Source organism: Pseudoruegeria sp. SK021 (assembly GCF_002119405.1).
Lineage (GTDB): Bacteria > Pseudomonadota > Alphaproteobacteria > Rhodobacterales > Rhodobacteraceae > Meridianimarinicoccus.
The window spans coordinates 1-89,803 of sequence record NZ_MTBG01000014.1; the positions used below are offsets into that span (position 1 = coordinate 1).

The window sequence follows — 89,803 nt, forward strand, 5'->3', positions numbered from 1 at the left end:
GAAATGGCGCAAACTCGACGGTCAAAACCGCCTCCCCGAGATCATCCAAGGGGTTGAGTTCCGGGATGGGATCCGCCAACTTCAAACCGCCGCCTGATCAAGCGTCACCAACTTTTGCCCATATCTCCATGGTCCCCGCGATGATCCTCTATGAACCGGATCATCGTTTGAATGGGCGGTCGAGCTCCGCCTGGGCAAAATAAGCTGACGCCTTGCGAAGGATCTCATTGGCCTGCTTCAGCTCGCGGTTCTCGCGTTCCAAAGCCTTCATCTTCTCGGCTTGCTCGGTCGTGATCCCGCCACGTTGGCCAGTATCAACCTCGACCTTCTTCACCCAGTCATTCAGCGTCTGTGGCGCGCAGCCGATCTTTGATGAAATCGACACAATCGCCGCCCAACGGCTTTCATGATGTCCTGCGCCATCCAAAACCATCCGCACGGCACGTTCGCGCACTTCAGGTGAATATTTGTTCGTTGTTTTGTTCATGATGCTCCATCCTACTCATGAGTTGGAGCCTCCGGCAAACCTGGCGCGGTTCAAACCGCTCTTTCGCATAGGTCTGCACCGTCAGAGCTGGTGCAGACCTTACATCATGCTGACCGATTTCGCGGGGGGCAGATCAGGGAGCAATCACAACGCCCCTTATCCGCATCAGAGAATAGCAAGTTCACGGTTCGATAAATTTCCCTGATTGCCCTCCCGCATCTCGATTTTCTTTTCGAGGGACATCAACACCGTCTCGGCAAAGTTGGCGTTATACATGTCACAGATGCTCCAGAGACCCCCCGGAGTGAAGACGTTGATTTCGAGAATCTTGTCTCCGACGATATCGAGCCCGACCATGAACAGCCCGTCATGGATGAGCTTTGGGCGCACCAGATCTGCCACAGCAAGGATTTCATCTGTCATCTCGACCTTAACCGCAGTGCCCTTGGCGTGCATGTTGGATCGGACATCCCCTTTTGCCGGCACACGGCGCAGCGCCGCGTATTTTCCATCTCTCTCCAATGGGCTGCCATTCATCACAAAGACGCGGATGTCCCCGTCCTTGGCCTTGGGCATATAGCCTTGAGCAATCATGTAGCCTTCTTCACTGACCGCCTCGAAAATCTGGTTGATGTTGGCATCGTTCGGACCATCGATTTTGAAGACGTGTTTGCCACCCGATCCCTGTAACGGCTTAATGATGACGCCCTTCGGATGTCGGCCGATAAAATCCCGGATCTCTTCAAGGTTCTTGGAAATCAACGAAGGGGGACGAACGGCTTCCGGAAACCCCTGTAAATAAAGTTTGTTTTGCGCCAGCGCCAACCCGTCGGGGTCGTTTACCACCAACACGCCGCGATCTGCGGCCAGACGTCCGAACATCGGCCCGGCCTGTGCGGCCCAAGGATGCGTCTCGGCGTCCTGGGACGGATCGTTGCGCAACATCAGCACATCAATTTCGGTTATGTCGATCACTTCTCGTGTCGTTTCGTCCGAATGCAGGGCTTTGTGCAGCGTCTCGGCCTTCTTAAACGTTCTACGGGGCAAGGTCAGAACGCAGGCATGCAGCGTGTCATCCTCGCGCAACACGAAATCCCCCGGCGTGATATAGCAAACCTCATGCCCCCGCGCGAGCGCGGCAAGTGCAAACACGGTGGTGGTGAAGTGAGGATGCTCATCTTTGATGGAGTTCACGAAAAAGGCGATACGCATGTGGAATTCCTATCTTGAAACAAGGTCGGCAGGCGACATGCCCGCACGCACAGCAGCAAGGCGCCCTTCGGGGCCCTTACCGGTCAGAAATGTCGGGGTGATCGGCGGCACCTTGAGCAACCCGCGTGCGGCGAGTTCCTCAATCTGCGGAAACTGGGTTTTGGCAAACTTGCCCAGCCAAAATGGGTCAAGCGAATGTCCGGCACCAAGATGGGCCAGAACATCCCGCAAACCGCGCAGATAAATGGCATCTTTTGCAAGGCCACCGGACCGGTACAGACGCACGGCAAGATTGAAGGCGGCACTGTCCGAAAAGCCATGTTCACGGGTTAGTATTCGGTAGGTTTGGATGAAATCGGCACCCTCCAACATTGCGGCGCAGCCGACGACGCGCGCCGCAAGCAGGCGCAAACGCCCAAAGGTCAGCCCACCGACAAGATATTCTGCGAACACCGCCAGACCTTCTTGAATGCCCTCATATCCGGCCAATCCGGTGCGAAAAATCCGCAACCCCTGCGCATCTCCGGCAAAATAGGTCATCAGATGAACACCGATTTCGTGTGCCAGCAGCGCCTGAACCCGGCTGCGCGCCATGCGCGTATGGCGCGAAATCATCAGGCACGGGCCGGACACCATCATCCCCGCTGGCAAGTCGTCCCGGATCACGACGTCCGCATCAAAACCGGAATATTCTGTTTGATAGCCTGCCACCATTTCGCAGGCGGACGCCTGCAACTCATAGCAATCCACGTGCCCCTCGAGGCCCCCCTCGCCTCTCGACGTTGGTCCATCAGGATGCGGCAATGCGAGAATGTCTTGCGCCATGCGCAACAACTCTGGCTCGACCGGCCCATAGAGCAACCGGGTCGCCTCGCGAAACCGGGGGGTGCCACGCAGGTCAATCGCGGTTAATTGCAGGTCAAGTTCCCGTTGTCTGTCGCGATAAATCCCGGACAGAAGCGGGTCTTCGAGATTTTCAAATTTAATGGAATTCAGCGCCTTTTTCTGCGCATCCACGTCCACCGTAAGCGGGCGGTACAGAAGTCGAGGGGGTCGGTCCTGCCGGCCAGCTTTGAACGTCTCCCACGCATCAGTGGTGTTGATCGGCGTTACCGCCATCAGAAAATCGAACGAGCAGGACACTTGATCCATCTGCTTGTCCAGCTTGCGCACCGTATCCACAAAAGACGCACGGCCCAACGCCCGGTGTGAGGATATTGTCAAAGCGCCGCTTGCGTTTGCAAAGGCAGCGGCACCTTGCAAACAGGCGTCAAAGACGTTGGCGACCACCCGTTCGCGCAGATCTGGGTAGACGGCATCGGAGTCTGGCTGACGATAGATCGGCGCGAACCGGATGGATAGGAACCCTAGTTCAGGATCCAGTCCAGCCAGCGGGCCGCGATCCTTGTGGCCCACCACGCGGGTGCGCAAAACCGGCGAACGATAGCGCACAGAGACACTCTGGATGGCCTTGCCGACGGCCTCAAGCGCGGCGCAGCTTGGCCCCGCAGCGTCGCATTCCAACGCAATCTCAAAATCCGGCAGGTATGGGCTGTCTTCGGTCAACAGTTGATCCTGATCGAACTCGGACACCTCGATCACGAGGAACGCGCCAAAGCGCGCGATCATTGCCTGCCCAATCCGGTTCAGGGTCGCGGCGTCTTCGACAAGGTCGGGCGACACCAAATAGGATGCGTTCGCTGTGGTTATGTCATAGGCGGCTTGGCGCGGGCCGTCACTTTTCTGATGCACACAAATGAACGGAAGTGGCCGGTCAATATGGACCCCCCCTGCCGATGGCAACGTGTCGCGCACCGCTTTGGCCGCGTTCAGGGCCGCAACGATCTCATCGATTGAGATGTTGGATGAGGTCATTCCGGTCATGACATGCCTTTGACGATGTCCTCAAGCATAGGCAGCGTCGACCGGATCATCGCGCGCATGGCGACCAGTGCCTCGCGGTCGGGATTGCCGCTCCATTCATCCATGAAGAACTTTTTGAACTCGATCGCGATGCCGCACCCCGTGTCTGGGAAATGCTCATGGATAAAGCGGGTCTGCTCGCCTTTGCCTTGGAATGACACGTTCTCGCGCACGTCCATTCGATGGCCGCGAAATTCAAACTCTTGCAATTTGGCGATAAACGGATCGATTACATGCGCCCATTTTGCGCGATCCATCGACGATGTGCCGATGTTGATTTCCGGCATGGATTCGGGATCGGCGGCAGGCGCGCCGGGTCCCTCGCGGCGATGGTTATAGCTGTGGATGTCCAGCACAATAAAATGGCCGTACTGTTCTTCCAACTCGCGCAGCATGGTCTTCAGCATGATGTAATAATGATCATGCATCTGAAGGGATTGCTTGACCATCTCTTCGCTGGGCTCGTCCTTCCAGACCTCCAGACCCCAAGATTGTTCCGGCGAAAGATATACCGCCTCGTCACGGGCCCGGTTCAGATCAACCGCAAAGCGTGAGCGGTGAAAGGCGATCCGGTTGGCGAGGTCGCGGATGGTGAATTCGGTGAACGGGTCTTCTTCGCGCAGACGGTCATCCTCGGGAAGCGCCATTTGGGCTTCCATGTCATGCCTGACTTCATGACCATTATGGATCGCTGTGCCGAGGATGGGAGAGGCCCCACGGTGGATCGTAAACCAGTCCCGATCGGTGGTTTTAAGGGCAATTCCTTGTTCGGTCGGCATGTGGGCTCCTTAATCGTCTGACGCGGGGCTGATGAGCGATGGGCCTGAAACAACCACTCCTGCGGCCGGGGGCGGGCCGCAGGAGTGGTGTGATCAACCGTTAGAGCCAGTAAAACGGCACCCCGTAATGCTCATAGGTCCGCTGTTCCCAGTCGCGGTCGGTGCGCCAGTTGTCATTGCGCGCCGGTGCGCCTGTCACTTCTTGCTCAGTGACATCGGTGACAAACCCGTTCTTGGTGGGATCGTAATGAAGCTTGCCCCACGGCAGGGGATGATGTCCTTCGCCCATGCCAAGGAAGCCACCAAAGCCGATGACGGCATAGGCGACCTTGCCGGAGGACTTGTCGATCATCAGATGGTCAATGGACCCGATGTGGGTGCCATCCCGGCCATAGACTTCTGTGCCATTCACATCAGACGACGATACAAGGCTGCTGCGTGCTGAATTGTCCATTTTCTCTCTCCTTAGCGGTGTCACGGGAACAACCAAGGAAAGCTCAAATCGGTTCCATTTGACGAAAAGGCTGGCAAAAAACCGCGCAGATGAGTTCGCCATCGACGATGGGCCTGATCAACAGACTGCGTCCCATAGATCGTTCGCAGCGGTGACTCCGGCCCTCCGAAGGGCACCAAAGCAATCAAGCCGCGGCTATGTGGGCCAAGGTCACGGGCTATGTTGATCATTTTCAAATATTATTTGATAGGTTGTGACGCCCCTCTTGTCAAAAGACCGGTGTGAGGATGCACCCTGAACAGCAATGTGGATTTTGGCCATGAAGATTGATCTGAACGCGCTTTTTGCGCATGCGCCATCGCCCTATGTGCTTGTCGACCCCGATCTGCGCGTGGTTTGGGCGAACGATGCCTATCTCAAGGTGATAGGGCGCACCCAAGACTCCTTGATCGGGCAAATTTTGACCGAAGAATTTCCTGCGCCCGCCGAGTCCGTGTCAGATCAGATGCTGCGTAAATCGTTCCGCCGTGTGCTGGCCACTGGACAGGCGGATCACCTTCCGCTGATTCCGTATCCCATCAAGGCCGAGGATGGCAGTCTGGTCGAACGGTATTGGAGTGCCACGCATACCCCCATTCTGGATGCCGACGGCCGGGTTGAGTTCATTTTGCAAAATACCATGGATGTAACCGATCTTCATCGCGCCGACCTAGCCGAAGATGCCGAACATGGCGCCCGCAACGCGGCCCTGTTGCAGCGCGCCGAAGCCGTCGCAACCGAGAATCTGGCGCTTGGAAAGATGACCGAGTTCTTTCAATCCGCGTTCGATCATGCCCCCAGTTTCATGGCGATCCTGAATGGCCCAAACCATGAATTTCAGATCGTCAATCAGGCTTACACCGACCTGATCGGCGGGCGCGATGTCATCGGGTTGCCGGTGCGCGAGGCCTTGCCGGAAATCGAAGGGCAAGGCTTCTATGAGTTGCTCGAGCAGGTTTACCAATCGGGTCAGCCCGTCTCATTTAAAGGGATGCCGGCGCAAATTCAGGTCGTTCCCGGCGGGCCTCCAGAACAGCATTTCGTCGACTTCATTTTTCACCCGCTGAATGACCACACCGGCAAGCCAACCGGCATCTTTGTTCAAGGGCATGACGTCACGGGCCAGAAAGTGGCCGAAACGAACCTGACGGCGACCCGGGAAAAATTCCGGACCATGGCACAGACCATGCCGGTTCATGTGTGGACCGCTGATAAAACCGGTGGTCTGAACTGGCTGAATACACGCGTTTACGAATTCACTGGGATGGCGGAAGGCGCACTTTATAGCGTCGACTGGGTCCGTGTCGTCCATCCTGACGATCTTGGGTCGGCAGTTGAAGTCTGGAAGGCCGCGATTGAGCAGGGTCAGAGCTACGAGACCGAATTTCGCATCCGCAAGGCCGATGGCAGTTATCGCTGGCACATCGTCCGTGCGTCACCGTTGTTGGCCGATGATGGGACGTTAACGGGCTGGGTCGGCACCAACACCGATATCGATGAACGTAAAGCCATTGAGGCTGAGATTGCCCAGCTGAATTCGACGCTGGAAGCCCGGGTCGCCGCGCGGAACCGCGAGTTGGAAGAATTGTACGCCGCCCTGCGCCAAAGCCAGAAGCTGGAGGCGATCGGCGGCCTCGCAGGTGGGATTGCCCATGATTTCAACAACCTCCTACAGGTGGTTCTGGGCAATCTGCAACTTGCCATTCGGGGCATGCCATCGGACTCTTCCGGCAAGAAACACCTCGATCAGGCCATGCGAAGCGTCAAGCGCGGCGCGACCCTTGCTTCTCAGCTGCTGTCGTTTGCCCGCAAGCAACCGCTTGCGCCCGTGGTCATCAACTTAACCCGGCTGGTCAGTGACACCACCGACATGCTGCACAGCGCCATCGGTGAGGGGGTGGCATTGGAAACGCGGTTTGACGCCGATCTGTGGAATACCAGTGTTGACCCCAGCAGCATGGAAAATGCGCTGTTGAACCTCGCGATCAACGCGCGCGACGCGATGGAAGGGCAAGGAACGCTGACCATTCAGGTGGCCAATGCCGAGTTGGACACAGCTTATGCGCACACCCACCCAGACGCGAAACCTGGGCAGTATATCTGGCTGGCAGTGACGGATACCGGCTGCGGTATGGCACCGGAAACCGTTGAGCGGATATTTGAGCCCTTCTTTACCACCAAGATGGACGGACACGGGACCGGTCTGGGATTGTCGATGGTGTATGGGTTCGCAAAGCAGTCGGGCGGTCACGTGACACTTGAAAGCAAGCTTGGGGTCGGAACCACCTTTAACCTGTATCTGCCGCGGTCGTTCGAGGCTGAACAGATACCGCCGCCGGTGGGCGATGACGGCCTATCCGGTGGGTCCGAAACGATCCTTGTGGTCGAAGATGACGCCGACGTTCGCGACACCGCATGCAATCTGCTGACAGACCTTGGGTACAGCGTGTTGCAAGCGTCTGGCGCCGACCAAGCTGTGACCATCCTGAAAGCCGGCCAACATATCGATCTTCTGTTCACCGATGTGGTGATGCCGGGAACGATGACCGGCCACGAATTGGCCGAGGCCTTGAGCGAACTGCGCCCAGATGTGCCGGTGCTGTTCACCTCTGGGTTTGTCCGGGATTCCATCGTCCATAACGGTCGGCTGGATGCCGGGGTTCACCTGATCGGAAAGCCCTACACGCGGGTGGAACTGGCGCAAAAGATCCGGGATGTTCTTGGCTCACATGGTTCAGCGATCAGCCCATATCCGGTGCTTCCGCTGACGCCCTCTGACCCGCGCGGGGCACCACAGCTTCCTGATCGCAAAGGCCTGCGTATTTTGGTCTGCGAGGATGATCCCTTGATCCGCCTCGACATGGCAGAAACGCTGCGGGACGCTGGCTTCGACGTGCTGGAGGCGCCTAGCGCCGCAAAGGCACTTGATGTGCTGCAATCGCAGCCCGTGGATCTGTTGATCACCGATGTGGGTTTGCCCGATCAATCCGGTGAGGTGCTTGCGCAGCACGCGCGGGGGGCCAATCCGGATCTGCCGGTAATTTTCGCGACCGGCGGTGTGGATATCGCCTCGGCCGCGACGTTGGGAAATTGCAAAGTGTTGAGTAAACCCTTCGATGACACCGTTCTTCTGGGGGCCATCGATGCCATTTTGACCGCAGGGTAAATGGATAAAGCCGCGGCATCGTGGGCATTTCGCCGTGATTTTATCGCAAGGTTTCGTGCTCTCCGGATGAAGTTGCTCCCCGGGGAGGGTTCGGCTGAAAGCGCCGCAAACTGCTGTGCTTCGGTGAGGCCGTTGGCGGTGCCGTCCCGCAGTCACACCACCGAAATGCGTGTCCCTCCGTGCCTTATGCGGCGGTCTTCCATTTGACCGGGGTCACGTAAACGATGCTATCACCGACGCTGACCATCACATCACCGTCCTGAATATTGACCTGAAGTTTCATCGCCCGACTTGCCAGTTTTGCCAGTTCGCTTGTGTCGGCCTCGGACAGATTTATCACCTGAAGATTGTCAAAACGAGTGGTGCTGTTTTTGATCTTGTCCCACCACACTTCGGCGGTCCTGCCGCCGTATGGATAGACAATCACCTTGTCGGCTTTGCCACAGGATTGACGCAGCACCTTCTCGGTGGGAAGGCCCAAGGCGATGCACAACTCAAGTTCGCCGCTGAGGTTTTTCTGCCAAATGTCTGGCTCGTCATCCGTTGACAGGCCCTTCGTCATTTCCAAATGTTCATGAGCATTCAGCGCAAATGCCAGAATGCGAACCATCAGCCGTTCATCCGTCTCTGAGGGATGTTTCGCAACGGTCAGTTTATGGGTTTCATAGTAATGGCGGTCCATGTCGGAGACAGACAGTTCAACTTTATAAATGGTGGCTTTTTGCGCCATGACGTGTCCCAACATTTTGAAGATTGGGATGCCTACTGCGTCTGGTCACGGGACGAAAGCAGATAACGCCGGTGTCCCCCAACCTGAGATGATTGGTTTGGGCCGCGGCTCAGATGTTTAGAGAGCCACGTCAAGAACCGGTGTTTGCCATGGACCTTGCCCGACCGCGGCCCCGGACAAAGCTGCGGCTTATGAGGCGGGCATCCTCCAGCCTTCCGGTGCCTCACGGCGATAGCCGTCGAATAGGCCTCCCCCATCCGGCCTTAAAACATCTTGCGATAATCGGATGACTGCCGCCGTCTCATTCGTCGAAAATGCGGTTTCAAAGGCGGTCGTAAACTGTCGGTGAAACGTTGGATCAAGCTTCAGAAGCCGTCGGGGAATAGCTTTGCCTTTCGCCGCCCATTGGGTCTGCGACCGGCAATAATGAGTGGCAAGGACGGTGTAGAGTTCGGCAAGGACGGCGCGCAGTTCGTCAGGATTGCGTGGCGCGCGAATATCCTCCACCAGATTACTGATGGCATAGCGCGAAGCCTCGCGCTCCGCTTGCTCCCACGGCGCAGGCCCGGCCTCAAGCACCTGTTTTGCCATGGCTTTAACGAAAAGCCCGACATCCGAGTTTTCAGGGATTTCTACACCATCATTCACCATGTTGGACATCGACGGCACACCGGTAGGACGATCCACGTTTTTCATGAAATATTCGAGGGTTTGAACATCATGCATGAACGCCTCGACGGGCCAATCCATGAACGTGAAAGACTGTCGTTTTGCGGTCTCGACGCGGTCAAAGACGACAACAAGATCAAGGTCAGAGGACGCTGTTTCTTCTCCCCGCACCACTGAGCCCGCAAGCAGAAATGCCCGTGAGGTGGGAAACATTTGGTCCCGAATGTTACGGGCGACACAGAATGCGGATGACATATCGCGGGGCAATTTAGACCTCCCAATCGGCTTAAAAACGACGGCCTTGTCACATTGTTGCAAATCAATCGGTCAGTGTTCGTCGAAAAAGTGCGGTGCGTTTCGCCCGGATAAGCACGCCCGGCCAGCGCCGTTCGGTGTGCCGTGCCGCCCGGGTTGCCCGCTGTCAACCCGGGGCGGCGGAGGGACGGAACCCGCAGGACGGCCCAGATGCCACACCGCCAACCGGGCGCCCCCTTGCCCGGCTCAATCGAAGCGGTTCACCGGCAGTTTCAGGTAGTGGTTGCCGTCAGTCTCTGCTGGGGGCAGACGCCCGCCGCGCAGGTTGATCTGCAAGGCGGCAAGGATACGGTTTGGCAGCGCGAGCGTCGCGTCGCGCGTCTGGCGGCGATCGATGTAATCGTCACGCTTGGTGCCATCCTTGACGTGGATGTTGTTGGCTTTGTGCGCGTCCACCGTCGCTTCCCACCTCGGTTCTTTCCGATCCTTGGTGCCGTAGTCATGGCCGATATACAGCCGCGTGTTGCCGGGCAGCGCGAGGATCTCTTGGATCGACTCCCAAAGTTCGGCGGTGCTGCCGCCGGGAAAGTCCGACCGAGAGGTCCCAGCATCGGGTTGCATCAGCGTGTCATGCACAAAGGCCGCATCCCCGCAGACATAGGTAATCGACCCCAGCGTGTGGCCGGGCGATAGCATCACCGTCACCTCCAGATCGCCGATTTTAAAGGTTTCACCATCCTCAAACAGATGGTCGAAATCGCGGCCCGGATCAAAGGTGTCGGGCAAATTGTAAAGATCCGCCCAAATCTTGGCGATCTCGGGCACCCGCGCGCCGATGGCATTGGGTGCGCCCGTGCGTTTTTTCAGATGCGCCGACGCCATGACGTGATCGGCATGAGGATGGGTATCCAGCACCCACTCCACCGTCAGGCCCGCGTCGGTCACAATCTTCAGCACCTGATCCATGCTCTCGGTTGAAAAGCGGTAATTCGCGGGGTCAAAGTTCCAGACCACATCGATCAGCGCCGCTTTCTTGGTGGTTGGATCGGCACAGATATACTGAATCGATCCGGTGTCCGGCTCGTAGATGCCCCAGACATCGGGGCTTCCGGGGCCGGTGGACGGGGACTGGCGCACCACCGGAGATTTAAGAGGATCAGGCATCAGGCGGCTCCTTTTTTTGGGGTTGGGGTCAGATCGGGTGTGTGGCGGGCGACCCACATCCCCGTCAGCATGAAGGGCACGAAGATCAGTGTGCCAGTGGCCGCCATGGGCAGCGCGGTCAGGGCCGGACCGGGGCAAAAGCCGCCGAGCCCCCAACCGATACCAAAGATCGCGGCCCCGGTCAGCAGTTTGGGGTCAAGATCGTTGCGGGTGGGAACGCGAAAGCTGTGGTCGAAATAGGGCCGCTGCCGGGTGCGGAACAACAGCGCAAATCCCGGCGCAGTCACCGCGATGGCACCGCCCATGACAAAGGCAAGACTGGGGTCCCACGTGCCAAAGACATCCAAAAAGTTCAGCACCTTGGCCGGGTCCGCCATGCCCGATATGATCAGTCCCAAGCCAAAGATAAGGCCGGAAAGAAGCGCGAATATCTGTTTCATGTCAGGCTCCGATCAGGTGGCGCATGATGAACACGGTGACAAATGCCGCCGCCATGAACGTGACGGTGGCGACGATTGACCGGGCCGATCCGCGGCTGATGCCGCAGACGCCATGACCCGAGGTGCAGCCATTGCCATAGGTGGCACCAAAGCCGACCAAAAGCCCGGCCACAGCCATAAGAACCGGGCTCGACGGCACCCATTGCTGCGGCCAGCCGCCCGAGACCAGCATCCAAAGCGGCGCGGCGAGCAACAAGCCTAGCACAAACAGGGCCGAAACGCCCCGCGCCTCGCCTTCTGTGCTGCGCGAAAACAGCCGCGAGGTCAGCCCGCTGATCCCAGCGATGCGGCCATTGGTGGCCATCAGCAGCACCGCCGCGCCCCCGATCAACATGCCGCCGCCGAGCGACAGCCAAGGTGTGAATTCGGTTTCCATGTTCAAACTCCGTGATGCGCCGCCCCAAACTGCCGCCGGGCAGCCTTGCCGCAGGATGTCGTCCCCTATATATATTCAACTTCCGTAATATTAAACGAGTCTCATATGAAAAACACGGGCGATTTTCTGGAGGGCGATATCGCCGGGGCGGCGGCCCTGATGACGATGCTGGCCTCTGAGGCACGGCTGCAAATCCTCTGCCGGTTGCTGGACGGGGAAAAAGCGGTCGGGGACCTTGCCCGTGCCTGCGGGGTATCGCAATCCACCATGTCCCAGCAGCTGAAGCGGCTGAAAGACGCCGGGCTGGTCGAGGGGCGTCGCGCAGGCCAGACGATCTATTACCGGGTCACGGGGCGCGAAGCGGCAGCGGTACTGGAGACGCTGCACGGTCTTTACTGTGCCCGCCCGAATGGGGAGAACGCGGGCCATTAAAGGTGGCGCCCATGCGCTTGATCCGATCGCGCCGGTGGTGCCGCGCGACCCGGCGGGAGATTGGGGGATATCCGAGATGGTTGACCCACACGGATACCGCGTTCTGGGCACGACGGCGGACGTGCTTGAAGGCTATGTTGAGAAACCGCTGGCAGTGCCTAGGCTGATCGCGTCAAATGGCGGTCGACAGCAACCCAGGATCGCCGCGGCCCCAATACCCCGCCGCGGACCCGACAAGCAGATCGGAGTGCGGAATGCGCAGCACCAAGGTTATTCATGTGGTGTCCTGCCACGCCGAAGGCGAAGTTGGCGACGTGATCGTCGGCGGTGTCGCGCCTCCGCCCGGTGCGACCCTGTGGGAGCAGCGCAACTGGATCGCCAAGGATCAAACCTTGCGCAATTTCGTGCTGAACGAGCCGCGCGGCGGGGTGTTTCGCCATGTGAACCTGCTGGTGCCGCCCAAACATCCCGAGGCGCAGGCCGCGTGGATCATCATGGAGCCCGAGGACACCCCACCCATGTCGGGATCGAACTCCATCTGCGTGGCGACCGTTTTGCTCGACAGTGGCATTATCCCGATGCAAGAGCCGGTGACCGAAATGGTGCTGGAAGCGCCGGGTGGGCTGGTGCGGGTGCGGGCCGATTGCGCCGATGGCAAAGCACAGCGCATCTATGTTGAAAACCTGCCATCCTTCGCGCACCGTTTGGCCGTGCCGCTGGACGTGCCGGGGCTGGGCAGCATCACCGTGGATACCGCATTTGGCGGCGACAGTTTCGTGGTGGTCGATCCCGAGGCGCTTGGCGTCGATCTGGTGGTCGAGAACGCCCGCGAACTTGCCGAGCTTGGGATCCGCATCACCAATGCGGCCAATGCGCAGTATCGCTTTGAGCATCCGGAAAAGCCCGATTGGACGCACCATTCCTTCTGCCTGTTTGCCGGAAAAATAACCCGCGACGGCCATGACTTGCGCGCGCAATCCGTGGTTGCCATTCAGCCCGGCAAACTGGACCGCTCACCAACTGGTACGGCTGTGTCCGCACGGATGGCGTTGTTGCATGCCCGCAATGAGATGGGGCCGAAGGATCGCCTGACCGGCGTGTCGATCATCGGGTCAGAATTTGATGGCCGGATCCTCGGCGCGGTCCGCGTGGGCGATCTGGATGCGATCCGGCCGGAAATCAGCGGTCGGGCGTGGATCACCGGCACGCATCAGCACATGCTGGACCCCAGCGATCCTTGGCCCGACGGCTATCGGATCTCGGATACGTGGCCGCGACTGTTCTAACGACGGGCGCTAGAAGCGTCCCGGTGCGAACGGCGCTAGGGAAATGGCCGGGGCGCGCCGCGATGCCAGCGCGGCCACCAATTCGGCGGTCCCCGCCGATTGGGTGAGGCCAAGATGACCATGGCCGAAGGCATAGATCACCCGGTCCGCACCGGGCGCACGCCCGATCACTGGCAGGCTGTCCGGCAGCGACGGGCGAAAGCCCATCCACGGTGTGCCGCCTTCGGGGACGAACCCGTCCAGAAACTCAGTCGCCTTGCGTACGAGGGTTTCGGCCCGCTTGAAATTCGGCGGCAACCTTAATCCGCCAAGTTCCACGGCACCGCCGACCCTGACGCCATCGCCCAGCCGACTGACCACAAAGCCGTGGTCGCAAAAGGTCAGATGAACGCGCAGGTCGAACTGGGCGTTGGGAAAGGTCGTGTTATAGCCCCGTTCGGTCTCAAGCGGGATCCGGTCGCCCACCATGCGGGCAAGCTGGTGCGACCACGCCCCAGAAGCGATCACCACCTGTTCGGCGTGGCGGTGTCCCAAATCAGTGACCACATCCACGCCGGTCTCTTGTGGGGTCAGGCCCCGGACCTCGGCGATCTCGATCTCGCCGCCGCGATCGACAAACTGGCGGGCAATATGCTGGGTCCAAATGGCGGGATCGACGGTGCTGAGCCAGTCCGGCGTATAGCCTGCATGGGTGAACCGCCGATCCAGACCGGGCTGAATGTCCGCAATGGCCCCGGGGGTGTCGAGCAGATCAAAGGCGATGCCGTGATCCTTGCGCCGCTCCCAACTGGGCAGGCTTGCGGCAAACTGGGCGGCGCCTTCATAGACCTGAAGCTGACCGTCGCGCCGCAGCAGCGGTTCGCCCGCGACCTGAGGGATCAACCGCTCCAGCGCCGCGCGGGACTGTTGCATCAGCGCGGACTGGGCCGAAACCGCGGCCTCGTGCCGGTCCCGCCAACTGGCGCGCCAGAACCGCAGCATCCACGGCGCGATTTTCAGGGCATATTCCGGACGCAACGACAGCGGCCCAAGCGGATCAAGCAGCCATTTCGGTGCCTTGCGCATGATCCCGGGGGTTGCAAGCGGCTCAATCTCGGCAAAGGCAAACGCCCCGGCATTGCCGCGCGAGGTTTCCGAGGCCACGCCTTTGCGGTCCAATATGCGGACCTTGTGCCCGTCCGCCTGAAGCGCCAGCGCAGTGGTCACGCCAATGATCCCGGCCCCAATAACAATGATTTCAGACGGGGCGGATTGAGTCATGTGGGCACTCTGTTCAGGGCTAGAATTGGGTCAAGGGCCGGGCACGGCAAGGATCAGATCCCGCCCCGGAACGGATCTTCAGGCAAGAAGATTAGGGTGCTTTCCGCCATCACATAGGCTTTGCCGGTGATCGACGGAATAACCCCGCCCTCCGGTCCGTGCCGATAGGACAGGCGATAGGTGCTGCCGATCACACTTTCCTGCACGATCTCGTCGCCTTCGCCAAGGCGGCCGTCTGCGGCAAGACAGGCCAGCCGCGCGGAACAGCCGGTGCCACAGGGCGAGCGATCATAGGCATTGTCCGGGCACAGCACAAAATTGCGGCTGTGCACCTCTGGGCTGTCGGAGGGGCCATAGAAGATGATGTGATCCACCGCCAGACCGGCGGCCTCGCCCGCGCCCTGCGCTTGCAACGCCTCGCGGATCGCGATGCCCACATCCGTCAGTTGCCGCAGGTTCGAAGCCGTCACCGGAACCGGGCTTGGGTCGATCAGGAAAAAGCCATTGCCGCCATAGGCAAGGTCGCCCGTCACGGTGCCAATGCCATCCACCGCCACCGAAATCCCAGACGCAACACGGCGGCTTTCGATATTGGTCACCGTCACCGTGTTGGCATCAATGACCTCGACCGTGACCACCCCGACAGGGGTTTCGATCTTGTGGTGGCCGAGCCCGATCCGGCCCAGATGCACCAACGTGGCGGCCAGCCCGATGGTGCCATGGCCACACATCCCCAGCACGGCTTCAGCGTCGAAATAGATCACACCGGTGACGCAGGTTGGATCAACCGGCGGCACCAGCAGAGCGCACACCATGGCCACCTGCCCGCGCGGTTCCAGAATGACCGAGCGGTAAAAATCGCGATGATCGGTGGCTAGGCTGCGGGCCCGGTCAGCCAGCGGCCCGGACCCAAGGTCCGGACCACCGTCAAGGATCACCCGTGTCGGCTCTCCTCCGGTGTGGCTGTCGATTACATGCATTCAGCGATGACTCCGCCCTGCTGAGACCATGCCGCGAACCACTTGTTGAACTGGTGGAACTGCGCTTCGCAGAACCCGGCCTGTGACGCCGACAGCGCGTCGGATTCATAGATGTTCAAGCGATACTCTTCCTCGCCCTTCAGCACCATCATATGCTTGAAATACAGCACTAGATCGACGCCTTCGTCGAACTTTGCCAGCACCGAGAACGCCTCGGCCAGTTCACGCGCCCGCATATCAGCTTCAGGATCGCCCAAGGCAGCACGCCGCGACAGGGCCACTTGCAACAGCGCCTCTTTCGGGAAGATCGTGCCGATGCCGGTGATCGCGCCGACCGCGCCACATTTGACGAAGCCGTGATAGACCTCGGTATCGACGCCGACCATCAGAATGACGTCATCCTCTTGCGAGGTGATGTATTCAGCCGCATAGCTGAGATCGTCGCGGCCACCAAATTCCTTAAAGCCGATCAGGTTCTTGTGCTCGGCGCGCAGGGCGAAGAAGACGTCTGCGCGGGTCATGTAGCCGTAGTATTTGCTGTTATAGATGACCGCAGGCACATCCGGCGCTGCATCAAGGATCGCCTTGAAGTGATTGCGCTGCGCTGCACCAGATTGGCCGCGCGACAGCACGCGGGGAATGACCATCAGGCCGGCGGCGCCGACCTTTTGCGCATGGGCGGCATGGGCGATTGCGGATTTGGTGTTGATCGCGCCGGTTCCGACGATCACAGGCACGCCCGCTTTGGTCAGGCGCTCGACGCCTTCCATGCGCTGCTCATCGGTCAGCAATGGCCAGTCGCCGCAAGACCCGCAATAGACGACGCCGGACATGCCCGCCGCGATCATTTCTTTGCCCTTGCGCACCAGCGCGTCGAAATCGGGCTGACGATCCGGGGTGCAGGGGGTCAGCAAGGCAGGAATGGTGCCGTAAAATACATCTTTGTTCATGGAAGTCGCTCCGTTTATTCGGGCTTCAGGGGAACCGCCACACTGGGCGGCACGATCAGATAGTTAAGTCGGCAGGCACGGCCATCGGGATCCAGCTGGGCGGGCAGGATGGGGCTTGGCCGGTCTGGGCGGCGTCGGCGCATCCAGCAAGGGATCCGAAGCGGACGGCGCATTCACTCAGCCCGGGGGCGTAGTGCGCATATTTGCCGGAATTGGTCATCAGGGTCTTGGTCTGAGGCGGAAACACCGGCTTCGAGATCGAACACCAGCACAGATCCGAGATGATCTTCACCCCAGCCGCCAGCAGCCGCGCCTTGACGCCGTTTTCCGTGATGATCGCAAGCGTGCCCCGGCCCAGCGTGACGATGGTGCTGACGTCCGGATGCACCTGTTTGCCGTCCATCAGGTCCGCGAAGGCGGCGCATTCCGTGGCCGAAAAATGTGGGCTTCCTAGCGCGACAAGATCGACCTTGGCCGCGCCTTCATTGAATTGCTGCCAGAGCTTGGCAAAATCGTCCGGGCCGATCACCACATGGTCAGCACTCGCCACCGGCGCAAGATCGGCTTCAGGCGTGATCCCGGCGATATGCAACATCGGCGAGGCCGAGGTGGTGCCATAGGCGGCGCACAATGCCTTGAGATCATCGTCGGTCGGGGCGCTGTCTTCCAGCCCACGGATCACCGGCACCCGGTCCGGCGCCGCCTGCCCCACCAGCCAGCCCAGCATCGGCCAGAACGCGTCATCGGCCAGATCGGGACGCGTCACATCAATGATCCGGCGCGGCGCGCGCTCGGCGGGCTCATACACCCCGATGCGGGCGGCCCGACCCGTCAGAGCGATGCACAGATCCATGAAGTCCGCATGCTTTACGGTGCGGGCACCCAAAACGCTGTTGGCATAAATGGCAGCGTTGCTTTCGGCCCACGCGATGTCCTCGCCCACGACGGGACGGTCGGGCAACAGATAGGGCGCGCAGGTAAAGCTGGGGACCGCGCCCATTTCCACATAGGCGTCGGCCAGTTGCGACGCCGGGGTGCCGAACGCTTCAGCGACGCCCTGCTTGCGCCAGTTGGCGTGGTCCACGGAAATGGCGTTCATGGTTGTCGGCACCCGGACGCGCCCGCCCTTATCGGCCATGGCACGGGCGAATGTTAGAAACGCCGGGCTGGCATAGATGCAGCCATCAATATGGACGCGGGTCACATCCAGAAGCGATCTTGCCCCTTGGGCCGTGGCCATGGTGGTGATGATTTCCATCGCCAGTTGCGCCGCCGCACCCGCCTGCCCGTCCAGCATGTCCTGATCGGCCGCGCTGAGCGCCAATGCCACCGCCCCGACCGGCGCAAGCGGCCATGACAGCGCCCCGGCGATCAACTGCGTCTCGGTGATCTCTGCCGAGGGCTCATGCGCGAGGGCGTCATATTCCGCCTCAGACAGGCGCAGAACTGCGATGTCATGTCCGAACATCCGCCCGGCGATCAAGGCGCCGAGGGTCAGGATGTCTTCGGATTCCTTGAACACCAGCGCCCGGGGCGCGGTGCCCGCAAACGCCAACCCCAACAGAACGCCACTGCCGGTGCAGGAGCCGCGACTGGTCGGCATGAGAACGATGTGACCGGCAAGGGTTTGCCCGCGCTGAGGATGATGCGCGTCGATGATCTGTCCGGTGGCCGGGTTCACCCCGCCCCAAACGCTCAACCCTTCGCTGCACACCAGCAGCGGTCCCTTCACGGATGCGGATACGATAGTGGTCGCCATGTGTCACCTCTCTGTCGCCCACACGCAACCGAACATCGTGCAGGCCCCACGGAGCGAACCAACCCGATCGGAAGACGTGGCAAATCCGATCGCGGTTCGTTCCTTGCGCATATTGCGCTTGGGATAAAAATATGCTTAAACGATCAGAACTGGTAAGAAAAGAAAAATATAATGCAAAGGGAAAAATCCTCAGTGGATCGCAACCACGCAGCATTGCCTCAGGATGACTGGGAAACCGAGCGCATGCAATTGCGCACGGATTTGGGCGGCCGCATGAAGGCGGTGCGCCTTGGCTGTGGATTGACCCTTGAAGCGGCGGCCCAACGCACAGGCCTTGCCCTGTCGACCATCCACAAGATCGAAAATGGCCGGGTGTCACCCAGTTATGAGAATCTGGTGCGGATTGCCCGGGCTTATGACATCGGGATGGAGCGCCTGTTCTCGTCCGATCACGAGGCGCATCAGACCACCCGCATGTCGGTGACCAAGGCCGGTCAGGGGCGCAAAGTCCGCTCGAAGAATTTTGAATATGAAGTTCTGTGCAATGCGCTGGCCGAGAAAAAGATCATCCCGCTGGTGACCCTCGTTGAAAAGCGCGCACCGCTGCGCCCGGAAGACCTTGAATCCCATGATGGGGAAGAGACGCTCTATGTCCTCAGCGGACGCGTCGAACTGGTAGTCGAGCATTACCAGCCTGTCATCTTGGAACCCGGCGACTGCGCCTATTTCGACAGCACGATCAAACATGGCCTGCGCGCCCTCGATGACACCGAAACCAAGGTGTTCTGGGCATGTACCTATATCGACGTGGATACGTGATGCAGGCCCAACCGGCGGCTTGACCCGTCCTCGCCCCCGCACAGGAGACTGACCCAGAATGGCCCCTTCCCAGACGATTTCCGTCGACACATTGATGGCGCGTGTCCAGCGCATTTTCGAAAAGGCCGGTGTCCGGCCGCAGAGCGCGGCAGCGGTGGCGCATGTGATCGTCGCTGGCGAACGCGACAACTGCAAATCGCACGGAATCTACCGGATTGAAGGCTGCCTGCGGGTTCTTGCGGCGGGAAAGGTCGAACCGGATGCCGTGCCGGAACTTCACGATACCGGCAAGGCCGTGATTGAGGTCGACGCCGGGGGCGGATTTTCCAACCCGGCCTTTTATGCCGCCATGGACCTTCTGGTTGCCCGCACCCGCGAGACGGGGTTGGCGGCACTGGTGATCCGCGACTGCCTGCATTTTTCGGCACTATGGCATGATGTCGAAGCCTTGGCCGAGCGCGGCCTTGCCGCCCTGTCCATGTGCCCGAGCTATTCCTTCGTGGCCCCAGCGGGCGGCAAGACCCCGCTGCTGGGCACCAATCCGTTTGCTTTCGGCTGGCCACGATCCGGCGACAAGCCCTATGTGTTCGACTTTGCCACCAGCGTTGCGGCGCGCGGCGAGATTGAGTTGCACCGGCGGGCCGGAACTCCCATTCCCGAAGGCTGGGCGATTGACCGCGATGGCAACCCAACCACCGATCCCGAGGCCGCGTTGGATGGGGCGATGTTGACCTTCGGCGGCCACAAGGGATCGGCGATCTCGACCATGGTCGAGTTGCTGTCAGGGGCGATGCTGGGCGAATACATGAGCAAAGAAGCACTGGACTTCATGGGGCGGACCGACCTGTTGCCGCGCCACGGCGCGTTGGTGCTTGCGATGGACCCGCAGACTTTCGCGGCCCGCAGCGGTCGTGATCCGATTGCTGAAGGCGAGAAACTGTTCACGGCCATCGTCGGTCAAGGCGCGCGCCTGCCCTCGCAACGGCGGTTTGCAGCCCGAGCCACGGCATTGAGTGACGGAATCGTTCTCAGCGCGGCGGAAATGGATCAACTGGACCGGTTTGAGGCCTTGGGCCTTGCCGCGCTCGACACCTGACCGACAGACGATCTGACTTGAAATGACCAACGGCGCGAGGGTTGCCCCCTCGCGCCGCTGGTTTGTGCGGTGGCCGTTCGGCTTAGCGAACGCTGGCCAGGAAGCTGCGGGTTTCGGGATGCTGCGGATCACCGAACAACTGCGCAGGTGCCCCGATCTCAGCCATGATGCCCTTGTGAAAATAGGCAACGCGATTGGACACGTCGCGGGCAAATCCCATCTCATGGGTGACGCAGATCATCGTCATGCCTTCTTCCGCGAGCATCTTCAGGGTTTCCAGAACCTCACCCACAAGCTGCGGATCCAGTGCCGATGTCACCTCGTCGAAGAGCATATAATCCGGTGACATCGCCAAGGCCCGGGCAATCGCCATCCGCTGTTGCTGGCCGCCCGACAGGCGCGACGGATAGGTCGTCAGCTTGTCGCCCAGACCCACATGGCGAAGTTGCTTTTCAGCGATGGCTTCGGCTTCGGCCTTGCCCATGCCCAGCACCTTGCGCGGGGCGAGGATCACGTTTTCGATCACGGTCAGATGCGGGAAGGCGTTCCACTGCTGGAACACGATGCCAATCTTCTGGCGCAGCGCGTTCACATTGGTGGACTTGGCATGGACCTCGACCCCATCCACCAGAATTTTGCCAGAGTTGATCGGCTCAAGCCCGTTGATACAGGTCAGCAGCGTGGATTTACCGGACCCGGAGCCACCGATCACGGTGACCACCTCGCCCTTGCTGACGGTCAGGTCGATGCCCTTGAGAACCTCCAGCTGACCAAAGGATTTGTGGACATTCTGGATCTCAATCATTGGACCACCTTTTTTCGAGATATCCGCCGAACCGGGCAAGCGGGAAGCTGATGATGAAGTAGAAGGCGCCGCAGATAAGCAGCAGGAACAGCGGCTCTTGCAGGCGCGTGATAAGGATCTGCGTGGATTTCAACAGCTCGGTGACCTGAACGACATAGACCAGCGCGGAGTCTTTCATGACCCCAAGGGCCAATCCGATCCACGACGGTAACGCGACCCGGGTGGCCAATGGCATCACGATATGGCGCATGTCCTGTACCCATGTCATGCCCAGCGACCGCGCCGCCCGGCGGGTGGTCGCGGGCACCGCATCGATACCGCCGCGCACGATTTCGGCGCAATAGGCCGAGGTGTACAACGACAGGACCATGCAGGCCACGAAGAAACCGGACAGCTGCAATTTCAGCACCATGCCCAGAAACGCGTTGGCCAACACCAGCTGGATCAGCAATGGCACCGACCGAAAGATGTCGAGGAAGAATGTCAAAGGGGCCGATAGGATCGCGCCCAACTGCACTCGGATGACGCCGAACAGAATTCCAAGGATGGTGCCAATCACGACCGAAATCGCGGTGACGATGATGGTCATGCCCGCGCCCTTGGCGAGGAACAGAAAATCAGCGGCGGTGAGGGATGTTTCAAACATGGCGACTTTCCCTCAATACCGAAACAGGCGTGACGCGATCAGACGCGCGCCAAGCGTGATGATCTTGGTGATGATGTAGAAGATCACCGCAGCGATGGCGAACAGCTCGAAGGTGCGGAACGTCAGGGCGTTCAAGTCCTGCGTGACCCCATAAAGGTCGGTGTTCATGCCAACGGTGACGCCAAGCGAGGTCATCAGCACCGCCCAAACCATCTGATTGGTCATCGGCAGGAATGAGATCCGCAGCATCTGCGGCACGATAATATAGCGAAAGGATTGCAGCGATGACATCCCCAGTGATCGTCCGGCCCGGGCTTGCGTATCGGGAATGGCCTTAAGCGCTCCGCGAAAGTTCTCGGCCAGATAACCGGCATTGTTGAAAGTGATCCCGATCAGCAGAGACGTGAACGGGCTGAAATGGATACCGAAGCTCGCAACCCCAAAATGCGCCATATAGATTTGCAGCAGTGCGGGCGTGTTTCGGGCGATTTCGATCCAAGTGGCGGCGATGGCCTTAAGCGGACGCGAGTCTGACAAGCGCATCAACGTCAGGATCATGGCAAACACGATGCCGATCAGCATCGAGAGCACCGCAACCTCAAGCGTCACCACCGCGCCGTCCAGCATTCGTGGTAGCCGCGCCAGCGCTTGGTTCCATTGGAAAGTGTAGTCGAACATGACTGTTTGCACCTAATGGACAGCGGAAGAAAGGACGGCGCGGATTACCGCGCCGTCATGAAGGTCGATCAACGATAAACGTCGGGGACCACAAGCGATGGCAGATCGCCGCCAACCCATTTTTCGTACAACTCGGCATAGCGGCCGGTGCGCACTTGCTGGTTTACGAACAGGTCCAGATAATTCAGCAGACCATATTCGTTGCGGTTGGTGAACAGCGCGACGTAGTCGGTATCAAACGGCGCTTTGCCAACCACCGAGATCCCGTCGAAATTGCCGGAATTCACTGTTGCTTGTGCCACGGTCGAGGTCGACACCGTTGCATCCAGCTGGCCTTGGCTCAGGGCCAAGAAGACATCTGCTTGGGTCTGGTAAGGACGGAATGTGCCGTCGCCCCATTCGTTGACCTGCGCCTCTAGCGCGATGGCCTCGTAGGTGCCGGCAACGGCGCCAACGGTGTGGCCCTTCATGTCTTCATAGGATGCGATGCCCGTCTCATTGTTGGCAGTCACGGCCATTTCAAATGCGAAATAAGGCACCGTGAAACCGACCGTCTTGGCCCGCTCCAACGTGTCTGAGGTCGAGGCAACGCCCACATCGACGCGACCCGACATCAGTGCCGGGATCCGCTCTGGGAAAGGGGTTTCAACGATTTCAGCCGTCACGCCAAGAGCGGCGGCAAGATCGTTGCAATAGTCAACATCAAAGCCGATTGGCTCGTTCTTGTCGTCGCGCATCCCCATGGGTGGGAAGTCAAGAACGACAGCACAGCGCAGCTTACCCGAGCCGATGATGTCGTCCAGCTTGTCGGCATGGGCCGCACCGGCGATGCACGCGGCGGCGATCACGCCGGCGGTCAGGGCAGATTTTTTCATTATTATGGACCTCTCTGTTGATTCTTGGTCAGACCATGAAATGATTTTCCCTTTATTGCAAGAAATTTTCCTAAAAGAAAAATTTTGGCGTTAAGGGAAAATTTTCATTCCAGGAGCTGCGGCAAGTAAACGCAGGAACTGACGTACATTCAATGGCCCTCAGACAAAAGTTTTCTGGCGCGGGCGAGAATGGCCAGCGGAAGCGTCTGAACGACGGGGGTAAACTTGGGGGCTTGGGGGCGCAGGGCTTTGGCGAATCCGCGCAGCCCTATCTCAATCTAAAACCCGCCCGGCGGGGCCCGCAGAGACCTCTCCCTGCCGACCCCGCCGGGCGGGTTTCGGTTTATTGCGGGGTATCGCTTTCGCGCCGTTTGATCCGCACCGACGACCAGAGCGCCAGAAGGATCAGCGCGGTGCCTCCGGTTCCGGCCAGAACTTCGGGAACGTGAACAAAAGATTGGGCGAACATTACCAGCGACAGGGCGATGATCGCATAGAACGCCCCATGTTCAAGATAGCGGTACTCAGCCAAGGTGCCTTGTTCGACCAGCATGATGGTCATGGACCGGACATACATCGCCCCGATGCCCAGCCCGATCGCGATGACGAACAGGTTGTGGCTGATGGCGAAGGCGCCGATCACCCCATCGAACGAGAACGACGCGTCAAGCACCTCAAGATACAGGAACGCGCCCAAACCGCCGCTGACGGCCGTTTTCTTCGCGTTCTCGGCGTGATCAAGGGCCGCGCCCAGCACATCGACCAGCAAGAAGGTCAGCAAGCCCCAGATCGCGGCTTTGAAGAACACCGGCGCCAGTGCCGGATCGACCAAGCGCGATACGACCATGATGACCACAAGGACAATCGCGACCTCAATGCTTTTGATCGACGCCATGCGGGTCATTGGGGTTTCAATATGACGAACCCAATGCACGTCCTTGTCGTTGTCGAAAAAGAAGCCCAGACCCACCAGCATCAGGAAGGTTCCGCCAAACGCAGCAATCGGCAAATGCGCGTCCTGCATGATCCGCGAATATTCGGTCGGCTGGCTTGCGGCCATCTTGATGGCCTCCCAAGGGCCGACACCCGCCGCGACCACCACAATCGCCAGTGGAAAGACGATCCGCATCCCGAACACTGCGATCAGGATGCCCCATGTTAGAAAGCGTTCGCGCCATATCGGTCGCATGGTCTTCAGTTTGTTGGCATTGACGATGGCGTTGTCAAAGCTCAGTGAGATTTCCAGAATGGCCAGCACGCCGCAGATGAACAGCGTCTTGAGGGCCCCGGCAACAGTGCCGGTGCTGAGCCATCCCAGCAGACCGCCCAAGGCAATGCCGAAGAAGGTGACTGCAAACGCCCAGTAGAAATAGTGAAGGACAGAGCCTTTTGAGCCGCTGCTGTCCTTGTGGACCGGATTGGTTGACATTGAAGAGTTTCCCGGCGGCAGAAGGGAATGGTCGACGCCGACATCGCGAAAGTGCCGCTACTTTCGCCAGAGGGGCCCGGTCATCGTATCGCATCAGTGTCTGAAAGGCAGTGTCTGATGGCCGGAGGCAGAATCTGCTCGGCTCACGGGTACATAGCGAAGTTGTGATGCTGAGTCTACTCTGTCGCGCGGGCACCAACGCATCGCGGCTCGGCGCGCTGGCGCCCCGGGGGACCCGGAACAAGCCGGGGTCTGAGCAGGTCTATGGGGCACACGTTATCGCGTGCCCCGCAATGACAGGTCAGGACTGCAAATAGCGGCGCAGCGCCGCTTCTGTCCCCTCGGCCCAGATCATACGGAGCCACATTGAGAAGCTGGCGGCAAAGACGGCATTCTCGGCAAGATCGCCATAGAGGTCGCGTTGCTGCAGCCAGATTTTCGGATCGTCCTTCGCTGCCTTGGCGGCAGCGGTCAGTTTATCCCAGATCGGATCGTTCGGCGCGATGACCGATCCATCCTCGCGGCTGCCTTCGCACATCCGCGCCCACAACGCTTCGGACAGGGCCAGTCCCGCAATCGAGGTCCCATCCGCCAAGGCGTCACGAAGCGTCGGCAGCAAGAACCCGGTATGCCGTGACGCGCCATCAAAGGCCACCCGGCGCACCGTGTCGACGATCTCGGGGTTCGAAAACCGGCGATTGATCAGGTCGACATAGGCCTCCGGGGTCATGCCCGGCACCGCATCCACCTGCGGCGAGATCTCATCGGCGGCCAGTTTGAGAAAGAACGGCCCGATCAGCGGATGCGCCATGCAGCCCGAGATGAAATCGACCCCCAGAATCTCGCCCGGGTTGGAAATCACCTGATGCCCACCGTTTAGGATGCGGATCTTCATCGACTCATAGCTGTGCACGTCGTCGGTAAAGGTCGCCCCGGCCTTGTCCCAATCCGGGCGCCCGGCGCAAAAGTGGTCTTCGATGACCCATTGCCGGAAATTTTCGTGGGTGACGGGGGCGGCGTCGTCAATGCCGAAGGTCTTGACCAGCTTCAACTCGTTCGGTCCGGTCGCCGGGACGATGCAGTCCACCATCGCGTTCGGGAAGGTACAGGTCGCGTCGATCCACTCCGCCAGTGCCGGATCAGTGAGGCGGGCCAATGACACCACCGTCTGCCGTAGGATCGCGCCGTTGCCTTGCAGGTTGTCACAGCTTTGGCCGGTAAACGGGCCGATTCCGGCATCACGGCGCCGTTTCAATGCCGACACCATCGCGCCAAAGGCAGTGCAGGGCGTGTCCGGGTTGGCTGCATCATGTTGAATGTCGGGATGCGTGGCATCGAACTGCTTCGAGACCGGATCGATATAATAGCCGCCCTCGGTCACGGTCAGCGCCACGATCCGGATCGCCGGATCGGCCATTTGGGCAATCAGCGCGCCGTTGCCGTCTTCGACCGGCACGAAGCCGATCATCGCACCACAGACCTCGGCCGATCGGCCCGCGGGGTCTAGTTCGATCAGGGTGGTTAGATAGTCCTGCGCGGCAAGACGTTTGCGCTGTGCCTCGTCACCGGGCCGCACACCGGCCCCGATGATCGCCCAGTCATGGGCGAGGCCGTTTTGCATCAGCCGATGCAGATACCACGCTTGATGACCGCGATGGAAATTGCCCAGCCCGATATGGACGATGCCCGGCGTCAGGGTCGACCGGTCATAGGTCGGGCGCAAAACGGCCTCAGGGAGGGCTGTCAGAGTTGCATCGGAAAGCTTCATGTCAGCTCATCCAGTTGCCGCCATCGACGTTCAACGTCTGGGCGGTGATATAGCGGGCCTCATCTGAGGCAAGGAATACGACCGGGTCGGCAACGTCCTTCGGATCGCCCATGCGCCCCAGCGGAACAGCCTCGCCCACTTCTTTCTTCTTCTGGCCCCTGGGCTTGTTTTCGTATTCCGCGAATTGGGCGTCGACCACCTCCCACATGGGCGTGTCGATCACACCCGGCGCGATGGCGTTGACGCGGATATTGGCGCCCGCCAGTTCCAGCGCTAAGGACTGCGTCACCGAAATCACCGCCGCCTTGGTCGAGCAATACAGCGCGATGTTCGGCTCGCCACGGCGGCCTGCCTGACTGGAGAAGTTGATAATCGCGCCGCCGCCGCGTTTCTTCATGCCCGGCACCACCGCCTGACAGGCAAAGATCGTGCCGCCGACATTGATGTCGTATTGGCGGCGGTAATCGGCAACGGTGATCTTATCGAGCGAGGCCATGTTGAAGATTCCCGCGTTATTGACAAGGATGTCGATCCCGCCCCACGCATCTTCTACTTCGCGGACCCCGCGCGCGATTGCGTCGAATTCCATCACATTGATCTCAACCGCCATACCGCCAATCGCTTCGGCGGTTGCAGCGGCGTCCTCCAGATTCAAATCCGAGACGGCAACCTTGGCCCCCGCTTTGGCCAAGGCTTCGCAGATCGCGCGGCCAATTCCACGGGCGCCACCGGTTACCAGCGCCACCTTCCCGTCAAGACGTTTCATTGATCCGCAGTCCTTGTTCGTTAAACTTGTGAATATGCTCGGCCTGCGGCGTGACATAGACCGTGTCGCCGTGCTTGACGTCGACATCGCCCCCAGCGCGCACCGTCAACGGATCACAGCCGGGAATGCCGTGGATATGCATGAAGGTGTCAGAACCAAGGTGTTCGGCAACGCCGATCTTGCCCTGCCATGCCCCTTCGGTCTTGGAGATGGTGGTATGCTCGGGCCGAATGCCGATCGTATGAACGTTCATCTGTGCCGCCAATGCGCCGCTGATCAGGTTCATTTTCGGCGACCCGATGAAGCCTGCGACGAAGGTGTTGCGCGGCCTGCGATACAGTTCCAGCGGGCTGCCAACCTGTTCAATGACGCCAGCGTGAAGCACCACGATCTTGTCTGCCATGGTCATGGCTTCGACCTGATCATGGGTCACATAGACCATCGTGGTCTCAAGCTTTTTGTGCAGCTCAGAAATTTCCATCCGCATCCCGACCCGCAAGGCGGCATCAAGGTTGGACAGCGGTTCGTCGAACAAGAAAGCCGACGGCTCCCGCACAATCGCCCGGCCAATGGCGACGCGCTGACGCTGACCGCCCGAAAGCTGGCCCGGACGCCGGTCCAGATAATCGGTCAGGTTCAGCGCCTTGGCGGCGCTTTCGATCCGCCGGTCCTGTTCGGCTTGTTCCATACCCGCCATTTTCATCGGGAAGGCGATGTTCTTTCTGACCGACATATGCGGATAAAGCGCGTAGGACTGGAACACCATCGCCAGACCGCGTTTGGCGGGCGGCAAGCCGGTGGCGTCTTCGCCGTCGATCTCAATATTGCCCGAGGTCGTATCTTCCAGACCGGCGATCAGGCGCAAAAGGGTGGACTTGCCACAACCCGAGGGGCCAACGAAGACCACAAATTCGCCGTCGTTGATTTCCAGATCCAGCGGCGGGATGACCACCACATCGCCGAAGGATTTCTTGACCTGTTTTAGCTGTATGCGTCCCATTTCAGTTCCTCACTTTACAGCGCCGAAGGTCAGACCCCGGACGAGTTGTTTCTGGCTGAACCAGCCCATGATTAGAATTGGCGCGATGGCCATGATCGATGCCGCGCTAAGCTTGGCGTAGAACAGTCCCTCGGGGGCCGAGAAGCTGGAGATGAACTTGGTCAATGGCGCGGCGTTCACAGTGGTCAGCAGGATGGTCCAGAACGCTTCATTCCAGGCAAGAATGATGTTGAGCAGGATCGTCGAGGCAATGCCCGGCACCGCCATGGGGGTTAGCACATACAGAATTTCGGATTTCAAAGACGCGCCATCCATCCGGGCCGCTTCAAGAATTTCACCCGGAATTTCGCGGAAATAGGTGTACAGCATCCAGACTATGATCGGCAGGTTGATCAGCATCAGGATCACGATCAGCAGGATCCGACTGTCCATCAACCCCAGCCATTTGGCGACCAGAACCAGAGGATAGAGCACCCCCACCGCTGGCAGCATCTTGGTCGACAGCATCCACAGCAGCACATCCTTGGTCTTGGGGCCGGGCACGAAGGCCATCGCCCACGCGGCCGGAACCGCAAAGATGATGCCAAGTATGGTCGACCCAACCGCAATGATGATCGAATTGGTCAGGGCCAGCGGATAGTTCGACCGCTCCAGCACGGCGGTGTAGTTTTCCGTGGTCCAGTCAAAGAAGAACCAGACCGGCGGGTCAGAAATTGCTGTGACCTCTGATTTGAAACTGGTCAGGAAGGTCCAGAGGATGGGAAAGAAGATGAGCAAACCCAATCCCCACGCCAGGGCCGTCCACATGATCTTCTTTTGTTTTGTGATAGCGCGAGCCATGGTCAGATACCTCCCTTATTTATCAAGGTTCTTGCCGACGATGCGCATCAGGAAGATGGCAACGATGTTGGCAAGGATGACTGCGATGATGCCGCCTGCGGACCCCAGTCCGATGTTCTGACTTTCCAACACACGTTGATAGACGAGGTAGGTCAGAGTGCGGGTCCCGAACGCGCCATTGGTGGTCACGAAAATTTCCGCGAAGATCGACAGTAGAAAGATCGTCTGGATTAGGATGACAACCGTCACGGCCCGGCTGAGATGCGGCAGGATGATATACCAGAACCGCTTGATCCCCGGCGCGCCATCCATTTCCGCAGCCTCAAGCTGTTCGCTGGACAAAGACTGTACCGCGGTCAGCAGGATCAGGGTCGCAAAGGGCAACCATTGCCACGCCACGATCACAATGATCGAAAACAACGGTGCTTGACTGAGGAAATCATAGGGTTGCATACCGAAAAACTTATACAGATAGGAAAACAGCCCGTTATCAACGTTGAAGAACATGTTCTTCCAAACCAACGCCGATACGGTGGGCATGACGAAGAACGGGGCGATCACAAGGATGCGGACAATGCCCTGCCCAAACATCGGCTGATCAAGCAACAGCGCGAATAGAATGCCGCCGATGATGGTAATCGACAGAATGCCTGCGACCATCCACAAAGTCGTGCCGACGGCTTTCAAGAAGGACGACGACGTGAGGAAGGATTCATAATTCTTGAATCCAATCCATGCCTCAAAAACACCGCGCAGCGGGCGGTAATCAGCAAACGAAAAATACAACGTCATACAAAGCGGGATCAGCATCCACACAAGGAGGACGAACACCGCGGGCGCGATCATCAGCCGGGCGGCAGCTCTGGATTGCTGGGTTGCCATTACGAACCTCCTGTCAGGGGGTGGACAGCGAAATTGGGGTTTAGAAAACGCGAGACCGGGTCTGCAGGAAACCAGAAGGCACAGTTATATGTGCCCAGGGCGAACCAATCGGCCCGCCCTGCACCGCGTGGCCTTAGTAGCCCGCCGCTTCCATTTCCTCAGTCGTCAGTTCTTGCGCATTCTCAAGCGCCTCTTCAGCCGATTGTTGTCCGGCCAGCGCGGCAGAGAATTCCTGCCCCACCTGATTGGCGATCCCGGCAAATTCGGGGATCGCGACGAATTGAACCCCGGTATAGGGCACCGGATCAACCGTCGGGTTGGTCGGATCTGCAGAGAGGATGCTCTTCAGCGTCATCTCGGCGAAGGGCGCAGCCGCCAAATAATCCGCGTTCTCATACAGCGAGGTGCGGGTTCCCGGAGGTACGTTCGCCCAACCTTCTTCTGCGGCTACGATCTCGGTGTAGCCTTGGCTGGTGGCCCAAGAGATAAAGGTCTTGGCCGCATCAATGTTGTCGGACGATGACGGAACGGCCAGCGACCAAGCCCAAAGCCAATTGCCGCGCTTGCCCAATCCGTTGTCGGGGGCCAAGGCAAAGCCGACCTGATCCGCCACAGTCGAGTCGTCACCGGTCACGAAGGACGCCGCAACGGTGGCGTCGATCCACATGCCGCATTTGCCTTGCTGGAACAGGGTCAGATTTTCGTTGAACCCGTTATTCGCTGCCCCTTGGGGGCCGGATTCCGCCATCATGTCGAGATAGAAGTTCAGCGTGTTCGCCCATGCGTCACTGTCGAATTGCGCTTGCCAATCTTCGTCGAACCAGCGGGCGCCGAAGGAATTGGACATGGCGGTCAGAAACGCCATATTTTCGCCCCACCCGGCCTTGCCGCGGGCGCAGATGCCGTTGATTTCGTTGTCCCGGTCGGTCATGGCCGCTGCGGCTTCGCGGATGAAGTCCCATGTCGGCGCCTCTGGCATTTCCAGACCGGCCTTTTCCATCAGGTCCTTGCGGTACATGACCATGGAACTTTCGCCATAGAACGGTGCGGCGTAAAGGTTGTCGTCAACAGTCAGGCCACCGGCAATCGCGGGCAGAAGGTCGGCGGCATTCCAGTCGTCTGCCATGCCGTCATTCAGCGACACCAGCCAGTCGTTCTTGCCCCAAATCGGCACTTCGTAAGTGCCGATGGTGATCACGTCATAAGCGCCGCCGCCGGTGGTGATGTCAGTGGTCACGTTCTGGCGCAGGACGTTTTCTTCCAGCGTCACCCATTCGACATTGATGTCTGGGTGCGCCTCATTGAATTTGCCGGTCAGGGCCTGCATGCGCACCATGTCGCCGTTGTTCACAGTTGCAATAGTAATTGTACTGGAGTGCGACGCTGCAAGAGCGGCTGTCGCGCTGACTGACACGAGCGCCGTCGCGCCAACGAGTGCATTTTTCAGGTTCATCCAAATTTCCTCCCGAGAATTTATGGACCGTGAAAGAGGCATAGATCGCATTATAGCGTCAGTCAAATTAAATCTTTACTCCCGTAAAATTTTCTCCTGATTAACCTGCGATCACGCCGACTGCCTCAAGACCAGCTTGCCATCAAAAACAACCTCTGGCCGGTCCTGATTGTCGCACCCATCCTTGATCAGATGGAACAGCGTTTCAACGCTTTTTGTCGCAATGGCATTAAAGTCCTGCGCAACAGTGGTTAAAGGCGGGCAGGTAAATTGCGACCACGGGTGATCGTCATGACCTGCAATGCGCAGCGCGCAGCCCGGCCCATGCCCCACCCGCAAGCCTTTTTGATACGCCGCCGCAATCAATCCGATGGCCATGCGATCATTGGAACACAAGATCGTTTCCGATGGCAGGGATCGGGCTGAGATCAGCCGCTTGCCTTCCTCCAGCCCAATCTGCTCAAAGCTCCAACCCGTCCCCTCGGCACGGATCACTTTGGGATCATGCCCCAGACCCTCCATTGCCTGAATATAGGCGTCGCGCCGCTTGTTGGCGTTCGGATTGATCGGCGGCATTTCAAGGAAACATGGCGGCTCGCCCGTGCGGCACAAATAGTCTACGATCAAAGGGATACTTTGGAAGTTATTCGACCCAACGAAGGCTTTTCCGACCTTTACGTTGCTGTCAAAGACAACCGTTGGGACGCTTTCGGTGAACTTTTTCACCGCCTCAAAATCAGAGCTGCGACCCAATGGGGCAATCAAGGCCCCCGCGGGCCGGAGCGACTGCAAGGTTGCCAGAGCATTGTTTTCCAGCCCCTGCTGGCCGTGCGCGCTGAAGACGATGGGCCAGTATCCGGCATCGATACATTGGCATTCAATCCGCCGCACGATTTCGGAAAAGAACGGGTCTGCCAGATAGGGAACAACGATGCCAATTGTCTTGGTCAGCTTCCGGTTCTGGTTGATCGCAAAGATGTTCGGACGATAGTCATATTCTTCCAGAGCGGATTCAATCTTGGCCCGGGTCGTTTTGCGCACACTGTCAGGATCGTGGAAGTACTTTGACAGGGTTGGCCGGGAAATTTCGCTGATTCTGGCGAAATCATCCATCGTTCTGATCTTATCTTCGGCCATTGAAGCCCCCCTCCGGATCGTTAGAATTTGCGCCCGCCGCACATGTCGACCGGCACATTGCAGCATGCATTGGCGGAACCAAAACTTTACGCGCGTTATTTTTATTTGAGCGACTGTAAGTCCGGCGCCCTCTGAGGGTCAACATTCAATCGAGCCGGATCGCGCGGCTGACCTGACGAGAGCACGGCAACCATGTCGTCGCCCGCCTTGGCAGGGCCCGGCCACCCCGTGGCGTGAACATCTGCCACGTTCAAAGGTGTGACCTTGCGTTACTCTCCGCTTGGGTACTGGACGATGCCGCAGTGCAGCACTAGGTGACAGATGGGAGGACAACGTCGCAGTCGGCATAAACGTCGGCATTACTAGGTCCGAACTTATGCACAACGAAACGCCATCTTATTCCCCGGTCATCCGGCGCTTGCGGGCTTCTGACCAGCCGGAATTGGCCGCCCACTTTCACAGGCTTGACCAGAATACCCGCCGCCTTCGGTTCGGCGGCATGGTCAGTGATGCCTTCGTTGCCGACTATGCCGCCAAAATTCTGTCAGATGATTCCGTGATCTTCGGCGCATTTTCGGACGACACTCTACGCGGCGTCGCAGAATTGCGCGGCGCAATGTGGCGATGGCCCCGAAGTGCGGAAGTGGCCCTGCTGGTTGAACCTGCATGGCAGGACAAAGGGTTGGGCGACGCCTTGCTGGGCCGCCTGATTGCGGCGGCGCAAAACCGTGGGATCAAAACCCTGCAAATGATGTGTCTGCGCGAAAACAGACGGATGCAGGCATTGGCCCGGAAACACAAAGCGACGCTGGAAATCACAGTAGACAGCGTCGAGGCCACCCTCGCCCCCGCTTGGCCGACGCCGATGTCCCTGTTCGAGGAAATCTTCGGCAACCCACGCTCCTATCTGCCGATGGGGTTTCACCTGCCGACCTGAACCTGAGGGCTGGCGACCAATCCGCGCCTCAGTGTTGGTCCGACAGCGAAGATTTGCGCCACTCTGGATCGAACTCGGCCGGATTTGAGGTGAGGCCGACACTGCGGATCGCCAGAACGCCGCAATATTCGTCCTTTTCCGAACTGTCGCCACTGATGCCGACCGCGCCGATGGTCATGCCCTCGGCGTCTTCAATCAGGACGCCGCCCGGCACCGGTACAAAGCGGCCCTCGGACGCTGCGGCCAGCGCGGTTTGAAAGTTTGGGCGCGCCGACAGGTAATCGCGGATCTGACGGCTGGGCATGCCCATGCCCAGCGATCCCCACGCCTTGCCGAAGGCAATGTCAAAGCGCAGCAGCCCACAGCCGTCTTCGCAGACCATCGCTTTCATGCGGCCACCGGCATCCAGCACCACAATGGTCAGAGGCTTCATGCCTTCTTGCCGTCCGACCTCTAGCGCCTTGTCCAGAATGGCCCGCGCGGTTTCCAGCGGCAACGTTGATTTGACTTTCATCTTGGGTCCTCTCTCAGGCTTAGCGGCTCATCATGTCTGGCAGCCACGTGACGATTTCGGGAAACAACAACAGCACGATGATGGTCACCACATCGGCCACAAAGAAAATTGCGATGCCGCGGAACACATCCGCCAATGGAATGTCCGGCCTGACCGCGTTGACCACGAAACAGTTCAAGCCGATGGGCGGGGTGACCAGACAAATCTCGGCCATTTTAACGACGATGATCCCGAACCAGATGGAATCATATCCCAGCGCCATAACCGCCGGATAGACCACTGGTAGGGTCAACAGCAGCATCCCGATGGCATCCATGAACATACCCAGAACCGCATAGGCCAACAGAATACAGATCATGATGACCAGCGGCGGCGCGTCCAGCGACACGATCCACGACGTGAACGCTTCGGCGACGCCAGAAAAGCCAAGGAAGCGCACAAAGATGGTCACGCCCCAGATTAGGGAAAAGATCATCACGGTCAGTTTGGCCGTCTCCATCAACGACCCGGTGATCGCTTTCAGCCCGGCACCGCGGGCAATGGCGACGACAAAGACGACGGCGGCGCCAAGGGCCCCCGCTTCGGTCGGGGTCGCCCAGCCTTGATAGACCGCCGAGATGATGATGGAGACCACCAGCAGGATCGGCAGCAAGGGCGGCAGCGACGCGGCCCGTTCTTTCCACGTCGAAGCGGGAACCGAGGGCGCTTCATGAGGTCGGAACTTGGCCCAGAGAATGATGATCAGCGCATAGACGATGGCCGACACCAGCCCCGGCAGGAACCCGGCCAGCAGCAACTTTCCGACGTTCTCTTCGACGATGATGGCATAGATCACCAAAATGGCCGAGGGCGGGATCAGGGTCGCCAATGTGCCACCCGCCGCCACCACGCCCGCCGCCAGTTTGCGGTCATAGCCGTATTTCAGCATCTCCGGCACCGCGACTCGGGCAAAGACCGCTGACGTGGCGGTGGAGGCTCCGGACACGGCGGCAAAGCCTGCGGTGGCAAAGACCGTGGCGACGGCAAGCCCGCCGGGCAGCCAGCCCAGCCATTTACGCGCAGCGTCGAACAATTGTTGGGTCATACCGGCGTGGAACGCCACGAAGCCGATGAAGATGAACATGGGCAGGACGCTAAGGGCGTAGGTCGAAGATTTGGCATGCGGCACGATGCCAACAATCCCGGCAGCGGGTCCCCAGCCAATCAACTCGACCAGACCAAGCAGGCCGACCGTTGCTGCGGCAAAGACCACCCGCACGCCGATCACCACCAACAGCAGCAACAGACCAATGCCAATCAGGCCGACCAGCAGGGGGTTTGAAAATCCGATTCCGATCAGCATGTCAGCGTCCCTCCGGGCCGGTGGCGTCGTCGCCAAGTGCCTCATGCGCTTCGTCTCGCGCTACTTCGGCCGCATCCTTCAGGCTCACCACCCCTTCGGGGGCAAGGCTGGGATCAATGAACAGCCGCACTGATCCGGCCAGTTGAATGGCCAGTCGCAGAAACCAGAACGCAAACGCGATCGGGACCAAAAGTTTGGACGGCCACACCGGGTATTCTGCATCGATGGTGGTGTCGCCGATCTGAAAAGACCGCAGGAAATGGTCCCAACTGTACCAGACCAGCACGGCCACGATGCCCATGCCCAACAGCGATCCAACGATCTCAGCCAGCCAATAGGCGCGGCCTTTCAGATAACCCAGCAGCAGTTCCATGCGGATATGCGCACCCATCCGCTGGGTATAGGCCGCGCCAAGAAAGGCCATCCCGGCCATCGATAATTCAACCAGATCGATATAACCCGAGAGCGGGTTATTGAAAAACGTCCGCAGCACGATCTGGACCACGCCCAGCACCATCAACAGGAAAATGAAGGTGGCGGCGATCAGATTGGCGGCGTCTTCGATCGGCATCATCCGTCGATCCCAGCGGCGGATCCAGCCGGAGGGGGCGGCGTCGTTAGAAACACCCATCTTGGTCATGTCCTTGCGATAAGTAACCGGACAGGACCGAGGACAGCGCCCTCGGCCCCGCACACGCGCCCGACCGAGGTCAGTTCGCGGTCTTGGCCTCTTCGGCATAGCGCAGCAGATCGTTCAGCACGCCCTGTGCATCAAAATCGTCCTGATTGGCCGCAATCCAATCATCCCAGACCGGCTGGGCCGCCAATTGGCGGATTTCGGCGGTCTGCTCTTCCGAATAGGTGATCTTGTCCAGCGTCTCTTCGAACAGCTTGAAATTGTCGGCATCTTCCGCCGCATAGGACGCTTGTTCGGTGTCCAGAACCAGGTCGCGGTTGTCCATCAGGAAGTCCTGATAAGCTTGAGGCAACGCCTCAAACGCGGTCTTGTTCAGCACCCAGCCACATTCCGACGTTCCGGGCGCCAAGTTCGACGTGTACCAATCGGCCTCTTCGTTGATCTTGAAGGCGACATGAGCATAGGTCATCGGAAACGCCGCCGCATCGACGGTGCCGTTCTGAAACGCGGTCAGGGTTTCCGCCGCCGACAGGGTCTGGTTGATTGCACCAAGCTTTTCCATCGCATCGCCGAGGCCACCACCGGCGCGGACGCGCAGGCCGCTCCAGCCGTCGATCTCGGTCGGGGCTGGCCCTTTGCCCATGATCTCATATTGCGGCAGCAGGCCCGAGGCATAGGGAATTGCGTTCCACTTCGCCATATCCGCAACGATGGCCGGATGTTCGAACATCTTTTTGAAGGTGTATTTATGGACGGCTGGATCGCCGATTGGCAGGAACGGCAAGGAAAATACCATCCATGCCGGATTTTTTCCGGGATGGTAGAAGTTGCAGATGCCCGCCCCTTCGAACGCATTCAGCTTCAGCCCATCCAAGTTCTCGCGCGAATTGCCCAGCTGATCGGCGTAGAAAATCTTGATCTGGAATTTGCCGTCGGTCTCTTCTGCGGCCTTGGCGGCCAGCGCCTCCATCCCAGAGGTCAATGCCCGCGAATTGCCGTACATGGAGATTTTCCAGAACACAGGCGGGCCGTCGATATTGGCGGCACCTGCTGGCGATTGTAGCACAAGGCAGGCCAAGGCTGCGGCCGCCAGTGGTTTCAGGGTCAGGGTCATCGGTTCCTCCTCCAAGAGATAATCAGATCACGCCCCGGGCTCCTCCTCCCGGTGCGGATCAGGTGGCAGGGGTATAGGTCTTGCGCAGAACGTTTTTCTGCACCTTTCCCATCGTGTTGCGCGGCAGGTCCGCGACGATTTCGATCCGGCGCGGGTGCTTGAACCGCGCCAAATGCGGCGTGATCTCGGATAGCAACGCGGCAGGATCCAGCGCGCATCCGGCTTCCGGGACAACCACACCAATGGTGGCCTCACCGAAATCGGCGTGAGGCACGCCGAAGACCGCGGATTCGCGCACCCCCGGCACCGCGTCCAGCAAGACCTCGATCTCTTTGGGATAGATATTATAGCCGCCCGAAATGATCAGATCCTTCTGGCGGCCAACGATCATCAGATAGCCGTCGGGGTCGATCTGCCCCAGATCGCCGGTGATGAAAAAGCCGGTCTCGCGCAGCTCTTCGGCGGTCTTTTCCGGCATCCGCCAGTAGCCGCCAAAGACATTCGGGCCGCGCACTTCGATCATCCCGGTCTCACCCTGCGCCAAGGCGGCGCCGGTCGTCGGATCGGTGATGCGAATTTCAACCCCCGGCAGGGGAAAGCCGACCGTGCCGGGACGGCGCTCGCCCATATACGGGTTCGAGGCGTTCATATTGGTTTCGGTCATGCCATAGCGTTCAAGGATCCGATGGCCGGTCCGCGCCTCAAACGCAGTATGGGTATCGGCCAACAGGGGCGCGCTGCCCGACACGAACAGCCGCATATGGGCCGTCGCCTCGCGGGTGAACGATGCCTCCGACAGCAGCCGGGTGTAGAAAGTCGGCACCCCCATCAATGTCGTGGCGCGGGGCAGATCGGCCAGCAATTTCTCGGCGTTAAAGGTGGGGTGAAACAGCATGGCCGCCCCGGACAAGGCCGACACATTGACCGCAACAAACAGGCCATGCGTGTGAAAGATCGGCAGGGCGTGCAGCAGAACATCGCCATCGGTGAACTGCCATAAGTCGGCCAATGCGGTGGCGTTCGACAGCAGATTGGCGTGGCTCAACATCGCGCCCTTGGACCGACCAGTTGTGCCCGACGTGTAAAGGATCGCCGCCAGATCGCCCTCAGCACAGTCCACCACGTCATGGGTCGTGGGCATCGCTGCGGCGGCCGCGCTTAGGCTGCCACTGCCATCGGCGTTCAGCGTATGCAGCTCCGCGCCATTCAGGATCCCGGTCATCGCATCGGCATCGGCCGCATCGCAGATCACCAGCCGCGGCTCGGCATCGCTCAGAAAATAGTCCAGCTCACTGGTGGTATAGGCAGTATTCAGCGGCAACAGCACCAGACCACTGCGCAGACAGGCGGCGTAGACCGCCAAGGCCTCGGGCGTTTTGGCGACCTGCAACGCCACCCGGTCGCCCTTGACCAGCCCAAGATCCGCGAAGACATTGGCCAACTGGGCCGACAAGGCAACAAAATCGCAATAGTCGATCCTGCGCGCGCCCTCCAGCAACAGAAAAGGGGCGGTGCTGTTGGCGTGGCGGCCAAAGAGGGGGTCGAACAGAATGTTGCTCATGAGTCAGCCTTGCTTGCCGTGATAGGTGCAGATTTCAGAAGAGAAGCGATCGTGCGCGAGGTGGCGACGGCGCCTGTCGTGGTGAACCCTTCGATATTGCGGTCGATCCGGGCTGGGTCGTACAGATAATTGACCATCGCGCCATAGGATGTGCGCAGTCCGTTATCAGACATGTCGCCGTGCGGATGAACGTCCTGCACAATCGCACCATTGCCCAAATGAAACCGGGCCACCGCGTTGGCCGGACCGCCCTTAGGGCGTTTTTCGTTCACCAGATAATGGGCGATGTAGCGGCGCAGGGTCTCGGTCGATTTTTCAACTGACTTGTCATTGATCTTGTCATTGGCTTTGTCTGGCCCCGCACTGGCATGGACCAAGGCGGTGCGCAGACTGTCTGCCTCGATCTTTGGCAAGGCCTCTAAAATCCCGTCAATCCAGCCCCGAAAGCCGGGGATCGGCGACAAGGTGACGAAGGTTTTCAACTGCGGCAGGCTGGCCGACAGATCGTCGACCACATGTTTGATCAGGGCATTGCCGAACGAAATGCCGCGCAATCCGGCCTGACAATTCGAGATCGAATAGAACACAGCCGTGTCCCTTTTGTCTGCCGGGGTCGCGGCCCGGTCCTCGGCCAAGACAGACTGGATATTGCCGGGAATGCCGTTGGTCAGCGCCACTTCCACAAAGATCAGCGGCTCTTCGGGCATGCAGGGGTGAAAATAAGCGAAACACTGACGATCTTCGGGCAAAAGACGCAGCCGCAGGGCATCCCAACTGTCGATGGCATGCACGGCCTCATAGGCGATGATCTTTTCAAGAATATTGGCCGGGCTGGTCCAGTTGATCCGCCGCAGCACCAGAAAGCCGGGATTAAACCACGACCCGAACAAATGCGCGAAATCCAGATCGATCCGGGCCAGCGCCGGATCGGCGCGGATCGCGTCGAACAGATCACAGCGCATCGCCACCAGATCGGCAGTAGCCCCGGGCACCCGGTTGAGACGGCGCAGAATCTCCTGTCGGCGCGGTTCGGCATGGGCGGTCAGGGCGGCCAGATCCGCCGTCGCGTGGGTCTGCCCATATTGCCGGGCCAGCGCGACGACGGTGTCCGGATCAATGTCGAAATCTTCGGCCAGATGGCGAAAGAACCCTGCCCGCTGATCCGTGTCCATCCGCCGATATTTTTCAAGGATCGCCCGCGCGACCTTGTTTGCCGACACATCTCCGATATCCGACAGCAGAACCTTGCACAGTTCTTCAATCGGGCGCGTGTCGCGGGTCACCGAGGTGTGTTGCGACCGGTTGGTGATCGTCGCCAGAAGATCGGTCAGAAAGCTGGACTGCAGCATGAGGTCCATCCCAGTCTGGTCAAGATACGAGTCTACAGGACGTGTGCCTGATTCCCACCCCATACATATCGATTAAAAATCATATAACAATAAAAAATCGATAAAAGTAGAGCATGGTGCGATAGACGGATCACGCCAAGGCGATCCGCCCTGTGGAAAGCCCGATCGACATATTCAAGGAGCCCTCGTTCACCAACCACTTGCGCAAGGTATAGTGTCGGGCTTTGTCGCGGTGCATCGGGTCGGCATCGGCCAAGGCCCGCGCCGCGTCCATAGATGCGGCACGATAGATGATCATCCCAGCGCCCTGCATGTCGGCACCACTGTCATCCGAAACCGGCCCCGCCAGCACCAGTTGACCGGAAATTTCCAGATCGCGCTGGTAGGCCAGGTGTGCGGGCAAGGCGGCCTTGACGGCCTCGGGCGCGCCAGCCGGAACTGTCATCACCACGTACAATTCCAACGCCAATGCGCCACGTTCCTTGGCGTCTTTCTTATAGTCATCCCACTTCGGCACTGGTCGCACTCCTTGTAAATTAAAAATCGATATTATTTGACATATGCCAATATTATCGCCAAAGATACAAGAAACAGATCGAAGGAACTTGTTATGAAGCTCATGGTAGGCAAATCCGCCCACAGTACCGCCGTTTACCTGATTGATGGCGCGACGGCCCTGAACCTGACGGCCGCGTTGCCCGAAGTGGGCACCGACCTGATGGGTCTGATCAACAACCCGGCCCTGATGGACACCCTGCGCAACGGCGACGTTTCCGGCCCGACCGAAGACGCCGCGGGCATCGTCCCGGCCCTGCCCGTGGCCGCGCCCGGTAAAATCCTGTGCCTCGGCCTGAACTATGTCGAACACGTCAAGGAAGGCGGTTATGACCTTGGCGATTATCCGGCGATTTTCATGCGCACCCGCAATTCCATCATGGCCGCAGGCGAGCCGCTGATCCGGCCCCGCTGTTCCGACAAGCTGGATTATGAAGCCGAATTGATGATCATCATCGGCAAGGGCGGACGCTATATCAGCGCCGACGACGCGCTGGACCATGTCTTTGGTTACACCGTATTCAACGACGGCTCTGTGCGCGATTTCCAACGCAAAACGCACCAGTGGACCCCGGGCAAGAATTTCGACCAGACCGGCGCCATCGGCCCGTGCGTTTTGACCCCCGATGATCTGCCTGCCGGCGCGGCCGGACTGAAGATCGAAAGCCGCGTTGGCGATGAGATCCTGCAAAGCTCCAACACGGCCAATATGATCTGGTCAGTGGCCGAGACCATCAAGATCATGTCCGAGTTTACCACACTGGAACCGGGCGATCTGATTGCAATGGGCACCCCCCCGGGCGTTGGTCATGCGAAAAAGCCGTCGCCGCGCTGGCTTAAGCCCGGTGAAACCGTCGAGATCGAGATTGAGCGCATCGGCATCTGCGCCAGCCCGGTCATGGACGAGGCCGATGTCGTGGCCAAGACGGCTGCACAATGAGTGCGCCGCAAGCAGATATCCGCGCGCAAGCGCAGGCCGCAGTCCGGGCCGTGCGTGCGGCGAAGGACCAACTGGATGCCGCCTCCATCGATTTGATCCTGCGCGATGCGCGGTCGCATTACGCATGGACCGACAAGCCGGTGCCAGATGCCTTGCTGCGCGAGATCTTTGACATCACAATTGCCGGTCCGACCAGCATGAACACCTGCCCGGCGCGGTTCGTGTTTGTGCGCGGCGCTTCGGCCAAAGAGCGGCTGGCAAAATCGCTCAAGGCCAAGAATATCGACAAGATGATGGCCGCCCCGGTCACGGCCATCATCGCCTACGATCCCAAATTCTGGACCGAATTGCCGTTCCTGTTTCCGCACGAAGATCGCCGCCCCAATTTTGAAGGCAAGCCTGAGCACTGCGAGACCACCGCGTTTCGCAACTCGTCACTGCAAGGGGCGTATTTCATGATCGCGGCCCGCGCAGTCGGGCTGGATGTCGGCGCCATGTCCGGCTTTTCGAACGCAGTGGTCGATGCGGAATTCTTCGCCGAGAATGGCTGGAAATCCAACTTTCTGTGCAACATCGGATATGCGGATGAAAGCGCATTATTTCAAAAGCTTCCACGGTTCGACTTCGACCAAATCTGCAGTATCATTTGAACATGCAAGACCGACCGTGCCATCGTTTAAAACCCCGACCGTAAGGTAAACAAATCGGCGGGACTACCGGGCGCAAGCCCTGTCTGGGAGGACATCATGAAACACCTATTTGCAAGTACCGCACTGGCCACAGCGATGACCCTTTGCGTCAGCGCACCCGCATCGGCACAAGAGGTCATCACGGCCAATGTGATCGACGGGTACCCCGCCCGCGCCATGTGGGTGCAGGAATTCACCGATTTCTTTATTCCCGAAGTTGATAAGAAGCTGGCCGAAACTGGCAATTATCAGATGAACTGGCGGGAAAGCTATGGCGGCACCGTGGTCAAACCGGGCGGCGTGCTGGAAGGGATCCAACTGGGCCTCGGCGATATCGGGATTGTCACGACAATCTTCCATTCCTCCAAATTGCCCAGTCAGGCCATCGCGGCAATCACGCCTTTCGTTGCCTCCAACGCCCCGGCCGTCGCCAAAGCGGTCGACGAAATCGCCCGTGAATTCCCCGCTATGCAGGCCGAGTTCGAAGCGCAGAACCAAGTCTATCTCGCCACCGGCGTGGTGCTGGACACCTATCAGCTGTTCAGCAAAGAGCCGATCAATGCCCTGTCGGATCTGGAAGGGTCCAAGATCGCAGGCGCGGGCATGAACCTACGCTACCTTGAAGGGATCCCCGGCGCAGCCGGTGTGCGCGGCGGGCTGACCGACTTTTACAACATGGTGCAGACCGGTCTGGCGGACAATGCCATGCTGTGGCCCGAAGCCGCCGCCACCTTCAAGATGGCAGAAGTCGCCCCCTACATGTTGCTGGCGGATCTGGGCGCCGTGAACACCAAGACGGTGACGGCCAACAAAGACTACTGGGACGCCCTGCCTGATGAGGTCAAAACCGCAATCCAGGAAGTGTCGATCGCCTATCGCGACCACCTTGCCACGCTCGCCATGGAAAAGGCCGAAGAAAGCCGCGAGGCCTTTGTCGCCGCCGGCGGTACCATTGTCGAAATGAGCGTCGAGGCCCGCACCGATTGGGCCAATTCCATGCCCGATATCGCTGCGGAATGGGCTGAAGGCCTGAACGCCGATGGCAAAGACGGGTCGGGAATGTTGCGTGCGTATCTGGGCAAGCTGAATGCCGATGGCTTCACCGGCCTGCGTGACTGGACTGCTGGGCTGCCAAATTGAGGCTGAACAGTTCACCCACCGACACGGCGCAGCCCACAGGGCTGCGCCGGACCCTCACGGGCCTGATCCGCTGGACCGACGGGATTGCCATCGCGGCCAATGTCACCGGCACCTTGATGGTGGTCGGACTGGTATTGGTGGTCAATTATGACATCGTGGCACGCGGCTTTTTCAACCGACCGTTTCACGGCGCGGTAGAACTGGTGCAATTTGCCATGGTTCTGATCGTGTTTCTGCAATTGCCCGACGTCGTTCGGGTCGAACGCCTGACCCGATCCGACGGCTTCCTGCTGCTGATCGGCTCGCGCTATCCCAAGGTAGAACACGTCATGCGCCGGATCATTGACGCCCTGTCGTTCGTGCTGATGGCGCTGATTGCGATCACGATCTTCCCCGAATTCCTCAAGATGTGGGACACGAAGGATTACTTCGGCATTCCCGGCGTTTTCACCGCCCCGTGGTGGCCGGTCAAATTGGCCATCCTGTTCGGAACGACCCTTTGCGCCGCGATCTTCCTGCTGAAGGCCACCGGTCCCACGCGCCACCCTGACACCTCGACGCCGGAGTAACTATGAGTCCTATCGAAATCGGCACTGCCTCGGTGATTGCGATCATCGTGATGATCTATCTCGGCGTCTATATTCCCATTGCCCTTGGCGTTGTGTCCTTTGTGTCCATCTGGCTGATGCGCGACAACTTTGATCTGGCCATGAACCTGCTCAAGGTCGCGGCCGGTGACAGCGCCATGGAATACACCTTTGCCACAGTGCCGCTGTTCAGCTTCATGGGGCTGGTGGTATCCAAAGCCGGGTTGGGGTCGGACATCTATGGCGTGATGAGCACCGGGTTTCGCCGGGTCAAAGGTGGCATCGGCATGGCGACAGTGGGCGCAAATGCTGCCTTCGCCGCCGTCACCGGCAGTTCCATCGCCTCGGCCTCGGTGTTTTCCAAGGTCGCTGTGCCCGAGATGTTAAGCTATGATTACAAGCCGCGCTTTGCCGTGGGTGTGGTCGCCGGATCGTCCGTTCTGGGGATGATCATCCCGCCATCCGCCATGCTGATCATCTATTCTTTTGTCGCCGAGCAATCGGTCGGCGAGATGTTTCTGGCCGGTGTCATTCCCGGCATCCTGCTGGCCCTCGCCTATATCGGCGCGATCTGGGCCATGGGCCGGTTCACCCCCGGATTTGTCGGTGGCCGCCCTGCCGACCATTACGAACCGATGCCGTGGTCGGAAATCGCCTCGAAGACCCTGCCGATGTTGCTGCTGATCTTCACCGTGATCGGCGGGATTTATCTGGGTTGGCTGACCGCCGTCGAAGCCGGTGCTGCCGGATCGCTTTTGGGCCTGCTCATTGCCGTTGTGCGCCGGTCGATCACGTGGCGCGGCCTGTGGGAAACCCTGATCGAAACCGGTCATATCACTGCCGCGATCCTGTTCCTGATCACCGCCGCCTCGATCTACAGCCGGATGTTGGGCCTTGCCGGTCTGCCGAATGAGCTGGCCGACCTGCTGGCCGCGTCCAGCTTTGGTTTCTTCGAGATCATGGTGTTCTACGTGATCTTGATGCTGTTCCTCGGCACGATCCTCGACACATCCTCGATCATCCTGATCGTTGTGCCGCTGTTCCTGCCCTTGATTGAACCGATGGGCCTGTCGCTGGTCTGGTTCGGCATCGTCACGGTCATCGGCGCCGAGATCGGCTTGCTGACGCCACCGCTGGGCATCTCATGCTTCGTGATCAAAGCCACCCTCAATGACGACCGCATCACCCTGAAAGACGTCTTTCTTGGCGCCCTGCCCTTTGCCGGTGTGATGTTGCTTGTCCTGATCTTGCTGATCTGCGTTCCCGCACTCAGCCTCGTTCTTCTAAACTAGGAGCCTGCCTTATGCGCACCGTCACCCCCGACAACATCACTGACGTCTTTCAAAGCTATTTCGGCGCGGACACCGATCCCCGCTTTCGCGAAGTCATCGGCAGCTTGGCCAAGCATTTGCACGCCTTTACCCGCGAAGTCGGCCTGACCCATGACGAGTGGCGCAAGGCGCTGGAAGCGATGGAATGGGCCGCGAAGATCACCACCCCTGAGCGGAACGAGTTTGTGCTGCTGTCGGATGTCATGGGCCTGTCCTCGCTGGTTGATATGCTGAACTCGCGGCCGGATGCGACCAGTTCCAGCGTGCTTGGGCCGTTCCATGTCTCGGACGCACCCCCGATTGAGATCGGTGGCGATATGCGCGGCGAGTTTGACGATGAGGTGCTTCTGGTCGAAGGCCATGTACGGGATGCCGACGGCAATCCGGTGCCCGGGGCCGAAATCGACATTTGGCAGACCGCCCCCAACGGCCTCTATTCCAGTCAGGATCCGGATCAGGACATCATGTCGTTTCACGGGCTGATGACTGCCGACGCAAACGGCCGCTACGCGTTCACCACCGTGCGTCCGGTCAGTTATACCGTGCCCACCGATGGCCCAGTTGGTGAAATCTTGAATGGCGCCGGGCGGCACCCGTGGCGGCCCTCGCATTTGCACTTCATCGTCAAAGCTGACGGCTTCCGCGATCTGGTGACCGAGGTCTTTCCGTCCGACGACCCCTATCTCGATCAGGATACCGTGTTTGGGGTGCGCGAAGATCTGGTCATGACCTATGTGCCGCAAACGGCAGGCAGCTTTCCTGACGGGTTCGCCCTGTCCGGCAAGGTTGACGGACCCTACGCCCGGGTCGATTTCGACTTTACGTTGGTGCGGGGCTAATCGCCCCTAACTTTCAGATACCAAACCAGACTGGCGCAGAAATGCGCCGGTCTTTTGATAGTGACTAAGCAATCGGTCCGATGCCAGCCCGACATCCCGCTTGACCGCAGCGGCCAAAATTTCGGCGTGCTCGTCTCCGACATGGCGGCTCTTGTAGTCCAAGGACCGCCCGGCCAGATAGCGGTACCGCACATTCAGATCGTAAAGCTGGCTACAAAACTTCAGCAGGATCGGTGAGCCGCAATTGGCCAGCAGCGCCATGTGAAAGCCTTTGTGCAGGTCCTCATAAGTGTCTGAGGTCTTGGAATCTTCCCGCGACATCCGGTGCAGGCTGAGCACCGCGTGCTCTTCCCATGCGTCATCCGCATTGGCGATGCTCTGGCGCAGGGCCATGTCTTCAAGCGCACAGCGCAATTTCAAAATCTCGTCGAAATTGCGCTGGCAGGCCGGGGCGGCACGAAAGCCGCGCTGGTCGATCCGCTCGACCAGTTGGTCCGAGGTGAGCAGGCTCAGGGCCTCGCGCACCGGCGAGGCACCCGTATCCAGTCGGGCCTTCAAGACATCGATCTTCAGCTTTTCGCCGGGTCGCAAATCCCCGACAAGGATCATGCGACGGATGGCGTTATACGCGCCTTGGGTGGCGGATGTGACCGAGGTCGTTTGGGGCAGAGCCGCGGCATCATGAAGGTCATTAACTGGCATAGCAGACAAATATCGACTTTCTGTCAAAGGTCAAATCGCAAACGGCATTTTACCGGTCAACCACGGGCAGGAATGCCCTTTTGTGCCGCCTCTGGGGCGTCGCGGCGGGTGACGCCATCCACCAACACGAACATCATCACGCAAGGTTCGGTGCCGCGATTGGACCACGCATGGTTGGTGCCGCGCTGGATCACCACATCACCGGTCTTGAGCAAGACATCGTCGGCCTCGTCATCCATCATCATGGTGATCTCGCCGGAAATCACCATGGCGTAATCGACGCTGTCGGTGCGGTGCATGAAAGGATGCCGGGCGCCCTCGACAATGTTGGCGCCTGCGCCCATTTCGGCAAAGGCTGCCGCCCCGTCCAGCGTGGCAAGACGTTCGGGGTCTTCGGGCAAAAACTCGACGCAGCGAAACGTGCTGCCGGACTTCGGGGGATGCAGGACGAACGGCCCCTCGCAAGTCTCGGTCGGGCCATCGTATTCGGCGGGGGTGCCATCCGACAACCAAAAGTTGGTCAGGCGTACCCCGGGGCGGCTTGGCCGTTCCAGATATTGCGACGCCACCTGATCGCTTTCGATGATCGCCTTGCCGGTCTTGTCATGGCCGGTGACCACACGTCGGAATTCTCTCATGTCGTTGGATCCTTTTTCTGCGATGTTCAGACGGCGGCTTTGGCCAACCGTGTTCGTTCAAATCCCCAAAGTCCGGCCAGCAGAAGCACCCCAAGGGCGGCACTGGTCAAGTCTTGGAACAGCAGCAGCACCCCGGCAACTGCCGCGATGGCCCGTTCAAACGGCGACAGGGTGGCGCGCAGCGTGCCCACCACCGCCACCGCAATGGCCGCGACCCCCAATCCCCCGGTGACCACTGCGATCAGGTTCTCGGTCCAGCTGCCATGCAGCAACAACCCCGGTCCAAAGCTAAAGGCAAACGGCAACAAAAAGCTGGGCGCGGCATAGGCGGCGGCGGTCCAGCCGGTTTTGTTGATGTCGGCGCCCGCGATCCCGCCCGCCACATAGGCCGCCAACGCCACCGGCGGCGTGATCGTCGAAATGCAGCCATAGTAAAACACAAAGAAATGCGCGGTCAGGACCGGCACGCCCAGCTTCACCAGCGCCGGTGCAACCACGGTCGCCAAGATCAGGTAGGCCGCTGTGGTCGGCAGGCCCATCCCAAGAATAATGGACACCACCATCGTTAAGACCAGCGCCAGAAACAAGCTGCCGCCCGCCCCCATATCGATCAAAACCGCAATCTTCGAGCCAAGCCCGGTCATGCCCAAAATACCCGCGATGATGCCCGCCGCCGCACAGGCCGCCGAGATGGTCACAACGTTATTCGCCCCTTCGGTGATGGCCCCAGCAATCTGGCGCAGCAACTCCATGTTGATCTTGCGCGTCCAGACGATCTTGGCGGCAATCATCGCGCCCATGGCCCAAAGCGATGCCTTGAACGGCGAATAGCCCAGCAACATCAGCGCGATCAGCAGCACAAAAGCGATGATGAATGGCCCGCCATCCAGCAACACTTTCGCGGTTGATCGTAGATCCGTGCTGGCGGCGGTTTTGGGTTCGATCTTGCTGCGCACGGCCCGCAGATGCACCACGATAAAGGCCGTGGCAAAGAATAGCAGCGCTGGCAGCAGGCCGGTTGCCATGATCTCGGTGTAAGATACCCCCACGATTTCGGCCATGATGAACGCAGCCGCGCCCATCACCGGCGGCATGATCTGCCCGCCCGTCGAGGCGACCGCTTCGATCGCGGCAGATTGGTGCGGCTTGTATCCGTCCCGGACCATCAGCGGGATCGTCAAGGTGCCGGTGACAGCGACATTGCCCGCCGCCGAGCCCGACACCATCCCGATCAGCGCTGAAAACAGCACCGCAGATTTGGCACTGGCGGCGCGCATGCCCCGGGTCAGGCGGAACGAGACCTCGAAGAAGAACTCGCCTGCGCCCATCCGTGACAGCAGCGCCCCGAAAATCGTGAAGGTGATGATATAGGTCGCCGCCACACCAATCGGAATGCCGTAAATCCCTTGTGTGTCCGTGGTCAGGAAGGTCACCACCCGCTCAAAGCCATAGCCCCGGCTGTTCAGGACGCCCGGCAGGTAGGGGCTGACAAACGGGTAACAGAAAAACACCAGCGCGATCCCCGCGAGGATCAGTCCAACCCCCCGGCGCGCCGCCTCAATCACCAATGCCACGATGACAATACCGGCGTAGTAATCGGTGGAGTTGGTCATACCACCGCTGAACGCGATCGCTTTCCAGCGATAGAGCAGCCACAGGCTGGCGACGATCCCGGCCGCAATCAACCCGAGGTTGATCGCGCCAGCCACCCGGTTACCGGCCAGCCACACCGCAATCGGTTTGCGGGCAAACAGCAAGGTCAATGCCAGCATCAGATGGGTCAGGCGCATTTCCATGGTCGAGATCGACAAAAGACCTGACACAACCAGCAGATGATAGGCACCAAACACAAAAGCGATACCCGCCAGCAACGCATGGGTTGTGAAAAGACGGCGAATGTCCGGCATAGGATGCCCTCCGCGCAAAAGGTGGGGCGCAGGGCGGCTGTGGGGCCGCCCCGCAGGAATGACACTGGCGTCAGATCACTGGTCGAAATACTGCTGTGCGCCGTCATGCAGCGGGATCGACAGTTTCAGCGAACGCGCCGGATCAATCTGCTTTGCGTTGGCATTTTCGGCCGCGAATTCATCGATATGGTCATAGATCGCAGCGGTGATGCGCGCGATCACGTCGCTGTCCGTATCCGCAGACACCACCAACATGTTGGTGACCCCAAGAACCGTCGCCGCATCGTCGGTGCCATAGACATCCGGTGCGACCTCAAAGGTCGAATAGGCCGGATTTTCCGACAGGATGGTCTCAAGCATCGCCGGTTCAAACCCGATCAACCGCAGTTTTCCCGAGGCCGCCGCCTGCATCACCGCTGCCGCCGGATAGCCTGACAAGGCCAGCGCCGCATCAACATTGCCATCGGACAACTGGCTGAACCCGTCGCCATAGCTGAGGAAACTCGGGGTGATGTCCTCCAAGGTCATGTCATGAATCGGCATGATGTTGTTCAGAAATCCAAGCGTACCGCCCCCTGCCGGACCCACGGCAACCCGCTTGCCGCGCAGGTCGGCAAAGGTCTGGATGTCCGATCCTGCCGGAACCACCATGTGCAGGATGCTGGGGTGCAACGCGCCAAGGGCCTTCAGGTCCATGGCAGAGCCGTCATAGGGCCCCGTGCCCGCAACCGCCGCCGCCGCAAGGTCGCTGCTGGTGATGGCCAGTTCTACCTCGTTATTGGCCACGAGGCGCGGGTTCTGCACCGACCCTTGCGTCACCACCGGCACCATTGAGATATCGTCGCCCGCGTATTTGTTCACAAGATTGGAAATGCTCTGTCCGATCGGGAAAAATGCGCCGCCAACGCTGGCTGTTCCGATTCGATACTCTTCGGACGAGGCTATCCCTGCCGACGCCGCCACCCCAGCCGCCAGCGTGAATACCTTGAGATAGTTGATCATTTTCATCCCTCCCTGGACTCCAATCGTGCAATAAAGCCGATTATTGCTAATGATTATACATTTTATCGATTTTTAGTCCATCACGATTGTCGCAACTGGGCGCCAAGTGGTTCCCAGCGCCTCGCCCGGCGATAAGCCACGCCAGATGCGAGGGAGGCTTCAGGACCAGGGGCAGAGAGGTTGGGCCGCGCCTCTAAAGCGGCGACAAGTCGGCGCAATCATCAGGGCACGCAATGGGCGGCTCAACCCCGAGGGGCTGAACCGGCATGGCGGAACGATTGGCACCCGCCGCAAGCCGTTACTCGGCCTGAAGACCGCGTTTCCAATCGCCCTTGAAGATTTTCAGGTGAAACGGGGGAAATTTGACCAATTCCTCGGCTAGGAACAAGGCAAAGACCCACGTTGCCGAAAGGTCGAGATACAGGATGAACACCGCCGTCAACGGCACCCGAAAGAACCATTGCGCCGCGACGAACACGTTCATCACGTACAGCGTATTCCCGCTGGCCCGCAACGAGTGGCCGCACATGGCATTCGATCCTTTGGGAAATGGCAACAGCAACAGGACCGGCAAAAAGCTATAGAGGGTCGCGCGCGTTTCCGCTTCCAGATTGCCATAGATGTGCTCTGAGGCCAGACAGATCACCAGATAGGTGACCGAGACCACGGCCGCCGCCGCCATGGACATCCGCCATGCCTTGCCCAAAAAGATATCCAGTTCCGGCCCGTGGCGGTTGCTGCCCAGCAGTTGCGCAACGATGATCCCAGCCGCCTGCGCCACCGAGGTGCCGATATGTCCCGTGAGATTGATCCATGGCGCGATCAAGGTCATGGCCGCAAACTGATTGATCGACATTCTGGCGAAAAGCAGTGCCAACACATAGGTGGCGATGGCATTGCTGACGAAGGTTCCGGCAATGGGTAAGGCGAAGATCAGATGGCGCTTGATCGACGCCGCCAATGTTCCGTTCAGCCAGCCCTTCTCGTTCAGGTGGCCCCCGGTCATGCGGTAGAAACACAGCGCCAGAAAGGCCAGACGGGCCAGCGAGGCCACGGCACTGCCCGCAGCGGCCCCCATGACCCCAAGCGCCGGAAACCCGAAATTGCCGTGGATCAAAGTATAGCTGACGGCCACATTGACCGGGACGGCAATCAAATAGCTTTGGAACGGAATGATCGTCCGGCCCCGGCCATTGAAATAGCTTCCCAAGCACTGGGCGATGGCTTCGATAAAAACCAGCAGCAGGAACACGTTCAGATAGTTCCGAGCCTGTTCGGCAATCCAAGGGGTATGGGCGAAGGCATCGATCAGTCGGCCACCAAACGCCAAAACCAAACCGACCCCGATCACAGTCGCGCCAAGGTTGATGGCCACCCCGGCATAAAAGCCGGTGCGCAGCGCGAAGGGACGTTCGGTTCCCATGGCCTGAGCGATCCGGATCTGCGTTGCGGTCGAAAAGGCGAACAGCACGCCGAGCAGCAAGCTTCCAAACGCCGCAGCCAAGCCCATCGCGGCCAGTGCCGCCTCGCCAAGCGCGGACACAAGATAGGCGTCTATGACCACAATGGCATTCAGCATCATGGCCTTCAGCATCAGCGGCCAAGCGATATTGAAGACATCTTTGGGGGTAGGCGTTGCCTTGCTGGCAGCCGTGTCTGTCATCATTGTCCATCGAGAGAATGAAGGTTTGCCGCCATAAAAGGCAGTTCTTGCGCCGTTGCAACTGCCAAATTTTGGCGGCACCGGCGGGCGGGAAGGGCTGCGTCAGCCCGACCCCTAGCCGCCTTGTTTTACGCAAAATCCTCGCGTCTTACGGCCCTAGAGTCACGGAAATTCCGGCTCATCAGCGCGAAAGCCGTGACTGGCTGACCAGCCAAAATACGGTTGCATCCCACGCGGCCACGGGCTGTGGGCCGATTTTGGGCCACTAGATCAGCGCTGCAATCCTTCGGCTGGCCGCCACTTTCCATTCGACGGCCGAATTGGCCTATATGAACGGAATCGCAAGCTGCGCCCGCTTGCACGCGTCGGTCTTGGCCAGTGCAATGCCCCATTGATCCGTCCGCCCGCTTGGCCACACCCAGTCGGCGGGCCCGCCCACCGGATAGGTGTCGTCCACTTGCAGGACCTCGGCGGTATGCTCCACCACGAATCCGGCCGGATCGACAAAATACATGAACACGTTGTCCCCCGGCCCATGCCGTCCCGGTCCCCAGCCGATCGGTATCTGCGCATCAATCACCCGCCCCGAGGCCGTCATCACCGCCTCCAAATTGGGGTGATTGAAGGCAATGTGGTTCAGGGTTTCAACCGGTGCCGTGGCAAGAACAATCGAATGGTGATCGCTGTTGGTGCGCACGAAGCCCATGATTTTGCTGCGGTCCGTGACCTTGAACCCCAGCCCATCGACATAAAAGGCGATGTCCCGTTCCAGATCGGTGGTGTTGATATTGAGATGCGCCAGACGGTCGGGACCGCCGCCTGTCAACGGCGAAGCGGGCCGGTCGTCATGCTGAACCACCCGCACCCTGCGCCCGACGCGGTCGCGCAGGGAAAAGCCGATCCCGCCGCCCAAATCCGGCAACGGCCCGATCTCGCCCTCGGCGGTACCGCCTGCCCTGACCGCACGGATGCGCAGCGCCTCAAGGTCCGCCGTCGCAGCGGCACGCAAGGTGTAGGACTGGATCGCAGACTCGGCGCCCTGAGACAGGCGCACCACATAGGCATCGGTGCTGTCGCAGCGCAGATAGACCGATCCCTCGCGCCGCGCCGCTTCGGCAAGGCCCCAGACCTCCGTATAGAACGCAGTCGCCGCCGCAAGATCCGGAACGACAAGTTCAACACTGCGTAACCCGGTGATCGGAAAGTCGTTGGTAATGTCACGTCCTCCGGCCATTTACTGTCCCTCATTTTGGATCAGGCTGCTCAGCGCGCCAACGCCCGAGATGCGGACCTCGATCCGGTCTCCGGCTTTCATCCAGACCGGGGGGCTCCGTTTCGCCCCGACACCGCCGGGCGTGCCTGTGGCGATCACGTCACCGGGCGACAACGGCGTAAAGGCCGAGATATAGGCGATGATCACCGGGATCGGGAACAGCATGTGATCCAAGGTCGCCGATTGCATCACCGTGCCATTCAGGACCGATTCCACCCGCACCTGATCCAGTGCGCCGATCTCGTCCAGCGTGACCAGTTCCGGCCCGAATGGGGCCGTGCCGGGAAAGTTCTTGCCGGGAATGAACTGACGGGTGTGCCATTGCCAATCCCGCACCGAGGCATCGTTGAAACAGGCCACCCCGGCGACATGGTCCATCGCCTCTGCCTCAGAAATGCGCCGCCCCCCCTTGCCGATGACCACGGCAAGCTCTGCCTCGAAATCCAGTTCCGTGGACACGGCGGGGCAAATGATCGGATCATCCGCACCGATCAACGTGTCGGCAAAACGGGTGAAGATAGAGGGATGCTGGGTCTTGTCGCGGCCGGTTTCGACGCGGTGGGATTCATAGTTGTGACCGACACACAGGATCTTTGCAGGGTTCGGGATGACCGGCAACAGTCGCACATCCGCCCGGGGAATCCGCCGGCCTCGGGGCGCGCCCCCCAGTTGGCCCGCCGCAATGGCGCGTTTCAAATCCTCCGGCGCGCCGTCTTCGCCCCCCAGATCAACGACCTGATCCCCCTCGACACAGCCCCACGACCTGCGCCCGTCATATTCGAAGCTAATGTACCGCATCGGTCCTCTCCCGTTCTGAACTTCAAGTGTAGTGCGCCGCGCCCCTGATACCGGGCGGGTGCCTTGGATCAGGCCGCATGCCATATCGGCTCAAGCGCGCCCCAGATTTCCGTGCCTTCTTGGCGCATCGCCGCAGCGGCGGCGGGATCGATTTTTGCGGCGACTTCCACCTGATAGCTGGGCCGGGCCTGCATCGCGGCCAACCAATCACCCACGCGCGGGGTGTCCTTGGTCCACAAGCCGTCAAAGCCCAGACGCTCCAAACGGTCCACATAGGACACGAGGGCGATATCAACGATGCCGAAGTCCGGACCACTGATCCACGTATGGCGCGACAAGGCACTGTTCATATCCGCAAAGGCACGGCGCAACTGCATGAGGCCCTGCGCAACATAGGGCGATTGCAGGCCCGTTGCATACAGATCCCGGCGCTTTACCCGCGCCACCGGATCCGGCATTCTGGCGATCGCCGTTTCAATTTCTTCGGGCGTTTTCGTCGCCAAAATGCGCGCCCGGTTCACGGTGGAGAACGTCAGCGTGTTGATCGCGCCATGGATATTCAGGCAGCGCAGCAACCAGTGGCGGGCGGCGACCTGTCCGGCGCGATCCTGCGGCATCAATCGTGCACCGTTATAAGTCTGGTCCAAATACTCAAGGATCAGGCTCGACTCGACCAACACCAGATCGTCGTCGATCAGCACTGGAACGGCGGCAGACGGGTTTAGCGCCATAAAGGCCGGATCGAACTGTTCGCCGATCTGAAGGTTGACTTGCAGGTCCTCGTAAGCGCGGCCGATTTCGGCCAGACCGATCCGGACCTTGATTGAGCAGACGCTGGTTGTGCTATTGTACAATTTCAACATTCCAAAGTGCTTTCCTGTCTGGAAGTGGTGGATCAATGCGCCGTCCGGTCCCGGATTGCCCGCGCCCGCAAAACGGCTGCCGTGGCCCCGACCAATGCCAGCCCGGCCGCGACCGTCATGGCCGTGGTCGCCCCGGCCGGCGCGGCCGCAAGCAAAACGGCGGCGATGGCTGTGCCAAGCGCCCGGCCAAACTGCCGCGCCAATGAAATCACGCCACTTGCCGCGCCGCTGCGATCTGGCGGGGCGCTGAGCATCACCAGCCGGTTATTGGGCGTCTGAAAGGCGGCAAACCCAATGCCACAGGCGGCAAGGCGCAGCGCAACGCCCGCGGCCCCAACATCGGGCGGCATCAATGCCAGCAAAACAAATCCGGCAGCGAACACAAACAGCCCCACCGCTCCGATGGGGCCCGCAGGCAAGCGGTCGGACATCCAGCCCAAAACCGGGGCCAGCAGGGCGGTCGAGAATGGCCAGACGCTGAGGACGATTGCCATGTCCATCGGGCTTAGCCCGGCATCCAACACCAAATAGAACGGCAGGAAAATGAACCCGACCGATTGGGCCGCGAAGGCGAAGATGGCCGCGACGACCGACAGGTTGAACACCGGCAGGGCCAGCAGATCAAGCGGGAAAACCGCACCGACCTTGCCCCGCGACACCCGGGTCAGACGGACGAACCCGGCGATTGCGCCGATGGCTGCAGCGGCGATCATACCTCGGGACCAGCCCGCCGCCAGCCCGTTCAGCACATACAGCACACAGACCAGCGTCAGGGCGACCAGCACCGCATCCTGAAGGTCATATCTGCGGTTCGAGGGCTGGTTCGGAGGCAAAAGGATCGCAGCCCCGATACCGCCGATCACGCTACAGACCAGCATCAGCAAAAAGACCGCACGCCAACCGCTGATCTCAAGCAAGACGCCCGCCAAGGCCGGCCCCGCCGTGGTCGCGATGGCAACCGATGTCGCCATTATGCCGATGGCCGTCCCAAGGCTTTTGGACGGGTACAACACCCGGGCGAGGGCGAAGTTGATGCTCATAACCGCGGCGGTGCCGACGGCCTGAAAGGCCCGGGCGATCACCAACGCAGCAAAGCTTGGCGTCAGAATGCATGCAACACTCATCACCGCGAACACCAGCAGCCCGATGACATATAGCCGCCGAATGCCAATCGCCTCGCCCAATGCGGCCATCGGCAATAACAGCGCGACGATGATGAACTGCGACATGCCAACAACCCACGTTGCTGTCGACGCCGGGATGGCAAAATCTGACGCGATTGCCGGCAGCGCCACTGTGACCGCCATGCTTTCCAAAACCACGGCCCAAAGACCGATCAGGACGAACCCAAAGGCAAGATGGGTGCGCCGCATGCTCTTGTATCCATCCAGATCGTCAGACGCGGTGCCACCTGCCCCCATGATCAGGCCGCAAGGATCGCAACGTCATCCGGGTTCACGACGACATCCACGGTATCGCCCACCGCAACGCCGCTGCTGGGATGCAAGCGGGTCATCAGCTCAGACGCCCCCAGCGTCACCTTGCATTCAAGCGACTCGCCCAAAAATACGATATCGGTCACCTTGCCCGAAATGCGCGGCATCTCTGGCCGGGTCCGGTCATCGGCAAGAAACACATTTTCGGGCCGCACTGCGACCGAGATGTCCTCGCCCTCCGACCGCCCATCCGATGCATATGCCAGATTGCCCCATTCGGTGCTGATCAGGCCGGGCACGCCGTGCCGGGCCGCCTGGACAATCTTGCCCTCGGCAAAATTGCACTGACCAATGAAACTGGCAACAAATCGCGACACTGGCCGTTTGTAGATTTCCGTCGGCGTCGCCTCTTGCGCGATCACACCGTCACGCATGATTGCGACCCGGTCGGCCATGGTCAACGCTTCGGTCTGATCATGGGTCACATACAGCGCCGTCATTCCAAGGCGCTTCACAAGGTTGCGTAATTCCAACCGGGTCTCGGCGCGCAGTTTGGCATCCAAATTGGACAGCGGTTCGTCAAACAACACAACCGAGGCCTCACGCACGATGGCGCGGGCCAGCGCCAGACGCTGTTGCTGGCCGCCGCTGAGGAACGGCGCAGGACGGGACTCGTAGCCGCTGAGTTGCACCAGTTCCAGCGCGCCTTTGACCCGGCGGTCAATCTCGGGTTCGCGCAGCTTCTGTTTCATTTCCCGCAAAGGAAACGCCACATTTTCAAAGACTGTCAGATGCGGCCAGATGGCGTAGGATTGGAACACCATGGCAAGGTCGCGTTTAAACGTCGGCACTGAAATGCCCTTGGCGGAATCGTGAACCACGGTGTCCCCGATCACAATGCGCCCCTCTGACGGACCCTCCAGCCCGGCCAGACAACGCAGCGTCGTGGTCTTGCCGCAGCCGCTGGGCCCTAGCAAGGTATAGAACTCACCCTGCGCCACCTTGATGGTTACGCCACGCACCGCATGCACGACACCTTTGTCTGAATTGAACCGCACGTGCAGGTTTTCGATCTCAATCACACCGATTTTCCCCCATTGGACTTCGCAAATCCGAAAATGCGCAGGGCCAATGCCAAGACAAACATTGCCGACATCAGCATGATTCCGATTGCGCCCACTGAATTGATATTTCCGTTATTCCAAAGCGACCAAATCATGACGCCAAGCACTTCGTTGTTGCCCCCTTGAGACAGGATCAACGGCAAACTGATGAACCGTACGCTGAGCATGGCGACGTAGATCCAGATGCCAACAAGCGTCGGCATCAACAGGGGCGCAAAAATGCGCAAGGCCACCCGCCAAGGCGGGGCGCCGCACAATTTGGCCGCATCTTCCAAATCCGGATGGACCTGTATCATGGCCACACTCATCGCCCGCACCGAATAGGACAGAAACAGGATCGTGAAGCCCAGAACGAGGGACCCCAAAGAACCAAAGGTGCTGGCGCCGGTCAGGGAATCAAACTGGATCAGCAACCAAAACAGCGCGAGGCCCAGCACGATCCCCGGGATCGAATGCGGCATGAAGGACATGACATCCAGCGTGTAACGGGCGGAAAACCGAGTACGCACAATGATATAGGCGATGACAAAGGACAAGATTGTGACCACCGTCGAGGTCATCAAGGTCAACCAGACCGTGTTCCACACCACGCGGCCAACCCGTGGCTGATTGAAGACAGTCTCATAGTGCTTGAAGGACAGCGTCTGGAACGCCTCCCATGAGGGTTGGCGCAGATAGCCCACCATCGACACATAGAGCAGCACGAGAAACGGCAGAACAATCGACACGAACAGGAACAACCCGGCAATCCCGATCGCCGGATAGCGCCATGCACCAAGGCGGACAGAACGGGGCGTATAGCCCTTGCCGGTAATGATCGTGTAGCGCTCGGAATGGCGGACCAGTCGCAAGTAGAAGACCGACACCACCAAGGCGATGGCCAGATAGAAGACCGCCGCGGCGTTGGCTTGGCCGAACGCGGGGATCGCGCCGATATTCTCGATCAGATTGAACACTCGGGTGCTGAACACGTGCAGGTTCACCGGCATCCCCAGAATGCCCGGGATTTCAAAGTTTTCTAGCGCGGTGATCGCCTGAAAGATGCTGATCGCCAAAACCCCGGGCAACAGCAATGCAAGCGTCACCCGCCGCGTGGCCCGCATCGGGCTGGCCCCGCTCACGGCGGCAGCTTCTTCCAGACTTGGGTCCATGCTGCGCATCAGGGGCACCAGCATCAGAAATGCCACCGGCACCAGCCGCAGACCTTCGGCAAAGATCAGCCCCGCCATGGTATAGATATCGAACAGCGGCCCCTCGGCACCGGTCATGAACATCCAGCCCCGGTTCACAAAGCCGGACCGCGGACTAAGCAACAGCACCCACGCAATCGCATGCAAAATCCCGGGCACCGCAATCCCCAGCGGCACGCCCGCATAAATCCACATCTTGCCGGGCATGTCCGAGCGTTCCACCAGCCAAGCCAGCACCGCAGCTGTCCCGATCCCAAACACTGTCGCGCCGGTCACATAGACCGCCGTATTCCACAGAACCAGATCGATCCGCTGCTCGACCCAAACGGCGTAGAAATTCCCGAACCCCATCGTATCGAATGAGAACTCATTCGGCAGACGCGATTGGCTGAAGGCCCCGACAACCAAGGAAAAAATCGGCGCCGCGACCATTGCACAGACCAGCAACAGCACCGCCCACGGAAAAAAGCGTCCAACAATGGCGCGCAGGTCCTGTGGCCGCCGTTCGTCCGCGCCTTCCGGCGCCCCCGAAAAGGAGTTATTCATGCCAAAGCCTTATGTCAGAAGAACACTGATGGACCGACGCCGCACCGGGCGCCGGTCCGGTCAATCCTGTTACTCGGGTCCGCCGGAATTGGCCCAAAGTGGGTTCCAGACCTCGTAAAGCGCGGGCAATCCGACGGTCAAACCTTCGACAGTGCGCAATGCGATATCCTTGCCAACGAACGAGTCGCCCAGTGCCGACGCCCCGTCGATCTGCAAATCTTTATGCACCGGCCCATCGCCCCCGGCCACATACCGCACCAACTGTCCTTCTTGGCTAAGGATCCAGTTGATAAAGACCTTGGACGAGTAATTCGTCGGCGAGTCGCGGAACATTCCGATCAAGTTGAAATACTGCGGCACAGGTTCAGGACAATGAAACCCGACCGGCGCCCCGGTTTCCATCAGTTCTTCGGTCTCGTCATTCGGCGCGGGCAAAGCGACGTCGAATTCACCAACCAGCATCAGGTTTGAAATCCCGGAAATCCCTTCTTTGCGAAGCTGCGGCTTAAGATTGTCGAAAAACCCCGGCAGGATTTCGTTGGTCATCCGCTCGGGGCCATAATCCGGGTGGGTCCACAGGTTCAGGGTCCAAAGTTGCGCCCGATTTGCCGCGCCGACCCGGCCACCGGCCAAGGGACTGTACGGCGCGACCAACTCGGCCCATGTGGCAGGCAGCTCATCCGCCGATACGGTGTCCTTGTTATAGGCCAGACACCATGTCGTATTTTGCATGCCCGCATAGGTGCCGTCCGCCGCGCGGCGATCTTCTGGCACCCCGCTCCATGCTGGCAGATCATCCAATTCCGCCAGCGCGTCAGCGTCAATGAAATCCGGCAGTGAGCCTTCAAAACTGACCAGCACGTGCCGGACGAGATTTCCGGACTTATACGCCAGCAACGGTTGAACCGCCCGCGCCGCACCAGAGGTTTCGGTGGCGACAATATCGATCTGCGGATAACGCGCCTGAAAAATCGGCAACCACGCCGCGACGTGTTCTGGCGTGTCATTGGTGCTGAAATCAATCGGCCCTTCGGCAGCGGCTTGGTCGATCCAATCTTGCGGGATATCCAGCTCGGCGTCGGTTGCCGCCGCAGCTTGGTCAATGATCGCGGCGTCGACATCTCCGTCTGACAAATAGGTCCGCGCCTCTGGAGTGAGATCGGCCGCAACAGATCCGGCGAGAACCACCAATGCCGCCGCTGACCCCCCTGCCAAACGAGAAGTGTATGGAATCCAAGTCATCTTTTCCTCCCTGATTGGTCGTCAGCACCCGCAGGCGCATCCGAACGCCACACACGGCCCAAAGATTACCCGTTGCGGCTACGGCAGAGCGTAGAGCAAGAAAAGTCGCCCTGTAAACATAAATCGATTTTTTTTACTTCTATGGCAAATGATCCACGAAATATCGTATTGGTTAACTCCGACACGTTGTCCGGCAGATCAGGTTCCGTCAGCCCCACCGCGAACCGCACGATCATTGGCGACCTCAGCCGCCCTGCCCATCCCGACTACACCCATGTCATTGCGGCGATCATGGCACTTTAATACGGACTATTTCCAGTATTTTTCCGTATAATTATCGTGTTACTTCCCAATCTTTATCGTCTCGCGCATGAACACCGCACCCTCTGATCGGGCTCGTCCCGCCGGGCGACGCACCGCAGCCAGTCCAGTTGTCGCCCCCATGACGGGGTTACCAACCCCCATCATGGATAATCGATTATTTTCACCATGCTCGATTCTGGTTTATCTTTTCATGGGCAACCGGTAAGTCTGGGGCTTCAAACAATCAGGCAAAGGCTCAATTTTTTATGGTCAATGAGGCCACTGAGCAGAAACAGACCCGGGCGTCGTCGATCTATTGGCGGTTGCGCAATGAGATCCTTGATGGCACCCGCCCGCCGAGCGCAAAGCTGAATATCCGCGATCTGTGCGAGACCTTTTCAGCGGGCCTCAGCCCGGTCCGTGAGGCCTTGAACCGGCTGTCCTCGGAAGGGCTGGCGCAACAATCAGACAACCGCGGCTTCAAGGTGCAGCCCGTCAGCTTGCTTGAGCTTGTCGACCTGACCCAAGCGCGGTGCTGGGTCAACGAAATCGGCGTGCGCAAATCAATCGAAAACGGCGATGCGCAATGGGAGGAAACCGTACTGCTGACCAGCCATCGGTTGATCAGGACCCCCCGCATTCTGCCTCAGCACAACACGGCTCCCAACCCGAAATGGGCCGTGGCGCACAAGGATTTTCATCAATCGCTGATCGCGGCTTGCGGGTCCAGTTGGATGATCGACACCTGTAGCCGGTTGTTCGACGCCGCCGAGCGGTATCGCAACCTTGCCCGGGTCGCCGGGGTGTCACGAAGCGATCCGCGCGACGAACATCACGACATCATGTCTGCCGTGGTCAATCGCCGGGCCGATCAGGCCGTGGACTTGTTGAACGCCCATTTCAACCGGACCGCGCAATTGGTCCAGACCGTGGTCGGCGGCGACGCCGAATCTGGCGATTAGACCATCCGATTGCCACCGGCCAAAGATAGCCCTGTGGCAAACGCCTACAGCGATTTGGCCTGCTGGATCGCGACCTCACAGAACAGTTTGGCAAGGTTGCTTTGCACGCGGTCCTGCCGGGTCAGAATTCCGAACACACGCGGCGCCAGCGCGTGGCTGATCTCGACACATTCCAACGTTCCATAGTGCAATTCGTCCTGAATGAGCTGCTTAGACAAGACCGAAATCGCATCCGACATGCGCACAATCCGCAACAGCGAGGCGATGGACGCGGTCTGAATGATCCGCTTGGGGAACTCCAGCCCGTTGGTCGTATACAGCGCCTCGACCTGCTTTCGGAACGTCCCGCCCGCAGGCGGCATCGCCCACATTTCGTCCTGAAGTCGCGCCAACGAAAGGCTGCTGTGATTGGCCAAAGGGTTGCCTTTGCGCATGGCCAGCACCGTTTTCGCCTCAAACAGCGGCGTGAAGTCAAATGCATCACTGGGCGCGGCAAGCGCGGCGGCACTGATCACAATGTCCAGTTGCCCGCCCGCCAAGAGGTCAAGTAGGTCTTCGTCAATCGCCTCAACAATCTCGATTGTGACGTCCTTGGTCTGGCCCAGAATATGCGCCACCGTGGCCGGGATAATGCCATGGGTCGACAACGGCGTCCCGCCCACACGCAGCGTGCCCTTGATCCCCTGCGACAGCAATTCGATCTCATTCAGGACGGCGGCGATGGTTTTATCGACCTCATCTGACCGTTGCGCCAAAATTCTGCCCGGCTCGGTCAACACAGCACCATTGCGGCCGCGATCCACCAGAGTGGTCTTCAGGATATCTTCAAGGCGCTGAATGCTCAGTGACAAGGTCGGCTGGGAAATGCCAAGCGCCTTGGCCGCGCTGACGAATGTCCCATGTGCGCCGATTGCCGCGAGGTGGCGGATATGGCGGGGCTCAACTTCCATAGATCAAACCTATGTAAAACGCATAAATGGCAATTTGCCTTAATGGAACTCGGCATGTCAAGCTGTCTGAAGTCGACCCAAGCGCACAGGTTATGCCCTGTCGCGCCGGGTCACTGGGAGGACATGGAGCCGCCTTGCCCGTGGGGTGGACCGGCTCCGACATCTGGGAGGATGTGATGAAATTTCGACACTCTGCCTTCGCGGCAGCCCTGAGCGTTGCGGTAATTCCAACCCTCACCCTCGCCGAAACCCTTAAGGTCTCGACCTTCGTGCCCCCGAACCATGCTTTCAACGTGATGCTGGCGCAGTGGGGCGAAGAGCTGTCCGAACAAACGGATGGGGAACTGACCCTTGAAATTTTCCCATCCGGCCAGCTTGGGCCGCCGCCCCGGCAATATGACCTCGTCACCTCCGGCGCTGCGGACATTTCGCTGATCCTGCACGCGGCGACGCCCGGCCGTTTCCCGGTGACCGAACTGGTCGCGATGCCGTTCACCACCCCCAGCGTCGGCGATGACAGTGCCGCCATGTCGCAACGGCTGACCGAGATCGCGCCAGAATTTTTGGCGGCCGAGCATCCGGATGTGAAAATCCTCTGGATGGCGGTGACACCCGCGCTCAAGCTGCACCTGACCGACGTCGATCCCTCAACGCTGGCCGCGTTTAAAGGTCTGCGCATCCGCTATGCCGGGGCCACGTGGCAGCAGATCATCGAACGTCTCGGGGCATCGCCCGCCCCGGTTCCCCCGGCGGAAACCGCCGATGCCATGAGCAAAGGTATCGTCGACGGCGCGTCGTTCCCATTTGAGGCGGCGCAATCCTTCGATCTTGCCCCGCTGCTCAAATATTCGCTCGAGCCCGGCATCGCCTCGGCCAGTTTCGCCGTCGTCATGAGCCAAGCCGCCTTCGACAAACTTCCTGCCGAGATGCAAACCCTGATCGATGAGACCACAGGCCCCGCCCGGGCCGCCGCATTCGGTGAAATGTGGGACACCGGCGAGGCAGAGGCGCGGCAGTACCTTATTGATGGCGGCGTCTCGGTCGTCTCGATGTCCGACGCCGAAATGGCGGACATGCAGGCGGCGCTGGAACCGATCCGCACGGAGTTGATCGAGAACGTGACCGAAATGGGACTTCCCGCGCGGGCGTTCCTTGACGCCTACGAACAGTAAGCGCCGGTGATCCTGCCGCCCGCCATGGACGCGGGATGGCAGGATTCCCCTGCCCCCAATTTCTTGAAAGGTAGACCCGTTGAGCTTGCGCAAGAAAACGGATCCTTTGGCCCGCGCCGGCCTCTGGCTCGCCTGTGTGGCGCTGATTGCCCTGATGATGGTCATTGTCGGCGATGTCGTCTCTCGCAATCTGTTTGGCCGACCGGTGCGCGGCGCCTATGATCTGGTCAGCATCTTTTTGTTGATCATGATCTTTTCGGGGATGGCGTCGGTTGTGGCGCAACGCTCGGAAATCCTGATCGACATCATCGACGGGGCGCTGTCGACCCGCACCACCCGGGCGCTGAAGCTGCTGGCGTCGGTCACCACGGTCGCCATGTGCGTGTTTCTGTTGGTGGCGATGGTATCGCCCGCAGTGTCGGCCTATCGCTATGGCGACCGGTCGCTGGAACTGAACCTGCCGGTCTGGACGCTCTGGGTCGTCGCCTTTGCCGGGCTGATCACCGTCCTGATCGTGGCGATCGCCCGCGCCATTGACGAGTGCCGCGGCACCGACATCCCGGAAAGTGACACACCATGAGCAGTCTCGCGATCGGCCTCACCGGCATTGGCGGCATGCTCATCTTGTTGTTCCTGCGCCAGCCGGTCTGGCTGACGCTGCTGCTTTGCGGGGTCGTGGGCAATATCGTTATGAACAACGGCAAGGTCGCGCAGATGGTGGCCGCCACCAACGTCTTCGACACCTCGTATAATTACGGCCTGTCGGTGATCCCGCTGTTCATTCTGATGGGCGAAGTGGCAACGCGGTCGCGCATGTCGGCAGAACTGTTCGCAGCCGCCCGGGTCCTGTTGACCGGGGTCAGGGGCGGCTTGCCAATCGCCACCATCGCCGCCTCAGGCGCGTTCGGTGCCATCTGCGGATCGTCAGTGGCAACAGCCGCCGCCATGACCCGGATTGCCTTGCCGGAAATGCGCAAGGCCGGCTATGAAGACGGCTATGCTGCGGCGTCGATTGCGGCGGGCGGATCGCTGGGCATTCTGATCCCGCCCTCGGTCATCCTGCTGATCTATGCCTCTATTGCCGAGGTCTCAATCGCGCGACTGTTCGCGGCCTCGATGATCCCGGGGATCGTGTTGATGCTGGTCTATATCGCGGTGGCGGTCGTGCTGGCGCGCAAGGCCCAACCGCGCAACCCCGACCTGCCGGTGTCAATCCTGACCCGGGTCCGCGCCTTGCTGGGGCCTTGGCAGTTTGTCCTGTTGTTCGTGCTGACCATCGGCGGCATCTATACCGGCATCTTCAGCCCAAATGAGGCCGCCGCCATCGGGGCCTTCGGGGCGATCGTACTCGGGCTGGCGCAACGCAGCTTGACCCTTGCGCATCTTGTGGACGCGATCCAGCGATCCGTCATCATCTCGTGCGTGCTGTTCATGGTCATCATCGGCGCCACCGTATTCGCTAATTTCGTCGTCCAGACCCGGATGCCCGACTTGCTTCTGGCCGCAGCCGCCGACGCCAATATGTCGGCCGCCGCCGTGATGGGGATCATCATTCTGGCATATATCGTCATGGGCTGCTTTCTGGAAGGTATCGGCATGGTCCTGATCACGGTTCCGGTGTTCCTGCCGGTGGTGGTTGGGTTCGGATTTGATCCGATTTGGTTTGGGGTTCTGGTCACGATCCTTGTCGAGTTGGGATTGCTCACCCCCCCGGTCGGCATGAACCTGTTCATCATCAAATCACAGGTGCCCGACATGAAAATGCGCGTCCTGTATAACGGCATCCTGCCGTTCCTGATCGCCCCATTGATCGTCATCGCGTTGATGTTCTCAGTCCCTGAAATTGCCACATGGCTGCCGGATCGGTTGTTCTGACATGGAAAATTCTCGCAATAAGACCGTTCTGGTCAAAGACACTGATGCGGCGTGGTATGTGTCCGAACTGGCAACCCGCTGCCCGCAATACCGCTACATCGCAGCTGCCGATGACGACGCGGCCCTGCGGGTTGCAGATCAGGCCGACATCATTGTCGGGCTGGCGCCAGCCCTGTCCGAAACCTTGATCAAAGCCGCGCCGCAGTTGGAATGGGTGCAGGCCCTGACCACAGGGGTCGACAATCTGGTGGCGATGACCACGCTGCACCCTTCGGTGGCCCTGACCAATTGCGGCGGGTTTCACGGGCCGCAAATGTCCGAACTGGCCTTTCTGATGATGCTCAGCCTTGCCCGTGATTTCCCCCGGATGATTGCCAACCAACAGCAGAAGACATGGGCGCGCTGGCCTCAGTCGTTGTTGCTGGGAAAGACGGTGACCATCGTCGGGGTCGGGGCGATCGCCGAAGACCTGGCCTCCCGCTGCGGCGCCTTCGGCATGACCGTCACCGGGGTCTCAAATGGGCGCAGCGACGTGCCCGGCTTTGCCCGGATCGACAAGCGGAGCGCGCTGGTCGAAGCCGCCGCGCAGTGTGATTTTCTGGTGGTGCTGCTGCCCTATGATGCCACCAGCCATCACATCATCGACGCCACTGTTTTGGCAGCAATGCGCCCCTCGGCGATGCTGATCAACATCTCGCGCGGGGGATGTGTGGATGAAGTCGCGCTTCGGTCCGCCCTTGAACAGGGTCAGATCGCGGCAGCGGGGCTTGATGTGTTTGCCACCGAACCGCTGACACCGGACGATCCGATCTGGACCGCCCCCAACATTCTGATCACGCCGCATATTGGGGGCATGTCGGATATTTACAAACATCAGGCCCTGCCCAGTGTCGCCCATAACCTCACCGCCTATTCCACCGGCGGCGCGGGCCAACTGCGCGGGCTCATCCAAAGAGACAAAGGACCAGATGCATGACCACCATATCGCCCCTGTCAAAGTCTGAACTAGAGCGGCGCTGGACCGCCGCCCGCGCCGTGATGGCCGCCCACGGGATCGACGCATTGGTGATGCAGGCCCGTGAGGATTGGATGGGCGGCTATGTGCGCTGGTTCACCGATATTCCGGCGCTGAATGGCTATCCTCGAACCGTGATTTTCTACGCCGATGCGCCGATGACTATGGTTGAGATGGGCGCGTTCGGCACCATGCGCGATCTTGGCGGCGCCGATGCCGACCTGCGCGGGGTCGGCACCGTCCTTGGCACGCCGTCATTCGTGTCGATCGAGCAAACGCTGACCTACGACGCCGATCTGGTGGTCCAAGATCTGGCGCGTCACGGCGCAAAGTCGATTGGCACCCTGTGCCCCGGCGCACTGCCCTCTGCGCTGATGACGGCGCTGAGCCAACAGTTTCCGGGCGGCCGCTGCGTTAATGTCACTGATGCGATGGACCACGTCAAAGCCATCAAAAGTGCCGAGGAAATCACGCTAATTCGGCAGACTGCGGCGCTTCAGGATCAGGTCTTTGCCGAGGTCTGTGATTTCATCCGCCCCGGCCGGACCGATCGGGACGTCATGGCCCATGCTGAAGCCGCTGGGCGGCGTCTTGGCAGCGATCAGGGGATTTACCTCGGCTGTTCCGCCCCTTTGGGGACGCCCGCGCGTTTTATGGGACGCCATTTCCAATCCCGGACCCTTGCGCGCGGAGATCACCTGTCGATCCTGATCGAAATCAACGGCCCGGGCGGGATCTATCTTGAAATCGCCCGAACGATGGTGTTGGGCGCTGCTGATGAGCCGCTGCTACAAGCCTTCGAACAGGTGCGCGCGGCGCAGGACCATTCCTTGTCCCTGATGAAACCGGGGGCAGCCCCCGCCGAGATTTGCGCCGCCCATAACACATGGATGGCAGCGCACGGCCTGCCGGAAGAAACCCGCCTTTACGCCCATGGGCAGGGCTGTGAGATGGTCGAGCGGCCGCTGATCCGTCACGACGAAACCATGCCGCTGGCGGAAGGCATGTTGCTGGCGGTCCATCCCGGCTTTGACGACGGGCGGGTGTTCGCGGTCATTTGCGACAATTACATGGTCGAGGCCGACGGCGTGAGCGGCTGCCTGCACCAGACCGACAAGCGCATCTTCGAACTAGAGGGATAGCCTAGCCCCCTAAATGCGCGCGCCGATCACGTTATCGATGAGCAGACGGCGCGCCGACCTGCTTGCCCCGCCAGAGAATGAACAACCCGGACACAACGATCAGACCGGATCCGACCATCATCGGTACGCTCATCTCTTCCCCGAAAACGCCGACACCTAAGGCGATGCCGAACAGCAGCCGAGTGTATCGGAAAGGGGTCACGGCGGCCACCTCACCGGTACGCATCGCTTTCATCAGAAACGAATAAGCGGTGACCCCCGCGATGGTGGCCCCGATCAGGGCGCCAGCGCTGGTGGCATCAAGGGCCCGGAACGGCGCCGCTTGCCAAAGCGAAAAGATCGCGCCAGCAATGATGACCGCCAAGAAGCCATAGAAGCCAAGAACATTGGTCCCCAGCGCCGCCGGTGCGGCCCGACTGGCCAAATCGCGCCCGGCAAAGCCGATCATTCCGGCAACCGCCAGGATCGACAGGACCGAAAAGCTGTCCGAGCCCGGCTGGATAATGACCACCACCCCGATCAAGCCGATAACGATCGCCGTCCAGCGCCGCCATCCGACCTTTTCGCCAAAGACTACCGCCGCGCTGCCCACCACGACAAGCGGGGTCGCTTGCAGGATTACGGTGGTGGCGGATAAGGGCGTCAACGCAAGCGCCAGCACATAAAACAACCGTCCGCTGATTTCAAAAACCGCGCGGATCCGCATCGGGGGCGACAAGACCTCGGGGGCAAACAAGCGGTCCTTGTTGATCCGGGCCAATCCGGCAAACACAAGGGTGCCGCCGATCCCGAACAGGATCAGCAACTGGCCAACGGGCAAGGTCGCGGACGCGGCTTTGATCAGCGCATCCTCAAGGGCGAAGATTGCCATCGCCGCAACCATCCATAGGCTGCCGCGCAGGTTTGCCATCCGGTCCATTTGAATGTCAGGTCTCATTGGCTGTCCAATGCAGGTTCTCACAGGCGGCTGGCGCGTGCGGTACTGTGTGCCGACGATCCGGCCCAGCCCCGATGCATGAAACGCGTGCGCCCGTCAATGTCGATGCAGCCCGCCTCGGCCCGCGCCCCGAGCCGACCCACGCGCAAGAACCGTGCTTATGCGCAATGCCCGCGACCAAACCGACCAGATATCGGGCGATGACGCGCTTTGGCCGACCGTTGGTCTTGCGGCGCGAGGTGATTTTGATACTGTCGGAAAACTTCAGACGCTGCGGCGTAATTTCGGCACGCGTGCCCCAAAAAGGTAAACAGCTTTGATTGGACGGCACCCCTTTGCCCCGAACAATGTCGGCTTCGTATCCGCCGAGGCCTTTCAGCAATGCTGAGTTATGCCCTGCGGCGGTTGCTGGCGATCATACCGGTTATGGTCGTCGTCGCGCTGGTGGTGTTTTCGCTGCTGTATTTCAGCCCCGGCGACCCGGCACTTGTGCTGGCCGGAGAAACCGCGACCCCCGAAGAAATCGCCCGGATCCGCGAGGCGCTTGGGCTGGATCGGCCCTATCTGGTGCGGCTGACCGAATGGTCGCTGGGCATTCTGCACGGCGATTTTGGCGACTCGATCTTTTTTGGCCGCTCGGTGGCAGAGTTGATGGCGCAGCGGGCCATGCCGACCCTGTGGCTGTCGCTGTTGGCAATGATCTTCGCGCTGGTTCTGGCCCTGCCGCTGGGCATCATCGCGGCGTGGCAAGTGGGCCGCGCGCCGGACCGTCTGGCCATGGGCTTTGCGGTTGTGGGCTATTCCCTGCCGGTATTCGTGCTGGGCTATCTGTTAATCTTCGCCTTTTCCGTCTGGCTGGGCTGGCTGCCGGTGCAAGGCTATAAACCGCCCTCGGACGGTCTGTGGCCCTTCCTGAGCCACCTGATCTTGCCCGCGCTGACGCTTGGGGTGGTCTATGCCGCCCTGATCGCCCGGATCACCCGATCCGCCATGCTGGACGTCCTGCGGCAAGACTATATGCGGACTGCCCGCGCAAAGGGGTTGGGCCTATGGCCGATGCTGCTGCGCCACGCCCTGAAAAATGCCGCCATTCCGATCATGACCATTGTCGGCATCGGCTTCGGCTCGGTGATCAGCGGGGTCGTGGTGACCGAGACGGTCTTCAACATCCCCGGCATTGGGCGGCTAACAGTCGATGCCATTCTGCGGCGGGATTATCCGGTCATTCAGGGGGTCGTTCTGGTGCTGTCGGGGGTTTACGTCTTGATCAATCTGGTCGTTGACCTGAGCTATGGTCTGTTCGATCCGAGGATCAAATATTGAGTATGGCATCCCCTTCCGTGTCCGCCGACCCCGATGCCCTGACCTTGGGCCAAGTGCTGCGGCACCCGACGATCTTCATCGGCGTCGCCATCATGGCTGTAATGATCATTGGCGCGCTGCTGGCCCCGTGGCTTGGCACCGTTGACCCGCAATCCCTGTCGCCGTTGCGCCGCCTCAAACCGCCCAGTGCCGAGGCGTGGTTTGGCGGGGACATGGTCGGCCGCGATGTGTTCAGCCGCACCCTTTACGGAGGGCGGGTGTCGTTGATGGTCGGGTTGTCCGTGGCGACGATTTCGATCTTTCTGGGGCTGATCGTCGGCTTGCTGGCCGGATTTGTTGGCTGGGTGGACGGGATTGTGATGCGCGTCATGGACGGGCTGATGGCGATCCCCTCGATCCTGCTGGCCGTCGCATTGATCGCGTTGACCGGGGCCAGTGTCGGCAATGTGATCCTCGCCATCACCGTCTCCGAAGTGCCCCGCGTGTCGCGCTTGGTGCGCAGTACGGTGCTGTCGCTAAAAGAACGCCCCTTCGTAGAAGCGGCGATCGTGGTCGGCACGCCATTTCACGCGCTTCTGACCCGCCACATTCTGCCCAATACCATGGGGCCGCTGTTGGTGCAGGGCAGTTACATCTTCGCCTCGGCGGTTCTGACCGAAGCGGCGCTCAGCTTCATTGGCGCGGGCACCCCGCCCGAAATTCCAAGCTGGGGCAATATGATTTCCGAGGGCCGTCTGGTGTTCCAGATCGCGCCCCATATGGTCTTCTTTCCCGGCGTTGCGCTGGCGCTGACCGTACTCGCCGTCAACATGATCGGAGACGGGCTGCGCGATGTGCTCGATCCCAATTACAGGGCTCGCTGACATGGCGCTTTTACACGTAGACAACCTGTCGACCAGCTTTAAGGGCCGCAAGGGCGAGGTTCTGGCCGTTGACCGGATGTCGCTTCAGATCGACAAGGGCGAAACACTGGCCGTAGTCGGTGAAAGCGGCTGTGGGAAAAGCGTCACCGCCTTGTCGGTCATGCGTCTGCTGCCAGAGCCACTGGGGCGGATCTCAGGCGGCAGCATCCGCTTTGAAGGCAAGGATCTTGCCACCCTGACCGAGCGGCAGATGCGCCGGGTGCGGGGCCGCGAGATCTCGATGATCTTTCAAGAGCCGATGACCAGTCTGAACCCGGCCTTGACCATCTCGCGCCAGATTACGGAAACGGTGCGCTTGCATTTGGATCTGGATGCGGCAGGGGTTCGGCAACGGGCGTTAGAGATGCTGGAGTTGGTGCAAATCCCCGAACCGGCGCGGCGGCTAACCCAGTATCCGCACGAATTGTCTGGCGGGATGCGCCAGCGGGTGATGATCGCCATTGCCTTGGCTTGTGATCCGAAATTGTTGATTGCGGATGAGCCGACGACGGCGCTGGATGTGACGGTTCAGGCCCAGATCCTCGACATCTTGCGCGACCTGTCCAGCCGCCAGAACATGGCCACGATGCTGATCACCCATGATCTGGGCGTGGTGGCGGAAATGGCAGAACGGTTGGTGGTTATGTATGCGGGCCGCATGGTGGAACAAGGCAAGGTTGCCGAGGTCCTGAGCGGGCCGCGTCACCCGTATACCGCAGGCCTACTGGGCGCCGTGCCCAAGCTGGGCTCAAGCCTGACTGCCGGGCCACGCAAAGCACTGGCCGAAATTCCCGGAACCGTGCCGCTGGTCCGCGCGCCACAAACCGCGTGCGCCTTTGCTCCGCGCTGCCCGCTGGCCACCGACCAGTGCCGGACCGAACTGCCCCCGGTGGTGCAGATCGGCGGCAGCCATCTCAGCGCCTGCTGGCGGACAGAGGACGTGCCCGGAATGGCGATAGGAGCGGCGTCATGACCTTGCTGAAAGTCGACGGGCTGGTGAAGCATTTCCCGGTGCGGCGTGGCCCGGTGGACATCATCACCCGCCGACCCCCTGAGGCCGTGCGCGCGGTCGATGGGGTCAGCTTTGACATTGCCGCCTCTGAAACGCTGGGGTTGGTGGGGGAAAGCGGCTGTGGCAAATCCACGGTCGGGCGCAGCATCGTCCGGCTGGAAACCGTCACCGCAGGCGACATCATTCTAGACGACCGACCGATCACCCATCTGGGGCGCGGCACCATGCGCGCTGTGCGTGCCGATGTTCAGTTTGTGTTTCAGGACCCCTTTGCCTCGCTCAATCCACGCATGACCATGGCGCAGGTGATTGAGGAACCTTTGCGCAATTTCGGCACCGGTGACGGGTCAGACCGCCGCCAAAAGGTGGCCGATCTGGTCGAACGCGTTGGTCTGCGCCCCGACCAGATGCACCGCTATCCGCACGAATTTTCCGGCGGTCAGCGTCAGCGCATCGGTATCGCCCGCGCCCTCGCCCTGAACCCCAAGCTGATCGTGCTGGACGAGCCGGTCTCGGCGCTGGACGTTTCGGTCCAAGCACAGGTCATCAATCTGCTGGTCCGGCTGCAGCAGGAATTTGGCATCGCCTATCTGTTCATTGCCCATGATCTGGCCGTGGTCGAACATATCAGTGACCGGGTGGCGGTGATGTATTTGGGCAAGATCGTCGAAATCGCCGAAAAACGCAGCCTGTTTGCCAAGCCCCGCCATCCCTATACGCAGGCGCTGTTATCAGCGGTGCCGGTGGCCGAGGTTGGCACGGCGCGCGAGAAGATCATCCTGAAAGGCGACCTGCCCAGCCCGCTGAACCCGCCTTCCGGTTGCCGCTTTCGCACCCGCTGCCCGTTGGCCCAACCGATCTGCGCGGAACAAGAGCCGCCCCTGCGGCCGATGGCTGGCACCGGTGGCCCCCATGCCGCCGCCTGCCACTTCGCCGAGTAACCACGCCCCGGACATGAAAAATCCGGCATCCTTTCGGACACCGGATTTGACCTGCGCGTCGATTTACTCGGACTTGTCGATGTTCCACAGGATCATCGTTCCGGGCATCCCGATCACACCGCTCAGCTTGGGCGAATGGGCGATGGGCACGAACCACTGACCGAAGGGCACGTACGGCACGACCTCTTCATAGGCCATCACCTGAATTTCGTCGGCCAAGGCCTGACGATCTTCATCGGTCGCCGCATCCGGGAAGCTGTTGATCAGCGCCTGCATTTCGTCGTTGCAGGGCCAGCCCGGCCACGCATCATCACAGCTGGCTTGCAGCGGCGTGTTGCCGATCGGATCCGAGACCAACAGACCCGGCCAATAGGTCAGGCCGATATTCCAGCCGCCTTCGGACGGAACACCGCGATTGGCCCGACGCCCAGACATTGCAGCATAATCAAGCGTTTGCAGGTCGACATTCACCCCGATGGAGCGCAATTCCTGCGCCAGAACCAGCGTCGATGAATTCATCGTCTGCACGTCCGTCGGATGCAGGATCACGATCGGTTCGCCATCATAGCCGGCTTCGGCAAACAGCGCCTTGGCCTTTTCCTTGTTGCTGCCGAAATCCTCTTCGACGCCAGCATCGCTGGCCAAGGGGGCACCGCACACGAAGAATGCACCGCAGGTCTCGTAAAGCTCTGGGTCGCTGAACATCGTTTGCAGGAACAGGTTCTGGTCCACCAGATACAGCAAAGCCCGACGCGCCCGAATATCATCGAAAGGAGGCTGGATGTGGTTCATCCGAACCATGCCTTGCGAGCCCAGCTTGTCGGTTTTCTGGACCACGATGCCTGCATTTTTCAGGATCGGCAGGAAATCGGTTCCGGGGGCTTCGAGATAGTCCACCTCGCCGTTTTGCAGCGCCAGAATGGCCGACTGCTGGTCGCGGATATTCAACCATTCGACCCGGTCGACATTGACCACTTTGCCACCGCTGGCCCCATTGGCGGGCTCGTCGCGCGGCACGTAGTTTTCGTTGCGACGATAGACGACCTTGGACCCCGGCACCCATTCATCGGCGACGAATTCAAACGGGCCAGAGCCGATCACTTCGGTGACGGCCACATCCACTGGCGTTTCGGCCAGCCGTTTCGGCATGATGACCGGCAGCACACCGCTGGGCTTGGAGATCGCATAAAGCATCAGCCCATAGGGTTCATTCAAGGTCCAGACGATGGTGTTGTCGTCTTCTGCTACAAGGCTGTCGGTCCGCGACCAGATCTGCCGCCCGAACGAGTCCTTGGCAGCCCAGCGGGTCATGGACGCCACCACATCCTCAGCCGTGACCGGAGCGCCATCGTGGAAGGCCAGACCATCGCGCAGCACGAAGGTCCATGTCAGGCCATCATCGCTTTCGGTCCAGCTGTCGACCATCTGCGGTTTCGGGGTCTGATCCTCGTCGCGGGCGAACAGCACATCATAGACCATGGTGGCGTGACGCTGGACGATGCCAACGGTGGTTACAATCGGATCAAGCGACTGGAGATCGGCATAGGGCACGACGCGCAGCACCCGATCTTCGGGCACATTGGTTTGCGCAAACAGCGGCGATGCTGCCGTGGCCAGAGCGACAAGCGCCCCAGCCAGCCCGCGTCTTGGGGATCGGAAGTGTATCATTAAGATGTCCTTTGTTGCTTAAACTCTCTGTCGTTGGCGGGCTAGCCTTGCAAGACCGCGCCTTCTGGCTTGGCCATGCCGGATTGGACCGCAGGCCGCGCGGCCACGTCACCGTGCCAGCGGGCCAGATTGGGATATTCGGCAAGGTCGATGGTCGCCCAATCACTGCGCGCGATCCAGGGAAATGCGGCAATATCGGCAATGGAATAGGCATCGGCCAGATAGGGCACTTGCGCCAGACGGGTATCCATTACCCCGAACACGCGCCGGACAAGCCCCACAGAATGCGCCCGGGCCACCTCGGGCTGCTCGTCGGCAAGGTCGGTCCAGTGATGCGCCTGCCCCATCGTCGGCCCCAGCCCGGTCAAGCCCACCATTAGCCACGACATCGCCTCGTCCAGCGCTTTGCCGCTTTTGGGAAGCAAGCGGTCATGGCGACGGGCAAAATCCAAAAGGATCGCGCCGGATTCGAACAGCGTCCGGTCGCCGTCCTCGCCAGACCACGTGACAATTGGAATTTTTCCATAGGGATTTCGCGAGACAACCTCGGGTGATTTTTGCTCCCCCCGGCGGATATTTACCCCATGAACCCTGTAATCCAGCCCCAATTCATCCAGCAGGATCGACACCCGGTTCGAATTGGGCGTGGCCCAAAGCCATGCCTGAAGATCGCGCTCGGTCTGCATCTGTATTCCGTCACCCTGTTTGATCGCACCGACGCCACCGGTCTTTGCGTGTTCCGGATAGTCGCGCCGAAATGGCGGCAAGGCAAGCCGATGACCCGCACAAGTGACGGTCTTCGATCGTGATCTGGGAAAGTTGCTTTTTTGCGGGGCAGTATCCTGCGATGTGCCGCAACGGGGGCGGACTGAACCACGTGGTACCGCCCAACGCAAAAATATCGTTTTTTTGCACTGGCGCTGTAGTTGCGGCTGACAACCGCCGCGATGTTGCTAAGCTGACCGTCATGCCAAGTGATCAAATTCAGATATCCCTCCTTCTCGTTGTCGTAATTGTCCTGCTGGTTTGGGGGCGATTTCGCTATGACCTTGTCGCCTTCGGGGCGCTGATCTTCGCCGCCGCGATTGGTCTGGTCCCGACCGATGACGTGTTTTCCGGCTTCGGCCATTCCGCAGTTGCGATCATTGCACTGGTGCTGATCGTCAGTCGCGGCCTGTCATCGTCTGGCGCGGTCGAACTGGTCGCGGCAAAACTGATCAACCCCGAGCGGCCCTTGCCCCTGCACATCGCGATCATTGCTGCGGTCGGGGCCGGGCTGTCCGCGATTATCAACAACGTCGCGGCACTGGCGCTGTTGATGCCGCTGGATATTGAAGCGGCGAAAAAATCCAACCGCTCGCCGGGTCAAAGCCTGATGCCGCTGTCCTTCGCCACGATTCTGGGCGGGATGATCACGCTGATCGGCACGCCGCCGAACATCGTGATTTCTGAATATCGCAATGATGCCATCGGTCAGCCCTTCGCCATGCTGGACTTCGCGCCGGTCGGCCTGACGGTGGCCATCGTCGGCATTACCTTTGTGTCGCTGGTGGGTTGGCGCCTGCTTCCGTCCCGCACGTCCGTCATGGATGACGCCCAAGACATGCGCCAAGGACGCTACGTCGCCGAACTGCGGGTGAGCGAGCAAACCTTCACCGACGACATTCAGGTTCAGGACCTGTATCCCAAGGCCGACGAGGCCGACGTGCATCTGGTTGGCCTTATTCGAAATGGCAAACGCAAGCCGGGTCTGGCGATGCGCGAGACCCTGCGCTCGGGCGATTTTCTGGTGGTCGAGGGCGAACCGAAATCCATTGAGGCCTTCATGGGGTTGGCCGGGCTGGACTTTGCCGGGTCAGAACAACACGAGGGCGGCGTGACGGCGCGGGGCCTGACGATCACCGAAACCATCGTTCCCGATGGCGCGCGGATCCAGAACCGCACCGCCCGCAGCCTGCAATTGCTCAGCCGCCATTCCGTCACCCTGCTGGGGGTGTCGCGCGAAGGGCAGCGGTTTCGCGACCGGGTTCGGCTGTTGCCGATCCGGGCCGGGGACGTTCTGTTGCTGCTGGGCCGCCCCGAACGCCTTGCTGCCGCGACCGACTGGCTGGGCGTCCTGCCCATCGAAGGCCGCCAGACCGAAGTGATCCAGCGCCAAAAGGCCGGGCTGTCCATCGGCATCTTCTTTGCCGCCGTCGGCCTTGCCGTCGCAGGCGTGCTGTCGTTGACGGTCGCCCTTGGCGCGGCCGTGATCGGCTATGTGGTGTTGGGCTTGGTCAACGGGCGCGAGGTTTATAACTCCATCGAGTGGAAGGTCATCGTCCTTCTGGCAAGTCTGATCCCCTTGGCCGAAGCCTTTGAACGCACCGGCGGGGCCGAGTTTCTGGCGCATCAGATCGCCAGTTTGACCCAAGGATACCCGGCATGGGTGACGCTGGCCGTGCTGATGGTGGTCACCATGACCATGTCCGATTTCCTCAACAACGTCGCGACCACCCTGATCGCCGCACCGATTGCCCTGTCCATCGCCGGGGCGACGGGCCAAAATCCCGACACCTATCTGATGGGCGTGGCCGTGGCGGCATCCTGCGCCTTCCTCACCCCAATCGGCCACAAGAACAATACGATCATCCTTGGCCCCGGCGGCTATCATTTCGGCGATTACTGGAGGATTGGATTGCCGCTGGAATTGCTGGTGATCGCGGTTGCGGTTCCCGCTTTGCTGGTGGTTTGGCCACTATAGGGCAAGCCACGTCTGGCGTCCGCGACCCGAACCCCCTACATGACAGGTGAGGTACGAGGAGACGCCCTATGCAGAAAATTGACCTGCCGGAACGGCCGGATTGGCGCGAGCACGCGCAAGAGGTCGGCTTTACCTTTGCCGATATGCATGGGGAACCCTATTGGGACGAAACCTCGGCCTATGCGTTTTCGCTGGAGCAGATCGAGACGGACATCGAAGATCCCGCAACCGCGCTGCACGGCATGTGCCGCGAGGCGGTGGCCCATATCCTGCAAAGCGAAGAATTGCTGGACCGACTTGCCATCCCCGAAGCGCACCGCGATCTGGTGGCGGAAAGCTGGAACCGGGGCGATCCTGAGATCTATGGCCGGTTTGACTTTGCCTATGATGGCAATGGTCCCGCCAAGCTGTTGGAATACAACGCCGACACCCCAACCTCGCTGTATGAAAGCGCCGCGTTTCAATGGCGATGGCTGGAAGATCAATTGGCTGCCGGGGTCCTGCCTGAGGGAAGCGATCAGTTCAACGGCATCCATGAAGCCCTAGTCGCCCGGTTCGCAGAGGCCTTTGAGCCCAATAGCGACCTGCATTTTACCGCCGTCAGCGGCAATCCCGAAGACTATGCCACCGTAGAATCGATGGCATGGGCCGCCCGTGAAGCCGGGCTGGGGGCACATTACAGCGATCTGGAAAAAATCGCGATCAGCGAAGATGGCCAGTTTCTTGACGATGAAGACCGGGTCATCGGGGTCTTGTTCAAGCTGTACCCGTGGGAAGACCTGCTGCGCGAGGACTATGCCAATCACATCGCCGGGGCGCGCTGCCTGTTTCTGGAACCGGCATGGAAAGCGCTGTTATCGAACAAGGGTCTGTTGCCGGTGCTGTGGCAGATGTTCGAAGGGCATCCGAACCTTCTGCCCGCCTTCTTTGAAGACGACATCCGTGACGCGATCGCCGGGCGCGGCCCAGCCGCAGCACCGGTCGCCGACGCCTTTGAGCGGGCAGAGGCCCAATTGATCGCCGGTCACGTCAGCAAGCCGATCCTGTCGCGCGAAGGCGCGTCGGTGTCGATCATCAAGGCAGGCTCGGTCATCGAACAGGCCACCAATACTGCCTATGCCGAGCATCCCCGCATCCTTCAAGCCTATCAGCCGCTGCCACAGTTTGATGGCTTTCGCCCGGTGATTGGGGCATGGATCGTAGGAGACACCTGCGCCGGGATCGGCATCCGCGAGGATCGATCCCGCATCACCCAGGATCTGTCGCGGTTCAAGCCGCACTATATTACTGCCTGAGGCCCGCGAGCGCCTCTACCCGACCAGGAGACAGGATTGTCATGACCAAACGTTCCCGCCGCGTCGCCATCGCCATTCTTGGGGCCTCTGCCTTTGCCCTTGCCGGATGCCGCGACGAACAAGTCGATGCCGAAGCCTTTCCCGATCTGCGATCGTGTACCAGTGAGGCCGCGCAGGGCGGTCTATTCACGGTCGAGGATTGCGAGGCGGCATTCGCAGAGGCCGAAGCCCTGCATGTCGAAGCCGCCCCCCGCTATGACAGCGTCGCCGTTTGCGAAGAACAGCATGGCGAAGGCGCCTGCGGATCAGAAGCCGCCGCAACCCAAGGCGGCTCGGGCAGCATTTTCATGCCATTGCTGGCAGGCTATCTGATCGGAAACATGCTGGGCGGCCGGGCCGGAATGTCGGCCGGTCAACCCATGTACAAGACCGCCGACGGCAAGTTCACCAATGCGGCCCGATCCAGCACGTTTTCCGGCAATAGCGGCGCCACCAAGATGAACACCGCGCAATTCACCCGGCCCACATCGACCATCGGCAAAGCCCCGATGAACCGCGCGACGGCCAGTTCGCGCGGCGGTTTTGGCAACAGCAGCGCCGGTCGGACCAGCGCTGGCAGCTGAAGCCGATCAGAACCACTTCAGCGGTGGACTTGATCGGGGGCACTCGCGTCTCAGCGCCCCCGGTTCCAGCAGGCAGCCAGATGACCGGGCGCTTTGACCAGCAGCGGCGGCGACGCCTGTCGGCATTGGTCCGTCGCCAAGGGGCAGCGCGGGTGAAACCGACAGCCGGATGGCGGGTTGGCGATGTCGACCGTATCGCCGGTATGCACGATCCGGCGCCGCGCCCGTTGCACCTTGGGATTGGCCACAGGCACTGCCGATAGCAGCGCCTCGGTATAGGGGTGCACCGGATTATCATACAGGTCATTGCGCGGGGCAATTTCCACGATCCGCCCGGCATACATGATCGCCACCCGATGCGAGATATGCCGCACAATCGCCAGATCATGAGCGATAAACAGGTATGAAATCCCCAGTTCCCGCTGCAAATCCTGCATCAGGTTCACCACTTGGGCGCGCACCGACACATCAAGGGCCGACACCGGTTCGTCGGCCACGATCAGCGATGGTTTCAGGGCAAGCGCCCGGGCAATGCCGACCCGCTGCCGTTGGCCGCCGGAAAAGCTGTGCGGATAGCGGTCGGCGGCATCGGCGGGCATGCCAACCCGGTCCAGTAGCTGGCGGACCGCGTGCCGCGCGGCGTCGGACGACTCGGCTAATCCGTGCACCAACAGCGGTTCCGCAACAATATCGCCGATCTTCATCCGCGGATTGAGCGAGGTATAGGGGTCTTGCAACACGATCTGCATCCGCGCGCGCAGCTTGCGCAGCGCAGCGCCGTCCACATCGGTGATGTCGCGGCCCTCGAACTGGATCCGACCGCCAGAGGACGGCACCCGGCGCAGGATCGTGCGCCCCACCGTGGTCTTGCCTGAGCCGGATTCCCCCACCAGCCCCAGCGTCTCGCCCGGGGCGATGTCGAAGGTCACCCCGTCCACGGCATTGACCGTGCGCGCGGGCCGGAACAAGCCGCCCGATGTCAGGGGATAATCGACCGAAAGTCCTGAGACGGACAATGTCGGATGTCGGCTCATGCGGCACCTACTTTCCAAGCGTCGATCCCGGCGCGGCAGCAGGCCACCGCCCCGGTTCCCGTCGGCGTCAAGACCTGCGGCACCCCGCAAGGCGCGGTCGCCACCGGACATCGTGGTTGAAAGGCGCAGCCCGCGGGTGGGATCAACAGGCCCGGCGGCGTGCCGTCGATGGCAACCAGCCGATCATCGCAAGCATCCAGCAGCGGCGTCGACCGGATCAGGCCTTGGGTATAGGGGTGCGCAGGTTGCTCGAACATCGTGTCCACCGCGCCGGTTTCCACGATCTGCCCGGCATACATCACCGCCACCCGATGGCACAGGCCCGCCACGATCCCAAGGTCATGGGTAATCAGAATAATCGACAGCCCCAACTGGCTTTGCAATTCTGCCAGCAGCTCAAGAATTTGCGCCTGAATGGTCACGTCCAGCGCGGTGGTCGGCTCGTCCGCGATCAACAGCCGTGGCTCACTGGCGATGGCCATGGCGATCATCACCCGCTGGCGCATCCCGCCGGAAAACTCGTGTGGGTACTGGTCCAGCCGCCGCGCCGCGCCGGAAATTCCCACCGCATTCAACAGATCTGCCGCGCGGGTGCGTGCTGCCGCGCCGCGCAGCCCCAAATGCAGGCGCACCGCCTCTTGCAGTTGCGCCCCGATCGTCATCAACGGATTGAGCGAGGTCATCGGGTTCTGAAAGATCATCGTGATCTCGCGGCCCCAGATGTTGCGCGGGGCGCGTCGGACGCCCTCGCCCACAAGAGGGGTGCCGCACCAACGCACCGTGCCGCCGGAAATCCGACCCGGCACATCGATCAAGCCCATCATCGCCTGCGCGGTCACGCTTTTGCCCGAGCCGGATTCCCCGACCAGTCCCAGCGTCTCGCCCCGCCCGACAGTCAGCGACACCCCGCGCACCGCCTGCACCACACCGGCGCGCGTGTCGAAGGCGACGTGCAGATCGTCAATCTCTAACAAGGTCTCGGTCATGTGGCTCTCCTGCGGCGACGCTTGGCCGCGATGGTCCGGGCAAAGCGTTTTTCCCGCTCTTCCGGGTCCGACGTCACCCGTAGCCAATTGGCAAACAGGTTGATCGACAACACCGTGACCACGATGGCCAGCCCCGGAAAGGTCACCAGCCACCAAGCGATGAACAGGTAATCCCGGCCCGACGCCACATCGAGCCCCCAAGAGGTGTCCGGCGGCTGCACCCCGAAGCCCAAGAACGACACCGCCGCCTCGGCCAGCACGATATTGGTGAACTCAAGGATCAGCAGGGTCAGAAGCGGCGACACCAGATTGGGCAAGAGATGGACAAAGATTACCCGGGACGGACGGCAGCCAATCACCTCGGCCGCTTCAACATAGGGCATTTGTCTCGTGGATGAGACAATCCCCCGAACCAGCCGGGCATAAACCATCCAGTTGGTCACCGACAGCACCGCGATCAGGGTCCAGACCCCCGGCCCTAGTACCCCCACCACCAACAGGATCAACAGAATGCCGGGAAATGAGACCTGAATATCGACCAGCCGCATCAGAACGGAATCGGTGCGACCGCCCATGAAACCCGCCCACAGACCCAGCGTCGTGCCGATCATCGCCGCAATCACGCAGGTGACGATCCCGATGGTCAGGGTTGTGCGCGCGCCCCAGATAATCCGGCTCAGCACATCGCGGCCCAGATTGTCGGTTCCCAACAGGTGATCCCAACTGCCCCGCGCATCCCAGACTGGCGGCTTGAGGCGCTGCAACAGCGATTGCGTGGCGGGGTCTTCGGGGGCAAGCACCGGCGCAAACACCGCCATTAATACGATCAGCACCATGACGGCAAAACCGATGGCGGCGGCTTTGTCCTGCCACAACTCGCTCAGGAAACTGCGCAGCGGGCGGAATGACATCATCGGCAGCCCCATCAGTTCAACTCAATCCGCGGATCAATAAGTTTCGAGATCACATCCATCAAAATGCCGATCACCACGATCATGAAGGCAATCGAGAAGACGATGGCCTGCACAAGAAACAGATCGCCCCGCTGGATCGCCTGCACCGCCGTCAGCCCAAGACCGGGCCAGCCAAATACCGTCTCGACCACCACCGTATAGCCGGACAAGGCGGTGATCAGTTCCCACCCGGAAATCGACAGGAACGGCACCAGAATATTGCGCAAGGTGTGGACGCGCAAAATGCGCCGAAGGGTCAAGCCCTTGGCACGGGCGGTCTGAACATATTGCTTGTTCAACTCGTCGATCATTGCCGCACGCACCATCATGGTGAACCGCGCCAGCGGCGTCAGCGCCAGCGTGATCGCCGGCAAAACCAGATGCGCCGGGGTGCCAAACCCCGAGGTCGGCAACCATTTCAGCATCACGGAAAACACCATGATCGCCATCAAACCCAGCCAGAATTGCGGCATGGCCAGCCCTAAAAGGCTAAGCGATGTGGTCAGGCGATCCACCAGACCGCCGGGCCGCAAGGCGGCCACCGCCCCCATGGGGATCGACAGCAGCACCGCGCCGCCCAGTCCAGTCGCCACCAGAAGCGCGGTGTTGGGCAGGCGTTCCAGCACCACCTCCATCGCCGGGCGGCGTTGCCACAGGCTGTCACCGAAATCCAACGTCACCACGTCTTGGGCATAGCGGGCAAACTGAATCCAGATCGGCTGATCCAGTCCGATCTGGGCCGAGAATGCGGCACGCTGTTCGGCTGTAGCACTAAGGGGCAGCATCAGGGCCACCGGATCGCCAGCAAGCCGGGTCACGACGAAGACCGTCGCCGTGACGCCGAGAACGACAAGCGCTCCCTGAAATAGGCGGCGGAGGATAAATTCAATCACGTCAGGCGTCTCTGCTGTGGTCTGGGAACAGGAGGTCCGGCCCCGTAAGGGGACCGGTTTTCATTCTGTCGTCGCAGGCGCAGATGCGCTGCGGTCGCCGCACCTATTCGGTCACGGTCATTTCACTGACGATCAGCTTGGCATCCGTCCGCGGCTGCCAGTCCATCCGTTCTGACATGCCATAGATGTCTTCAAGGTTGAACAGCGGCACGGTGAAGTTCAGGTCGTGACCGAGTTGTTGCGCCTCATCATACAGGGCTTTACGCTTGTCCACATCGGTCTCGACACGGGCCGCGTCGATCATCGCTGCCATATCGGCGTCCGAATTCGACGCGGCAGCGCCATCCATGTGATAGATGTAGGACATCTCGCGGTCAGCATCCAGCAACTCGTTGGAATTGGCGATAAAGATCGCATCCGGGCGCGGCCCGCTTCCCATCAGGCTGTCGAGGTATTGCGAAAATTCCTGAATTTCAGTGGACACGTCCAGACCGGTTTCAGCCCAGTACGCGGCCACAACTTCGATCTGCTCGCGGTCCTTCAACCAGCGGCCGGATTCGCCGATCACGACCAGCGGCTTGCCAACAGCACCGGCCTCTTCGATCAGCGCCTTGGCCCGGTCGAGATCGTAGGGATAGTAGTCGAGGGTTTCGTTGAAGCCGAAGGCCGCCGGGTTCACATGCGAGCCCTTGGCGACGGTTGCGTATCCCATGAACAGACCGTCGACCATCGATTGCCGGTCGATGGCAAGGTTCAGGGCCTCACGGACCTTCGGATCTTGGGTGACCTCATTATCGGTGCCCAAAACGAACACCGAAGTCTCTAAACCGGGCACTGCCGCAAATTTAGGCACACTTGTCGTAAACTCAGGCAGAAGATTGGTGATGACATCGAACTCGCCCGCCATCAAACCGGACAAACGAGTGCCGGCTTCGGGAACGAATCGGTAGGTTACATCGTCGATTTGCGCCTCGCCGCCCCAGTAATCGGGGTTCACCACCAGCGTTAGATCCGCGCCGCGGTTCCATGCGTCGAACATGTAAGGCCCAGTACCAACAGGAACGCCCGCCAGATCGCCTTCGGCCGCGTAGCCCGGATCAATCATCTTCATCCAGTACATCCGCGACGGCAGGATCGGGTCCGGCCCCGAGGTCTTGATATTCACGGTCAGCTCATCCACCGCCTCGGCGCCCGAGACCGACGAGAAATAGGACAACTGTTCGGAATTGTTGGCCGGATCAATCACCCGCAGGACGGATCCCACCACGGACTCGGCAGTAAACGGCGTGCCATTGTGGAACATCACGCCTTCGCGCAGCTTGAATTGCCAAGTCGTATCGTCAATCTGCACAGGGGCTTCGGCGGCCAACCCGGGAATAAGTTCCCCATCGGGGGTGCGGGCCATCAACGCCTCATAGATGTTGTCGTTGATCTGACGTTCGCCGCCATCGTCCCGCAACTGGGGGTCTAGCGTCGACGGCTCTGAACCGATGGCGATCGTGATGGACTGCGCCGTCGCGCTTCCGGCGGTTAGGCCGGAAAGAACAAGCGCGGCAAGGCTTGCACTCATGGCCAGTACTTTGGATGTCATAGGTCTATCCCCTGTTGAATTGGCTGTTGTTGTATAACCGGTCTTTCGCCGGGTCTGTCGATATTTAAGCTCTGTCGTCGCGCCACGCATCACCGAAGGCGGGGCGCAGGTCTATTCCGCTGCACAATCCCAAGATGCTAGGGGCGCAAAAAGATCGGCGCAAAGCTGTAAAAAGTGATCGCGGCATGAGTTTTAGTCATGATGACGGCAAATGACCCTCACATCAGGTCGTCGGACCGTCAGTGGATGCCTCTGGGTTGGCCTCGTTCAGCAGCCAATCCCGGACCGCCAAAAGATCGGTTCGGTGCGCCTTGGCCTCGGGCAACGCAACCCAGAACGACTCGCCCGACAGCACCGCCGCGCCGAAGGGCAGTACCAAACGCCCCGTGCGCAACTCTTCGGTGACATAGTGGATTGGCACCACCGCCAGCCCGACCCCATCCAGCGCTGCCCGGATCAAAAGCTCATTCTCGGGAAGCCGAATACCTTGGATCACGCCGTCATGGCGTTGACCCACCGCCCGCAACCACGACAACCACAAACTGGGACGGGCAGAATTTTGCAATGTCGGCAATCGCTCGAAATCCAACACCGCCCCCAGCGGGCCCAGCCGGTCGAGCAAGGCCGGGGCAGCGACGACCGCCAGCCGTTCGCGAAACAGCGGCGTGGCGCGAAACTCGCGCCGGACCGCGACCCCGCGCAAGATCGCGATGTCCAAATCCCCCGGCTCCGGGTCTTGGGTCTGAGGCAAGGTGACCACCTCTGTGGGTACGCCGGGAAAGGCCGCTGCGAACCGGGACAGGCGCGGCATGAACCACCGCGCCGCAAAGGTCCCCGGCACCCCCAACATCAACGACATATGGGCCGTCCGGCCCCGGACCACATCGATAGAGACCTCCTGCAACCGGTCGAGGCTTTGCCGAACCTCGGCGCTGTAGGTCCGCCCGACATCGGTCAGCACCAAGCGCGATCCGGTCCGTTCAAACAACCGCACGCCAAGCTGCGTTTCCAACGTGTTGATCTGGCGACTGATCCCGCTTTGGGTCAGCATCAAATCCTCGGCTGCCCGGGTAAAACTGAGATGCCGGGCGGCAGAGTCAAAGGCCTGAAGGGCCGAAAACGAGGGCAGAAAACGGCGCATCAGAAACTTTCCGCAAGGGGGGTCATGGTCCGGGGTCATTGCAGGCCAGCAAGAGTAGAAGGGTAGCCATCGGGGCGCAACGCGGTCAGCTAGGCCTAACCCACCGCCGGAAGATCAACGATCAAAAGCGCCTCGGACTTCCCGGCGGATGCCAGCGGCGCGGCGTCGGGACCGGCGATCAGAGACAGCCCGCTGAAGGCCAGCCCCGCTTCGTCGCCACAATAATTCGCATAGGCTATCACCGCACCTGCATCATAGGCCCGCGCCGGGATCAGCACATGCTGGACATGCTCGTAACCCACCGGGTTCGCCGTCGGAACAAGGATCAAGTCTGCCCCCTTTGCATGCAACCCTTCGACAAGCTGAGGAAATTCTACGTCATAGCAGATCAACAGGCCGGTTTTCATCCCGCCAAGGTCAAAGACCTCGGAACTGCGGTTGCCTGCGGTAAAGCTTTCCGCTTCCATAGGGCCGAACAACTGAAGTTTCCGGTAATGCCCCAACACTTGCCCATCAGACCCAAAACATGTGGCGCTGTTATAGACAGCGTCCCCGTCCCGCTCGGCCCAACCAAGGGTCACGCCACAACCCGCCATGCGGCACATGTCCGCAAGACGCTGGCACCATGGGCCATTGATGTCTTGCGCCAGCTTCTGGTGCAAATCGGGGCGGTTGTACCCCGGCAGATACAACTCCGGTGCCACCAGCATCTCGGCCCCGGCTTGCGCCGCGGCCATCAGCATCCGCGACAGGCGCGACAAGGCGTCCTCGACATTTCCATCGGAGGTAGGCGATTGATATACGGCCAGTTTCATCAAACATTCCTTAGCGAGGCGTCGGGAAAACCTGCCACAGCACGGGACGCGCGGCCAGCGTTTTTCCTCTGCCCCAGCCGACAGGCGGACGTGTTGCGATGACATCCATTACTGCCTTTGGCCCAGATTTTCCGTTCGCCTATGACGATTGGCTGACCCATCCAGATGGGCTTGGCACCCTGCCTGAGGCCGCATTGGGCTGCGAGGTTGCCGTGATCGGTGCTGGCGCGGCGGGCATTGTCGCCGCCCACGAACTGATGCGCCTTGGCCTGCGGCCCATCATCTATGAATCCCATAAGTTTGGCGGGCGCCTGCGATCGGAAGTCTTCGAAGGCAGCGATGGGATCATTGCCGAACTGGGTGGCATGCGGTTCCCGGTCTCGTCCCGCGCCTTTTATCACTACGTCGATCAGGTGGGATGTGAGACGGCGCCGTTTCCAAATCCGCTGACCGCTGCGGCAGGATCGACGGTGATCGACCTTGAAGGCCGCACCCTTTTCGCCCGCACCTTGGATGATCTGCCGCCGCTGTTTCACGATGTCGCCCGCGCCTATGCCAACGCGCTGGAGTCGGGCGCCAATTTCAGCGCCCTGCAAGCCGCGATCCGGTCGCGGGATATTGCTGCCATCAAAGACATCTGGAACCCGCTGGTCGCGGCACTGGACGATCAGACCTTTTACGACTTCGTGACCTCGTCAGAGGCGTTCCGTGCACTTGGATTCCACCACCGAGAAGTGTTTGGTCAGGTGGGCTTTGGCACTGGCGGCTGGGATTCCGACTTTCCAAACTCGATTCTAGAAATCTTGCGGGTCAACCTAACCGAACTTGACGACAACCAGCGGTTTGTCAAAGGCGGCGTGGAACAGGTCTTGCACCGGCTGTGGCGAAAGCGCGTTGACTGTGCACACTGGCCATCCGGCACCTCGCTGTCCGATCTGAACGGCGGCGCCACCCGCAGCCGAGCCACCCGGATCGCGCGGCTTCCGGACGGCAATTTGTCGGTGACCGATCAATGGGGCCGCATCGACAGCTATCCCGCCGTTCTGGCCACCTGCCAAAGCCATTTGCTGACAACAGCGATCACCGTCGATGAGGCGCTGATCAGTCAGAAACTGTGGATGGCACTGGACCGCACCCGTTACATGCAATCGGCCAAGACCTTTGTCATGGTGGATCGCCCGTTCTGGCAAGACACCGACCCGGTGACGGCGCAGCCGGTTCTGTCAATGACCTTGACCGACCGGATCACCCGGGGCACCTATCTGTTCGACAACGGCCCCGATCAGCCGGGCGTGATCTGTCTGTCCTATGCGTGGATGACCGATGCGCTGAAGGTTCTGCCCCTGCCAGCCGAAAAACGCGTCGACTTGGCGTTGGCGGCACTGGCCAAGATCTATCCCGATGTCGACATCGCCAGCCATATCCGCGGCAATCCGATCTGCGTCAGTTGGGAGGCCGACGAAAATTTCCTTGGGGCCTTTAAGGGCGCCCTACCCGGCCATTACCGATACAATCACAGAATGTACGGTCACTTCGTGCAGGATCGTCTGCCCCCCGCAGAGCGCGGTTTGTTTCTGGCTGGCGATGGTGTCAGCTTTACCCCGGCATGGGTCGAAGGTGCGGTGCAAACGGCCCTAAACGCGGTTTGGGGGATCATGAACCATATGGGCGGGCGATCCCCCGACACCAATCCGGGACCGGGGGATCGCTATGGCGAGATCGGCCCGGTCGCCCTGCCCGAGTGACCGTTTCGCAGCCTCGTCGGGCCCGCCCACTGACACTCCACCGGAACACCCGCTCGGGCAGAGTGGCTTACCGCGCACTCCGGCGGCGGGATGCAGTCCGTGGATGGCGAGAGGCCAATCGAGGTTGCGCTCGGACCATCGGGAGAGGTGGTCATCAGACTATGGCCCCGCTGTTAAGGGTTAGCGACTTGCGAGTGTCGTGGATCAAGTAAGTGATGCCGGATGGTCACTGGAACGGATGTCGATCAGAATTGGAACTAGCATCCACCGCGCACCATCAAATCCTCGAAGTTGGCACTGTCCGGCGCTAGACGCGCCGGGCAGAGCCGCTGAAACCACCATATAGGCTATCTTGGACCGGACGCGCTTAGCGATAGAAGAAGTCTACCAGAGTCAGCGATACGGCGGGCACGTACGTGACCAGAAGCAGCACGAGAACAAGGACGCCGATGAACGGAAGGTTGGTACGGGTCGTGCCCCAGACATCAGTTTTGGCGATAGAGCATGCGGTGACCAGAACGCTGGCGACCGGCGGCGTTTGTTGACCCAAGGCGATGTTCAAGGTGATCAGGATGCCGAACTGTACTGGGTCGATTCCAAGTTGGTGCACCAGCGGCATGAAGATCGGGACAGTCAGGATGATCGCGGCAGCACCATGCAACACCATGCCAACGAACAGCAGGAATATATTGATGATCATCAATACCATCAGCTTGTCAGTTGTGATTCCAGTGATTCCGGCGGCCAACTTCTGCGGTAGTTCGGTCTCAGTCAGATAAAGCCCCAGCACCGCCGATGACGCCACCAGCAGCATCACGGTCGACGTCTGGATCACCCCGTCCACAAGGGCTTGGTAGAGCTTGCCAAGATTGATCTCACGATAGACGAATACACCGATCATGTGAATCCCGGAGGCAAACTGGTCCACAGAAACGGTCGGATTACCTGACCGTCGCGGATTAAAAGTCCGCCATTCTGATGCCCGAGGCGGAAGCTGAGGGCTGGGAGATGTATTCTGTGGAACTTTATAACCGGGTGCGCAGAGCGTGCCATGTCGAAGGTATGAGTGAGCGCGAGGCCGCGCGTCAGTTCGGGATTGATCGCAAGACGGTGTCAAAGATGCTGCAGCATTCGGTGCCTCCGGGGTATCAACGCAAGGAGCCACCACTTCGTCCGAAGCTTGATCCCTTTGTGGCGGTGATCGACCAGATCCTCGAAGAGGATAAGAGCAAACTGAAGAAGCAGCGC

Annotated in this window: 82 protein-coding genes, 2 pseudogenes and 1 other annotated feature; of the genes and pseudogenes, 27 read left to right on the plus strand and 57 right to left on the minus strand. The window is 60.2% G+C overall.

Translation table 11 applies throughout. The annotated features are described in order from the left end of the window. Positions 1-66: 66 nt before the first annotated feature. Positions 67-206, minus strand: a sequence feature (AL1L pseudoknot). The 5 genes and pseudogenes from BV911_RS10165 to BV911_RS10185 form a co-directional block, all read right to left on the minus strand. Further along, positions 126-487 (minus strand): annotated as a pseudogene (locus BV911_RS10165) (transposase); the annotation flags it as partial. It overlaps the preceding feature by 81 nt. A gap of 165 nt (positions 488-652) precedes the next feature. Beyond that, entirely contained in the window at positions 653-1,699 is a 1,047-nt protein-coding gene (locus tag BV911_RS10170; RefSeq protein ID WP_086053505.1) for a glutathione synthetase, read from the minus strand. Positions 1,700-1,708: 9 nt separating this feature from the next. Continuing rightward, entirely contained in the window at positions 1,709-3,583 is a 1,875-nt protein-coding gene (locus tag BV911_RS10175) for a flavohemoglobin expression-modulating QEGLA motif protein (RefSeq protein ID WP_086053506.1), read from the minus strand. Then, entirely contained in the window at positions 3,580-4,401 is an 822-nt protein-coding gene (locus BV911_RS10180) for an N-formylglutamate amidohydrolase (protein ID WP_086053507.1), read from the minus strand. Before BV911_RS10180 ends, BV911_RS10175 begins: the two co-directional genes overlap by 4 nt. A gap of 100 nt (positions 4,402-4,501) precedes the next feature. Further along, positions 4,502-4,855, minus strand: a complete 354-nt coding sequence (locus BV911_RS10185; RefSeq protein ID WP_168184035.1) for a PRC-barrel domain-containing protein — start codon at positions 4,853-4,855, stop codon at positions 4,502-4,504. Between the two features lie 319 nt (positions 4,856-5,174). Here BV911_RS10185 and BV911_RS10190 point away from each other — a divergent pair, with 319 nt between their 5' ends. Beyond that, on the plus strand, positions 5,175-8,060 hold the full coding sequence (locus BV911_RS10190) for a response regulator (RefSeq protein ID WP_168184036.1): 2,886 nt from the start codon (positions 5,175-5,177) through the stop codon (positions 8,058-8,060). Positions 8,061-8,244: 184 nt separating this feature from the next. Here the strand turns inward: BV911_RS10190 and BV911_RS10195 are convergent, their stop codons facing one another. The 5 genes from BV911_RS10195 to BV911_RS10215 all read right to left on the minus strand — a co-directional run bounded on the left by BV911_RS10195 (position 8,245) and on the right by BV911_RS10215 (position 11,754). Beyond that, entirely contained in the window at positions 8,245-8,790 is a 546-nt protein-coding gene (locus tag BV911_RS10195; RefSeq protein WP_086053579.1) for a YaeQ family protein, read from the minus strand. Positions 8,791-8,979: 189 nt separating this feature from the next. Then, a complete protein-coding gene (locus BV911_RS10200; protein WP_139840066.1) occupies positions 8,980-9,714 on the minus strand; it encodes a nucleotidyltransferase domain-containing protein in 735 nt (244 codons plus the stop codon). Between the two features lie 246 nt (positions 9,715-9,960). Next, positions 9,961-10,878 carry an MBL fold metallo-hydrolase gene (locus BV911_RS10205; RefSeq protein WP_086053510.1) on the minus strand — a complete coding sequence of 306 codons (918 nt, stop codon included), beginning with the start codon at positions 10,876-10,878 and terminating at the stop codon, positions 9,961-9,963. Beyond that, positions 10,878-11,318, minus strand: coding sequence for a YeeE/YedE family protein (locus tag BV911_RS10210; protein WP_086053511.1), 441 nt, complete (start codon positions 11,316-11,318; stop codon positions 10,878-10,880). The genes BV911_RS10205 and BV911_RS10210 overlap by 1 nt, the downstream gene beginning before the upstream one ends. A 1-nt stretch (position 11,319) precedes the next feature. Next, entirely contained in the window at positions 11,320-11,754 is a 435-nt protein-coding gene (locus BV911_RS10215) for a YeeE/YedE family protein (protein ID WP_086053512.1), read from the minus strand. 105 nt (positions 11,755-11,859) lie between these two features. Between BV911_RS10215 and BV911_RS10220 the strand changes: the two genes are divergently transcribed. Both BV911_RS10220 and BV911_RS10225 read left to right on the plus strand, forming a co-directional pair. Beyond that, on the plus strand, positions 11,860-12,186 hold the full coding sequence (locus BV911_RS10220) for a helix-turn-helix transcriptional regulator (protein WP_086053513.1): 327 nt from the start codon (positions 11,860-11,862) through the stop codon (positions 12,184-12,186). Between the two features lie 254 nt (positions 12,187-12,440). Beyond that, entirely contained in the window at positions 12,441-13,472 is a 1,032-nt protein-coding gene (locus tag BV911_RS10225; RefSeq protein WP_086053514.1) for a proline racemase family protein, read from the plus strand. A gap of 9 nt (positions 13,473-13,481) precedes the next feature. Here BV911_RS10225 and BV911_RS10230 read toward each other — a convergent pair whose 3' ends face one another. The 4 genes from BV911_RS10230 to BV911_RS10245 are packed head-to-tail and all read right to left on the minus strand — an operon-like array spanning position 13,482 to position 18,421. Continuing rightward, a complete protein-coding gene (locus BV911_RS10230) occupies positions 13,482-14,732 on the minus strand; it encodes an FAD-binding oxidoreductase (RefSeq protein WP_086053515.1) in 1,251 nt (416 codons plus the stop codon). A gap of 53 nt (positions 14,733-14,785) precedes the next feature. After that, on the minus strand, positions 14,786-15,712 hold the full coding sequence (locus BV911_RS10235; protein ID WP_086053516.1) for a proline racemase family protein: 927 nt from the start codon (positions 15,710-15,712) through the stop codon (positions 14,786-14,788). Beyond that, complete coding sequence (locus BV911_RS10240; protein WP_086053517.1) at positions 15,703-16,662, minus strand: dihydrodipicolinate synthase family protein; 960 nt, start codon at positions 16,660-16,662, stop codon at positions 15,703-15,705. The genes BV911_RS10235 and BV911_RS10240 overlap by 10 nt, the downstream gene beginning before the upstream one ends. Before the next feature lie 55 nt (positions 16,663-16,717). Then, entirely contained in the window at positions 16,718-18,421 is a 1,704-nt protein-coding gene (locus BV911_RS10245) for an aconitase X (RefSeq protein WP_086053518.1), read from the minus strand. A gap of 171 nt (positions 18,422-18,592) precedes the next feature. Between BV911_RS10245 and BV911_RS10250 the strand changes: the two genes are divergently transcribed. Together BV911_RS10250 and BV911_RS10255 are read left to right on the plus strand one after the other, a co-directional pair. Beyond that, the gene (locus tag BV911_RS10250; protein ID WP_086053519.1) at positions 18,593-19,240 is read left to right on the plus strand and encodes a helix-turn-helix domain-containing protein; all 648 of its coding nucleotides are present in this window, start codon (positions 18,593-18,595) and stop codon (positions 19,238-19,240) included. A 58-nt stretch (positions 19,241-19,298) separates the two neighbouring features. Next, positions 19,299-20,336, plus strand: coding sequence for an Ldh family oxidoreductase (locus tag BV911_RS10255; RefSeq protein ID WP_086053520.1), 1,038 nt, complete (start codon positions 19,299-19,301; stop codon positions 20,334-20,336). A gap of 82 nt (positions 20,337-20,418) precedes the next feature. On the opposite strand, the gene BV911_RS10260 is transcribed toward BV911_RS10255, so the two are convergent. The 12 genes from BV911_RS10260 to BV911_RS10315 form a co-directional block, all read right to left on the minus strand. Beyond that, positions 20,419-21,141: an amino acid ABC transporter ATP-binding protein gene (locus BV911_RS10260; RefSeq protein ID WP_086053521.1), complete on the minus strand. Its 723-nt coding sequence runs from the start codon at positions 21,139-21,141 to the stop codon at positions 20,419-20,421. Next, positions 21,134-21,787, minus strand: coding sequence for an amino acid ABC transporter permease (locus tag BV911_RS10265; protein ID WP_086053522.1), 654 nt, complete (start codon positions 21,785-21,787; stop codon positions 21,134-21,136). Before BV911_RS10265 ends, BV911_RS10260 begins: the two co-directional genes overlap by 8 nt. A gap of 12 nt (positions 21,788-21,799) precedes the next feature. Continuing rightward, positions 21,800-22,465: an amino acid ABC transporter permease gene (locus BV911_RS10270; protein ID WP_086053523.1), complete on the minus strand. Its 666-nt coding sequence runs from the start codon at positions 22,463-22,465 to the stop codon at positions 21,800-21,802. 68 nt (positions 22,466-22,533) lie between these two features. Continuing rightward, positions 22,534-23,340 carry a transporter substrate-binding domain-containing protein gene (locus BV911_RS10275; protein ID WP_086053524.1) on the minus strand — a complete coding sequence of 269 codons (807 nt, stop codon included), beginning with the start codon at positions 23,338-23,340 and terminating at the stop codon, positions 22,534-22,536. A gap of 343 nt (positions 23,341-23,683) precedes the next feature. Further along, positions 23,684-24,769, minus strand: coding sequence for a DUF475 domain-containing protein (locus BV911_RS10280; RefSeq protein WP_086053525.1), 1,086 nt, complete (start codon positions 24,767-24,769; stop codon positions 23,684-23,686). Positions 24,770-25,070: 301 nt separating this feature from the next. Further along, positions 25,071-26,537 (minus strand): mannitol dehydrogenase family protein, encoded by a 1,467-nt coding sequence (locus tag BV911_RS10285; RefSeq protein WP_086053526.1) that lies wholly within the window; start codon positions 26,535-26,537, stop codon positions 25,071-25,073. A 1-nt stretch (position 26,538) separates the two neighbouring features. Then, the gene (locus tag BV911_RS10290) at positions 26,539-27,303 is read right to left on the minus strand and encodes an L-iditol 2-dehydrogenase (protein WP_086053527.1); all 765 of its coding nucleotides are present in this window, start codon (positions 27,301-27,303) and stop codon (positions 26,539-26,541) included. Beyond that, positions 27,290-28,303, minus strand: coding sequence for an ABC transporter ATP-binding protein (locus tag BV911_RS10295; RefSeq protein ID WP_086053528.1), 1,014 nt, complete (start codon positions 28,301-28,303; stop codon positions 27,290-27,292). Before BV911_RS10295 ends, BV911_RS10290 begins: the two co-directional genes overlap by 14 nt. Before the next feature lie 9 nt (positions 28,304-28,312). After that, positions 28,313-29,143 (minus strand): carbohydrate ABC transporter permease, encoded by an 831-nt coding sequence (locus tag BV911_RS10300; RefSeq protein WP_086053529.1) that lies wholly within the window; start codon positions 29,141-29,143, stop codon positions 28,313-28,315. A gap of 15 nt (positions 29,144-29,158) precedes the next feature. After that, entirely contained in the window at positions 29,159-30,025 is an 867-nt protein-coding gene (locus BV911_RS10305; RefSeq protein ID WP_086053530.1) for a carbohydrate ABC transporter permease, read from the minus strand. A 133-nt stretch (positions 30,026-30,158) separates the two neighbouring features. After that, the gene (locus BV911_RS10310; RefSeq protein ID WP_086053531.1) at positions 30,159-31,478 is read right to left on the minus strand and encodes a sugar ABC transporter substrate-binding protein; all 1,320 of its coding nucleotides are present in this window, start codon (positions 31,476-31,478) and stop codon (positions 30,159-30,161) included. 111 nt (positions 31,479-31,589) lie between these two features. Next, on the minus strand, positions 31,590-32,615 hold the full coding sequence (locus BV911_RS10315) for a LacI family DNA-binding transcriptional regulator (protein WP_086053532.1): 1,026 nt from the start codon (positions 32,613-32,615) through the stop codon (positions 31,590-31,592). A 376-nt stretch (positions 32,616-32,991) separates the two neighbouring features. On the opposite strand from BV911_RS10315, the gene BV911_RS10320 reads away from it, so the two are divergent. Beyond that, positions 32,992-33,552 carry a GNAT family N-acetyltransferase gene (locus BV911_RS10320; RefSeq protein WP_086053533.1) on the plus strand — a complete coding sequence of 187 codons (561 nt, stop codon included), beginning with the start codon at positions 32,992-32,994 and terminating at the stop codon, positions 33,550-33,552. Between the two features lie 28 nt (positions 33,553-33,580). Here the strand turns inward: BV911_RS10320 and BV911_RS10325 are convergent, their stop codons facing one another. From BV911_RS10325 to BV911_RS10355, 7 genes are all read right to left on the minus strand, one after another. Further along, positions 33,581-34,066 (minus strand): heme-binding protein, encoded by a 486-nt coding sequence (locus BV911_RS10325; protein WP_086053534.1) that lies wholly within the window; start codon positions 34,064-34,066, stop codon positions 33,581-33,583. Positions 34,067-34,085: 19 nt separating this feature from the next. Further along, positions 34,086-35,408, minus strand: coding sequence for a TRAP transporter large permease (locus BV911_RS10330; protein ID WP_086053535.1), 1,323 nt, complete (start codon positions 35,406-35,408; stop codon positions 34,086-34,088). Between the two features lies 1 nt (position 35,409). Continuing rightward, the gene (locus BV911_RS10335; RefSeq protein WP_240512212.1) at positions 35,410-36,048 is read right to left on the minus strand and encodes a TRAP transporter small permease subunit; all 639 of its coding nucleotides are present in this window, start codon (positions 36,046-36,048) and stop codon (positions 35,410-35,412) included. A gap of 70 nt (positions 36,049-36,118) precedes the next feature. Further along, positions 36,119-37,159, minus strand: coding sequence for a C4-dicarboxylate ABC transporter substrate-binding protein (locus tag BV911_RS10340; RefSeq protein WP_086053536.1), 1,041 nt, complete (start codon positions 37,157-37,159; stop codon positions 36,119-36,121). A 58-nt stretch (positions 37,160-37,217) separates the two neighbouring features. Then, positions 37,218-38,720: a malonyl-CoA synthase gene (locus BV911_RS10345; protein WP_086053537.1), complete on the minus strand. Its 1,503-nt coding sequence runs from the start codon at positions 38,718-38,720 to the stop codon at positions 37,218-37,220. Then, complete coding sequence (locus tag BV911_RS10350; RefSeq protein ID WP_086053581.1) at positions 38,717-40,069, minus strand: malonyl-CoA decarboxylase; 1,353 nt, start codon at positions 40,067-40,069, stop codon at positions 38,717-38,719. The genes BV911_RS10345 and BV911_RS10350 overlap by 4 nt, the downstream gene beginning before the upstream one ends. A 130-nt stretch (positions 40,070-40,199) precedes the next feature. Next, positions 40,200-40,586: a YciI family protein gene (locus BV911_RS10355; protein ID WP_086053538.1), complete on the minus strand. Its 387-nt coding sequence runs from the start codon at positions 40,584-40,586 to the stop codon at positions 40,200-40,202. Positions 40,587-40,679: 93 nt separating this feature from the next. Between BV911_RS10355 and BV911_RS10360 the strand changes: the two genes are divergently transcribed. The 6 genes from BV911_RS10360 (at position 40,680) to BV911_RS10385 (ending at position 46,150) form a co-directional block, all read left to right on the plus strand. Next, entirely contained in the window at positions 40,680-41,564 is an 885-nt protein-coding gene (locus tag BV911_RS10360; RefSeq protein WP_086053539.1) for a fumarylacetoacetate hydrolase family protein, read from the plus strand. Next, entirely contained in the window at positions 41,561-42,214 is a 654-nt protein-coding gene (locus BV911_RS10365) for a malonic semialdehyde reductase (protein WP_086053540.1), read from the plus strand. The genes BV911_RS10360 and BV911_RS10365 overlap by 4 nt, the downstream gene beginning before the upstream one ends. Before the next feature lie 96 nt (positions 42,215-42,310). Continuing rightward, positions 42,311-43,393: a C4-dicarboxylate TRAP transporter substrate-binding protein gene (locus tag BV911_RS10370; protein WP_086053541.1), complete on the plus strand. Its 1,083-nt coding sequence runs from the start codon at positions 42,311-42,313 to the stop codon at positions 43,391-43,393. Beyond that, a complete protein-coding gene (locus tag BV911_RS10375) occupies positions 43,390-43,962 on the plus strand; it encodes a TRAP transporter small permease (protein WP_240512213.1) in 573 nt (190 codons plus the stop codon). The genes BV911_RS10370 and BV911_RS10375 overlap by 4 nt, the downstream gene beginning before the upstream one ends. A gap of 2 nt (positions 43,963-43,964) precedes the next feature. After that, positions 43,965-45,272 carry a TRAP transporter large permease gene (locus tag BV911_RS10380; protein ID WP_086053542.1) on the plus strand — a complete coding sequence of 436 codons (1,308 nt, stop codon included), beginning with the start codon at positions 43,965-43,967 and terminating at the stop codon, positions 45,270-45,272. Between the two features lie 11 nt (positions 45,273-45,283). Beyond that, positions 45,284-46,150 (plus strand): dioxygenase, encoded by an 867-nt coding sequence (locus BV911_RS10385; RefSeq protein ID WP_086053543.1) that lies wholly within the window; start codon positions 45,284-45,286, stop codon positions 46,148-46,150. 6 nt (positions 46,151-46,156) lie between these two features. Here the strand turns inward: BV911_RS10385 and BV911_RS10390 are convergent, their stop codons facing one another. The 12 genes from BV911_RS10390 to BV911_RS10445 form a co-directional block, all read right to left on the minus strand. Continuing rightward, entirely contained in the window at positions 46,157-46,852 is a 696-nt protein-coding gene (locus BV911_RS10390) for a GntR family transcriptional regulator (protein ID WP_086053544.1), read from the minus strand. Positions 46,853-46,908: 56 nt separating this feature from the next. Beyond that, positions 46,909-47,490, minus strand: coding sequence for a cupin domain-containing protein (locus BV911_RS10395; RefSeq protein WP_086053545.1), 582 nt, complete (start codon positions 47,488-47,490; stop codon positions 46,909-46,911). Between the two features lie 26 nt (positions 47,491-47,516). Further along, positions 47,517-49,397: a TRAP transporter fused permease subunit gene (locus BV911_RS10400; protein WP_086053546.1), complete on the minus strand. Its 1,881-nt coding sequence runs from the start codon at positions 49,395-49,397 to the stop codon at positions 47,517-47,519. A 75-nt stretch (positions 49,398-49,472) separates the two neighbouring features. Further along, positions 49,473-50,399: a TAXI family TRAP transporter solute-binding subunit gene (locus BV911_RS10405; protein WP_086053583.1), complete on the minus strand. Its 927-nt coding sequence runs from the start codon at positions 50,397-50,399 to the stop codon at positions 49,473-49,475. Between the two features lie 298 nt (positions 50,400-50,697). Next, positions 50,698-52,062 carry an MATE family efflux transporter gene (locus tag BV911_RS10410; RefSeq protein WP_168184037.1) on the minus strand — a complete coding sequence of 455 codons (1,365 nt, stop codon included), beginning with the start codon at positions 52,060-52,062 and terminating at the stop codon, positions 50,698-50,700. A gap of 325 nt (positions 52,063-52,387) precedes the next feature. After that, positions 52,388-53,296: a VOC family protein gene (locus tag BV911_RS10415; protein WP_086053548.1), complete on the minus strand. Its 909-nt coding sequence runs from the start codon at positions 53,294-53,296 to the stop codon at positions 52,388-52,390. Further along, positions 53,297-54,133, minus strand: coding sequence for a fumarylacetoacetate hydrolase family protein (locus BV911_RS10420; protein ID WP_086053549.1), 837 nt, complete (start codon positions 54,131-54,133; stop codon positions 53,297-53,299). A gap of 68 nt (positions 54,134-54,201) precedes the next feature. Next, the gene (locus BV911_RS10425) at positions 54,202-54,996 is read right to left on the minus strand and encodes a glutathione S-transferase family protein (protein WP_086053550.1); all 795 of its coding nucleotides are present in this window, start codon (positions 54,994-54,996) and stop codon (positions 54,202-54,204) included. 32 nt (positions 54,997-55,028) lie between these two features. After that, positions 55,029-56,369, minus strand: a complete 1,341-nt coding sequence (locus BV911_RS10430; protein ID WP_168184038.1) for an MFS transporter — start codon at positions 56,367-56,369, stop codon at positions 55,029-55,031. 50 nt (positions 56,370-56,419) lie between these two features. Then, the gene (locus tag BV911_RS10435; protein WP_205963835.1) at positions 56,420-57,514 is read right to left on the minus strand and encodes an ABC transporter ATP-binding protein; all 1,095 of its coding nucleotides are present in this window, start codon (positions 57,512-57,514) and stop codon (positions 56,420-56,422) included. Continuing rightward, on the minus strand, positions 57,511-59,292 hold the full coding sequence (locus tag BV911_RS10440) for an iron ABC transporter permease (protein ID WP_086053552.1): 1,782 nt from the start codon (positions 59,290-59,292) through the stop codon (positions 57,511-57,513). Before BV911_RS10440 ends, BV911_RS10435 begins: the two co-directional genes overlap by 4 nt. Positions 59,293-59,361: 69 nt before the next feature. Next, positions 59,362-60,534: an extracellular solute-binding protein gene (locus BV911_RS10445; protein ID WP_086053553.1), complete on the minus strand. Its 1,173-nt coding sequence runs from the start codon at positions 60,532-60,534 to the stop codon at positions 59,362-59,364. A gap of 569 nt (positions 60,535-61,103) precedes the next feature. Here BV911_RS10445 and BV911_RS10450 point away from each other — a divergent pair. Then, positions 61,104-61,799 carry a GntR family transcriptional regulator gene (locus BV911_RS10450; protein ID WP_086053554.1) on the plus strand — a complete coding sequence of 232 codons (696 nt, stop codon included), beginning with the start codon at positions 61,104-61,106 and terminating at the stop codon, positions 61,797-61,799. Positions 61,800-61,843: 44 nt separating this feature from the next. On the opposite strand, the gene BV911_RS10455 is transcribed toward BV911_RS10450, so the two are convergent. Further along, the gene (locus BV911_RS10455; RefSeq protein ID WP_086053555.1) at positions 61,844-62,749 is read right to left on the minus strand and encodes a LysR family transcriptional regulator; all 906 of its coding nucleotides are present in this window, start codon (positions 62,747-62,749) and stop codon (positions 61,844-61,846) included. Positions 62,750-62,925: 176 nt separating this feature from the next. Between BV911_RS10455 and BV911_RS10460 the strand changes: the two genes are divergently transcribed. The 5 genes from BV911_RS10460 to BV911_RS10480 all read left to right on the plus strand — a co-directional run bounded on the left by BV911_RS10460 (position 62,926) and on the right by BV911_RS10480 (position 67,953). Continuing rightward, entirely contained in the window at positions 62,926-63,921 is a 996-nt protein-coding gene (locus BV911_RS10460) for a TRAP transporter substrate-binding protein (protein WP_168184039.1), read from the plus strand. 79 nt (positions 63,922-64,000) lie between these two features. After that, positions 64,001-64,501, plus strand: a complete 501-nt coding sequence (locus BV911_RS10465) for a TRAP transporter small permease (RefSeq protein WP_086053557.1) — start codon at positions 64,001-64,003, stop codon at positions 64,499-64,501. Beyond that, positions 64,498-65,796 carry a TRAP transporter large permease gene (locus tag BV911_RS10470; RefSeq protein ID WP_086053558.1) on the plus strand — a complete coding sequence of 433 codons (1,299 nt, stop codon included), beginning with the start codon at positions 64,498-64,500 and terminating at the stop codon, positions 65,794-65,796. The genes BV911_RS10465 and BV911_RS10470 overlap by 4 nt, the downstream gene beginning before the upstream one ends. A gap of 1 nt (position 65,797) precedes the next feature. Next, positions 65,798-66,772, plus strand: coding sequence for a D-2-hydroxyacid dehydrogenase (locus tag BV911_RS10475; protein ID WP_086053559.1), 975 nt, complete (start codon positions 65,798-65,800; stop codon positions 66,770-66,772). Then, on the plus strand, positions 66,769-67,953 hold the full coding sequence (locus tag BV911_RS10480; RefSeq protein ID WP_086053560.1) for a M24 family metallopeptidase: 1,185 nt from the start codon (positions 66,769-66,771) through the stop codon (positions 67,951-67,953). Before BV911_RS10475 ends, BV911_RS10480 begins: the two co-directional genes overlap by 4 nt. Positions 67,954-67,984: 31 nt before the next feature. Here the strand turns inward: BV911_RS10480 and BV911_RS10485 are convergent, their stop codons facing one another. Further along, positions 67,985-68,890 (minus strand): DMT family transporter, encoded by a 906-nt coding sequence (locus BV911_RS10485; RefSeq protein WP_086053561.1) that lies wholly within the window; start codon positions 68,888-68,890, stop codon positions 67,985-67,987. 381 nt (positions 68,891-69,271) lie between these two features. Between BV911_RS10485 and BV911_RS10490 the strand changes: the two genes are divergently transcribed. Genes BV911_RS10490 through BV911_RS10505 form a run of 4 tightly spaced genes read left to right on the plus strand, consistent with a single transcriptional unit; the run spans position 69,272 to position 73,068 of the window. After that, positions 69,272-70,213 carry an ABC transporter permease gene (locus BV911_RS10490; RefSeq protein WP_086053562.1) on the plus strand — a complete coding sequence of 314 codons (942 nt, stop codon included), beginning with the start codon at positions 69,272-69,274 and terminating at the stop codon, positions 70,211-70,213. A 2-nt stretch (positions 70,214-70,215) separates the two neighbouring features. Continuing rightward, entirely contained in the window at positions 70,216-71,076 is an 861-nt protein-coding gene (locus tag BV911_RS10495; protein ID WP_086053563.1) for an ABC transporter permease, read from the plus strand. Position 71,077: 1 nt separating this feature from the next. Next, the gene (locus BV911_RS10500) at positions 71,078-72,088 is read left to right on the plus strand and encodes an ABC transporter ATP-binding protein (protein WP_086053564.1); all 1,011 of its coding nucleotides are present in this window, start codon (positions 71,078-71,080) and stop codon (positions 72,086-72,088) included. Beyond that, entirely contained in the window at positions 72,085-73,068 is a 984-nt protein-coding gene (locus tag BV911_RS10505; protein ID WP_086053565.1) for an ABC transporter ATP-binding protein, read from the plus strand. The genes BV911_RS10500 and BV911_RS10505 overlap by 4 nt, the downstream gene beginning before the upstream one ends. A 63-nt stretch (positions 73,069-73,131) precedes the next feature. On the opposite strand, the gene BV911_RS10510 is transcribed toward BV911_RS10505, so the two are convergent. Next, a complete protein-coding gene (locus BV911_RS10510) occupies positions 73,132-74,736 on the minus strand; it encodes an ABC transporter substrate-binding protein (protein WP_086053566.1) in 1,605 nt (534 codons plus the stop codon). A gap of 41 nt (positions 74,737-74,777) precedes the next feature. Then, positions 74,778-75,422, minus strand: a complete 645-nt coding sequence (locus BV911_RS10515; protein ID WP_086053567.1) for a glutathione S-transferase family protein — start codon at positions 75,420-75,422, stop codon at positions 74,778-74,780. A 281-nt stretch (positions 75,423-75,703) separates the two neighbouring features. Here BV911_RS10515 and BV911_RS10520 point away from each other — a divergent pair, with 281 nt between their 5' ends. From BV911_RS10520 to BV911_RS10530, 3 genes are all read left to right on the plus strand, one after another. Continuing rightward, positions 75,704-77,479: an SLC13 family permease gene (locus BV911_RS10520; RefSeq protein WP_086053585.1), complete on the plus strand. Its 1,776-nt coding sequence runs from the start codon at positions 75,704-75,706 to the stop codon at positions 77,477-77,479. Between the two features lie 68 nt (positions 77,480-77,547). Continuing rightward, a complete protein-coding gene (locus BV911_RS10525) occupies positions 77,548-78,774 on the plus strand; it encodes a glutathionylspermidine synthase family protein (protein ID WP_086053568.1) in 1,227 nt (408 codons plus the stop codon). A 41-nt stretch (positions 78,775-78,815) separates the two neighbouring features. Next, complete coding sequence (locus tag BV911_RS10530; RefSeq protein ID WP_086053569.1) at positions 78,816-79,397, plus strand: DUF1190 domain-containing protein; 582 nt, start codon at positions 78,816-78,818, stop codon at positions 79,395-79,397. 50 nt (positions 79,398-79,447) lie between these two features. Here BV911_RS10530 and BV911_RS10535 read toward each other — a convergent pair whose 3' ends face one another. The 7 genes from BV911_RS10535 to BV911_RS10565 all read right to left on the minus strand — a co-directional run bounded on the left by BV911_RS10535 (position 79,448) and on the right by BV911_RS10565 (position 86,810). Further along, positions 79,448-80,431 carry an ABC transporter ATP-binding protein gene (locus BV911_RS10535; protein WP_086053570.1) on the minus strand — a complete coding sequence of 328 codons (984 nt, stop codon included), beginning with the start codon at positions 80,429-80,431 and terminating at the stop codon, positions 79,448-79,450. After that, on the minus strand, positions 80,428-81,417 hold the full coding sequence (locus tag BV911_RS10540) for an ABC transporter ATP-binding protein (protein WP_086053571.1): 990 nt from the start codon (positions 81,415-81,417) through the stop codon (positions 80,428-80,430). The genes BV911_RS10535 and BV911_RS10540 overlap by 4 nt, the downstream gene beginning before the upstream one ends. Then, positions 81,414-82,331 carry an ABC transporter permease gene (locus BV911_RS10545; RefSeq protein ID WP_240512214.1) on the minus strand — a complete coding sequence of 306 codons (918 nt, stop codon included), beginning with the start codon at positions 82,329-82,331 and terminating at the stop codon, positions 81,414-81,416. The genes BV911_RS10540 and BV911_RS10545 overlap by 4 nt, the downstream gene beginning before the upstream one ends. Positions 82,332-82,342: 11 nt before the next feature. Further along, positions 82,343-83,263, minus strand: coding sequence for an ABC transporter permease (locus BV911_RS10550; RefSeq protein ID WP_086053573.1), 921 nt, complete (start codon positions 83,261-83,263; stop codon positions 82,343-82,345). A 103-nt stretch (positions 83,264-83,366) separates the two neighbouring features. Beyond that, positions 83,367-84,854, minus strand: coding sequence for an ABC transporter substrate-binding protein (locus BV911_RS10555; protein WP_086053574.1), 1,488 nt, complete (start codon positions 84,852-84,854; stop codon positions 83,367-83,369). Between the two features lie 223 nt (positions 84,855-85,077). Continuing rightward, on the minus strand, positions 85,078-85,995 hold the full coding sequence (locus BV911_RS10560) for a LysR substrate-binding domain-containing protein (RefSeq protein WP_086053575.1): 918 nt from the start codon (positions 85,993-85,995) through the stop codon (positions 85,078-85,080). A 95-nt stretch (positions 85,996-86,090) separates the two neighbouring features. Then, complete coding sequence (locus tag BV911_RS10565; RefSeq protein WP_086053576.1) at positions 86,091-86,810, minus strand: carbon-nitrogen hydrolase family protein; 720 nt, start codon at positions 86,808-86,810, stop codon at positions 86,091-86,093. Positions 86,811-86,908: 98 nt separating this feature from the next. Here BV911_RS10565 and BV911_RS10570 point away from each other — a divergent pair, with 98 nt between their 5' ends. After that, positions 86,909-88,555 (plus strand): NAD(P)/FAD-dependent oxidoreductase, encoded by a 1,647-nt coding sequence (locus BV911_RS10570; protein WP_086053577.1) that lies wholly within the window; start codon positions 86,909-86,911, stop codon positions 88,553-88,555. A 367-nt stretch (positions 88,556-88,922) separates the two neighbouring features. Here BV911_RS10570 and BV911_RS10575 read toward each other — a convergent pair whose 3' ends face one another. After that, positions 88,923-89,456 (minus strand): TRAP transporter large permease subunit, encoded by a 534-nt coding sequence (locus tag BV911_RS10575; RefSeq protein WP_205963837.1) that lies wholly within the window; start codon positions 89,454-89,456, stop codon positions 88,923-88,925. A gap of 77 nt (positions 89,457-89,533) precedes the next feature. Here BV911_RS10575 and BV911_RS10580 point away from each other — a divergent pair. After that, positions 89,534-89,803 (plus strand): annotated as a pseudogene (locus BV911_RS10580) (hypothetical protein); the annotation flags it as partial.

What these genes read in the sequence shown, in the direction of transcription:
- BV911_RS10170 (WP_086053505.1), bottom strand. Translation starts at nt 1,699, where the DNA reads ATGCGTATCGCCTTTTTCGTGAACTCCATCAAAGATGAGCATCCTCAC.
- BV911_RS10175 (WP_086053506.1), bottom strand. Translation starts at nt 3,583, where the DNA reads ATGACCGGAATGACCTCATCCAACATCTCAATCGATGAGATCGTTGCG.
- BV911_RS10180 (WP_086053507.1), bottom strand. Translation starts at nt 4,401, where the DNA reads ATGCCGACCGAACAAGGAATTGCCCTTAAAACCACCGATCGGGACTGG.
- BV911_RS10185 (WP_168184035.1), bottom strand. Translation starts at nt 4,855, where the DNA reads ATGGACAATTCAGCACGCAGCAGCCTTGTATCGTCGTCTGATGTGAAT.
- BV911_RS10190 (WP_168184036.1), top strand. Translation starts at nt 5,175, where the DNA reads ATGAAGATTGATCTGAACGCGCTTTTTGCGCATGCGCCATCGCCCTAT.
- BV911_RS10195 (WP_086053579.1), bottom strand. Translation starts at nt 8,790, where the DNA reads ATGGCGCAAAAAGCCACCATTTATAAAGTTGAACTGTCTGTCTCCGAC.
- BV911_RS10200 (WP_139840066.1), bottom strand. Translation starts at nt 9,714, where the DNA reads ATGTCATCCGCATTCTGTGTCGCCCGTAACATTCGGGACCAAATGTTT.
- BV911_RS10205 (WP_086053510.1), bottom strand. Translation starts at nt 10,878, where the DNA reads ATGCCTGATCCTCTTAAATCTCCGGTGGTGCGCCAGTCCCCGTCCACC.
- BV911_RS10210 (WP_086053511.1), bottom strand. Translation starts at nt 11,318, where the DNA reads ATGAAACAGATATTCGCGCTTCTTTCCGGCCTTATCTTTGGCTTGGGA.
- BV911_RS10215 (WP_086053512.1), bottom strand. Translation starts at nt 11,754, where the DNA reads ATGGAAACCGAATTCACACCTTGGCTGTCGCTCGGCGGCGGCATGTTG.
- BV911_RS10220 (WP_086053513.1), top strand. Translation starts at nt 11,860, where the DNA reads ATGAAAAACACGGGCGATTTTCTGGAGGGCGATATCGCCGGGGCGGCG.
- BV911_RS10225 (WP_086053514.1), top strand. Translation starts at nt 12,441, where the DNA reads ATGCGCAGCACCAAGGTTATTCATGTGGTGTCCTGCCACGCCGAAGGC.
- BV911_RS10230 (WP_086053515.1), bottom strand. Translation starts at nt 14,732, where the DNA reads ATGACTCAATCCGCCCCGTCTGAAATCATTGTTATTGGGGCCGGGATC.
- BV911_RS10235 (WP_086053516.1), bottom strand. Translation starts at nt 15,712, where the DNA reads ATGCATGTAATCGACAGCCACACCGGAGGAGAGCCGACACGGGTGATC.
- BV911_RS10240 (WP_086053517.1), bottom strand. Translation starts at nt 16,662, where the DNA reads ATGAACAAAGATGTATTTTACGGCACCATTCCTGCCTTGCTGACCCCC.
- BV911_RS10245 (WP_086053518.1), bottom strand. Translation starts at nt 18,421, where the DNA reads ATGGCGACCACTATCGTATCCGCATCCGTGAAGGGACCGCTGCTGGTG.
- BV911_RS10250 (WP_086053519.1), top strand. Translation starts at nt 18,593, where the DNA reads ATGCAAAGGGAAAAATCCTCAGTGGATCGCAACCACGCAGCATTGCCT.
- BV911_RS10255 (WP_086053520.1), top strand. Translation starts at nt 19,299, where the DNA reads ATGGCCCCTTCCCAGACGATTTCCGTCGACACATTGATGGCGCGTGTC.
- BV911_RS10260 (WP_086053521.1), bottom strand. Translation starts at nt 21,141, where the DNA reads ATGATTGAGATCCAGAATGTCCACAAATCCTTTGGTCAGCTGGAGGTT.
- BV911_RS10265 (WP_086053522.1), bottom strand. Translation starts at nt 21,787, where the DNA reads ATGTTTGAAACATCCCTCACCGCCGCTGATTTTCTGTTCCTCGCCAAG.
- BV911_RS10270 (WP_086053523.1), bottom strand. Translation starts at nt 22,465, where the DNA reads ATGTTCGACTACACTTTCCAATGGAACCAAGCGCTGGCGCGGCTACCA.
- BV911_RS10275 (WP_086053524.1), bottom strand. Translation starts at nt 23,340, where the DNA reads ATGAAAAAATCTGCCCTGACCGCCGGCGTGATCGCCGCCGCGTGCATC.
- BV911_RS10280 (WP_086053525.1), bottom strand. Translation starts at nt 24,769, where the DNA reads ATGTCAACCAATCCGGTCCACAAGGACAGCAGCGGCTCAAAAGGCTCT.
- BV911_RS10285 (WP_086053526.1), bottom strand. Translation starts at nt 26,537, where the DNA reads ATGAAGCTTTCCGATGCAACTCTGACAGCCCTCCCTGAGGCCGTTTTG.
- BV911_RS10290 (WP_086053527.1), bottom strand. Translation starts at nt 27,303, where the DNA reads ATGAAACGTCTTGACGGGAAGGTGGCGCTGGTAACCGGTGGCGCCCGT.
- BV911_RS10295 (WP_086053528.1), bottom strand. Translation starts at nt 28,303, where the DNA reads ATGGGACGCATACAGCTAAAACAGGTCAAGAAATCCTTCGGCGATGTG.
- BV911_RS10300 (WP_086053529.1), bottom strand. Translation starts at nt 29,143, where the DNA reads ATGGCTCGCGCTATCACAAAACAAAAGAAGATCATGTGGACGGCCCTG.
- BV911_RS10305 (WP_086053530.1), bottom strand. Translation starts at nt 30,025, where the DNA reads ATGGCAACCCAGCAATCCAGAGCTGCCGCCCGGCTGATGATCGCGCCC.
- BV911_RS10310 (WP_086053531.1), bottom strand. Translation starts at nt 31,478, where the DNA reads ATGAACCTGAAAAATGCACTCGTTGGCGCGACGGCGCTCGTGTCAGTC.
- BV911_RS10315 (WP_086053532.1), bottom strand. Translation starts at nt 32,615, where the DNA reads ATGGCCGAAGATAAGATCAGAACGATGGATGATTTCGCCAGAATCAGC.
- BV911_RS10320 (WP_086053533.1), top strand. Translation starts at nt 32,992, where the DNA reads ATGCACAACGAAACGCCATCTTATTCCCCGGTCATCCGGCGCTTGCGG.
- BV911_RS10325 (WP_086053534.1), bottom strand. Translation starts at nt 34,066, where the DNA reads ATGAAAGTCAAATCAACGTTGCCGCTGGAAACCGCGCGGGCCATTCTG.
- BV911_RS10330 (WP_086053535.1), bottom strand. Translation starts at nt 35,408, where the DNA reads ATGCTGATCGGAATCGGATTTTCAAACCCCCTGCTGGTCGGCCTGATT.
- BV911_RS10335 (WP_240512212.1), bottom strand. Translation starts at nt 36,048, where the DNA reads ATGACCAAGATGGGTGTTTCTAACGACGCCGCCCCCTCCGGCTGGATC.
- BV911_RS10340 (WP_086053536.1), bottom strand. Translation starts at nt 37,159, where the DNA reads ATGACCCTGACCCTGAAACCACTGGCGGCCGCAGCCTTGGCCTGCCTT.
- BV911_RS10345 (WP_086053537.1), bottom strand. Translation starts at nt 38,720, where the DNA reads ATGAGCAACATTCTGTTCGACCCCCTCTTTGGCCGCCACGCCAACAGC.
- BV911_RS10350 (WP_086053581.1), bottom strand. Translation starts at nt 40,069, where the DNA reads ATGCTGCAGTCCAGCTTTCTGACCGATCTTCTGGCGACGATCACCAAC.
- BV911_RS10360 (WP_086053539.1), top strand. Translation starts at nt 40,680, where the DNA reads ATGAAGCTCATGGTAGGCAAATCCGCCCACAGTACCGCCGTTTACCTG.
- BV911_RS10365 (WP_086053540.1), top strand. Translation starts at nt 41,561, where the DNA reads ATGAGTGCGCCGCAAGCAGATATCCGCGCGCAAGCGCAGGCCGCAGTC.
- BV911_RS10370 (WP_086053541.1), top strand. Translation starts at nt 42,311, where the DNA reads ATGAAACACCTATTTGCAAGTACCGCACTGGCCACAGCGATGACCCTT.
- BV911_RS10380 (WP_086053542.1), top strand. Translation starts at nt 43,965, where the DNA reads ATGAGTCCTATCGAAATCGGCACTGCCTCGGTGATTGCGATCATCGTG.
- BV911_RS10385 (WP_086053543.1), top strand. Translation starts at nt 45,284, where the DNA reads ATGCGCACCGTCACCCCCGACAACATCACTGACGTCTTTCAAAGCTAT.
- BV911_RS10390 (WP_086053544.1), bottom strand. Translation starts at nt 46,852, where the DNA reads ATGCCAGTTAATGACCTTCATGATGCCGCGGCTCTGCCCCAAACGACC.
- BV911_RS10395 (WP_086053545.1), bottom strand. Translation starts at nt 47,490, where the DNA reads ATGAGAGAATTCCGACGTGTGGTCACCGGCCATGACAAGACCGGCAAG.
- BV911_RS10400 (WP_086053546.1), bottom strand. Translation starts at nt 49,397, where the DNA reads ATGCCGGACATTCGCCGTCTTTTCACAACCCATGCGTTGCTGGCGGGT.
- BV911_RS10405 (WP_086053583.1), bottom strand. Translation starts at nt 50,399, where the DNA reads ATGATCAACTATCTCAAGGTATTCACGCTGGCGGCTGGGGTGGCGGCG.
- BV911_RS10410 (WP_168184037.1), bottom strand. Translation starts at nt 52,062, where the DNA reads ATGACAGACACGGCTGCCAGCAAGGCAACGCCTACCCCCAAAGATGTC.
- BV911_RS10415 (WP_086053548.1), bottom strand. Translation starts at nt 53,296, where the DNA reads ATGGCCGGAGGACGTGACATTACCAACGACTTTCCGATCACCGGGTTA.
- BV911_RS10420 (WP_086053549.1), bottom strand. Translation starts at nt 54,133, where the DNA reads ATGCGGTACATTAGCTTCGAATATGACGGGCGCAGGTCGTGGGGCTGT.
- BV911_RS10425 (WP_086053550.1), bottom strand. Translation starts at nt 54,996, where the DNA reads ATGTTGAAATTGTACAATAGCACAACCAGCGTCTGCTCAATCAAGGTC.
- BV911_RS10430 (WP_168184038.1), bottom strand. Translation starts at nt 56,369, where the DNA reads ATGCGGCGCACCCATCTTGCCTTTGGGTTCGTCCTGATCGGTCTTTGG.
- BV911_RS10440 (WP_086053552.1), bottom strand. Translation starts at nt 59,292, where the DNA reads ATGAATAACTCCTTTTCGGGGGCGCCGGAAGGCGCGGACGAACGGCGG.
- BV911_RS10445 (WP_086053553.1), bottom strand. Translation starts at nt 60,534, where the DNA reads ATGACTTGGATTCCATACACTTCTCGTTTGGCAGGGGGGTCAGCGGCG.
- BV911_RS10450 (WP_086053554.1), top strand. Translation starts at nt 61,104, where the DNA reads ATGGTCAATGAGGCCACTGAGCAGAAACAGACCCGGGCGTCGTCGATC.
- BV911_RS10455 (WP_086053555.1), bottom strand. Translation starts at nt 62,749, where the DNA reads ATGGAAGTTGAGCCCCGCCATATCCGCCACCTCGCGGCAATCGGCGCA.
- BV911_RS10460 (WP_168184039.1), top strand. Translation starts at nt 62,926, where the DNA reads ATGAAATTTCGACACTCTGCCTTCGCGGCAGCCCTGAGCGTTGCGGTA.
- BV911_RS10470 (WP_086053558.1), top strand. Translation starts at nt 64,498, where the DNA reads ATGAGCAGTCTCGCGATCGGCCTCACCGGCATTGGCGGCATGCTCATC.
- BV911_RS10475 (WP_086053559.1), top strand. Translation starts at nt 65,798, where the DNA reads ATGGAAAATTCTCGCAATAAGACCGTTCTGGTCAAAGACACTGATGCG.
- BV911_RS10480 (WP_086053560.1), top strand. Translation starts at nt 66,769, where the DNA reads ATGACCACCATATCGCCCCTGTCAAAGTCTGAACTAGAGCGGCGCTGG.
- BV911_RS10485 (WP_086053561.1), bottom strand. Translation starts at nt 68,890, where the DNA reads ATGAGACCTGACATTCAAATGGACCGGATGGCAAACCTGCGCGGCAGC.
- BV911_RS10490 (WP_086053562.1), top strand. Translation starts at nt 69,272, where the DNA reads ATGCTGAGTTATGCCCTGCGGCGGTTGCTGGCGATCATACCGGTTATG.
- BV911_RS10495 (WP_086053563.1), top strand. Translation starts at nt 70,216, where the DNA reads ATGGCATCCCCTTCCGTGTCCGCCGACCCCGATGCCCTGACCTTGGGC.
- BV911_RS10500 (WP_086053564.1), top strand. Translation starts at nt 71,078, where the DNA reads ATGGCGCTTTTACACGTAGACAACCTGTCGACCAGCTTTAAGGGCCGC.
- BV911_RS10505 (WP_086053565.1), top strand. Translation starts at nt 72,085, where the DNA reads ATGACCTTGCTGAAAGTCGACGGGCTGGTGAAGCATTTCCCGGTGCGG.
- BV911_RS10510 (WP_086053566.1), bottom strand. Translation starts at nt 74,736, where the DNA reads ATGATACACTTCCGATCCCCAAGACGCGGGCTGGCTGGGGCGCTTGTC.
- BV911_RS10515 (WP_086053567.1), bottom strand. Translation starts at nt 75,422, where the DNA reads ATGCAGACCGAGCGCGATCTTCAGGCATGGCTTTGGGCCACGCCCAAT.
- BV911_RS10520 (WP_086053585.1), top strand. Translation starts at nt 75,704, where the DNA reads ATGCCAAGTGATCAAATTCAGATATCCCTCCTTCTCGTTGTCGTAATT.
- BV911_RS10525 (WP_086053568.1), top strand. Translation starts at nt 77,548, where the DNA reads ATGCAGAAAATTGACCTGCCGGAACGGCCGGATTGGCGCGAGCACGCG.
- BV911_RS10530 (WP_086053569.1), top strand. Translation starts at nt 78,816, where the DNA reads ATGACCAAACGTTCCCGCCGCGTCGCCATCGCCATTCTTGGGGCCTCT.
- BV911_RS10535 (WP_086053570.1), bottom strand. Translation starts at nt 80,431, where the DNA reads ATGAGCCGACATCCGACATTGTCCGTCTCAGGACTTTCGGTCGATTAT.
- BV911_RS10540 (WP_086053571.1), bottom strand. Translation starts at nt 81,417, where the DNA reads ATGACCGAGACCTTGTTAGAGATTGACGATCTGCACGTCGCCTTCGAC.
- BV911_RS10545 (WP_240512214.1), bottom strand. Translation starts at nt 82,331, where the DNA reads ATGATGTCATTCCGCCCGCTGCGCAGTTTCCTGAGCGAGTTGTGGCAG.
- BV911_RS10555 (WP_086053574.1), bottom strand. Translation starts at nt 84,854, where the DNA reads ATGACATCCAAAGTACTGGCCATGAGTGCAAGCCTTGCCGCGCTTGTT.
- BV911_RS10560 (WP_086053575.1), bottom strand. Translation starts at nt 85,995, where the DNA reads ATGCGCCGTTTTCTGCCCTCGTTTTCGGCCCTTCAGGCCTTTGACTCT.
- BV911_RS10565 (WP_086053576.1), bottom strand. Translation starts at nt 86,810, where the DNA reads ATGAAACTGGCCGTATATCAATCGCCTACCTCCGATGGAAATGTCGAG.
- BV911_RS10570 (WP_086053577.1), top strand. Translation starts at nt 86,909, where the DNA reads ATGACATCCATTACTGCCTTTGGCCCAGATTTTCCGTTCGCCTATGAC.
- BV911_RS10575 (WP_205963837.1), bottom strand. Translation starts at nt 89,456, where the DNA reads ATGATCGGTGTATTCGTCTATCGTGAGATCAATCTTGGCAAGCTCTAC.